Genomic DNA, 115,343 nt, shown 5'->3' on the forward strand with positions numbered 1-115,343 from the left:
TACCTGATCGTTGGCCGGAGCTATCCGGCTACTCGACGTTCGCTATCCGCTTTTTTTGGATGCGCGGATGGCGTACTCCGATGCGCGAATTGCCTACGCGATCGAGTCCTCGCGCGCCAATTTCGTCGTGCTACCATCAAGTCGCAAAAGCCGAGAATTGTCGCGCCCGGCGTCGATCGGGGATTAGCGGCTGCGAGCGGTATCGGCCAACATGTTTCCATGCGCATGGAGAAAGAACATGGCTCGACTGCTATCGGTGAACGTCGGACTTCCGCGCGATATCGAATGGAAAGGCCGCACGGTGCATACCGGCATCTGGAAGCATCCCGTACGGGGCCGCTGCTGGGCCGGTCGGCTGAACCTGAACGGAGACGGCCAGGGCGATCTCGGCGGACACGGCGGGGAGCAGCGTGCGGTGTTCGTCTACCAGATCGAGTCGTCGCGCTACTGGTGCGAGCAACTGAAACGCACCGACTTCGTCCACGGACAATTCGGCGAGAATTTCACGATCGAAGGCATGCCCGATGACGATGTGTGCATCGGTGATCGCTACAGGATCGGCGGCGCGCTGTTCGAGGTGACGCAACCGCGCGTCACTTGCTATCGGGTCGGCATTCGCACGAACGAGCCGCGCATGCCCGCTTTGCTGACATCGAGCGGAAGGCCGGGGTTTTACTTCCGCGTCTTGCAGGAAGGCGAAGTCGGCGCTGGTGACGAAATCGTGAAGGTCGGTGAAGCGGACGAGCGCATGACTGTCGCGCAGATCAATGCGCTGCTGTATTCACCGGATCATGCGCGCGACCGGTTGGAGCGCGCGTTGCGAATCGATGCGCTTTCGCCCGGATGGCGTGGGTCGTTCGAGGCGTTGTGGCGCAGCCACGTAGCAGGCGCTGGAAGTGGTAACGCTGGACTCGCGCCCAGATCGGCGGCACATCCGGTCGTGCCGGGATTTCGGCCACTCAGGGTCGCGTCGATCGTGCCGGAGTCGGCTGACGTCGTCTCGTTCACCTTCGAGAGTATCGACTCACAGCCGCTGACAGCGGCACAGCCTGGTCAATACATCGTGTTGCGCCTGAATCCGATGCCGGGCGTTCCGCCGCTTTTGCGTAGCTATTCGCTCTCGGGAGATCAGTCCGCCGAGCGATATCGAATCAGCGTGAAACTCGAGCAGGATGGCAGGGCAGGGACTTATCTGCATCAGCACCTGCGGGTGGGCGATACGATCGATGTCAGCGCGCCTCGCGGAAGCTTTGTTCTGCTGCCCGGAGAAAGGCCCGTGGTGCTGCTGAGCGCCGGCATCGGTGCAACGCCTGTGCTCGCGATGCTGCATGCGTTGTCAACGGCGCGCTCGACGCAGCCCATCTGGTGGATTCACTCGGCCCGCGACGGGCAGCACCATCCGTTCGACGCCGAAGCGCGACGCATCATGCTTGCGCTCGCCCGCGTGCATCGCCATGTCTGTTACAGCAAGCCTCACGAGAGCGATCGCCTGGGCGAGGATTACGATGCGATCGGCCATCTGTCGCAGCAAGTGCTGAATGAGATCGGCATCCCTCGTGACGCGGACGTGTATCTGTGCGGTCCGGTTCGCTTCATGGCCGACATGAAAACAGCGCTCGCGAACCTTGGCTTCGCGCCGCAAAGCGTTCACGCGGAGACGTTCAACGGCGGGGAGTCGTTGAATCCCGGTATCGTTGGAGGCGCGTCGCGCGCGCCCCATGTGCCCGAGGGCGATACGAGCACCGGACCGCTCGTATCGTTTGCGCGCAGCGGGATCGCAGCGCACTGGAATCCGTCAGCCTACGAAAGCATCCTGGAACTGGCGGAAGCGTGCGACGTCCCGGTCCGGTGGTCGTGCCGGTCGGGCGTTTGTCACAACTGCGAGAGCGGACTGATATCGGGTGCCGTCGTCTATGAACCCGATCCTCTCGATCCACCCGCCAGCGGAAATCTCCTGATCTGCTGCGCCAGGCCACAAGGCGACGTAGTGATCGACATTTGAGGAACGTTCTTCGCCTCAACGCGCGAGTTCCTGTTTGCCGAACGCCGTCTCCCATCCGCCGCCCAGTACCTTGCACAACGTGATGAGGTTGGTGGCGGCTTCGGCCTTGCTCTGCTCGAGCTTGCTTTGAGCGTCGAGCAATTGTCGCTGCACGTTGAGGACATCCAGAAAATCGACCGCGCCCGCCTTGTACCGCTGCTGCGCAATTGAAAGCGCCTTCTGGTTCAGGCTGACGACCGTTTTCAGGCGATCGCGCCGTCGCTGCTCCGCGTCGTAGACGACGAGCGCATCGTCCACCTCTCGCCAGGCTTGCAGCACCGTGTGTTTATAGACGATCGCCGCCTCCTGCTGCTGTGCCTCGCGCAAATGAAGCGTTCCCTTGAGACGTCCGCCTTCGAAAATCGGAAGAGAGATCGACGGTCCGATGACAAACTGACCCGATGCCCAGTCGGCGAGACTCGAGAGTTGAAGACTCTGGAACCCCGCGCTGCCGTTGAGCGATATGCGCGGATAGAAGTCGGCCTTCGCCATGCCGATCGCTGCGGTGGCGGCGTGAAGTTGAGCCTCGGCTTTCCTGATATCGGGTCTGCGCTGCACCACCTCTGACGGAACGCCAATCGGCACCCGTTCGGGAAGCGCGGGAACATCGCGCGCCTCGTTCAGCATTTGTCGCAGTGCGCCCGGTTCCTTCGCCAGCAACACGCCAATCGCATTGATCGTGGTCTCGTTACGGGATTCGAGAATCGGGATCAGGCTCTCGATCGACTCCGCCTGCGCGGCAGCGTTGGCCACGTCCAGATTCGTGACGACGCCTTCATGTGCGCGCGTCTCCGTGAGCTTCACCGTATCGCGGGCGATGCGAAGATTCTGCTTCGCTATCTCGAGCAGAGACTGAGTGTCGCGCAACTCCACGTAGTCTCGCGCGAGTTCGGCACGCGCGGACAACAGCACTGCATTTCGATCCTCGTAGGAAGCGTCGCTCATCGCTGTCGCGGCCTCGACACCGCGTCGAACGCGACCCCAGAAGTCGAGTTCCCACGATGCATCGAAGCCGAACTGATACAGGTCGTATGCCGGCGAGCCTTTGGAACCTGGCAAGGGCGCGACACCGAGCGGCGTGTCCCCCGCGGCCGATTGCACCTGACCTCCGGTCGGCGTCACACCGAGCAGCGACAGGATGCCGTTCGGGCTGCCACGCTCGCGGTAATAGGATGCGGCGCCCGTGACGGTCGGATACTCCTCGGCACCAACGATGCGCTGCTGGGCCCGGCTTTGCCGCAGTCGCGCCGATGCCGCAGCCACGTCGAGGTTCGCGTCGGTCAGCTCTTTTTCCAGCGAGTTCAGCGTGGGATCGTTGAAGAGCGTCCACCATTCCGGACTGAATTCCGATTCGATTGCCTTGCTCGATGCCAGCGCAGACTGGGTTCGGTTGAACACCTCGGGCGTGGACGTCTGCGGACGTTCGAAATCAGGGCCGACCATGCAGCCCGTCATGACGAACGACGCCAATATGGCGAGCACCAACGCACGCAGGGAGAATTCGCTCGCGTTCATTTCGATGCTACTCCCTCGGTCAGTGCCGCGCCACGCCGGCTGACTGCGACTTCCGCTTCGACGGAAAGCCCAACGCTCAATTCGGATGCGGCCTGTTGTCCGCGATCGATCGTGATCTTGACCGGCACGCGCTGGACGATCTTCGTGAAGTTGCCGGTTGCATTGTCGGGCGCGATAGGGGCGAAGCTCACCCCGGTAGCCGGCGCGAGACTATCGACATGGCCTTGAATCACGACGCCTGGAAAGCTGTCAACCTTGATACGCACGCTTTCACCGGGACGCATGTTGCTGATCTGGTTCTCCTGGAAGTTGGCGACGACGTAGGCGTCCGAGAGCGGGACGATCGCAAGCACAGGCGCACCGGGTGTCACGAAGGCACCGACCCGTGCCGAACGCCGCCCGACCTTGCCGTCTACCGGGGCGTGGAGTTCCGTGTAGGACAGGTTGAGCTTTGCCTGCTCCAGCGCAGCTTCAGCACGCGCCAGCGCGCCTGCGGCCTTGTCGCGCTGGGTACGCAGTACATCGAGGTTCTGTTCGATCGTCCTCAACGCGGCCCGATCGTGCGCCTGCTGCGCGATCTGCTGCGTCAGCGTGCTCGATGCGTGCTGTTGCTCCTGCGCGGTGCCGGCCCCCGCGTCCGAAAGGTTCTGGTAGCGCGAAGCGTTCGCCCGCGCGAACTCGATGCCGGCGTCGTCGGATCGAAGCGTCGCGCGCGCCTGCTCGACAAGCGAAGGCTGCCGCGCGATCTCCGCATCGAAATTCGCGACCGACGCCTCGGCCGCCTTCACGTCGGCCTGCGCGCTCATCAACGCTGCGCGGAAATCGCGGTCGTCGATCCGCAACAGGAGTTGACCGGCTCTTACCGACTGGTTGTCGACGACGAATACATCGGAAATTTGACCCGCGACACGCGGCGCGACGAGCGTGAAATCGGCCTGAACATAGGCATCGTTCGTCGATTCGGTGTTCGAGCTGGAAAGATACTTCCAGCAGGCCCACGCCACGACGACAAGCGCGACGGCCAACGCGGCGATGCGAACAAGTTTGAGATGAGAGCGGATAAAAGTCGACATGGGTATCGTCCCTTAGTGGGAGGAGGGCGGCGTAGCGGTCCACGGTGGGTAGATACGCACGGGTAGCACTGGAACAAGTAAAAGAAGGGCGACGGCAACACCGGCCATCACGCGATAGAGGTCTGCCGAAGTCAACACGGCAGCCTGCTCATGGATACGGTGTGCAAGTTCGCCGAGACCATGCGCCGCATCGATGCTTTGACTCGTAACGAGGGCGTTGTTGCCAAGGTGATCCACGAGCACGTGCGAGTGAAAGTGTTCGCGCGCCGTGCCCAGCCCTTCGATGAGGCCCGTTGCCACAGCCGCCGAAAACGTCTTGAGCGAGTTGAACATCGCGGACGCGAACGGGCCTTCCGTGGGTGGCAATCCTGTCGTGACGCCCATGAGGATCGACATGATCACCATCGGTTGCGCGGCGATCTGCAACGACTGGAGAAAATAGAAGTTCTCACGCACCCATTCGGAGGTCATGAAGCTCCCCATCAGGCACGTCGTCACCATGAGAGACAGTCCGATCGCCATGACCCATCGGCAATCGACGCGCTTGAGATTGAGGACGGCAGCCGTCAAGGGCAGAGAAATCAAGAGCGGGATGGCAACAAGCAACGACAAGGGCGCCGCTTGCAGCGGCCTGTACGTGTGAATCCTCGCGAGATACTGGCCTGGTATCGCAGCGACACCGACAAGCAGTATCACCGCACCTGTAAGCGTTAAAAGCCCATGCGAGAAGTTCCTGCGCGATAGCAGTTGGAGCTTGAAGAACGGAACGGGCTGAAACCATTCGTTGACGAGGAACGCTACGAGCAGCAAAGTCCCTCCGATAAACATCACCCGGATGAAATCGGAATTCAGCCAGTCGAGTCGATCGCCTTGCAAGAAGCCGATCACGAGCATGGCGACTGCGGGAAATCCGGTGAGGAACCCCGTCCAGTTGAAAGAACGCAGCCGTTCCAGTTTGAGCGGGTCCGGTGGAAGCCCTTGCTGGATCGCGACGCAACTCAACACGCCCAGCGGCACGATCTGCCAAAAGACCATTTGCCAGCTCACATACTCTGTCCACAACGCGGTGAGCGGTGTGCCGAGCGCGGGTCCGAAGGTCGCGGTGAGCGCGTACCCGGCAAGCCCATACAGCTTGACCTCCGGCGGAAGATAGCGCAGCGCGACGATGATGAGCATCGGCGGGAGGCATCCGCCGGCGATGCCTTGCAGAACACGCAACATATAAAGCGTGAACAGGTTCGGCGCAAAAGGGCAAAGGAACCCGAAGAACATCGTGGCGATTACGGCGCCGATCGTGAAGCGCTTCAACGTAAAGGTGATCCCGAACCACGGTGCGAACACCATCGTGGCGACGTTGGCGGCCTCGAAGAGAGTCGTCAGCCAGGTCCCATCGTCATGTCCGATCGAGAACACGCCTTGAACGTCGGTCATTGCCAGGGCGGTGACCTGTTCGTTGAGTATCGCCAACAAGGACGCGAGCAACATTCCGATGAGACCAATAGCAAGTCGCAGTGACAGCGCGGCTTGTGCGGGCTTTGCAGGAGTTGCAACGGGTTCGGGCGATTGCGCGACCGGTGGTTCTTGCGTCTCGACTATTGATGGAGGGGCGGCATTCATGAGGAGTTCGCTAACTATCCGTAATCTATTTCACCATCGCGTCTGGAGATCATCGCGAAATGACTAAATAAATGTGGTGACCCAAATCGAGATCTTTTGGGATTTTCTCTTTGTGTCGTTATCGTTAACGACATAGAGAATTGTAGGGAATTGACTCACACATCCTGAAGCGACATTAGGCAAGGTATTCGGCCAATTCGTTTGCGAATCTTGCCAACGACGCTGCCAAGGCGCGTAACAACGCCGTCAACGGGAAGGTCGTGCTTCGGAATGGTTGGAGTATAGTCTGCCGTCTTTCGCCATCCCGAAGAAATTGCAACCTCTCTTCTCGCGTCCTTCCACCAAGGCACGGTAGTTGCTCTACGCCGACGGCTGAACCGCCTCGAAGTATTGCGGCGCTTCCCGTCGATCGAACATCCCGTACTCCCGGATGACCCGAATTTGCCGAGACCGCACGTCCTCCGGCAGCTTCGCATCGCGTTCGAACGCTTCAGCCGCTGCCTTATCACACCACGTCGCGACGACGATCACATCTCCAGGCGTCAGCAGTGCGTCGAATACGTCCCAGGCAACAAGGCCGGACGCGCCTGTCTCTAGTCCAATTGATTTCGCAGTCGCTTCTGCGCCTGTTCGCCGGGCCCATTCAGGCGCGCGCTTCGCTTCAAGCAACGTCACTGCCGTGCCAGCGCCCGTCTCCGTGACGTCCAGGCGCTGCTCGAGCAAGACCTGTCCCGCGGGGACATGCGTGTCCGCTACGATCTGCCCGATCCGCAAGCGATAGTCGGTGAAGACACGATCACGCGCCGCCTGCTGCACCTTGTGGTGCTTCGTCTCGGTTCGCCAGCGCACGAGCGACTTCTCGTCCCGCCAGCTTGATAGTGAGAGAAGCCATCCCTTACGCGTCAGACTCGCATAGCGGTTGTTGTCGATAAACCCGTCGATCTTTTCGAGTTCAGGCCGCAGGAGCTTCGCCATACCGAGATAGACATCGAATTGTTCGGGTATGGGATTGACTTCAAGCATCGCAGAAAACATGACAGCTCCTTTCGCTAATGTTCAATGGCGGCTTTTCTGCCCGCATTGGGTTGATTCATTGTGTGCGATGAGCCGCTATTCTCGAAGCATTGACAGGTTAGGAATTGAGCCAATGAGTGCGCAAAACTTGCCAAGGAAATAAAAATGGCAATTACCGTCCTCGCCATTGGAAAGAGTCTTTCTCGCGTCGGTTAAGAAGGGAATGCGCCACATGTGGAATTGGTCCGGCGCTGGCCATTCTGTTTCTTCTTTGAGCCAATCGAAGACAGGGGCCATCAATACGCGGGATAGAGTGCTTACAATCGCGCAGATCGACCAAGGCCCGGAGTTCAACATGGACAGATTGCGTGAGATGGAGGTTTTCGTCGCCATCGTCGATCGCGGCAGTTTCACTGGCGCGTCGGAGAAGATCGGACTGTCGGTTGCCGCAGTCTCGCGGGCGCTTTACTCGCTCGAAGCCCGGCTGGGCGCGCAACTGCTTGCGCGGACGACCCGTTCGGTCCGGCCGACTGACGCAGGCGTGGCTTACCTCGATACCTGCCGCAAGGTGCTCGACACCATCACGGATGCAGAAGCGAATCTTGCGTCCTATAACGTCAATCCCGTGGGGACGCTGACGGTTTCAGCGCCCGTGCTCTTCGGCCAGCGATATATCGCTCCGCTCGTGAATGCCTTTGCGCTGCGCTATCCGGACGTCAGTATCAATGCCGTGTACATCGATCGTACGACGCGGCTTCTCGAGGAAGGCGTGGATATTGCCATTCGTATCGGCCATCTCGGAGACTCCACGACATTCGCCGTTCCGTTGGGCTTCGTGCAGCGTCGAACGTACGCCGCGCCCGCCTATCTCGCGGCGCACGGGGAACCCGCTCATCCTAGGGACCTTGTTAGCCACGACTGCGTGTCCTTCACGGGCGTGACCCATCCGTTCGAGTGGGTCTTCAGCGAGAACGGTGCGAGGCTGCCGGTGCGGCTTCATCCACGGATGATCGTCGACCTCGCTCCCGCAGCGGTTTCTGCGGCCATCGACGGTGTGGGGATTACACAATTGCTGTCTTACCAGGCGGCTCCCGAGGTACAGAACGGAAGACTTCTGCCGGTCTTGCCGGCATTCGAGCCTGAGTCAGTTCCCGTGAATTTGCTGCATGTGGAGCGCCGAGGCGCAAGCGGCAAAATCCGGGCTTTTCTCGAATTCGTCACTGAGACCTTGCGCAGGAACGCACAGCTTCAGTTAGTGGAGGGCGCTGCAGTCGTGGACGCTACGGCACCGGCAAGTTCGCGATAGGCGCTCACTAGCGCATCGAGGCTGAATGCGCGATTCAGGCCGCTGGGGTTTGGCAATACCCATGTGCGTGCACCACCGAAAGCCTCTGGTTGCAACCCCCACGGGATGTCGCGCTTGCCGGACATGGCGGAAATCGCCATTTTTCCGAGGAAAGCAATGTATTGCGGCTCATATCGTTTTATCTTTCGCTCGAACGCAGAAGCCGCTGTCTCGATCTCCATACGCGACAGCTCGTCCGCGCGTGCCGTTGGACGCGTGACCACGGTCGTGAGACCGCACCCGTACCGGGGGAACGCGTGATCGTCTTCGGGACGAAGCAGTTCGGGAGTGAAGCCCGCGAGATGCACGACACGCCAGAACCGATTGCCTCTGCCCGCAAAGTGGTGGCCAGTCGATGCTGCGCGAATACCCGGGTTTATCCCGCAGAAGATGACGGACAATTTTGGTTCAAGGATGTCCGGAAGTGAATTCGCGTCAGTCACAGATTAAGGAGCCCATCGAATCTATGCCAGACTCACCGAAGCAACATCGACGTCGCCGTGCACCCGAACCTGCGTACCCACGGTGCCCCGAAATCGTTGACGATATTGTTTGGGCGTGACGTTCAACCGTCGAGAGAACGTCGTTCGCATTTGCGTTGCGCTGTGAAAGCCGCATTTGAATGCGACGGTCTTCAAGGGCGCATCTGTGTCCTCGAGCAGTTTCCTCGCCGTATCGACGCGAACCTGTTCGACGAATGCCGACGGTGTCACCTTCGCATACTTCGCAAAGAGTCTCGAGAAGGTCCGTCGGCTTACCGAGACAGCGCTCGCCAATTGCTCGATGGAGAGTGCGTCGGTTATATGCTCGGTAACGTACCGATGCACCTTGTTGATGATCGGCTCTTCGTCCTTGCCAGCGCCGATGTAAGGGCTGTACTGAGACTGCCCGCCTTCGCGCTGAATATAGACGACCAATCGCTTCGCAATGCGCACGGCCAATTCATGTCCCCAATCTTCCGCCACGAGGGCAAGACACAGATCGATTCCCGACGTCACGCCGGCGGAAGTAAAGAGATGCCCGTCACGAATGAATATCTTGTCGGGCTGCACGCATGCTTGCGGGAATTCGTCGGCGAGGCGGCCGGCATCCGCCCAGTGAGTCGTCACTTCCTTGCCGTCGATCAACCCGGCGTGCCCGAGCAGGAACGTACCGTTGCAAACGGAGCCGAATCGGGTCGCGCCTTGCGCCTGATTTTGCAACCACGTCAGGAACTCGCTCGACGGTTGGGAATCGGGCAACTGCGGTCCTCCTGCCACTAACAACAGGTCATATTGGATGTCGGAGTCCGCGTAGCCGAAGGGCACGGAAACCTGCATTCCGTTCGAGCAGGTCACGGTGCCGGCATGGCGCCCGACAAGCGCGACTTCATATCGCTGGCGCTCGGAGAGATTCGCATTTGCTTCCGCAAAAACGTCCAGTGGGCCTGCAACATCCAGTGCCTGCACACCATCGAATATGACAATGGCGACTTTCATGCCGTGACCTTACTTAAGTATGAAACACCCTTTCGTTGACACCACCGGTCTGCGTTTCGTCCAATTCATTCGAATAAGCGCGAAAGACCGCTGCAGCAAGTGATGACGCAGTCTAGCTCAAAAGGCAATGAGCACAGACGGCGTACGGGGTAAATGACTTTTGCGTCGGTGTAACAAGACCCGAGGTGCCGAGAAATGCCGTGGCCCAAATCTCACATCGTTTGGCCTGGCATCGGCCTCTATCTGCGCGCCCTTGCTACGTCCGCTTACTAGACTTGATATCAAGAACGGCTGAGAGCGCAAACCAGGCGCAGGCGCGGCCGCCTCACCATATGTCACGGTTGAAATCGGGACCGGCAAACACGAGAAGGGTGTATTCATCATGTTGATCCAGGAAAGTGAAAGTTCATTTTTGTTCGGGGGAAATGCCCCCTATGTGGAGGAGCAGTACGAGGTCTATCTGGGCGACCCGGCGTCGGTCACGGACGAGTGGCGCGCGTACTTCGATGCGTTGCGCGAAACGCCCGCCATCGACGGAAGCGATCGCGATGATGAAGCGCACTCGCCTGTCGTCTCGAGCTTCATCGAACTCGCGAAGCGACCGCGCGTCGCAATGGCGCAGGTCGACAACGGTCTTGGCCTTGTTAGAAAGCAGGTTGCAGTACAGGCGCTTGTCGCCGCGTTCCGGATGATCGGTACGCGCAAGGCAAACCTCGACCCGCTGGCCTGGACACCGCCGCGCGCTCTCGCCGAGTTGACGCACACGTACTACGGCTTGACGGCCGCGGACCTGTCGACGAAGTTCAGCACGGCCGACACGTTTCTCTTCGACGAGGACGCAACCTTGCGGGAGATCGTCTCGGGGCTGGAGCAGACATACACGGGTACGCTCGGCGCCGAATTCATGCATCTGACCAACGCGAGCGAGCGCAACTGGTGGCAAATGCGGCTCGAATCGACGAGAGCGAAACCTTCGCTTACGATTGCGGAGAAGAGCCGGATTCTCGAGCGCCTGACCGCCGCGGAAGGGCTGGAGAAATACCTCCATACGCGCTACGTCGGACAAAAGCGGTTCTCTCTGGAAGGCGGTGAGTCGTTGATCGTGCTGCTCGACGAACTCGCCCGGTACGGGGCATCGAAGAAGGTGCGCTCGGTCGTCATGGGCATGGCGCATCGCGGACGCTTGAACGTACTGGTCAACGTCGTGGGCAAGCCTTTACATGCGCTCTTCAATGAATTCGACGGCAAGGACGCCGATCACCTTCCGGAAGGTGATGTCAAATATCACAAGGGCTTCAGCAGCATCAAGCAGACTGACGATGGCCCGGTCGATGTCGTGCTTGCATTCAATCCTTCGCATCTGGAAATCGTAAATCCCGTCGTGCAGGGTATGGCGCGCGCCAAGGCGGAAGCTTTGGGCGATGGAGACACTGCCAGCGTACTGCCCGTTGAGATTCATGGCGATGCTGCGATAGCCGGTCAAGGCATCGTGATGGAGACGTTGAGCCTTTCATATACGCGTGGGCACGGCACGGGTGGAACTGTTCACGTAGTGGTCAACAATCAGATTGGATTCACGACGTCGGACCCGCGCGATACGCGTTCGTCGTTCTACTCCACGGATATCGCCAAGATGATCGAGGCGCCGGTTTTGCACGTCAACGGTGACGATCCCGAAGCGGTCACCATGGCCGTGCGCCTCGCGCTCGACTATCGTACGGAGTTCCAGCGCAGTGTGGTCATCGATCTGGTCTGCTTCCGCAAGTATGGACATCAGGAACAGGACACGCCCAGCATCACACAGCCTTTGATGTATCGCGCGATCGCGGCGCATCCCGGCGTGAGGACCGTCTACGCTCGAAAGTTGATGCTGGAGGGCGCGGTCACTTCGGATCAGGTTGAACACTACGTTAAAACGCAGCGCGAAGGCCTTGAGGCGGCACACGAGAGCGAGGGCTCGGAGGTAGCGATGCCCCGACGTTCCGACTCGGTCCGCTATGACCTTCCGTCGCGAAACGAGTTGCTGCGTCTCGCGCAAAAGGTATCGTTCGTTCCAGACGGTTATGAACTTCATCCTCTGGTCAGCAAGATGATGGCCGCGCGCCGCGAGATGTCGACCGGAGAGAAGCCAATCGATTGGGGCATGGGTGAGCACCTCGCCTTTGCCTCGTTACTCGGCGCGGGAATCGATGTCCGATTGAGCGGACAGGACAGTGCAAGAGGGACATTCAATCACCGTCACGCTGTGCTCCACAACCAAAAGCGCGCGAGCCGCTCGGACGGCGTCCTCATACCGCTCGATCACATCGCTGACGGGCAAGGCCGGTTCACGGTGACGAATTCCATTCTCTCCGAAGCGGCTGTGCTGGCTTTCGAGTACGGCTACTCGACGGTGAACCGCAATGCGCTCGTGGTGTGGGAAGCGCAGTTCGGTGACTTCGCGAATGGTGCGCAGGTCGTCATCGACCAGTTCATCGCGGCGGGCGCCGCGAAGTGGGGGCAGTTGAGCGGGCTGACGCTGCTGCTGCCTCATGGACAGGAGGGGCAAGGTCCGGAGCATGCGTCGGCGCGACTCGAGCGCTACTTGCAACTCAGTGCTCAGGACAACATGCGCGTCGCCCAACCGACGACACCCGCGCAACTGTTTCACTTGCTCAGGATGCAGGCGCTTGTCTTCGATCGTCGTCCCCTGATTGTGATGTCGCCCAAGTCATTGCTGCGGCACCCGGGAGCGGTCAGCAGGCTCGACGAATTGGCTCATGGCGCATTCCATGAAATCTTGATCGATTCGCAGATCGAGGCGTCGCGTACTTCGAGCGTCGAGCGTGTCATCCTGACGTCGGGCAAGATCTACTTCGAGTTGCTCGAACATCGCCGCAAACACAGCATCGCCGATACACCGATCATCCGCGTCGAACAGTTGTACCCGTTTCCTTCGCAGCAACTTGCGGCCGAACTCGCGCGCTATCCCAATCTGAAGACGCTTGTCTGGTGTCAGGAGGAGGCGCGCAATCAGGGCGCATGGAGTTTTGTCGAGCCGCAGTTGCGCGAGATCCTGTCTTCGGACTCGACATTGTCCTACGCAGGGCCCGCCGCATCCGCATCGACCGCACCGGGGTATCACTCGGCGCACGTGGCGAGACAGGCGGCGCTTGTATCGAGTGCATTCGCGGAGTAACGCCTCATGCGTGTCGCGATTATGTTGTACGCAGGCTTCCAGCTACTCGAAGTGTGCGGTCCGATGGATGTGTTCCAGGAAGCCAACCGCTTATGGGGCGGAGCGTTCTACGAACAGCATCTCGTCGGTCCGTCGCCCGGGCCTGTGCTGTGCTCGAACGGCACGGCGGTGCGCACGACGGAGTGCCTGTTCGATGTGCTCACGCCGTTCGATATTGTCGTCGTCCCGGGATCGCCGGTTGTGAGCTCACGGCTCCAGCACAGCGAACTCGTCGATTGGCTGGGTCGAGCCGGACGCCACGCGCGAAAGCTGGCGTCAGTGTCCAACGGTGCGTTCCTGCTCGCGCGTGCCGGCCTTGCTGACCATCGGTGGTTAACCACGCACTGGCGCGATGCGCAACGTCTTGCCGCCGAACATCCGCTGGCGCACGTCGTGACGCATACAAGCTATCTGAAGGATCGCAATCTGTATTCGTCCAATGGCGTGGACGCTGGCATCCATCTGGCCCTGGCACTTGTCAAGGAAGATCTTGGTGATGACATCGTCAGGAGCATCGCCAAGGCGCTGTCGAAGCCCCGCCTAAAAAGCTGAGCATGGCCTGAATGCTGCCTACTTTGGCCTGTGAACGACCCCGATAGAACGGCGGATAGCAGTGTTAAGCGGCAGAATAAATAGCACTACCCCCACAATTCTTCCAGAAGCACATCAAGCAAAAGTGCTTAAGTGGACACGGCCAGGAACGGAGAACCCGTCGGAGCGATTGTCTATGAGCTGGTGCCGAACATACGCTGTTCTCGAATTGGAAGGGACATTGCCCTTTTCTTTTGGACGCTGATCCGTCAGCGCCCGATTCCCTGCGAGACAGCCATGACTCAAAACCCAAGCGTAGCTTCACAGGATTTCATTCAATCGGCGCATGCCAGCGAGTGGATGTCGGGCGCCGACATCATTCTGCGCGTGCTTGCCGAACAGGGCGTCGATACGATCTTCGGCTATAGCGGCGGCGCGATCCTGCCGACTTACGACGCTGTATTTCGCTTCAACGAAATGCACGCGGCAAACCCTGAGCGACAGATGAAATTCGTCGTGCCGGCCAATGAGCAGGCCGCGGGTTTCATGGCTGCGGGCTATGCGCGTGCGAGCGGAAAGGTCGGCGTATTCATGGTGACGTCCGGCCCGGGCGCAACCAATGCAGTGACACCCATCGCTGACTGTAACGGTGATTCAGTGCCCGTCGTTCTCATATGCGGACAGGTGCCTCGTGCCGCGATCGGCACCGACGCCTTTCAGGAAGCGCCGGTCTTCAACATCATGTCGGCGTGCGCGAAGCAGGTCTTCCTTGTAACCGATCCGGCGAAGCTGGAGCAGACACTGCGGACCGCATTCGAAATCGCTCGCACCGGGCGTCCGGGTCCGGTCGTCGTGGATGTGCCGAAGGACATTCAGAACTGGATGGGACCGTATCAGGGGCGTGGCACGCTTCAGTTTCGAGGCTATTCCGATCGGCTTCGATCGATGGCAAAAGGCGCTCATCTCGATGAAGACAAGCGTGCCGAATTCTTCGCTCTTCTTGGGCAAAGCAAACGACCGCTTTTGTATGTCGGCGGCGGCGTTATCGCGGCTGGCGCGACGGCTGAGCTGCGCCGGTTTTGCGAGCGTTATCGCATTCCTGTCGTGACCACGCTCATGGGTCTTGGCGCATTACCCGCAAAACATGACATGTCGCTTGGCATGCTGGGCATGCATGGGACCGCGTGTGCGAACTACGCGGTCGAAGACTGCGACTTCCTGATTGCACTGGGCGCCCGATTCGATGACCGCGTGGCCGGCGGCCGCCCTGAAGCATTCGCTCCGGGCGCGCGACATGTCGCGCACATCGACATCGACGAGGCGGAGATCAATAAGGTCAAGCGGGCACATTGGAGTCATGTGGGCGATGCGAAGTCTACGTTGCTGTCATTGATGGAGTTCGGGCCGTCCGCGTACGCGTCTGAGGAGTGGGTCAAGAGCGTGACGGAACTGAAGCAGCGCTACGGCATGAACTACGACCGGAGCAGCCCGCTGATCCAGCCGCAGTTCGTCATCGAAAAGTTGAGCGAGATCACCGGCGGACGCGCGATCATCACCACGGGTGTCGGCCAGCATCAGATGTGGGCGGCACAGTTCTTCGATTTCGTCGAGCCCCGGAGCTTCCTTACGTCGGGAAGCATGGGGACGATGGGCTTCGGATTGCCCGCGGCGATCGGTGCGCGACTGGCACGCCCGGATGCGCTCGTGATCGATATCGATGGCGACGGCAGCCTCCGGATGAACGTCGGCGAGCTTGAGACGGCAAGCACGTATGGCGTTCCCGTCAAAGTGCTGCTGCTGAACAATCTCGGCGATGGGATGATCCGGCAGTGGCAGCGTCTCTTTTACGACGGCCGAATGTGCGTGAGCGACAAATCGCTGCATCGCAAGAATTTTGTATTGGCGGCACGAGCGGACGGGTTCGAGTTCGCGCGTCGAGTCGAAGCAAAGCGCAAGCTCGAGGATGCACTCAAGGCCTTCGTCGAATTCGACGGGCCGGCTTTTCTGGAGGTAATGGTCGATCAGGACGCGGACGTGTTTCCGATGGTAGGGCCTGGGCAAAGCTACTCGAATATGATCACCGGGCCGTTCATTCCGTCCCGGTTGGAGGGCGAAGCAGGGAGTGCGAGCGTAGCGCGTCAAAGCCCTGCAGATATGTTTTGACCAAGGATGCGTTAAGCGGCTCATTTTCTATCAAGACATATCACGATGCTTGCGAATCTCACGGTCAATGCGAATCTCATTCATAGGGCTCTTGCAAGCCCCTTTCGGCGTGAGATCCTGAGGTGGTTGAAGACGTCAAATGATGCCTTCGAACAGGAACGAATCGATTTTCGTCATGGAGTGCCGTCGAGCGCGATTCATGCGCGCAGCGGGCTGTCTCAATCGACCGTATCGGTGCATGTCGCGACGTTGATCGAGGCAGGCCTCGTCGTTCCGACCCGGGTCGGTCAATGGACGCTTCTGTCACGAAACGAAGAAGTGATACTTGCGTTTGCCAGGCAAATCAGCCTTGAGCTTTAGGGTTCGCTTGCTATCCCTCCTGAGAGCGCTGAGTTCATTCAGCGCTCCCTCGTCAAATTCCTTCTTATCCCGCTCGAAGGCGAACCCTCATCCAATCCAACCTCACGCCAGATTCGGCCGCGCAACCAGACGCTTCGTAATCGATGCGACATGCTGCCCTTGAAAACGCGCAATCGCCAGTTCGTTCTCGCTCGGCTGACGCGAGCCGTCGGCGCCGGCCAGCGTGGAAGCACCGTATGGCGTTCCGCCCGACACTTCACTCATATTGACAAGGCGCGGTTCCGAATAAGGCACGCCGACGATCACCATTCCGTGATGGAGAAGCGTCGTGTGAAAGCTGGTAATCGTCGTTTCCTGTCCACCGTGCTGCGACGCAGAACTCGTAAACACGCTCCCGACCTTTCCGATCAGGCCGCCCGACATCCACAGCCCGCCGGTCTGGTCGAGGAAGTTACGCATTTGCGAGCACATGTTGCCGAACCGCGTGGGCGTACCGAAGATGATCGCGTCGGCTTCCGCAAGCGCATCGGGTGTGGCGATCGGGATGCTCGAAAACGCTGCACGATAACCCTTCATACCGCTCTTCACGAGGACGTCCTCCGGCACGAGTTCGGGAACCTGCAAGAGCGTCACTTCAGTGTCGCCTGTCGCGCGCGCTCCGGCGGCAATCGCCTCGGCCATCTTGTAGATGTGGCCATATGCACTATAAAAAACAATCTGAATCTTCGTCGCCATGATGTTCTCCGAGATTGGATTGCTAACCGGAACTGGTTAGCAGAGTTCTTTAGAATTCGACAGGGTAGGGGGTGAACTCGCCGCTTTCGTAACGCTTGGGCAGATCGGGTGTCACGTTCTCCCAGACGAGCAGCATCGAACGCTTGGCGGAATATCCTTTGTGGCGAATGTCGGCCGGCATGGCCGCGACGTCGCCTGCCTTCATGGTCACGCGCGCGCGCGGTGCGGCCGTGTTCTTGTCGGCCACGTCCCAGACGATCTGGTCGGAGAGTTGAATGAACCACTCGACCCGGTCGTTGCCGTGAAACACCGGCAGTTCGAACTCTTCGGTCGTCGGGCAACACAGGCTTTCCTTGCACACCGATGTAACCGACGGATTCCACGTGACATCCGATCGCGACAAATACTTGAACAGACTGATCGCGTGCAGCTTTCCTTCGTGGCCGGGTTCAGCGAATACTTCCGGATCCGCTTGTGATACGTCCGCGAAGTGGCGATTGACGGGCATGTCATCGCGCAGCGGTGAATCGCCCTCGAGTCCGGGCATGCGACGGGTCGCGATGCGGGTCCGTTCGATCGCCTGATCGTTGTCCCCATTCTTGAAGCCGAACGCGGAGCCGGTTTCCTCCGGCGCGGCAAACGGATCGAAACCTTCGTTGACCCAGTCGCTCAGGATCGCCTTGAACGTCGCCATGATGAGCGGAGTGTCGAACTGCTCGGTGTAGTCGATGCCTGCTTGCGAATACGACGCGTTGAACGCGCCCGCATAGAAGTCGACGCGACCGTATTGGTTGCGCGTGCCGATGACGTCATCGAAGTTGACCCAGCCATAGAAGAAGCCCCAGGCAACGTCGCGCATCATGGCGCGGATGAAGTCGTCAGCCTTGATCTTGTGTGTGCGCTTCTGGCCATTCGCGGGCCATTCGATTGTGACGAAATATGCGTCTCGGCGCAGATCGAATTCGCCGAGCCGAAACGCACGATAACCCGTTACTGCATCGGGTGGGCTTGCCAGGACGGGATTGAGATCAGCCATGGAAATTGTCTCCTAAGGAATATTGGCGCTGGATTAGTGAAGGCAGATGTCGCGCCATTTCTCGACCGAGAGCGAACCGGCGACGGTTTGAATCAGCAGAACGCCAGGACGCGTGGCTCGAAAGCGATATGCCGAATTCGCAGGCAACAGCGCCTGGTGCCCGTGCTGGAGTCTGCACATCCCCATCCTGTCGCCTTGTGGCTCGCCTGCGATGGCGATCGTTCCGGCGCTGGCCGGCGGCACGATATCTTGCGCATTCTCGAGCGCTATAAAATCGATTTCGAGTTCGCCGTCTAGCAGAATGACGAACTCATCATGCGAAGCAGCGAACCAGTTCGACGAGCCTTCTGCGCGCACGGCTTCCAGCACGTATTGCATGTTCTTCGCGACGACGACCTTCTCGTAAGGCAATGCCTTGCTCGCGACCTCGAATACATTTGAGAACGCGTAGTGCTTCACGTCGTCATCGATGATCTCCACGCCGCCCTTTTCAAACCGATCGAGCGACGCGAACGTCGTCTTATGGTCCATGGTGTCTCCTTGGTAATGGATATTCAACTTTCCCGACAAACCTGAGCAGCGCTTTCACGCTCACACTGCCGGCTTGATCCTGGTGCCGATTCAGAATAAGCGGAGTCATCCTGACGAACAACCTGTCAGCGTTCGGCGTTCGCAAACGCCATGATCGCGAACGACGAATTGAACCGCTCCATAGGCCGCCGTTATGCGTTCGTCAATTGGCGCCTTCCACGGGATTTGCCTGTATCGCCGCTGAAAAGCCCGACTGGTCCGTTCGGGATTCGCGAACGGGCTTCTCATTGCTTACTGGAATTGCGCTGGATACTCTTCAGTCAACGCCGGCGCTCGTTCAAGTCGCAAATGTGTTTGGGGCAAAGCCGGTCCGACATAGAACCGAAATCATCAGGAGACGAAGCATGGAAACAGTAGATGGAGTGGTCGTCATCGGAGGAGGGCCGGTCGGCCTCCTGACAGCGTTGAAGCTCGGCCGGGCAGGCATCCGTGTGGTGGTGCTCGAAGCAGAAGCTGGCGTATCGCCTTCACCGCGAGCCGTCGCCTACATGCCGCCGACGGCTGCTGCCCTCGATCGATTCGGGCTTCTCGAAGACATTCGACAACGCGCGGTCTGGTGCCCTGAGTTCGCGTATCGGCATGGAGATGGAAGCCTGATCACGATGATGAAGTGGGATGCTGTTGCGAGCGACACGGCCTATCCGTACATGCTGCTGCTCGGTCAGAATCACGTATCCAACATCATCGTCTCGCACCTTCGGACGCTACCGAACGTGGACATTCGATGGAATCATCGCGTCGAAAGTGTCGATCAGGACGAGAGCTACGTCACCATTGCGACGAACGGCCCAGGAGGCGTAACGCGACTGCGCTGCCGCTTCGTCGCGGCAACGGATGGCGCGCGCAGCACGGTTCGCGAAAAGATCGGCGCGACTTTCGACGGCTTCACGTGGCCGGAGCGGTTGGTCGCCAGCAACGTGTTTTACGACTTTAACCTGCACGGCTATTCGAGAGCCAATTTCGTGCACGATCCGGTGGACTGGGCGGTCGTCGTGCAACTCGATCAATCGGGAATCTGGCGTGTTTGCTACGGCGAGGACCCGAACTTGACGGAGGCCGAGGTGCGCCAGCGTCTGCCGGAGCGCTTTAAACGGCTCTTGCCTGGTGCGCCGACGCCGGACCGATATCGTGTCGATCACCTTAACCCGTATCGGGTCCACCAGCGATGCGCAGCCGAGTTTCGACTGGGACGCGTCATTCTCGCCGGGGATGCCGCACACGCAACGAATCCGATGGGTGGTCTGGGGTTGTCGGGCGGTGTGCTCGATGCGGAACATCTCGGCGAAGCGCTGGTCGCCGTGATAAAGCAAAGCGCGCCCATGTCGGTGCTCGACGAGTATGCGAACGACCGCCGCAAGGTGTTTCTCGAGTTCACGTCGCCCACTGCGACGGCGAATTTCACCTGGATGAAGGAACGCGATCCGGCGCAACGTGCGCGCGACGCCGAGATGCTGATCAAGGTCGGTTCCGACCGCGAGCAGATGCGCGGCATGCTGAATGATTTCGAGCGGCTCAATGGCCGGCGATTCGCCGAACCGCAGCGATTGGCCGCATAACATGCGAGAGCGGCGCTGCGTGCCTTGTCAGGTCGCAGAGCCGCGCTGATTGCGTTCGCCCTTCGTTTCAATCAGTCCAAGCGCACGATCCCATTCCGGTTCCATGGGAAATTGCGTCGACAGAATGTCGAGGAAAAGTTTTACCTTGGCTGTCGAACGATGCGAGGTGGGATAGACGGCTGAGAAGAAGGGCGTGTCGGTGGTGTAGTCCTCGAGCACGCGAACGAGCCGCCCAGAAAGCAGATCGCGGGCGACCACCATCGTAGGCATATAGGCGATGCCCAAGCCGAGTCGGGCGAACTCCAGAAGCATATGAACGCTGTTCGATCGCAAGACGGGCGCGAGCGTGACCTCCACGCGTTTCTCGCCTTGATAAAACGACCAGCGGTTGCCCCACGGATAGTAGCGATAACACGTAAAGGCGTGCGCGCGCAGATCGTTTGGTTCAGCGACGGGTGGCATGCGGTCGAGGTAGTCTCGCGATGCAACGAAGACGCCGCGCATCGGAAAGAGACGCCGTTCGATCAGCGAATCGGAGGCAGGCGGGAAGATTTGCAACACGACATCGAATCCCTCCTGCACAGGATCGACGACATGATCGTTTGCGATCACGTCAAACGAAATTCGCGGATGGGAGTGATGGAATTCGGCTATCACCTTGGGAAGATGTTCCAGTGCGAAGCCGTTCAGTACGCCGATCCGCAGAACGCCTGCCATTGCGGTTGACGTATCGCGCGAGCGCTGCGAGATCGATTGCATCCGATCGATTACGTCGTAGCAATCGGAGTAGTAGGACACGCCGACTTCGGAGAGCTTGACGGCCCGGCTGGACCGATGAAACAGAGACACGCCGAGGTGCTCTTCGAGTTGTTGAACACGCGTCGTGATTACGGACTTCGCAACGCCAAGCTGTTGCGCTGCCTTGGCGAAACTCTCGGCTTCAGCAACACGGACGAACGCCTCGATACTCAAGTAGATGTCCATAGGCCGTCTCCATTTTGTTGTAGGGCGTCGTTTGGTCTCCGACGCTCGGATAGTAAGTTTTATTCCTCAAGAATGCCATAGCTGAAAGGACGTCCGGAACGAAGTCATCGGGGTGGACGCGCGATAGATCAACCGCTCTGGTTACAAGGAATTGCTTCGTAAGCCGCGCTCTTGTCCGCGCGACGTGCGCTATCGCATGCGATGCGGATCGAGGCGTAAAAGCAGCAACCCAAAGCAAATAAAGAAACTCGATATAGGAGATATTCGTGAAGTGGAAACCGTATTGCCGCTTTATATGCGCGATGATTGGCATGATCTCGGCCGCTCACGCGCTTGGGTATGACGAGCCCCAGGTCAATCTGGGCCTGACCAGTTTTCTCGATGGTGCGCCGCCCGCAGGCCCGGGTCTCTATATCGAGGAATATCTTCAGTATTACGCTGCAGATCGCCTCAACGACAACAACGGCAACAAGCTTCCGTTGCCCAGGCAGAAGGTCGATATGATATCCAGCGTAACTCAGTTTCTCTATCTTTCACCGACCAGATTCCTCGGCGGAAATCCTGGCTTCGATTTGCTTCTTCCCGCTATCCTGGGACACGACATCGATGACGGTTTGAACAATGCGGTGCTCAAAGGGCAGAGCGGCGTCGGCGACGTGATCTTTGGCCCGTTGCTGCAATTCGGGCCGTACGTCGGACCGAATGGGCCAATCTTTTCGCACCGCTTCGAACTTGACATCAGCGCACCGACAGGTGCCTATAATCACAACAATGCGATGAGTCCCGGCAGCCATTTCTGGTCGATCAACCCCTATTGGGCAGGCACCTTTTGGCTCACACCCAAGCTGACTGCGTCGGTGCGGTTCCACTATCTTTGGAATTCAAGGAACAGCGATCCGAACGCTTCGTTCGGGCCGGACGTGACCAGCACTCAGGCTGGCCAGGCATTGCATGCGAACTTCGCGATTGAATACACGATCACACCGACGTTGCGGCTCGGCGTGAACGCGTACTGGTTCAACCAGATCAGCGACACGAAGGTAAACGGTAGTGACGCGGAGGGTCGGCGCGAGCGTGTTTGGGCGATTGGACCGGGCATGCTGTGCAGTTTCTCGAAGGACGATCACCTGTTCCTAAACGCGTATTTCGAGCAAGGCGCGAGAAACCGTTCAGAAGGGAATCGATTCGTCGCCCGTTATGTCCACCATTTCTGACGTCGGGGCGACAGGATTGATTGCGATTGTTGCCGCGAAATCAGCGGCTGCTCTCCGAGATGCGGCCGACGGACTTCGTTCGCGTTTTGACGGAGTATGCAAGCGCACGAAGGTGGACTTCAGGGCGCGTAGTTGTGTTCTCGAAACGGCGGCTCCTTGAAATTACTGTGGTGTCGCTCGAACCGCGGGTCGAGGATGTGCCTGTCTACGAGGCTACGCCCGAATACGACATTTCTATTGAGCCACTACAATCAAAACTTTCGCTAATTATTATTATGTCAATATCAGGAAATCATCCGCGACTCCCGTGATGTCTCTTCCCACACACCATGACGCAGCGCGCCCGTTCATGCGAGAAGCGCAGCATCCACGCCCGGCGGCAGCGCCCCTCGCCGGGCTTGCCCGACAGGTCCCGAAGTTCGTTGAACCCCGTCACGCGCTCCGCGTTACGGCTGACTCAGTCCTCGCTTGAGCACGTCAGCGCCAAACCCAAGCGCCAGGAGCGCAAATACGGCTGTTCCCCAATCAAGCGACTGAATCTTCTCCTGCGCGCCGGCAATCAGGCCGATCCCGGCCAGCAAAATCGTCACGAGCATGGCGAAAAGTGACAACGACACGGAGGCCACGACGTAAGACTTCGGAGGCTCGATTTTGACCGTCACCGATGGCACGTCGACCAGTTTTTCGCCGCGATAATACAGACTTGCCGCGACAGTTATCTCTTCTTGCTGCGGCAACTCGCGCTTCATGAGGCGAGCCCAGAGGCGCCTGATCCGGTTCGGAGCACGCTTCTCTTCAAAGAAACAGTTGGCCACCCAGTCCTGGCTTTCGATATCGCCACCCGTAACGTTCCAGGCACATTTGATACGGCAGCGTGCATCGGCTTCGTCGAAACCGGCCTGCTGCAGATGCACGCGCATTTCCACCCGTTGATAGGGAAGCGGCCTGGGTGGATCGATACTAATTCGGAGATCCGCCGGCCTGGCCTCTCGAAGAGCTGCGACGAGGTCAGCTTCGCTGACCCCCTGTTCGGCCTCGAGCACGATACCGCGAGCACGCCTGAGCGATTCATCAGGACCCGGACACAAAGCGGACAGCAGTTCGGCAGTCCGGGCGGAGCGACGATCCAGGACATCAGCGCTCTGCGCGCCCGCAAGCAGAAGCTTGAAATCGGCTACGACCTGGGCCTTGGCTACCGCCAGCGCGATATCAGCATATTCGGGAACGCTGAGTGCGGCTGGCGGTTGCAAAGGAACGGCTGAGAGCAACGCCTGCACCATCTTGTCGAAGTCCGCTTCGTGTCGTGCCGGATTGACGCCCTTGGATATGCGGTCGCGTACCATCGCTGCCCGTTCGAAGAGGGCTTTCAGCATATTTTCCCCGGGCGGGTGCGTCGCGGTGGCAAGCAGCCTCGCTGCCTGGTCGAGCGCTGCCTGTGCTACCTTGATGTCATCCTCGACAGCCTGCTGCCTTTCGATGACCTCGAATACCGCTCGGCAGGCGGCGTGTACCTCATCTGCCTCCGGCACCGCCAAAGGTGTGCTGCGATTGAGTTTGGAAAGGTGATCGCCAGCGCTGGCGACCAATGCGATACGCCGCTCCAGCCAATCCATCTGGGCTTCGAATTTCGGTAGCGCGGCCTCCGTCGTCGGATCGATCGGCCACAACTGGCGCAACTCCTCGCGCAGGCGTTTTTTCTCCACTCGCAGCAGAGCGAGCAATCGCGCCGGCACCAGCGTGTCGAGACCAGCCAACCGGCCTTCGAGAAGCGCCAGCCGCTGCTTCGCGGCGACCCGGCGGCGCTGCATCGGCAGCATATAGTGGATCGACAGCGACGCGGCAATGCCGATCAGTAACAGGAGAAATACGAAGAGAGTGTTCCATACGCCTTGCCAAACCGGATCGAATTGGCTTACCGCGGCTTGGACCTTGAAGATCCGACGCGGCAGCGCATAAGGCTCCAGATTTGCATCGGGTTCATACTCCAACACCAGTTGTCCCTCGCGCGTGGCGCTGCGGAGAAAACCCGACTCGAGTCGCGAAATGTCGCTGTAGCACCTTCCGCGGGGAATCTGAAGCAACACGGAGCGATTCGGCCGCACGTAGGCTACATCGTTCACCGCGCAACCGGGCAGATCGAGCCGCCAACGAAACCGGTAGCCCATTGCATCCTCGTTGCGAAGATGCAGATCGAAGGATTGGCCTTTGACCAGGCGCAAGTCGAGCTTCTCGGGATTCGAGCCGTCCACTTTGATATGAAAGGGTGCGTTCAGGTTGACCGCCTGCAGGTCCGCCAGTTTCTCCGGGCCGTTGCGAAGCGTCGCCGTCGACATGCCAGCCTGCCACAGACCCGAGACATCGACCTTTACAGCGACGCAGCGCTGGTCGAGTTCGGTCGTGCCGTCGACCAAACCGCGCTCGGCGGCAGAATCAGCCGATAGACGTCGTGTTGTGTTAAGCGGGAACGGGGCATTGTTGTCTCCGAGCGCTGTGAAGTCGCTCAGTGTCAGCGCCAACTTCGATGCCACTGCGCCCTGATTGCACACCGTTACCTTACCCGCCGCCGTGCCGTCGGCCCCGACAATCAGCTTTGGCGGATCATCGATGCATGTCGCGCATGGCAGCGTTGCTCCCAATGCCGTACCCGACATCAGGGCGAGCGAGCTGAGCCCTGCGACAACCACCAGTCCGACGATCAGAACCATCACCGCGAGCCGGCGGGTGCGCAGCAGGGCGCGGTCGACCGGACTTTCGCGCATCACATCGACGACAATCCGGTCCTTGGCCTGGGTCTTGATCACTTTCATGCTGCTCACCTCGCGTTGAGCAAGCGAAGCCGTTACGAGACGTCATCATGCCGATCGCCAAAGGTCTTGCTAAAGGCCCTATGGGAACGGCGGAGGACTAAAGACGGACATGACCTCTTCGAGCATCGCCTCGCGCCCGCCGCGCTGTTCGAAGCGCCGCTCGTCATAGCAGCCGAGCGGATTGGCGAGCGCATTGATCAGGCAGCGGTTACAGAAGGAACAGGGATACTCGGGTTCCTTACCTTGCTTCAGAAGATGCGCCAGATCATGGTTCGCAATCAGCGGCCGCGCCATCGTTACGGCGTCGCAATAACCTTCCGTGATCACCTTGCGGATCAGATCGGCGCTCTGATAGCCGCCCGTGTTGAGCACAGGAATCTTCACGCTGTTCTTGATCGCGAGGCACTCGTTGGCGCACACGGCCTCGACCGCCCTGTCCTTCTTCGTGCGATTCCAGAATGCGGTGAAGACCGGCCTGAGCACCTTGAAGTGAAACAGCGTGTAGTTGAGGTAACCTCGCACGCCGCTCGACGCCATGCTGCCGTACCACCAGTTCGCTTCGTCCAGCGGGAACCCCCCCGACGGCAATTGCGGGTGCGGAAACGTGCTGCCTATCGAGACGTGCAGCGCGTCCGCTCCCGCCTTCTCGACGAGCTGGCAGATCGCGATCGATTCCGCGAGCGTGTTGCCCTTCTTCTCCCAAGGGTAGAGCGCGTTGTTGTTGTCGACGGCGTTGATCTTGACCTGCAGGTGAAAGTCGTTCCCGACTTCCCTGCGGATCGAAGCGATGGTTTCGAGAAGGAAGCTCGCGCGGTTCTGAACCGAGCCGCCATAACTGTCCTTGCGGTCATTGATGGCGGAGCTCAGGAACTGCGTGAAAAGATAACCGTGCGACGCGTGCAGTTCGACACCGTCGAGCCCCGCCTCGCGTGCGCGACGCGCGCCGTCGGCGAAATGCTGCTGCGTCTGCTTGATCTCGTTGATGGTCATCGCCTGGCTCAGCAGGCCATGAAATGAATCCTTGCGACTCGTCGACGACAAGCCCTTGTTCATCAGGTTTTCGACACCGGGGACGTCGCGTTGACGCCCGGAGTGGCTCAACTGAAGGATGTACTTGCAGTCATATTCATGAACCTTCCTGCCGAGGGCGCGCCAGAAAGGGATCTTGTCATCGTGATCGATCATTGCATAGTTAGGAAGAATCCGGCCGCGAACATGCACGGGCACGAACGACGAAATGATCGCGCCTATGCCTCCGCGGGCGAATTTCTCCTCCCAGTTGATACGCGCCTGATTGCCGTGGCCGTTGTAGTTGTCCCAGCGTCCGGATATGCTCGATCTGAACAAGCGGTTCTTTACCGTGAGATTGCGAAAGCGCAATTCCTTGAAGATCACGTCGTCGTCGTTCACGACTCCTCCTGGCTCAGAGCGATGCTTCATCACCGCGTCGAGCGATCGAACGCACAGGACGCGGACGAGCAAAAGTGCAAGACGCGTTCTGACCATACCAATATCGGACAAAAGGCGTGGCGGAATCGGCCAATAGCAAGGAATGGTCTGCCACAAGAGCGATGGAGCGCCATGCATCGTCGATGTGCTACCTGCAGCCCTTCCCCACGCCCGGGCTCAAGCCAAAGCGAGAACTCGCCCCGCCTCAGCGCTGGCCTCCCGAATACATCTTCCTCAACTCCGCAGCCGAAACAGGCTTGAATCCCGTGCCGCCACCAGATGCCGACGCTCCGCCCGCCGCTCCTCCATAGCCGGTTCCGGCGCCGCTGGCTGACAGGTTCGCCTGCGCTGCCTGAATATTTTCCGGATAGGTCTGCCCGTCGCCGCTCGATGGCATATAGCCCGCCGCTTCCAGTTGAACGAGGTCGGCGCGCACTTGCGCTCTCGTCAACGACGAGTCCGTTTGAGCGAACGAAACAACGGGAGCAGCAAGCACCGACGCGGCAGCGACTGCGAAAACAAATGATTTCATGATGGTTTACTCCAGAGTTGACTACGGTTGGCAGGAACAGCGACGTTGGCGTCATCGAAGAAATCAACGTCGTTCATTGCGCGGCCCTCGCCGTATCCGCGCGTGGCTGCGGCTTCTTTGGCGCGAGGGGCGCCGCCGCCTCCGTACGACCAGGCACGCGCGCCGGGAAGATAGCGCTCACGAGCCGGTCGATGAATGCGAAGAACTTGTCCGACGCGTAGCCCGCGACGAAGGCAACCGCGAGCGGCGAGAACTCGACGCCTTCGTGCAGCAGCTTGCTGAACAGGCCGATCGAGATGCCGACGATCACGGCCGTTGTGATGTGCGCGCGGTTGGCGACCGTCGAATGCTCCGGATGAAACAGGCTCGCCGACGTATCCGCGCTCAGTTGCCGCAGGATCGCGGCACACGCGCCGAGCCATGCGTAAAGCACGGGCAGCAGGAAGCTCGTGATGGCGCCGACGAAGGCGAGGATGACGTCACGATCGTTCGTCGCCATCGCGCGGATATCCTGATAGACGGCTATCTTCTGGAAGCCCTGCTCGACCGCATCCTCCGGTCGCCACGTTCGTTCCGATCGCGAGCCGGCGGACTCCTTCCACGACCCGGTCCCGAGCAGCGGCAGGTCGACTTCGAGCGCGCGTCGGCGGTTATCGGCGTCGCAGTTCCAGTTGACCGTCGGGTCCGCCTTGCCTGCCGCGCCCATTGGCCTTCCCAGGCTCACGTTCAGCTCGCTGTCGCGCTTGTCCGCAAGCACTCGGCTCGACGCGCATTTGGGCTTGTAGGGGCTATCCGCCTCGCCGATGAAGAAAAACTGGCGAATCGCCTCGGTGCGCTTCACGTCGGCATAGAGCTGGCGGTTGTTGGTTGCGAACTGCTGCAGCGACTGCTTGATCTGCAAGGCCGGCTGCGAGTTTTGCAGTTGCTGCACGGCGTCTTCGCCCTTCTCCTTCGCCGCGATGATGTTCGCGCGATGCGCCTGCAAGAGGTTATGCATCGACAGCGCCATGGCGTCGTTCTGTTCGACGACCTTCGACACATCGGTGGATATCTGATCGACGACGAACAGCAGGCAGGACAGGGACACCACGAGAAACGCCAGCCCGAACGAGGCCCAGGTGTAGAGCTTGATCGCCTGGCGTGCGCCCTTGCGCGCTTCTGCGCCCGCCGTCTCGGCGATGATCGGCGAGACGACGCGCGCGATGCGGCTCATCCCCCCATAGAAGAGCGCCTCGGTCATCGCGTCCCAGGCAACATCGTGCTGCGCCGCGCGCGCAACCGAAAGGCATGCAATGTCGCTTTCGCAGATCGGCTTGCCCGCCTGCGCCGCGTAGGAGACGAGATCACCGCAACGGTTCAGGTCTTCGGCGATGCGCGGGTCCGGGTATTGCGCGTCGCACGCGATGCGGTGCATCGCGGCATAGAACGCGTCGCGGGTCAGCCTGCTTGCGGCGCCCAGTTCGAGCGCTTCGCGAGCGGCACGCACTGCGGCCATATCCGCGTCGCGGACCGGTATGCCCATGTGTGCCGCATGGGCGATGAGGTTCGCGCAGCGGTCGAGTTCGGCCGACAGTTGCTGCGGGTCGCCAGGGTCGTTCGGTTCAGATGTCTCGATCATGATGGTCTCCTTCTCGTCGCCGGTACGGCTCGACCGGCAGCGCCGTCCGTGCTCACAGACGGGCGCGCTTGTCCTGCGCCGCCTGCCGGAGCACGCCCAACAGATTCACATCGACGCCGTCGGTCAGAGGCAACTGCTTCTGAGTCTCGAATGCGTTGAGCGCGGAGCGGGTGAAACGGCCCATCACGCCGTCGATGGCGCCAGGCTCCAGTCCGAGGTAGGTGAGATAGACCTGCGCCGCCCGCAACGTGAGGTCCGGTGTGCCGCCAGAGACGAACTTGCTGAAGGCGCCCGAAAGCCGCACGTCATAGTTGTTGGCGCGGAAGTCGGGTCCGTTGTAGTTTCTGGCGAAGGTGGCCCAGTCGTGCTGACGCAACGGCTTCTGCCAGCCGTTGCCGACCATCAGCCGGGCGGTGGCCTGCAACTGGTCGCTTTCCGAGCGGGTCATCGCCGATACCATGTCCTGCACGCTCGAATAACCCGCCGTCGAAAAATTGAAGCCCATCACCTGTCCGAGCCCCCACGACGCGGACCTCAACGCCGCTGTCTCGTCGAGCGCCGCGGCTTCCGCGAGGCGATCGTACTGGTGAGCCCCGCCTGCCCCGTAGCCACCCGCGGTGGGAGCGCTGATGTCGGGATGACTCGCGTCGAATTTGCCTTTCGTTTCGGCGTGGAACTTGTGACGCTCGAAGAGGATCGCGGGCCGTCCGTCCGCAAGATAGCCGCACGCGCGCGTCTCGACCGCGAGCACGGCCCACAGTTCGGGGGCGTTGATGCCCAACGTATCCAGCGCGTTACCGACACCGTCTTCGTCCAGTGGCGCAGCGTTGCCGTTGAATGGGATAGTCATCGTGGTCACCTCGGTATCGATCGTTCGATGTTCCAGGCAGTCGCCGCGCCATGGCGGGATGCGTTGGGGATACATGCCGCGCTGACGGTTCGTTATCCTGGTCGATGCAAGTCGTCGCGATCTGCTTCGGAAAGACGAACGCTCGATTCGCGTTTGAAAGCGCGCGCGTCGGGTGGGCAGGCTGCACGCGAATACGATGTGCAGATTGCAAATTCGCTACCTGCTCATCGTTTCTTATGTGAAGGCCACCGTGCCTGTCTCCGCCCATCCGAAAGCCCGCCAACCGGGCGCATCTACGACTTTCGATGTAGCCGGTTCGGCCGATTTCGCGGCGCCCCTGTTCCTCCTACCTTTGAACGCATGAAACGGCCGCGCACCGCGTGCGCGCCGCTTCCGCCGCATGCGCGGCGTCATTTCCGTACGTGGATGGTTCATTGGAAAGAGGGGGCGTCATGACATCGTTCGCCAGTGTCGGGAAGAAGATCGAGCTTGCCGAAGCATCCGCTGCAAACACGGGCTCGTCTGCGTCCGCCAATGACGCGATCGGGTTCGCAGCAAAGCGCGCCCTCACTAACGGTCATCGCGTATCGCGTGCGTTGCGGAGTTCATCATGGAAGCGTTGAAGCACCCCGGCGCGAGCCTCGTGCTCGACGCCGCGACGCTACTCGATCTCTGGCATCGGCGCGCGAGTCTCACGCAAGCCGAGATGGCGCAGATCTATCAGCTCGTGCGTCTCGCGCTGCGCAGCTACCATCCGTCGGAGTTGCGCGCGCTGCCCGAGGGCAAGGAGGAACTCATCGCGCAGTTCATCTTCTCGCGCGTGCTGCGTCTCGATGCGGACCGTGCCGTGTCGCACGCCTGCGCCGAAAGCGCGCCTTCGACGGTCTACGCGCTGTGCGCCTATTTCCGGCGTTATCTCATCGACTGCCTGCGCAGCGCGAGCGTGCAGCGCAACGTGTCGCTCGAAGTTGACGACATGGCCGCCAGGATCGACGCCCATGCGCGCTCCCTCGCCGATCCAATCGCCTCGGCGCTGGCGGAGCATGGTCTCACCGAGGCCAGCGTGCGCGCATCGGCGCGTCTCTTCGTCGGTTCGCTCGACGTCACCGACCGGGTCATCCTGTCCGCCACGCTCGGCGCGAACCGTGGATGCAAAGGCGGGTTGAGGAGTGTCGCGAGCGAGCACGAGATTCCGTCGTATCACTATCGAGCGCGCAAGCTCGGCGTCACCAAGAAAAAGACGGAGACGCCCGCCGGCTTCGGCACCACGAAAATCGGCGGCTGGCTCGCGACGACACTCGGCATTGCGCTCACGTTCGAAAACCGCGACGCGATCCTGATCGCGCTCAATCTGCTGGCGCTGGAAGTGGGTGCTTGAATCAGCCGCGCCGGGAGCTATCGGCCTGCAGGCGGCTCGCGAGAAGCTGGATCAGGTAGATCGCGAATTCGGGGTCCTGGTAGTAAAGGCGGACCGCATCCGCGGCGCCGACGATGCGCATCTCGCAGTCGGTTTTGCAGACGGCCGTCGCGGTGCGGCGGCGCTCGGGCGTGAAGAGCCCGATCTCGCCCAGCACGGCGCCCGCATTCAGCACGATGCCGATATCGCTGAGCAGCACGGTGCCCCGGACCAGATAGAACAGCTCTCCGCTCGGGTCGCCCTTGCGAAACAGCACTTCGCCCGGGCGAAAGTGCTGACTGTCCACATCCGCGAGCAGATGCTCCATCGAGATCCGCCCCAGGACCGCATTACCGACCTGCGCATCGCGGATGCTTTCGAGGCGCGCCGCCACCGCACTCGCCTCCCCGCGGCTCGTCACGTTCAGAACCTTGTAGATGGCGGAGAGATGCGTCTTCACGGTAGCTTCGGCCATCTCGAGCTCACGCGCGATCACCTTGTTCGAACGACCGCGTGCGAGCAGCGCCAGCACGTCGATCTGCCGGGGTGTCAAACGCAGGTTCGGCATGGGCGCGGACGTGCCGGACAACCGTGCACCAGCGCCGGGCTCGGCGGGCAATTCGCACCGCTGATCTGTGCGATCCGCGCGCAACGATTCAGGCAAGAAGACGCTGCCCGCGAGCGCGCGTCGCAAGGCGTCGAACAGCATCCCGGACGAAGCCGACTTCTCGATGCATCCCGACACGCCCGCTGCAATGAGCGCGCCCACCTCCGCCCGGCCTGCGTGGCTCAGCAACACGACGACCGGCGCCGCGCGAGCGTGAGTGCGGGCGGCTTCGAGCTCATTGCTGTCGCGGCTCAGATCGTCGCCGTCCATCACGACGCAGTCAGGCGCGCGCCCTTGCGACGCGTGTGCCGCCAGGCTGTTCACCTCGCACACCTCGACGCCTTCACCGAAGCGGCCCAGTAGCCCGGCGACGCCTTCCCGAAAGAGTCCCGGCGGTCCGGAGAGCAATATGACCATGCCCGTCCTTGCGAACGAACGGCGCGCCTGCTCGTGCGGATGCAGGCAGGATCGCGCCGGGTTTGCGCACGGCCGCACGGAGCCGGCCGCGCCTTTGTCATCGAGGTCAATCCTATACCTGTGTTGCGCCCCTGCGCCACATTTTCGCTGGGACTGCCTTAAGCGAAAGCACCGGAATCCACAACAATCGAACACACTAAAGCATCTCTGATGGTGCGGCCGCAGCAGGGAGTCCTGCTCGCCTTTGTCCCGACGTTGACTCGGCACCAATTAAGTGGTTAGAGTCGGAACGGGCTGGCAGCAACATCCGCGCATATCGCACAGAGGAGTCGCGTCATGGATTCGCTTTCGACCTGGCTCGCCGGACTCGGCCTTGAGCGCTACGCGGAAGTGTTCCAGGCCAACGGCGTCGATATGGACTCGCTCCCGCTCCTGACCGAACGCGACCTCACTGAACTCGGCGTTCTGCTCGGCCACAGGCGGCGTCTGCTGGATGCGCTCGCAAGCCCCAAGGCTGTTACGGCGAGACCCGCGCCACCGCCCCCGCCAGCCAAAGCCGGCCGCCCGCCCGGCGAGCGCCGCCAGCTCACCGTGCTTTTTTGCGATCTCGCCGGCTCGACCGAACTCGCCCAGGCCATGGACGCCGAAGAGCTGCGCGAGGTCATGCGCTCCTATCAGGACGCGTGCGGCCGCGTCGTCGCACGCTATGAAGGCCACGTGGCGCAGTATCTCGGCGACGGTCTCGTCATCTACTTCGGCTTTCCGCGCGCGCGAGAAGATGCCGCCGAACGTGCGGTGCGCGCCGCGCTTGACATCATCGCGGAGGTCGGCCGCCTGCCCGCCGCCGCGCCACTGAGCGTGCACATCGGCGTGGCGACCGGTGCAGTGGTGGTCGGCGATGTCGAAGGCGAAGACCCTTCCGCATGCGACACCGCCGTGGGTGCGACGCCGAATCTGGCAGCAAGGCTGTGCGCGCTCGCCGGTCCCGATCAGATCATGATCGCACCCAGCACGCGGCGCCTCCTCGGCTCCACGTTCGAACTCGAAGATTTCGGCGAACATGCGTTCAAGGGCATCGGCGCCCCGGTGCGTGTCGCCCGCGTGGCGGGCCTCGCGTACCGGGAAAGCCGTTTCAGCGCGATCCGCCCGGATCGCAGCATGCCGTTCGTCGGCCGGGAACATGAAGTCGACCTGCTCGTCTCACGCTGGCATACCGCGCGCGAATCGGAAGGGCAGGCCGTGCTGCTCGCGGGCGAACCGGGCATCGGCAAGAGCCGCATCGCGCACGTGCTGCGCGAACGCCTGACCGGCGAGCCGCATCTGACTTTGCTCTACCAATGCTCGCCGTTTCAGACCGGCTCGTCGTTTCATCCGATCATTGGACACCTGTCCGAAACGTGTGACTTTCAGCGTCAGGACACGCCCGAAACCCGGCTCGACAAGCTGGAGGCCGCCCTGCAACTGGAGGCAAGCGAGATCGACAACGTCGCGCCGCTGTTTGCCGCCTTGCTGTCGCTGCCGACAAGCCGTTATCCGCCACGCATGGACTCGCCGCAGAGGCTGCGTGAGGTCACGATCGACGCACTGGTCGAGCAACCGCTCAGGCTCTCTCGCGGACAACCGCTTCTGATGATCTTCGAGGACGCCCAATGGGCCGACGCCGATACGCTCGAGACCATGGCGCGATTCATCGAACGCATTCGTCACTGGCCCATTCTGGTGCTGATCACTTGCCGCCCTGAATTCACCCCGGCATGGACGGCGCACGGCAACGTCACGCTGCTGCATCTGAACCGCCTCGCGAGGCGTCAGGCTGCGCAAATCGCCGAGGAGCTGACCGCCGTCAAGCCGATTCCGCGCGACGTACTGGAGCAGATACTGGAGCGTGCGGATGGCGTGCCGCTCTTCGTCGAAGAACTGACGCAAACCGTGCTCGAAGCCGGTTTTCTCCGCGACGCGGGCGATCACTGGGAAACGAATGGGCCCGTCGCGCCGCTCGCGATTCCCTTCACGCTGCACGACTCGCTGATGGCACGCCTCGATCACCTCGCGCCGGTAAAGGCGGTCGCGCAGATCGGCGCCTGCATCGGGCGCGAATTCGATCATGCGTTGCTCGCCGCGATCGCCCCGGTCGATGCCGAGCGGCTCGCCGAGGCGCTTCTATCGCTCGAAGCGAGCGGTCTGATTTTCCGGCGCGGCTCGGGCGACGATGCTTTTTACCGGTTCAAGCATGCACTGGTCGGGGACGTCGCGTACGACAGTCTGTTGAAGAGCCAGCGCGTGCGTATCCACGCGCGCATCGCGCGTGCGCTCGCCGAGGAATTCAGCGATCGCGCCAAGGCGAGTCCCGAACTGCTGGCGCACCATCTGACGTGTGCAGGGATGGTGGATCGTGCAGTGCAGCAATGGAACGTGGCGGCGCGGGCCGCGATTGCGCGCAACCGGCACCAGGAGGCGCTCCTGCACGTCGACTCGGGACTGGCGCTCGTCGGCCAGGTCGGCCCGGCGCGACGGGCCGATTGTGAGGTCGCGTTGCTGGTGACGGGCGCCGCGTGTCATTGGGCGCTCAAGGGCTACGCGTGCCCCGAGGTCGCTACGCTGTGGGCGCGCGCCGAAATGGTCCTGGAAGGCGTGACGCAGGAGCGGCTGCTGGTGCTCGCGCTGGTCGGCATCAACAACTTCGCCTATGCCGCCGCGGACTCCCGCAAGTCCCTCGCGACGACCGAACGCCTGATCGAGCTCGCCTCACGCACCGAGGACACCGACAGCAAGATCGTGGCGTACGCGGCTGTCGGTCCGACCCTGTATCAGCAGGCACAGTTCGCACGCTGCGTCGCGTTGCTCCAGTACGTCAACGACACCTACGAAGTCGCGCGCTACACGGGCTACGGGCGCCTCAACGACGCCAAGGTGACCGCCTGCTGCTGGCTGAGCTATTGCCACCTGTCGGCGGGACGGTTCGACGAGGCGCGCCGGCTCGCGCGCATGGCCATCGATCACGCGGACGCGCTCGCGCACCCGTTCGTGCTGTCGCAGGCGTTGAGCGTCGCGGCGCGCCCGTTCGTCGAGGTCGGCGATATCGGCGTGGCCCGCGAGCTGTGCCGCCGCTGCATCGACTTGTGCGACACCCAGCGCCTGCCCTTCTGGAAGGGGTGGGCGATGGTCTACGAGGGCGTCGCAGCGGCGCGTGAAGGACAGTACGCGAGCGCGCAGGCGCGGCTCGACGAGGCGATCGCGCATCTCGCGAGCAATGGCGGGCACAACGACCTCGGGTACGTTCACGCGTGGCGCGCGCAGGCACTCGCGCACCTCGGACGTTACGACGAAGCACGGCAAAGCATCGCAGCCGCCCGCGCCGATTGCCTGGGCACGGGCCAGCAGACCGGCCTCGTCGATCTCGCCTATGCCGAAGGCGTGGTGGAGAGCGTCGACCCGCGTGCCGCGCCGGGCACGGCCATCGAGCGGCTGCGCATCGCGGCCGGCGAGGCGCGCTCGCAGAACCTGCGGTTGCTCGAACTGCGTGCCAGCATCGCGATCGCCGCCATGCTGCGCGCCGAAGGACGTCGCGACGAAGCCAGGGCGTGCCTCGAACCGGTGATCGAAGGATTCACCGAAGGACACGACTGCGCGCAGATGATCGAAGCACGCCATCTCCTCGCGATGTGCGCATCGGGGCGTGACGGCTGATGTTTCATCGCGCGGCATGGCTGCCTGATATGACTGCGTTCGTCGACATCGACTTGCTGCATGCCGTGGATTGTCCGACCCACAGGCGATTGCGCTCGTCGACGACCTGTTGAACCGTCACCTGCGCGCAGCCATGATTGTTGGGGTAGAAGAGCCCCATCTCGTTGAAGAGCGGCATCGCCGCATCATTGACGTACAGAAAGAGCGGCCCCGCCGTCTGCGCCGTGATCTGCGCGACGAGCACCCTGCGATCGGCAGGCGTTTCGTCGCCGGCCACGAGACAGGTCGCTTCCTCCGGCTGCAACGGATCGAAATGACCGCCGGTGACCTTGCACCGCTTCGGCTTCGTATCCTTCGGAGAGGACGCAAGCGTGCGACGGTCGTTCGCGTAGTGGTGAAGCTCTAGCGGCGCCCACGGTTCGAGCACATATTCGTCGTGGCCCTTCACGCCGATGCGCGCGATCGGCTTGAACCAGTCTTCGAACCACCAGCGCTTCAGCCCTGCTGCGAAGAAATGCGCAACGGAATCCGTTCCGAATCCGCCAACATCCGTGCGCTCCGTCCGGTCGAGCCAGTCGCCCTCGGTCATGAGCGTGATCTCATAACGTGCTCCTCGCTCTAGCTCGATGCCCGAATTCCAGCACAGGTCCGACGTATGAAATGGCTGCGTGACTGCGCCGTCGGCCTGGCACACCTTGCCGACCGCGCTCATGCCGTCCAATACCGCCCGATTCAGGACGGCGACGCCGCCCCCCAAAATGACGAGAAGACAGATGCCCGGCAAGACCTTGAACGCCGTGAAGCGGCACATGGCCCGGAACGCGTCGCTCTCGCGAAGCCTGCGCGCGAGACTCAACGCGAAACCGCCCTGCATGGCGCGCTGTAGCGCCGCGGGCGTCGCATCGGGGCGCGTGACCTCGCGCCAGACCCGAGCGAGACGTCTCACGCGCGAGACTCGCCAAAGCACCAGCCAGGACAGCACGGCGGCGGCGCCCGTCAGTTCCCATGTCGTCAACTGCCGCGCGCCCAGGTTCCACCACGCGATGGCCGCCGGAAGCGCGAACACGAGCGCCACGAGCAGCGTCATGTTGCGGCTGCCTTCCTCGGATCGCCGACGCCACTCCAGGTAGTCGCGACAACGGTTTGCGTGCCAGGAAAGATAAGCGCGGTCGTGCACGCGCTTCCTGAGGGTGGTGCCGAACTGAAGCGAGCACAGCCAGGCCACGAGCAGTATCGCGAAAACGCTCGAATGTGCACCGAACGCGTCGGTCCACGAAGAACTCCACGAAGGCAGGACCCCCTTGATCGCCGTCAGCACCGTGTTGAGCAAGTCGCTTTCCAGATGCGCTGCGTCGGACTCGACGATCGCCGCCGGAAACAGCTTTTCGATCCATTCAATCGCGCCGGCAAGCTGGGGAAACAGCACCAGCAGGATCGACAACGACAGTGTGACCAGGTAGGCGATCCGCCGCCAGAATACCGTGTCCCAGGCGAGAGCCATCGCGTCGTTGCTGCGCGTCTGCAGCGCGCCGAGCGCCTCGTCCAGCATCAGATGGCTCGCATGCAGCGCATTGGGGTCCATGCCGTCGAGCGGCGCCGCTGCATTTTTTGGGCGCAACAAGGGCGGCGCCTGCACCTGCGCGTGCTCGGGAGCGGGGACGAGAAAACCGCTCGGGTCCAACACCTGAAAGCTCTGGCGCACCGCGACGGGCGCATACCTATCGCTGCCGAACGCGATGCGCAGCGGCACGCTCCAGTGCATGATCGGCCAGTAAGGTTTCCCGCCTGCAGCAATACAGCCCAACGCAAGTCTCGGCAGGTACGGATAGCCTCCCGCCATCCCTTTGCGTGAGTCGTAGATGCGCGCAAAGGGCGACTGCGCCGCGACGACGAGCGCCACCGCCGATGGCAAGAGACGAATGCCGACGGCGATCGCCTCGCTCATGATCCAGTGGAGCGAAACGAGCGACAAGCGGTCCTCCGGGTAACCTCCGCCGACATTGCAATGCACGCCGGGGAACCATACTTGCGTAATGCGGCCGGGCTTGATCTTCTCGTGCGCAGCGCCCGGTGGCTTTGCGGTTTCATCCCGGTGTTCGACTCCCTCGCCTTCTTCGACTTGCGGCTCGTCCGTTTCATCCCACAGCAGCGGATGAAAGGTCGATCGTTCGTCGTCGAGCGACAGCGCGTGGCACGCCCGCTCCACACGCCGCGACAACTTGAGGTCGCCGAACATCATCGGCCAGATCGTTGCGCTGATCGCGCGCTTCAACGGCAGGATTGGCACGCCGTACGCGGAAACCGTATCCCAGAGTCCGAGGAACCGTATCGGGATCTCGCGTTGTTTCTCGACTTGCGCGTAGGGGACACGCCGGCTCACGAAATCCGTCGCCCGCAAGATGCCATCGCGCAAGCCGCGCAAGACCTTGACGATCGGACTCTTCGACGGAAACCGTTCGGACCGGTAGTGACGATAAGCTCTTCGCGCGTTGCGATCCAGGTCCTCCTCGGACGAGGCAATGACGAGCCCTTCCGCGTCGATCAGGCCGATGAGCACGCGGATTGTAAAGGCACCCCGGCTGAAGCCGAAGCCGCTGATCTGGTCGCCCGCTTCGTAGTTGCGGCAAACGAACTTGTAGATGTCGATGACGTTGCGCTTGAGGCCCCAGCCCAAGGCACCGCCGGCCAGTGCGAGATACTTGTTGGTCGAGGTGCCGACGCCGTCGTCGTAGAACGCGATCTGATCGTTGCCCGTCTGATCGAGCGCTTCGAACATGCGCCATACGTTGGTCTTTTCCGCCTTGGCGGAACTGTTTCCGGTACCGTCCGAAAGCAGCACGATATTCTTTGGCATCGGGGGCTCCCCGGAAACTTGAAGTCAGGCGTCTCAAGCAACATTCGATGTCTTCGGCGCGTCGCTGCGTGCCGTGCGCGCAGACCAGGCCAGTTATCCCCTGCTATTTTCACTATGGGATAACCGGCTTCCGGTCTCCAGCCAAAGATTAGAAGTGCCACGCCGTCCACTCGTACTATTCGCTGTCGCTCAATTCACGGCGACGCGTCGTGGAGCACCCGTCGCTGGTGCCGCGGGACGTTGCTGGTCAGCGGGCTGGAACTGCGTCTGAGGTTGAGCGGACGACACATGCTCCTTTACGCTCAGTTGCGCCGCAGCAAGCCTCTCCGCGGTCACCGTATCGATGACCATGTTCCCGTACCTCTCGAGAAACTTCCCGCACACGGATGACAGTTCCGTCGACGGTCCAGGAAGCGCGCCTGAGTTGGCGCTCGCTGTCGAGTCACGGTCTACGCCGCGCTCGAGCGCGACTGAACAAGCGAGGACGAGCGGACCCGCCTCGCTTCCGCGCAGGAATGCTTGCTGCAATTTGACGATATCCGATGACTGGGCATCACTGAGCGTGCCTCGCGTCGCCTGTCCGGGCGTCGAAGTCCCGGAGGTTTCCGCGTGTACCGCTGCGGCGGCGTCCTTCGCATTGGCAGCCGTATCGTTCGGCTTGGCATCCGTGGATTGCGCCGAGCCGGCCTTGCTGACGGCTGTCACCTGCTTCGCCACTTTCACGGTGGCGAGGACCATGTTCTTGTTCACCGCAGGAGCAAGAGCAAGAGCAGGAGCCGACGCCGGATCCGCCGGTGCTGCGCCTGCATCGGACACTTTGTCGGCAGCTTTGTCGGCCGGGCGGCTGTCGGACGAGGCGGTCGTGCTCGTCTGATCCGGCGCAACGCCGTCCCCGCCGACGAGCTCGACCGCGAGCAACGTCACCATCACATCGCCGAATCGGCTGAGCAGGAACGCATAGCTCATCGGAGAGATCGCGCCGTTGGCATACGCCTCGCATGCGCTGAATAGTCCGTTGCGCAGCAACTGGATCGTTCCGAGCCGCTTGCCGAGTTGAGCGATTGCTTCGCTGCGCGAGCGGGACAACGCCAGCGAACCCTTGATGTCGCCTGCTTCGGACAGCGCCGGCAGCGCGTTGGCTTCGGCCTCGGCGGATGCGCCGAAAGCGGTCGAGAAGGCCTTCGCAACATCAGGGCTGGGTTCGGCGCACACGACGTCAGACGGCCGGATCTTGCCGGACTGCCGGTCGGTCACGACTGTCCGGGAATAGACGAGCCGCGAATCCGCCTTCGTGGCGAGCGTGTCGGCGTTGCCCAGCGTCTGATGAGAAACGCTGGGCATGTCCACGCATGCCCCTAATGTGAGGCTGGCAGCGGCCAGCAAGGTCGCACTGTGCTTGTACATGATGTCTCCGACACGGTCGAGGTCAATTGACGACGCCCTTCGCGCCACGCGGAGAAGCCTTTGCTTCAACCCTGCGTACGCGGACTGTTGCGCCGTGGACGAGCCGCCGCGCGGCTCCCTGGATCGAAGAACGATCGAGCAGAAGCGGTTTGAATTCCAGCCGACCCACGCGAATATTTGCAATCCGCTTTCAAAAATGGCTTCGCTTGCGCGTTTATGACGGGCGTGAGGCTTGTCGCTGCGAAAGACGATGCCGACGCCACGCTCTGCAGGTTCACTCAGATACCGTTCACCGGGAGGACCCATGTCCAATCGTGTACCGATCATTTACGTTCGCGGCTATGCCATGACCGAAGGCGAGCGCAACGAGACTGCCGCCGACCCGTTCTGCGGATTCAACGTAGGTTCGACCGTGTATCGCGCGGTGACGAACAAGGAGGCGAAGGCCGCCAAGTTCGTATTCGAATCGCCTCTCGTACGGTTGGTCACTGAGTTTCAGTATCAACACGTCTACCAGAACGGTGCGGACATCGTCGATCCAGGCTGGGAGCCGCCGGCGGACGCTGAAGGCAAGCCGAGTGTAGGCATACCCAATGCGTCGATCGTGATTTACCGCTACTACGACGATGGCTCCAAGTATTTCGGCGATGGCAAGCCGCGGGAAATCAGCGAATACGCGAAAGGTTTGAGCGAGCTGATTCTCGCTGTGCGGGAATTGGTATGCAAGCGCGAAGGCATAGAAAAGAAAAATTTCAAATGCTATCTCGTCGCTCATTCGATGGGCGGACTCGTGGCTCGCGCGTTCCTTCAAAACAAGGAGCTTGGCGATGAAGAGGCACGCAAATCGGTCAGCAAGTTCTTCACCTTCGCGACGCCGCATAACGGCATCGAAATGCTGGACGTGAACGTGCCTCGCTGGCTGACGAAGAACGAAATCGACACGTTCAACCGAACCGAGATGGCCTCGTTTCTGGACATGGCCTCTATAAAAAACCAGTACGATCGAGTCGATCTCGTTCCGAACGACGCCTTGCCGATAGACCGCATCTTCTGCATGGTCGGAACGAATCGCAGTGACTACGAGGCGGGACAAGGGCTTGCTCGCGCGTTTGTCGGCCACGGGAGCGACGGTCTCGTGAAGATCGCCAACGCATCGGTTTGCGGGTATGACAACGGCCAGATCACCACGCCTGCGGCGACGGCATATGCGTTCCGCTCGCACTCGGGCGCTTTTGGGATCGTGAATTCCGAGGAGGCTTATCAGAATCTGGTGCGGTTTCTCTTCGGTGACGTTCGCGTCGATATCTGGCTGGATGTGGACAACGTCTCCTTGCCTGCAGAACTCGAAAACAGAGCGAAGGTCGAGGCGCTCTACCAGGTCGAATTGAGGGCAGCGCCGCGTGGGAAGCGCTGGTTCCTGACCCGTCGTACCGCGATCGAGGATTCGCCTGCCTGCCGTACCCACGAGGAACTCATCAGGGGCGGCCCGGATCGACGCAAGATCTATCTTTCATCCGTATTTCTGTCCAAGCGCGCCAGCGTCGACCGGGAAAATCAGACCCTCGCATACGCCATGATGCTCGCGGTAAAGGTTCCGGACTACGAGATCGACCGCGTCTTCTGGCCGAACGGGCATTTCGAAGGCGCGGACCTTTATCGCGATACCGCGTTCCTCGAAGTCACACCGCCTAAGGCGCCAGCGACCGGCTGGGAGGTGAAGTACTGGTGGGCGAGTGCGCCAGACAAGCCACTGACGAAGACAATGCAATTCACGAGCGCATCGGCAACGGATGAGTTGGCCATGAAGTTCGCGAACAATAATCGGCCGGGCATCAGTGGACAGTTGAGGCTTGTCGTGAGTCCTTGGGCGTGAGGTCAGTCCGTGTCGCGCGTTTCGGTATCGACTGCGGTGCTACGAGCCGCCATCCCTCGAACTAAGGCCGAAACGCGCTCTTCCCCGTCCCCTGCGCCACCTGTTCGACCGGCAGAATCCCACGCGCCACCGCCTTCACCAAGGCCTCGTGATCGGCTTCGGTCTGATCGGCGTATGCATGGGCGAAGCGGCACAGCGACTTGTCGAGCTTGTCCGACGATCCCGCGTAGCCCGCGATCATCGATGCACCGCTCGTGCGCGCATGCCCCTTCGCGAGCAAGTGGCCAACGATGCCGGCGTAATCGGTCAGTGCCGTTGCGTCCAGCGCGTCGAGCGGAATCGTGCCCTTCATGTTGCGAAACTGCCGGACGTAGTACTGCAATCCGTCGATGGTCGTCCACCCGAGCAACGGATCGCTGACTGTCTGCAACGCCTGCTGATACTCGACGACACGCTGCCCCTGATGAGCGTGCCACGCCGAGTCGCCGTGAACGAAGCGCGCGAGCACGGAGCGCCGCGCCTGCTTCAACTGGAGAAAGACGACATCGTCCGGGCTGCTGCCTTCGAGTAGCGCGACGTAGGCACGCAAGCCGACGCTGCCCACGCCGACCACCTTATGGGCGATATCGACCAGCGTGTAGCCGCCGAGCGCGCGGCGCCAATGCGGCGCCAGCGTGGCGAGATACTCGTCGAGCGCCACGGCGATGCGTTCCGCCTCCGCTTCCCGCACGCGCGTGATCAATGGCGGTTCGTCCACGATGCAACGCCGGCCGTCACGCTCGGTCGTGAAGCGCGGCAACGCACGATCGCTCGTCCGCGACCGCGCGCGTTTCGCCGCGCGGGCGATCTCGCCGCGCAACGCGGTGTCGGTCGCGGTCTCGTGAAGCCGGTCGACGTCGATCCGCTGATACGAGCGCGACAGCAGCGGCTCGTTCGCAAGAAAACGTACTTCCGCGCGATACGCGGCAACGCACGATGCGACCGAGTCGTGGCACTGGGCTTCGGTCGCACCCGTGTGCCGGCCCGCCACCCAGATGCTGGCGACGAGCCGCCGCAGGTCCCACTCCCACGCGCCCGGATGGGACTCGTCGAAGTCGTTCAGGTCGATCACGAGGTCGCGTTCGGGCGACGCGTAGAAGCCGAAATTGCCCAGGTGGGCGTCGCCGCAGATCACCGGGGTGATGCCGGTCGCGGGCAAGGCGGCGACGTCCTCGGCCATGACGATCGCCGTGCCGCGCAGGAACCCGTAAGGGGACGCGACCATGCGGCCCACTCGCACCGGAATCAGCCAGTCGAGCCTGCCCTCGTGCGAATGACGGATGAGCTTGACCGGGTCCGGCCGGTTCGCCGGCGCTTTCCAGTCGCCGAGCGCACTGCGGGGAACGCGATCGCGCAGGCTCCGGCCAAGTTCGAAACGCTCGGCGCGCGACATCGGCCGGCGGCGTAGCGTTCGGTAACTGTCGCTGTCGGCGTCGGCGAGGACGACGTGGCCCGTGGGTGCGAGGGGTGCCGTTGTGCTCTGCGCCAGCGGCAAGCTGGTGGGTGCTTTGTTCATTTCCGCTCGCTTTGTCGGGGCCGCCTGAGGCGTATCGATGGAATACGATCACGCCGGCCAAGGCAATCATTCTGCCACCGGTTGCACCATCCGGCGGTCCGAGCTTGAAATGAGCCCGCCTAGAACTTCTCCTTGCCATAGAGCGCTTTCGCGTTGGCCTGGTCGATGCGCTGGGTCGGCACGATGACGCTGCGCGGTACTTCGGTCGCGCAGTCGATCAGGATTTTCTTCGCGAGTTCGAGCGCCTGAGCCGCGCCCGTCGGATAGGTGAACGTCGCGGCCCACTGACCGTCCGCGACCGCGCGAATACCGCCGGACGGCCCCGGCAGCCCGTCCGTGCCGATGATCTTCACCTGTCCCAGTTTGCCCGCCTGCTTGGCCGCTATGTACGCGCCCGCCGCGGCGAGATCGTTACTCGTATAGACGAGCTTGATGTCCGGATGCGCCTGCAGCATCGCGGAGAATACCGTGACGGCCTGGTCCTCCATCCAGTTGACCGGCTGCACCGCGACGAGCTTGATCTTCGGATTGCTGGCGATGCCCGCCTTGAACCCTTCGAGCCGTTCGATAGCCGGGGACGAACTCGGCAGCCCTTCGAGCACCGCGGCCTCGCCCCCGTCCGGAAGCAGCGTCTTCGCGGCCCATTCGCCCGCTTCCTTCGCGATAGCCCGGTTGTCGCCGCCGACGAAGGCCGTGTAGTTTTCGCCGGTCGTCTTGCGGTCGAGTTCGATCACCGGGACGCCCGCCTTGTAGACCGCCGACACGGCCGGCGTGAGCGGCGCCGCCTCGAACGGCGAGATCATCAAGAGGTCGACGCGCTGCGTCATGAAGTTCTCGACCTGTGAGACCTGCGTGTTCACGCTCGCCTGACCATCGGCGATGACGAGCTTGAACTTCGGATAGTTCTTCACGAGGCGTTCGAGCTCGTGATTGACGTGCTCGCGGTACGGTTCCTTGAAGTTCGCCTGGCTGAAGCCGATCACATAGTCGTTGTTCGGCCCGCACTCTTTCGCGAGCGGCTTGCCGCCCGCCGCCCACGCACCGGACGCGAGCGCGACGCCCGCGACGAGCACGGTCGCTTTTGGAAGGTTTTTCATGTGTCTGTCTCCTTTTCGTTTTTGCATGCGCCGCGCTAAAAGTCGCGCGAGGGTTCACCGCTTCGCGCCGCCGCGTCCGACGACGTAGGTCTGCAAGGCCGCGGCGATCACGATGATCGCGCCGGTCGCGAGCAACTGCATCGCGGCGCTGACGTCGTTCAGTTGCAGGATGTTGGCGAGCGCGCCGAGCATGACCGCGCCCGCAATCGTGCCCACCATCGAACCCGCGCCGCCGAACAGGTCCGTGCCGCCAATCACGACCGCGGCGATCGCGTTTAGCTCGTAGCCGGTGCCGTCGTTGGGGCTGCCGAACGAGAACTGCCCCGCGTGGACGATGCCCGCGATCGCGGAAGCGAAGCCCGTCAGCGCATAGACCGAGATCTTGATCGCGTTGACCGGGATGCCGGACAGGCGCGCCGCCTTCTCGTTTCCGCCGACGGCGACGACGTAGCGTCCATAACGCGTGTTGTTGAGCAGAAACGCAGCCGCAACCGCGAGCACGACGAAGACAAGCGTCGCAACCGGAAAGACGCCGCCGATCCGCTCGCCGAGCATGCCGAACGCGGGCGGCGCGCTGCCGGGCCCGGTGCCGTAGTTGATGTTGATGAACGCGTTGTTCGATGCGATCAGCGACAGCCCGCGCGCGGCCTGAAGCCCCGCCAGCGTGACGATGAAGGCCTGAATGCGCAGACGTGCCGAGATCAAACCCTGGATCGCGCCGAAGATCACGCCGGTCGCGATGACGAGCGACAACGTGCTCCAGAGCCCCCACCCTTCGTTGACCAGCAGCGTCGCGGTCAGCACGGAACAGAGGCCGAGCACGGCGCCGACCGACAGATCGATACCGGCCGCGATGATGACGAAGGTCATGCCGAGCGCGAGGATGCCGGTCTCGGAGATCGAGCGGATGATGTTGGCGACGTTGTCGGCGCCGAGAAAGAGGATATGTCCGTGCCGGCGCGGCGAAAAGACGATGCCCGCCACGACCACGAGAATGAGCCCGAGCAGGCTCTGAAAACGCACCAGCCAGGCGAGCAGGCTGGGACGCGGACGCTCGGCGGTCTTGGCGGTGGATGTCGGTGTTGTGTTCATGCGGCGATCCCCTCGCCTTCGCTGATGCGCCGCACGGCTTCCTCGCTCGGATTCGGGCCGAAGTCATGGATCGTGCATCCCGCGTGCATCACGACGATCCGGTCGCACAGGCCGATCAACTCGGGCAGTTCGGATGACGCGACGAGCACGCCCAGGCCATCGTTCGCGAGGCCGCGCAGGCGCCGGTAGATTTCCGCCTTGGCGCCGACGTCCACGCCGCGCGTCGGTTCGTCGAGTAGCAGGAGGCCAGGGGCGTTCATGAGTTCCTTTGCGAAGACGACCTTCTGCTGGTTGCCGCCCGACAGGTTCACCACCTTGGCGCCGGGAAGCCGCGGACGCACGTCGTAGTCGTCCAGTGCGCGCGCGACGTGCCGCTTTTCGAGTGCGCGCGACACGAGGCCGAACGGCGTGACGCGCTTCAACGTCGACATGAGGACGTTCTGTCCGACCGTGTGATTGAGAATGAGGCCGGTGCCGCGCCGGTCGTCGGTGACGTAGGCGATTCCCGCGCGCCGCGCCGCCGGGATGTCGCCCAGGACCGTCGGCGCGCCGCGCACTTCGACCAAGCCGCGCCAGCGTCCGCTCGTGCCGAAGCCGTACAACGTCGAGAGCAGTTCCGTGCGGCCGACGCCCATCAGTCCGGCAAGCCCGACGATCTCGCCTTCGTGCACCGTCAGCGACACGTCGCGCGGCGCTTGCCAGCCGGTGCGCACGATGTCCGGATCGAAGGCGGCGTGTTCGAGCCGCAGGATCGGCGCGCCGATCTTCTCGGCGCGAGATGGAAAAAGGTCGGAAAACGGACGCCCGACGAGCAGTTGCACGAGCGTGGCCTGCGGTGCATCCGGAGCCGTGGTGCCGACGACGGCGCCGTCGCGCATCACGGTTACGCGATGCGCGATGCGCGTGACTTCTTCGAGCCGGTGAGAGATGTAGACGATCCCCACGCCGCGTCCGGAAAGCTCCTTCACGACGGTGAAAAGATGATCCGCCTCGACGGCCGAGAGCGCGGCGGTCGGTTCATCCATGATCAGGATGCGCGCCTTGGCCGACAGCGCCTTGGCGATCGCGACGAGCTGTCGCTCGCCCATGCGCAGGCTTGCGACCGAGAGACTCGCATCGAGCGATACGCCCGCGCGGGCCAAGAGGTCCTGCGCGCGGCGCCGCATTTCGGTGGCGGCCAGCACGCCGTTCCTGGTGATCTCGTTGCCGAGAAAAAGATTGCCCGCGATGTCGAGGCCCGGCACGAGGTCGAGCTCCTGCGGGATCATCACGATGCCTGCGGCGTGGGCTTCGCGCGGGCTTGCGAAACTCACGGGATGGCCGTCGAGCGTGATGGATCCGGCGTCCGGCAGGACCGCGCCCGACAACACGCCCATCAGCGTCGATTTACCCGCGCCGTTTTCTCCGAGCAGGACGTGCACCTCGCCCGCCGCTAGATCGAAGTCGACGCCTCTCAGCGCGTGTACGCCGCCGAAACGCTTCTGAATGCCGCGCAAGTTCAGGAGCGGCGCCGTCATCGGGCAACGGACGAAGCCCGCCTTATGTCCGCAACCATGTCTCCTCCTTGAGCGATGAAGTTTCGTCTTCTCCTCTCCGCCGCGACTAGAGCTTAGGCACAGGCAAGCGCTTGCGCAAGCGCTCACCTCGGGTCTCATATGCTGACACTGCCTTCGTCCGCGCCAAAAACCTGCTTTTTCTTACGATTTCATTTCAGTGCGAGTGACGAGGATTGCCGCGCTCCGCGATCACTTTGAGGTAGAGCGTCGCGGGTTCGAGACATCCGCCCGTGGAAAGCTGGCCCACCGTCTGCCGATACAGCTCCTGCCACGGCGTCTGCGAACGCGGAATATCGAACGTGACGGTCTTGCGGCGCCTCTCGAGCTCTTCGTCTTCGACCACCACGTTCACGCTGCGCGCGTTCAGGTCGACGCGAATGCGGTCGTTCGTGCGCAGCAGCGACAGCCCGCCGCCGACCGCCGCCTCGGGCGACATGTTGAGGATCGACGGACTCGCGGACGTGCCGCTCTGCCGGCCATCGCCGAGTGTCGGCAAAGACGTGATGCCTTGCTTCACGAGCGACGCCGGCGGCGCCATGTTGACCACCTCCGCGCTGCCCGGATAGCCCACCGTACCCGCGCCGCGAATCACGAGAATGCAGTGCAGGTCGATCTCGAGCGCAGGGTCGTTGATGCGCGCGTGGTAATCCTCGGGGCCGTCGAAGACTATCGCGCGCGCCTCGAACGTGTTCTCCGCGCCCGGCTCGCTCAGATAGGTCTGGCGGAACGCATCGCCCACGACCGACATCTTCATGATGGCGCTGTCGAAGAAATTGCCCGACAGCACGATGAAGCCCGCGCCGTGCTTGAGCGGCTCGTCGGCCGTCTTGATGACTTCGCGGTCCGGCGCGGGCGCCGCGGCCGCGATCTCGCCGATGGTGCTGCCCGACACGGTCTTGCATTCGCGATGCACGAGCCCCGCCTGCACGAGCTCGCGCAACACGGCGGGCACGCCGCCCGCGCGATGAAAGCTCTCGCCGAGATACTCGCCCGCTGGCATGCAGTTCACGATCAGCGGCACCTGCTCACCCACGCGCTGCCAGTCGTCAAGACTCAGTTCGACGCCGATGTGCCGCGCGATAGCGATCAAATGCGGCGGGCAGTTGGTCGACGCGCCCAGCGCGGACGCCACGACGATCGCGTTCTCGAACGCCTCCTTCGTCAGGATGTGCGAGGGACGCACGTCCTCGCGCACGAGATCGACGATCCGCTTGCCCGTGATGTACGCCATCTGGCCGCGTTCGCGATAGGCGGCCGGAATGCTCGCGCAGCCCGGCAGCGACATGCCGAGCGCTTCGGCGAGGCTGTTCATCGAAAGCGCGGTGCCCATCGTGTTGCAATGGCCGATCGACGGCGACGAGGCGGTCGTCAACTCCATGAAGCCTTCGTAGTCGATCTCGCCCGTCGCCAGCAGATTGCGCGCGTGCCAGATGACCGTGCCGGAGCCAACCCGCTTGCCCTGGTGCCAGCCGTCGAGCATCGGGCCGCCGGACAGGACGATCGCCGGAAGATCAACGGTGGCCGCCGCCATCAGGCAGGCGGGCGTGGTCTTGTCGCAGCCGGTGGTGAGCACGACGCCATCGAGCGGAAAGCCATGCAGGATTTCAACGAGGCCCAGATAGGCGAGATTGCGATCGAGCGCGGCGGTAGGCCGGCGGCTCTGCTCGGCGAGCGGATGAACCGGAAACTCCATCGGAATGCCGCCTGCGTCGCGGATGCCGGCCTTAGTGCGCGCGGCGAGTTCAATGTGATGCCGGTTGCAGGGCGCGAGGTCGCTGCCCGTCTGCGCAATGCCGATGATGGGACGGCCCGACTGCAGCTCTTCGCGCGTCAGGCCGTAGTTCATGAAGCGCTCGACGTAGAGCGCGGTCATGTCGGCGTGTGAGGGATCGTCGAACCATTCCTGGCTGCGCAGGCGCCGTACGTGGGGTTGGGACATGGGCTGTTCTCCAGTGTTTGTATTTGTGCTCGGGCAGGTCGCTGAACTTACGCCTCCTCGCGGCATCGCGCAATCATAGGTCGGAGGGCAAAAAGGCGGTGGAACTACCAATTGACGGTGATGCCTCCAAATTGAGAGCATTACCCCCATGAAATCCACCATCGACCAAACTCAGCCTCCGAGCCTGCGCGACCGCAACAAGGCGAGGACGCGCGAAAGCCTTCTCGACGCCGTCGCGCGCTGTATCGAACACGACGGCCTCGCGAACCTGAGCTTCGGCCAGATCGCGCGCGAAGCCGGTGTCGGCGAAAGCACGGCGTTTCGCTATTTTCCGAGCAAGGAAGCGCTGCTGGAAGCCTTCTGGGAATGGGCGCCGCACTCGATCAACCGTGACCAGTTTCCGGGCACCTTCGATGAACTGGCAGAGCGCCTCGGCCCCGACTTCGCGAACTTCGATGCGCGCGAGCCGCTGATTCGCGGGATGCTCGCATCGCCGCTCGGCCGGCAGGCGCGTCGCCGTGCGAATGCGCCGCGTCAGAAGGCATTCGAAGAACTGGTCGATCGCGAGATCGGGCCCATGCCCGACGCCGAACGGAAGCGCTTGTGCGCGGCGCTGCAACTGCTCTATTCGGCGAGCGCGTGGGCGGCGTTCAAGGACTACTGGGACATGGATGGCCGGGAGGCGGCAACGGCCTCGTTAGAAGCGATCGGCGCGCTGCTCGATGATGCACGGCGCCGCATGCGTCAGAAGAAGAAGTCAACTGGCAAAGCCTGATACGGAAACGCTCACCTTAGGCACATCACTCGACGGAGGTCGCTCATGCTCTTTCATGCTTCAATCCCGGCTCGGGATCCGCAGAACGTCGCACGCGTCATCGCTGAACTGTGGGGCGGGTTTCATGCGCCGTTCCCGTCGTTTCCCGACTCGTGGATGGCGATCGCGGAAGACGATCGCGGCACGATCATCGAGACATATCCGAGTGATCGCGTGATTTGCCCCGGCAGCGACGGGAGTTCGTTCGTTCCTGGCACGAGCGCGGGCGCGCAGTACAGCGCGTTCCATATCGCTGTAGCGAGCAGGCTCACGCCCGACGAGGTGTATGCGATCGGCGAGCGCGAAGGCTGGCGTGCAGTCCGATGCACGCGCGGGCAGAACTTCTTCGACGTGATGGAATTGTGGATCGAAGGGACGACGATGATCGAAGTTCTGACCGACGAGATGCAGAAGCAGTATCTCGCCTTCGCGACGCCTGCGAACTTCCGCGCCTTTGCAACTGCGGCGGCAGCGCAAGCGTGAGGTTGCGCGGCGGCAGGCTTAAGCGCACTGCTGCCGCTTAGTTCGCTTGAAGATCTTGCTTCCCCGCGCAACACCATTCGCTTCGACCCGTTCACTAGCGAAGTCATCAGTGTCACTGGCCGCCGGCCGCCGGATATACGTTGGCGGTCACCCGGCGCTTTAACATTTAATTGCCGCGCTCATAAAACCAAAAGAATGCTCGTTCGGTTTAAATTACCGCGCGAATTATTTACCGTTGTTCTTTGCCCACCGGTCAAATAAATAGTTCATACGTATTGATACGCTTAAAAATCCTCTCTACTATCTCAATATTCGCTGTAACCCACTGTTTTAACGGTGGTTTTCAGAAGACAACAACTAACGCGATAGTTTGATCTAAACGGCAAAAGATACCGGCAATAATTACGGTCGCGTTCGGGGTTTTAAAGCTGAGACTTATGAATCATCTCGACACGCTGGAATCCATCCGTGAAATCAACCTGTCGTACATCATGCTCGCACAACGCATGCTGCGCGAAGACAAAGCCATCGGCATGTTCCGCCTTGGGCTTTCAGCCGAACTCGCGGGACTGCTCGCCGGCTTGACGCTTCCGCAAATCGTGAAGCTCGCGTCGTCCGACCAGTTGCTGTGCTTCTTCCGCTTCAACGATTACACGATGCTTTCGGCATTGACGCAGCCCGCGAAGCACGCGGACATTGCGTCGACGCACGCGGCAATCCTGCTGGCTGGCCAGCCAGCCGCACAGTTCGCTTGAGACGACGAGTCATGACCACGTTGCTGAAAAAAAGCCTGACCGAAGACGCCCAGGAAGTGTTCCGCGCAATCGCCCTGATCAAGCTCGGCGCTCGGATGCAGGTCCTGGAGAGCGAGCTGACGCTGTCGCGTGATCGCATGATCCGTCTTTATCGCGAAGTGAAGGGTGTATCGCCGCCGAAGGGGATGCTGCCCTTCTCCGCCGACTGGTACATGACGTGGCTCGCGAACATCCACGCGTCGCTGTTCTACAACACGTATGTATTTCTGAAGCACGAAGCCGGCTGCTCGCACCTCGATGCGTTGACCAAGGGGTATCAGCTGTATTTAGAACATTGCGACCATAGCGGTGTCGAAGCGGTACTCGATTTGACGCGAGCCTGGACGCTGGTGCGCTTTTTCGACGCCGGCATGTTGCAGATGACGCGCTGCTGCCGCTGCACCGGGAAGTTCATCGCGCACAAACATGATTTGCAGAACAACGTGGTGTGCGGGGCCTGCCAGCCGCCGTCGCGCGCGGGGAAGACCAAGAAAGCGGCGGCGCTCGCGGCCGCACTGGCCGTCGATTCGCAAGCAGATGTGGAGAGCAGCGATTTCAATTCGCACGCAGCCTAGGCGGTATCTGTCATGCAGATGCCTTGGCAGCGGGTCCGGGCGGCGCCGCTTCCCCAATCGCAATATTTCCGCCTGAGCCAACTCGAGCCGATGCGTCGCGCCCGTTGAGCGATTTCGCCAAGCGCTCGAACGCATGATTCGCGATGGCGTGAGCATCACGCTTCTTCAACGTGGCGTATGCGATTCTCTTCATGCCGCTCGCGCTCGTGAGCGTGCGCGCCGCGCTTACGCAGGCGCAGCCACGCCTCGAGGAAACCGCGCGCTCGCTCGGCCTCGGCTGGAGCGAGACCGCGCGACGCATCGTCCTGCCGCTTGCTGGCCCCGGTTTCGGCGCTGCTGCGACGATGGTCTTCATCGCCGTCGTCACCGAACTCAATTCGACCCTGCTGCTCTCGCCGATCGGCACGCGCACGCTCGCAACGCAAGTGTGGAGCGATACGTCCACTCTCGCCTTCGCCGCCGCCGCGCCGTATGCGGCGCTGCTCGTCGGCATCTCGCTCGGGGCATCGGCGGCGCTGTTCGCATTGCTCGGAAAATCCGCCGTGCTCGGACGGAGCGCATCGACGTGAGCGATCTTCGCATGAGCGGTCTCACGAAATCGTTCGATGGACATGCGGTATTGCACGGCATCGATCTGTCTGTTGCGGCCGGGACATTGCTTGCGCTGCTCGGACCATCGGGCAGCGGCAAGACGACGCTTCTGCGCGTGCTCTGCGGCTTCGAACGCGCCGATGGCGGCACGGTCGAGATCGATGGACGGCTCGTCGCGGGCGATGGCGTGCACGTGCCGTCGGAGGCACGGCGAATCGGCTACGTGCCGCAGGAGGGCGCGGTGTTTCCGCACTTGTCGGTGGCGCAGAACATCGTGTTCGGTTTGCCGCGTGCCCAGCGTCGCGCGCGGCATCGCGTGGATGAACTGCTGGAACTCGTCGGCTTGCCTGGTTCCTACGGTGAGCGTCCGCCGCAGGCGCTCTCCGGCGGCCAGCAGCAACGCGTGGCACTCGCCCGGGCGCTTGCGCCTGCTCCTTCGCTCGTGATGCTCGACGAGCCTTTTTCGTCGCTCGATACCGCGTTGCGCATCGAGACGCGCGAAGCCGTGACGAACGCGCTGGCGGCGGGCGCCACGGCGGTGCTCGTCACGCATGACCAGTCGGAGGCGCTTTCGCTCGGTCACGCCGTGGCCGTGCTATCGAATGGCAGACTCGTGCAGACGGATACGCCCGAAGCGCTCTACCGCCGGCCTGCCACGCCCGAACTCGCGACATTCATCGGCGATGCCGTGCTGCTGCCAGGCGTGGTGCATGGTGATCGGGTGGAATGCGAGATGGGGCGGCTGATGCTCGGCCGAGCCGCGAACGCCGGCCTCGTCGACGTCATGATCCGGCCGTTGCAGATCCGCTTTTGCAGCGACACCGACACCGATCAAGGACACGAGGCGACCGTCGAAAGCCTCACGTTCTATGGGCACGATGCGACCGTCGGCCTGCGTCTCGTGAACAGCGCCAGCGTCGTGTCGGCGCGGGTGGCGGGACATTTGAGTCCGAGGATCGGTGAGCGGGTGAGAGTGCGGGTCGAGGGCGAGGTCATTGCGTACTCACGCGCGCAGGAGTGACCCGGCGCATCAGCTATCGAGCGAATCCTTGTGCGCTGCGCGTCGGTGCAAGCGGTTGCGCAGACGCCCCGCCAGAAAAGCGCCGATGACCGCCGACAGATAGACAGTCACGAGGTTGTTACGCCACGCATCCAAAGTGGCACGGTGCTCCACGAGCGTCGGATCGGATGTCAGATGAAGCGCATTCGTTGCCACAACGGCGCTCGACATCCGCGCAAAGCCGATTGCGGAAAGTAGCGGAAGAACGATGAGCACGGCGACCAGCACGGGCTTCGCGCGGCGCACGAAATCATAGTGGCGAAAACGGAGCCACAAACCGAGGCAACCGTGCACCCAGCCGGGGGCGAGCAACGCAAGCTGCAAGCCTTGCGTGCCGCTGTTGATGAGCGACACGACGATCTTTTCATAGTCCGGTTCGAACGAATACAGCGACGCGGCGAGGCGTGTGCCCACTGCATGGCGGATGAGAAGCAGAGGAAGACTGAGGCCAGCCCACAGGCGAATCCATTCGGTCGCCGGAAGCGTCCAGTGGCGGCGCTCGTAGATCGTGCGCAGCGCCATCACGAAATGCACGCCCGCCGCGCCGTACAGCAGGATCGTGCCGGGCGTGCCGTACCACAGTCGAACGGCAAGCGTCAGCCCGTGCTCGGCAAGATCCAGCGACCAGATGCCTAGCGCGTGATTGATCAGATGAAGGGAAAGATAGGTCAGCAGGACCACGCCCGACGCAAGCTGCAGGTTACGCAGGATTGTATGCACTTCGGTTCCCCTTCGTCTGACTGAAGTACCGGCGACGGTGCGATTTTATTCCCAGTCCCCTCAGGCTGAATTATCACCTCGTTTCTTATCAATCCGTCGGCACCGGGCGCTACAGCAGTGCTGCTGCACCGCCCAACGATCACCCCTCGCCTATTTGCCGACCGACAACGTCGAACTCAACGTGAGATTGTCCGAAGCGTTGCCGACCATCACCTGATACTGCCCGCCAGCCGTCTTCCATTGTTGCGCGGTCGTATCCCACGTGCCGAGCGGATGGCTCGCCGCGTTCGGATCGATGACGATCTGCACCGTCTTCTTCTCCCCCGCCGCGAGCAGCACCTTCTGAAATCCGACCAGGCGCTTGGGAGGCTGTCCGAGGCCGGCAGGCAACGACAGATAAACCTGCGGAACTTCGGCACCGGCGACCTTGCCGCTATTCTCGACATCGACCTGCACCGTAATCGGCTTCGTGCCGTCGGAGGCTTGCGGCGTCACCTGCAATGCCGACAGCTTGAAACTCGTGTACGACAATCCGTGACCGAATGCGAACAGCGGCTTGACGTTCTGCGCGTCATACCAGCGATAACCGATCTGCAGTCCCTCCGAGTACGTGACGGTCGGAACGCCGTTGAGATTCACGCCGGGATACTGCGCGGGCGTATTCGCCGGCCAGTCGCCCGCGTTCTTCGGGAACGTCACGGGCAACTTGCCCGACGGATTCGCGATGCCGAACACGAGACCCGCCACGATATTGCCGTCCTCCTGACCCGGGAACCACGTTTCCAGAACGGCCGGAACCTGGTCGATCCACGGCATCAGCGCGGACGCGTTGTCCTTCATCACGACCGCTGCGTGCGGATTCGCGGCGGCGACGGCGGTGATGACCTGATCCTGGTTATTCGACAGCTCGATGCTCGGACGGTCGGCACCCTCCTCGGCAATCGTGCCGGCCAGCACGATGACCACGTCGGCCTTCTTTGCGGCGGCGACGGCGTCGGCGAGATTGCTGTTATCGTCGGCGACAATGGTGAGGTTTGCGGTCGCGCTCGATCCGAGTTGTTTCAGCGCATTCTGCACGCCTTCGAGCGGTGTGACCGTATAAAGAGGAATCACGTCGGAGCTGCCGCCGCAGCAGCCAGCGACGGCTTTGTTCGCATACGCCGCCTGCCCGATCAGCGCCACGGAATGCACGGTCTTGCTGTCGAAGGGCAGCACGTTATTCGTGTTCTTCAGCAAGACCGCCGACTGCTCGCCAATCGCGCGCGCGATGGCGCCGTCGCCGGTTGCGTCGATGGCCGTCTGCGTCACCGGCCGGTCGAAGATGCCCAGCTTGAACATCTGTGTATAACGGCGGCCGAGCGCGGTATCGATATCGGACTGTTTGATCTGCCCCGCTGTCAGCGCCGCGTTGATTTTCGGGGGCGTCCACCAGGTCGAGAGCGGCGGGACGTCGATGCCGGGCATTTCGTTGTCGAGACCGGCGAGCATCGTGTTGGCCGTGCTGTGCGCCGCGAAGAAGTCCGACTGCACGTAGCCGGTGAAGCCCCATTGACCGCGCAGCACGTCGGTGAGGATGTGCTTGTTCTCGCACATCGACGCACCGTTCACCGAATTGTACGAGCACATGACCGAGGCCACGCCGCTGTCCTTCACGGCCATCTCGAACGGCACCATATACAGTTCGTGCAAGGTTTTGTCGTCAATGTTCTCGTTGATTGTCATGCGATTCGTTTCCTGCTCGTTCGCAACGAGATGCTTCGCCATCGCGATCACGCCGTGCGACTGTATCGCCTTGATCTCGGCCACGCCCATCATGCCGCTCAGGATCGGGTCTTCGCCAAAGTATTCGAAGTTGCGGCCGAGCGTCGGATTGCGGGCCAGGTTCATGCCGGGACCTTCGAGGACATGCAGCGCGAGATTGCGCGACTCGCGCCCGATCACATCGCCGAACTGGCTCGCGACGGCAGTATCGAACGATGCCGCCACCGCCATGCCGGACGGAAGCGCGGTCGCCTTCGCCGAAGCAGGGCTCGACAGCGACGCGAGTGGCAGCCCCGGCAGATCAGGCGACACGCAATCGTTTTGCCCGACGCCGACAGGCCCGTTGGTCACGCGCAACGTCGGAATCTGCAGGTCGGGGATACCCGTGATGTGCCGGCTACCGTAGCAGGACGGAATCTCCGGCACCACGCCCGGCGATCCAGTGAGTTGCGCGATCTTTTGCTGCGGTGACATGGCCGCCAGAAGCAACGCCGTGCGCTGCTGGGGCGGCAACGATGTGTTCATCCACGCGTGCGCGTTCGCAGCCGTCGGCGTGCCTGCGTCGTTATGTCCGCCGCAACCGGCCGTGACGATCATCGCAACTACCGCGCTCAACAACGTTCGCTTCATCATCATTGCTCTCTCCTTTTAGTCATATAAAATGCTTGAATCGTCATCCTAATTAATCTGCCTTCATCGATCCGATTCTCGACTGAACAGCTTCTTTTACTTATGGCGATGCCACGTAACGTCGTACACTCGAACTATTCGCGCGGCGCGCCGCGCATCCGATCGTGTTGAACGTTTCCCCTATGAAAAAAACTTCGGCGACCATTCGCGATGTCGCGGCACTGTCAGGCGTCTCCGTTGCAACCGTGTCGAAATACATCAACGGCACCAAGCGTTTCACCGAGCCGGTCGAAGCGAAGCTCAAGGCGGCCATCGAGCAACTCGGCTACCAGTCGAATCCGCTCGCGCGCTCGATGGTCACGAAGCAGACGCGCACCATCGGCCTCACCATTCTCGACATCAGCAATCCGCACTTCACCAACGTCGTCAAGGGCGCGAACCGCGTGGCGCTCAAGCACGACTACACGCTGCTGCTCGTCGACGTCGATGAGAACCAGGCGCGCGAGCGGCCGCTCGTCGAGGCGCTCGCGCGCCGGGTCGACGGACTGATCCTCAGTTCGCGGCTGCCCGAAGAAGCATCGGACTGGCTGCTCGATCTCGACAAGCCTGTCGTGCTGCTCAGGCGCAGCGAGACGCTGCCCATCGCGAGCGTCGGCATCGACAATCGGCTTGCCACCTTCATGCTGACCCGGCATCTGCTCGATCTCGGCCATCGCGATTTTGCGTATCTCGGCTTCGGGCAGGCGCGCATCAACGACGAGCGGATCGCCGGCGTGCGCGATTGTCTCGCTCAGGCTGGCCTCGAACTCGACGTGCACGATGTTCATGCGCCGACTACCCGCGCGGGCGAGCAAGCCTGTTCGCGCGTGATGCTGGGGCCGCGCCGCCCTCAGGCGGTCATTTGCTACAACGATCTCATTGCATTCGGCTTCATCAAGGCGGCCACCGCGCTCGGCATCAACGTGCCTCGCGACGTGTCGGTGACCGGCATCGACAACGTTCCATACGGCGAGATTTCGGCACCGACTCTGACGAGCGTGGACACGCAAAGCGAAATGATGGGCGAGATCGCCATGCAGAAACTGATCGATGCGCTCGCGGGCAAGGAAGCGATCGAGCATGTGACCATCGAGCCGTGCCTCGTCGTGCGCGAATCGACCGCGCTCGCTGCCAAGCCCGCGAAAAAGACGCTTTGATATCGCGGAGCCAGCAGACGTGCGTCGAGTCGTGCGACGAGCTCGACGATCGCGGCAATGAAAAGCAGCGCGTGGGCGGCCAAGCGGCGCCGGTTCGCGATTCTTTGCATGAGGGTCTCCGCACGCCTTGCGCAATCACGAGGCGTGCATCTGGGAATAAGAGGATTTTTCCCAATATGTGTTTGGGAAAACGGTTACCCAGATTAACGAGTTTCGAGCAGGCTTACCAACGCTTTCGCCTAAGTGGTTTCCCTGAGTGAGTTCATCCCTTCGATCTGCCCGGTCCGCAAGTGAGTTTTTTCACTAAAGCGAGACCACCGCCAACGCGATGTCGGCCGCGTTATCGCGATATCCACATGCCAGCGCATGTCGATCGACGAGATTCACACCGCCGATGCGCCAGCCTCACTTTCACCCGTCGAATCAAGAACAGGCGGCGCAGTAACGATCGACTTGAGCGATGGCGTCGGTTGCGTGAGCTTCGAAAGATCCGGACGCGGGCGACGCAGCGCAGGCACGGCATCGAACGCCTGTTCGAACGCATGCGACACGGCGAGCGTCTTTCGGTCGCCACGGAACGGCCCGACGATCTGCAAGCCGAACGGCATGCCCGCATGATCGACGCCGCAGGGCAGCGAGAGCGCCGGATGCGTCGTGAGCGTGACCACGTACGTGAGTGCGAGCCAGCGGTAGTAGTTCTCCTGCGCGCGACCGTTGATCTGCGCCGCATACAGTTCCTGCCACGGGAACGGGGTAACCGGCGTCGTCGGCGAAAGGATCACGTCGTAACGCTCGAACGCGCTTTGGAAACGCCGGAAGATGCGCGTCTGCTCGGCTTGCGCCCACGCGCTGTCCGCGAGCGACATCGTCGCGCCCATCTCGTAGTTGGCGCGCGTGTTCGGCCCGAGCGCATTCGGATCGCGCGCATAGGCATCGCGCAGGCTCGCGACGAAGCTCTCCGCGCGAATCACGTCGAACGAGCGATGGACATCGCCCAGATCGAAGGTGACTTCCTCGCAACTTCGCACCATCGGCGCGATGGCGGCGATGCGCGAGCGGAATGTGGCGCGGATCGCATCGTCAACGTCGCAACTGCCGAAATCTTCGGTGTAGCCCACGCGCAGCGACGACAGATCGAGCGGTTCGAGCATCGCGAACGATAGAGAATCGACGGCGTAACTCAGCGGATCACTGGTCGAGAAGCCGGCGGTCGCGGCGAGTTGCAGCGCAGTTTCGGCGACCGTGCGTCCCATCGGACCGACGACCGAGAGCGGCGTCCAGCCGAGCAGCCGTCGCGAATTGGGCACGAGTCCCGGCGACGGCCGGAAGCCGACCACACCGCATTTCGACGCTGGAATGCGCAGCGACCCGCCCGTGTCCGATCCGGTGCAGACCGGCAGCATGTCGCAGGCCAGCGCCGCCGCCGATCCGCCCGACGAGCCGCCCGCGTTCAGTTGCGGATTGAAGGGATTGCCGGTCGCGCCCCATACCGCGTTGCGCGTGTTCGCACCCGCGCCGAGTTCGGGCACGTTCGTCTTCGCCACCAGGATCGCACCGGCGGCGCGCAGGCGTTCGACCAGCACGACGTCACGCGAAGGCACGTTGCCGCGCGACATCGGCGAGCCGTAGGTGGTGAGAAGTCCAGCCGTATCTTCGAGATCCTTCACGCCGAGCGGGAGGCCGTGCAGCAATCCGAGCGGCTCGCCATTCGATACCGCGCGCTCCGCGGCCTTCGCGGCTTCGCGCGCCGCTTCGAAGCAGGTTGCCGTCACGGCGTTCACGGCCGGGTTGATCGCTTCGATGCGCGCGATGCAGGCGTCGAGCAGTTCAACCGGCGAGAGCTCCCGCGCTCCGATCATGCGGCGGAGTTCGACGGCCGTGCGGCTCACGAGATCGGCGATGTCATTCATGGCTGGCTGTCATGGTGGATGGCGAATGGAAGGGAGCCGCAGAGCCGGAACCGCTCGCCAAGGTGCAATCGAGCGAAAGGCTCGCTACGCAGATGAAAATCATTGATTAATTAAATCGCCCACTCCATCGCACCGCGTGGAATGCAGTCACAAAAATGCAGTGGGCTCGAACATCAATGTCCCGCTTCCTCGACGGTCAAATTGTTCTTGACCGACGACACGCCCGGAACCCCCTCAGCAACTTTCGCTGCAAGATCTATCTGCGTCTGATCGGGAGCCATTCCCACCAACGTTACCTTGCCGCCACGAGCGACGGCGTGAACGTCGGCAGATTCCAGACCCTTTTGCTTGTACAACGTCGTCTGAACTTTCTTCGCCAGTTGCCGATCCGCTGCCCTAACTGACGATTTGGTTGCGCCGGCCTCTTGCGCACCAACAACGGGAACAGTAGCGACGATAGCGCTGACGGCTACCAGAGCGGCAAGGTAGGTGTTGATTGATTTCATCTCTTCTCCTTAAGAAGGAAGTAGCAAAACTGCTTGGGAACGACGCAAAAGATCACAGGTCATGACACGCTGTGTGACGAAAAGTGCGCAAACTGGCGTTGATGACCTGCAGCCACGACATTCGGGCAAACGAATTGTAAGCTCTTATTGTGGGTTGTACAGTGACGCGGGCTGGTCGTGGGGTAAGGCCAACGTACTTCCGATGAGCGTAAGCACGGTTTGAGGCGTGTCGCGCTGTGGCGTTGCATCTGGCAACAGCGTTGCTCCACGATGCAACAACGCGCCGGCTTTTCGCTTCGGCACTTCAACGCAATGCGCGAGCAATGCAATGATCTTCAGCGCTCGGCACAGAGTTTGCGTCGAGAGACCGGCCGTGCCTCTTGCACGGACTTCGACGCAAACTTTTTAATCCAGGGAGACAACCATGCAGTGGACCACACCCGCCTTCACCGACTTGCGCTTCGGCTTTGAAATCACGATGTATATCGCCGTTCGCTAACGCGTTCAACAGCCGCTTGCGCATCCACCTCAGGCATGCGCGGCGGCACCACCGATACGATTCAGTAATTGAAAAACCCCGCTGCCAACATCGGCTAGCGGGGTTGTCTAACGCCTACGGCGTCTATTGCGAGTTACCGGCGTTAAGCGGTGTCGCGGAAGCGCGCGCGGCGTCGGCCGTGAGCTTGGAGCCGCCCGCGCTATAGCCGTTCGAGAACAACAGAAACGCCATGATGTCCGCGTATTCCTCGTCCTTCATCTTGCCCGGCCGGTCCGCGGGCATGTTCGTCGCCATGTAGCCATAGATGCCGCCGATCGTCAGATGGGCGTCCTTCGCCGGCGCGAACGATGGGCCCCGCAGCGCAGGCGCATTGACGCCGCCGAGATCGGCCCCATGACACTTCGCGCACGCGCTTGAGTACAACTTCTTGCCATGCGCGACCTGGCCCTTGTCGAAGGAAGGAACATCGCCACCCGCGGCAGCGACCTTCACGAAACCTCCGGTTTCCAAAGACGTAGCGCTCGCCAGAACGCCCGATCGGCGGATGCCAGTCGAACGCACCGGGCCGTCGAGATACGCGTATTTCGTCGATGATGCCTGCGCTGTACGCGCGCTATCGGGCAAGGCCCACGCATCGGTCAACGCAGTCAGCCGGCCGTCCGCGGCCATTTTCGTGAGCGCCGCATCGATGCGCGGCTGAAGTGCGGCGTTCTTCGCACCGAATGCGAAGACGAGCCGCCACTCCGCATACGGAGACGTCGTCGCCGACACGTTGAAGCGCTGTTTCGGATGGTCGAGCGTATAGGCGACCACAGCCGGATACCAGACTATCGCGCGTGTTGCATGCCCCGTCGCGACCGCCTCCACCGTTCGCTCGGGCGTATTTTCCAGGTCCAGCTTGACGTCTTGTTCCTGGACCGCGATGAGCTGCGCAGGGCTCGCATACGTGGCGGCAACCACGTTTGCGCGCCCTCGCTGCGCGACCGGATCGACCGTTGTCACGCTGACATAGCCTGAGCGCAGATAATCCCGGGACAAGACCATCGCGTCGCCCGAGCCATCGGCGACCGACGACTGCGGGAAGCCGGCAATCGCATCGCAACTGCGCCCGAGCGTCTTGTGGAGTTCCTTGAGGGAAACGCCGTCATCGTCGCCCTCCCCGATTCCATCTTCGATGATCGATGCGGCGATGCCCGCGGTCTTGAACGCCTCCCGTGCGACCGCACGGTCCAGCGCCGCCGAAGGGCTTCCGGGAAACGTACACACGCGTACGCCGGCAATGGACGTCGTTGGCACGAGCGCAGCGCCGGCCACGAGCAGGCTGGCGGCTGCGGCCTGATGCAGATAAGTTTTCATGATGGGACTTCCGAAATAGGCTTGAGACATGAGGCTTGAGGCGTCATGCTGGCTCGCCCGCGTTGCACGGGCAAGCCAGCGCGCGATGTCGCGAATCAGCTGTGGTTAAGCGCGAACACGTACAGCGTTCCGCCGACCGGGATCTTCTCGGCGGCCTTCGCCATCGGGCCGCCCCAGATCGGGTTGGCGCCGCCGTAACCGGCCAGAATGGCCACGTATTGCTTGCCCCCGATCTCGAACACCGAAGGCTGCGCAATGATGCCGCTCGCGAGTTTCGGGCTTTGCCAGAGCACCTTGCCGGTCGCTTCATCGAAGGCCAACAGGTGCCCGTCCAGCGAGCCGCTGAACGCAAGACCCCCGGCCGTCGTCGCGACACCGCCGTTCCATGGCAACTTCGACCAGTGGCTCCAGACCTTCTTGCCCGTATTGACGTCGATTGCCTGCAGCTCACCGTATCCCTGGCTGCCCGGTTCGGGCTTGATCTCGAATCCTTCGCCCAGGTAGGGAAGTCCCTTCATGTACGTGACCGATTTGCCGGACAGCGTCATGCACGCGTGCAGCGAAGGAACGATGGCAAGGTGTTTTTCCGGATCGTACGACGTGGACCACCAGTTCTTGCCGCCGAGGAAGCTCGGGCACGTCTCGATCGTCGTGCCCACTTTCGGGTACTTCGTTTCGTCCTGGATCGGCGCGCCTTCCGCCGTGTAGCCCGTGACCGAAGTCGCTCTGACGAACGGCTTCGCGTAGATCAGCTTGCCATTGCTTCGGTCGATCGCATGGAAGTATCCGTTGCGGTCCGCGTGAATGACGGCATCGTAGTCCTTGTTCTCGTAGTTGATCTTGGCCAGCACCGGCGTATTGACGCCGTCGTAATCCCACGTGTCGTGCCGCGTGTATTGATAGTGCCACTTGATATCGCCGGATTTCGGGTCCATCGCCAGCAGCGAATTCGAGTAAAGGTTGTCACCGGGCCGCAGATCCGCGAGCCACGGTCCGGGGTTGCCGACGCCCCAGAACAAGGTCTTCGATGCCGGATCGTAGGTCCCCGTCAACCACGCCGGGGCGCCGCCGTGTTCCTGCGTGCCGTCAGGCCACGTATCGCCATGCTTTTCGCCCGCGCCCGGCACGGTATAGCGTTTCCACAGGACGTTGCCATCGTCGGGATTGAGCGCCGCGATGAAACCCCGCGCGCCGTACTCACCCCCCGCGCTGCCGACCACGAGCGCACCGTCGAGCGCAAGCGGAGCCAGCGAGAACGCGTAGCCGACGCCCGGCTCGAACATCTGCTTCTTCCACACGACCGCACCCGTCTGCGCATCCAGCGCGGCGACCTCGCCACTGAGCATCGCGACGTAGACGTTCTTGCCGTAGAGCGCGACGCCCCGGTTGATCACGTCGCAACACGCGGTCTTGAAGGATTCGGCGCCCAGCTTGGGTTCGTATTTCCAGAGTTGCTTGCCCGTCGCGGCATCGAATGCATAGACGTTGTCCTTGGGCGTCGTGACGAACATGAGCCGTCCGTTGACGAGCGGCGTCGCCTCGAAGCCCTGCTTGAGCTCGGCGGGAAACTTGTAGCTCCACACCTGCTTGAGGTTCTTGACGTTCGACGTCGTGATCTGCTTGAGCGGCGAATGGGCGTGGCCGTCATAGGTACGGTAGTAGGTGAGCCATCCCGGATCGCTCTGTGCCTGCGTGAGGCGGTCATAAGTGACCGGCGGATAATCGTCGGCCGCGCCTGCCGCCGCACTGAACGTCAGACCGACGGCCACAGCAATGCCGATCGCAGACGCCGCTGCCAGCGTAATGGAACCTACACGTGTTTTCATCCCTGTCTCCTGGTGAACAGTCGACGCGATGCTGGTCGCGTCTTTTGTGTCTTGTGGGTATGGATGTGCTGCGCGACGAATAAGGCAAATCGCATGCCATCGCTTTGAACACGGCCTCGCCGGGCGGCGCGCTATGCGTGGCGCGCCAACGAATACGCGTTAGTCAGCGTTGCTGGCCGCGTGACAGTGGGCGTGAGGTGTTGTGTCTTGGTACAGTGAACGAGAGAGGTGTTACTCGATGGCGCAGCTTCGATTTGCCTTGCAGGCACGGCTGTACTGCGGAGAGGTCTCGACGAGGCGCATGCGCCCGAGAATGCGACAGCGCCTTTCGCCGCCGCTAGGGAGCCGATCCAGCAGGAGCGGCCGACGCTTTCTTTTGTTCGATCTTGCGCTGCGCGTTCTGTATGTTCTGCGGATAGTCGCGGTCTTTGAGGGTCGACCGGTACCCGTTCGCTCGCAATTCGGTCAGTTCAGCGTCCCGCCGCGCCCGGCGCGCGTCGCGGTCCTCCTGCTGTGATTGCGCTGCACCCGGAATCCACAGAGCCGCGAGCAATACACATGTGATGCGTGCCGCCGGTTTCGCGCACGACTCATTCATCATGACCTCCTCGACGCATGCCTTCATCGCTGCGGTTGCGCGATTCGGCCATATCGGTGGCCTCGCCGTTCGGCAGCACTGACATGCACGATACCATCACGACGGGGGCAACCGTTGGCTGCGCGGTCCGGTGGAACAGGAAAATGACACCCTCGTCGAGACTATGTCCAGCGTCTCATTCAAGCGCGCCCAGATAGGCGTTCTGAAGCACGTCCTGATCATGGAACCGGTTATGCCTAGCGATTGGTCTCAGGAGAAAGCTGAATGATGTAACGCGACGGAATTGCGCTTGCACGGCAGCGCTTTTACGTCGAGCACGATGTCGGTACTGGCTGCGTCGTCACTATTACGCCGATCCGGAAAGCGCGTATCGACTTCGCGGCCGACCATGAGACGAATCAGCGACGCGCGGTCGAGGTCCGCCACCTTGCGCGTGCAGACCGATCGACCGTCTTTCAAGATCGTGCAGGTGTCGCAGAGGTCGAAGATTTCATCCATCCGATGCGACACATAGAGGATCGTCACGCCGTTGCGTGAGAGCGTCCGCACGACGTTGTAGAGCAGCGTCATCTCGTGATCGGATAGCGTCGCGGACGGTTCGTCCATGATCAGCACGCGCGCCGAAACCGCAAGCGCCCTGGCGATCCCGACGAGTTGTTGCTCGGCCACCGACAGCGTGCTGACACCCCTGCGCACGTCGGTCGGTGCGCCGATGCGCGCGAGCAGCGCCTTCGTTTCGCTGCGCATGGATGCGCCATCGAGGAACCCGCGCGTGATCCGTTCGCGGCCCAGAAAGATGTTCTCGGCGACGCTCAACGCGGGAATCAGGTTGAATTCCTGATAGATCGTCGATACGCCTGCAGCGACCGCCTCGCTCGGCGATGCCGGTGCGTAGGCCGCGCCATCGAGTACGAGTTCGCCTCCGTCGGGAGCGGTCGCGCCGTTCAGGACCTTGATCAACGTCGATTTACCAGCCCCGTTTTCGCCGACGAGCGCATGCACCGATCCCTTGCTGCATGAGAATTCCACGCGATGCAACGCCCGTACGCCGGGGTACGTCTTGCTGATTCCCTTCACTTCCGGAGCGTTCATGGACGGCCTCTTCTGCGCGTTGGTGACGATGGATTGGCTCAGGCGATCTGCAACTGAACCTTCAGGACACTCTTGTCTTCAGCCAGTCGCTTGAACGCGGCCTGAACGTCATCGAGCCGATAGATCGTGGTGAGGAACGGCGCGACATCCACGCGTCGATAGCCGAGCAACGTGGCCGCTCCGTGCATGTCGTCGCCCATGCCGGCGACACTGCCTTGCACGCCCTGTTCGCGCAGCACAAAGTCGAGCGCGGTGATCCTGAACGTGTGGCCCGGTTTGGCGAGACCGAACGCAATCACGCGGCCTCCGGGACGGATCAGCGTGAACGCCTGCTCATAAAGTTCGGTCGAATCGACGCTTTCGATCGCGACATCAACGCCACTGCCATCTGTCGCCGCGCGCACGGTGGCATCGATCTGCGCGGGATCGGTCACGACGAAATCCGCGCCCAGTTCTTTCGCGAGGGCCGCGCGCTGCGCATTCGGCTCGACGACGATCACGGGTGCCGCGTCCGCGCGCACCGCCAATTGCATGTGCATCTGGCCGATGGGACCGGCGCCGATCACCAGCACGAGCAAGCATGGAGAAACCCTGCGATTCGGTTTGCAAGTGCAGGGAGTCGGAAAGAGCTCGATCAAAATGCGCCTGACGGCGCGCGTCGGTGCGGAATTGCGCGCGAAGATCGATCAGACGGTGGTACTGTTTTCGCTTGAGAATCGATGCAAGGTCGAGGTGCCCGCGGAGCTTAAACAAAAGATGCTGCGGTTCGCGCCCGAAGAGTAAGCACCCTTACCAACTGACGACGTCATTCACCGCCGCTCCGCCCGATGCCGGTACATGCACCATTCGATTGCCCCCACCCGCCACGTTTTCCCACGTCACGCTGCCATCGGAATTCTTGCGGTAGTACTTGTATTGAACGCTCGTCGCCGCCGCGAGATTCAACGCGTTGTTCCAGACCGGGTAGCCTGCCGGATCGAGCGGCAAGCCAAGGTCGGTGTTCCAGTCCCCGAGCGCTGCCGCATCGCCGGTAACGTAGACGTATTGCCCCGGCTGTGTAGTGGCATTCACGCCAAACGTGACGCCCGTCTCGCCGCTCGACGGCGGCACCAAGCAATTGGCGTAGCGCGCACACACGATCACCGGGATATCGACCACCCTGCCCGCGCGGATCGATGCCAGCAAGCTGATGTATTCGCCCATCGCCCAGTTGAGCGGCGCCATCGATCCGGTCGGCGCGCCGACTGTCACGCCCGTCGGCGTCACCACTTGCCAGTTGTCGGGCAGCGTCGTGGTCTTCGTCCAGATCTGCTCGGGGATGAAGCCCTCGGGCGTAGCATAGGTCCTGATCGCTTCGAGATACGGCGCGCCGCTGCTGCCGGTTCCACTTCTCGCGATGCTGTACATGCCGCGCTCGGCGGTAAAGATGGGCCACGCGCGTCCGACACCGGTCCCGTCAAAGTTGCTGCCGTCGTTGTGCTCGCCGTAGCCGTCGAAGTTGTAGCGGAACCACGCCTGGTTCGCGTCCTTGATCGTTGTCGCGAGCACAGCGTCGTAGACCGCGAGCGTGCTTACGATCGTCGGATCGTCGGCGCGCTTGACGCCCATGCGGACCAGTTCGAGAAAGCCGCCATCGACGACCGCGCGCTCGTCCCGCGTGCCGCCGCCGTTCTTGACGAGGTAGTTCTGCCCCGAGTCGGGATAGCTCGCCGGCTCGAAAACCCGCGGGCCGCTGCCCGATCGGCCCATGCTCGCCGGATTGATGCGGACGTAGTATCGGCCGCTGCCGTAGAAGCCATTGCTCGTGAAGGTCCAGCGCGTCACGTTCTGCTGCCAGTAATCGGCGGCGCTGAGATATTTGCCGGCACGCGCGACGTCGCCGTTCTCCCCGGCGATGCGCGCGGCGGCGACTAGCCCCGCGACTTCGGCGGCGATCGTCGAAGGCGAATAGCCGGCGTTCTCTTCCCAGCGATCCTGATACGTCCACGGCCCCGTACCGAGAATGTAGTCGGCGGTCAGCCGGATCTGCGGCCACAACGCGTTATACACGCCCGGACCCAGCCGCCACGCGAGGAGGATCGGCATCGCCTGCTCGTCCATCTGCGTGCCCTGCCAGTACGGCCAGCCGCTGACCCACGAATTCTGCGGAAAGCGGCCGGTCCGGCTGAATCCTTGAGAACAGCCGTCCGCATCGTATTCGGCCTTGCCGCAGTCGGTTTTTTGCTGCTGCGTGTCGAAGAGATAATGGACGACGGTAGCCGGTGTCGCCGTATCGCCCGCCGTGATCAGCGCATTGGCGAACTTGAATAGATCGCGCGACCACACGAGGTGATAGCCGCCGATGTTGCCCTCGCCCTGCGTCTCGCCCCAAGGCGTGCCGATGCCCGCGATCATCGCGCCGTTGCTCTTGTCCTGCATGGTCTTGAGCGTCATCGCGGCGAGGTAATACTCATCGTCGGCGCTGCCGCCCTGCGTCGAGAGGCCCGCAGTGTATGTATGCCACGCGGTGTCGTATTGGCTGCGCAGGCTGTCGAGGTCGTCGCCGAGCGTGCCGGAGGCGGTCTGCATCGCGCCGTTCGCTGACGCGCTGTCGAACGACAGCACCACGTTGAACGAAATGCTGCTCGAGTTGGCGTCGCCCGTGTCGAGCCAGCCCATCTGCGCGACGTTGCCGCCCGTCGCCGATGAATAAGTCCAGTCCATCTTCCTGTCCGGCACCGCGCTGCCGAGAAGATCGGTCCAGCCATCACTTTGCGCGACGAAGCCGTTCGATACCATCATCGTTCCGCCCTGCACTTTCCACGGCAACGACACTGCGAGCGCCGAATAGCGCGCGTTACGGTGGCCGACGAGCATCGTCCAGCCATTGGCGGCGGTCGCGGTCCATGCGGTGTTGCCCGAGCCGGAATTGTCGAGATGCGGCTTGAACAGCAGATACAGATTGTGGTCGGAGAGACGCGTGCCGTTCAGTGCGTGGAACGTCACGCGCTCGATCAGTGAATGGCGCCTGGGATCGCTGTAGACGGTCTTGTCGATCGCCCAGTTGTGCGCGCTGTTGCCCGTCGTCACTTGCCAGCTCATCGTGCGCGAATCGGTTTGCGCAGCCTTGTACGACTGAAGCTTTTCCTCATCGACGGATGCGCTGCCTGCATCGCCGACAAGGAACTGCAGATCGACCGATTCCGTCGTGTCGAGGACCGGGTAATAGACCTCCGAAACGATGCCACGATACCCGGTGAAATACACTTGCGAAGCCGATGTCAGCGCCGTCCCGAGAAACGACTTGCGCGCCGGACCATGCAGCGCCGTTGCGCCCGGACTGCCGAATGCTTCACCGGTCGTTTGCGCGTACACCGCGCCGAACACCGATGCGGCCAGCACCGCGAAACCCCACCGAAGCATGCGTCCGAGCTTCATCGTGTGCCTCCGTGTGTTGCTCGTCCCCGACCTATCGACCGATGCCCGGTGAGCCTATCGACAGCTTCAGTTGTCGCGCCTGGTCGAGATGAAAAATGAAGGACGGGCGGGAGCGGATCAGGAGCATCCTGAGGTCCGCGCTGGTTGTCGATCGGATGAAGGCGTCGGTGGAGTTGACCAGCCGACCAAGACTGTCGACCTCACGATCGAGATACGCTTCGTTGAATCCGCGCGAGTCGACTTCGTTGAGCCTCGCGAGATCGTCGTTGGCTTCTTTAGTCAATGCGTCGCTCGTTGCGCTTCGTTGAAGAGTGGCCGCGAGTCTCTGCGTCAACGCGGCGATTTCCTGATTGACCTGTCCATGCTCGGCGACGATCCGCCTTGCGAAGGCCTGCACGCTTCTGGACTGAGTCCTCTGCAATGCCAGTTCTCCCGCGGCGATCTCCGCCTGATTCGCCACGAAGACGACGCCAGCCATTTGGGCGTCTGTCAGACGCTCGCCTTGTGCACACGCCTGAGTCATCCACGCGAGAACGAAGAGCGAGATTGCGGCGATGCATGTGGCTTTCATCTCGACTCCGCCGTATATGCGTTACGCAGCGGTCGCCGCGCGCTCGATCCCGGCTATATCGATCTTCTTCATCGTCATCATCGCCTCCATCGCGCGCCTGCCGACATCCTGATCAGCGCTGTTGACGAGTTCGAGCAACCGCTTCGGCGTGATCTGCCACGAGAAGCCCCAGCGGTCCTTGCACCATCCACAAGGCGCTTCTGCTCCGCCATTGCCAATGACCGCATTCCAGTACCGGTCGGTCTCTTTCTGATCATCCGTCAGGACCATGAAACTGATCGCCTCGTTCGGCTTGTAATTGGGCCCGCCGTTAAGTCCCACGAAGCGCCGGCCGAGCACGGTGAACTCGACCGTCAATTCCGGACCTTGCCCAATGCCCGGTATAGGCGATACATGCCCTGCATCGACATGGCTGTCAGGAAAGGTGGCCGCGTAAAACTCCGCCGCCTCGCGCGCTCGACCTTCATCGAACCACACGCATGTGACGAGTTCAGGCATTGCAATCTCCTTTTCGGTTGGCAACGACTTTCGATAATAGTCTGCAAAGGGCGCATCACAACGCGAACTCCATGAGGCTGCCCGCTCTCGGGTAAACGATTAACTTCTCTTTTCGAGCGTGCCGAGCGCACTGAAAAAAGCGATGCTATATTGCGCCAGAGCGTTACGCACGTTGGCACAAACGGCGACCGCACCGGGCAGACAAGCCCGCCATCCGTACAGACAAACCACGGAGGAGACGTGAAAATCAAGAAAGCGATTGACCGCATTCCAGGCGGCCTCATGCTGGTGCCCTTGCTGCTCGGCGCCTGCGTTCATACGTTCGCGCCGGGCGCGGGCAAGTACTTCGGATCGTTCACTAACGGCCTGATCAGCGGCACCGTGCCGATCCTCGCGGTCTGGTTCTTCTGCATGGGCGCGACCATCGATCTTCGCGCGACCGGAACCGTGTTGCGCAAATCGGGCACGTTGCTCGTCACGAAGATGCTCGTCGCTTGGGTCGCGACGATCATTGCGGCGCACTTCATCCCAATCGATGGGATCAAGAGCGGTCTCTTTGCGGGGCTGTCCGTGCTGGCCATCACGACGTCGATGGACATGACCAACGGCGGTCTCTACGCCGCCGTCATGCAGCAATACGGCAGTCGCGAAGAGGCGGGCGCGTTCGTGCTGATGTCGGTGGAATCCGGGCCGCTCGTCAGCATGCTCATTCTCGGCGCGACGGGCGTCGCGGTCTTCGAGCCGCGGCTTTTCGTCGGCGCGGTGCTGCCGTTCCTGGTCGGCTTCACGCTCGGTAACCTCGACGCCGACCTGCGCGAACTCTTCGGCCGCTGCGTCCATCCGCTGATTCCGTTCTTCGGCTTTGCGCTCGGCAACGGCATCGACCTGCACGTGATCGTGACGAGCGGATTGCCGGGCATCATCCTCGGGCTGGGGGTCATCGTCGTGACGGGCATCCCGTTGATCTTCGCGGACCGCTGGATTGCCGGCGGCAATGGCGCGGCGGGACTGGCGGCGTCGTCGACGGCGGGGGCGGCGGTAGCGAATCCGGCGATCATCGGCGAGATGATTCCGCGCTTCAAGCCGCTCGTACCGGCGGCGACGGCGATGGTCGCAACCGCGTGTCTGGTGACCGCCATCCTCGTGCCGATTCTGACCGCGCTGTGGGTTCGCCGATATCGTGCTCGCCACGGGGTGGAGGAGATGCAGGCGGAAGAAGCCGTGCGACCGATCGGCGAGCGGGACGTGCACGCTTGATTCATCGGGTGTCAACTATTTGACGCACCCGATTCCCGCAGCCATGCACGGGGAACGGGTGCGGATCATCAAAGGCTCGGCCTACGATCACCCAAACCACCGCGACGTTCGAGCATCGCGCCCAATCGCAGGATGGTGGCTTCATCGAGCCACTTGGCGACGAGCTGAATACCGATCGGCAGGCTTTCCGAACTGAAGCCGTAGGGCACCGAAAGCGCGGGCAACCCGGTGAGATTGAACGGCGAGGTCGCGCTCATGACGTGCGTCCAGGGCACCGTGACGCCATCGACGACGAGTTCCTGCGCACCGTGCAGCGTGGCGGTCATCGGATTGACCGGAGTCAGCAACACGTCGTACTTCTGGAAGAAACCGGCAAAGCCGGACCTCAGGGCTTCGGCTTTCGTCTCCGCAGCAAGGTAATCCGCGAACGACGGGTCCGGCATCTCCACGATCCCTCGCCCGACCGCGTGCAGTTCCTCCGCGCGCCCGGCGGCAAGCGCTTTCACGTAAGGCACGATCTCGCCGTAGACGACGGTCATCAGCGCGCCGAGCGGGTTGTCGAGAAAGGGCAGCCGAACCTCTTCGACATCGCATCCCAGTTCCGCGAGTTGCGCCGCAGCGGCCTTGACCGCTGCGCTGATCTCGGGATCCACGGGGCCGAACGCCGCATCGGAGACCCAGCCGACCCGGATCGGCTGGCCGGCGATCCGGGTGCTGGATTCAGCGTCGCGGGCGTGGATCGCGTATCCATCGACGCCGTCCGGTCCCTTGAGAATCGAATAGCCCAGTGCGACGTCGCCGACCGAGCGGGCCATCGCGCCGACATGCCACCATCGCGCGATGACGCTCGGATAGTGACCCGTGTAGGGCACGCGACCGTGCGTGGCCTTCAGCGCCGCGATGCCGGTGAACGCGGCGGGACCGCGCACCGAGATCGCGACGTCGCTGCCGATGCCGATCGGCGACATGCCGGCCGCAATTGCCGCCGACTCGCCTCCCGACGAACCACCGGGCGTGCGCTCCAGATTCCACGGATTATTGCTGCGGCCGGTGACAAGATTGTCGGTCTCGGTCCATGCCGAGAATTCGGGCAGATTGGTCTTCATCAGCGGGATGCCGCCAGCCGCCTTGAAGCGCGCGACCGCCGTAGCGTCCTTGTCGGGGATATTGCCGGCGAAGAGCTTCGAGCCGCGCTGCGTCAGGACGCCGGCCGTATCCAGCGCGTCCTTGATGGAAAACGGCACGCCGTGCAGAGGGCCGAGCGTATCGCCGTTCAACACGGCTGTCTCGGCTGCCTTCGCGGCCTTGCGCGCATCGTCGCGCATCAGCGTGACCACCGCATTGACCTTCGGATTGACAGCTTCGATCCGATGCAGATGCGCTTCGACGACTTCGACCGGCGAAAGCTCACGGGTGCGGATGAGGCGCGCCAAGTCGGTTGCGCTGGCGTAGAAGATTCGGGACAGATCGCTGGCGTTCATACGTTCACTCCTTCGTTTGCCCATCGACGAATTGCGATGCGCTTGCAAGTCGCCAGAATATATTGATCCGCCACGTCGATTAACCTAATCTTCGAGGATATGAATCATCGAGAAAACGCATGAATACAATGGGCCTGTTCGAGGCGGAAACGTTTTTGATGGTCGCGGAATGCGGCGGCTTCGGCGCAGCCGCGCGCGAGCTGGGCGTGACGCAGTCCACCATCAGCCGGCGAGTGTCGATTCTGGAAGGCCGGCTCGGCGTCCGGCTGATCGAACGCACGACCCGGCACGTCGCATTGACCGATGCCGGCCTCTCTTACGCCGACGAGTTGCGCGACATCCTGCTGCGCCTGAGACAAGCCGACGAGCGCGCGCAGCGCCGCACGGCGGAGCCCGAAGGCCTGCTGCGCATCACGATGCCGACCGCGTTCGGGCGTGCGTGCGTCGTGCCCTGCCTTGCGCGGCTTGCCACGCGCTACTCACGCTTGCGCTTCGAAGTCGATCTGTCGGACCGGTATGCGGATTTGCTCGAAGGAAACCATGACGTCGCCGTGCGCCTCGCGACGACCGCGCAGTCGGGGATCAGCGAGCAGCGCATCGCTTCGGTTGCGTTGTGCCTGTGCGCATCGCCCGCGTATCTCGCCTTGCGCGGGCCGGTGTCCGAGCCTGCGCAAATCGTCGATCACGACTGCCTTGCGCTGCGAACCTACGCGCCGCGCACGAGCTGGCATGTGATCTGGCAGGACAGGGCCGCTGAGGTCAATTTCGTGCCAAAGATGGTGGTAAGCGATTTGTTTGCGCTGGCGGACCTGTGTCGCGCGGGGCTCGGCGTGGCGGTCCTGCCGATGTATGCCGCGGCGTCCGCACTGGAGGACGGCAGCCTGATTGACGCGGCGCCCGCGCTCAGGTTTCCCGATCTCGATGTCTTTGCGGCCTACGCACGCGATCGGGAGAAGTTGCCCAAGATCGCCGCGCTGATCGAAGAGTTGAAGCAGATTGGAGATCTCGCGGCTCCATCGCGATAGCGAGATGCTCACAGCAATTTCCAGTGCTCCAGTTCCTTCGAGAGCGCATCGGCGTCGACGAAACGATGCCCATGCAGCCCTGCATCGATTGCGCCGGCGACGTTGGCGTCCGTATCGTCGATGAAAAGCGTCTCGCTCGCGCCGATGCCGAGTTGCTCCACGCAGCGCAAATACGCCTCGGCCGCCGGTTTCGACGCGCCGAATGAAGCGGATGCATACACATGCGGGCCGAACACACGCGCGACTCCAGGATTGAGATAGCCGATATGGTCGGTGACGAGACGGCAGTTGTTGGTCAGCACCGCGATTTTGTGCCGCTGGGCCACGCGCTCGGCAAGCTTGAGCGACTGCGCGTTGGGTGTGATCGACGCGTGGCGCGCCGCCAGCCATTTCTCGCGATCGACCCGGCAACCGAGCATTTCACCCAAGGCGCTCAGATATTCATCGTCGGTGATCTGACCAGCGTCGGCGCGCGCTTCGAGACCGGAACCCCAGATGGCGTGGCGCACCATGTCAGGCGGCTGGCCCGTCGTCGCCGACAGATGATCGACTCGCGCGGAGCGGTCGTAGTGGGTCAGCACGCCTTCCATATCGAACAGCACGAGAGATATCGGTGATGGCATGACCTACCTCGCTGTCGACCAGAGTTGGCCCTTCAGGGCCTTACTCTGGTCCCATGCAACGCTGTCGACCAGAGTTGGCCCTTCAGGCCATGCAACGCTGTCGAAGAGCCTCCATTGTGCATGGAAGAAAATAGCGGAGCGGTACGCCATCATTCTTTGCGCGTCTTCGGTTGTTCGGGCTGCGGGTCGCGTCCACGTTGCGTGGGTGCTCGCGTACATGCATCCGGTGGGGCCACATAGGCCGTGTCGTCGCAGCAGCACGCGTAGACCGGAAACCCGTACGCATTCGTGCCGATGATTTTCGTTGGCCCGTGCAGCGGGCACACCGCGTTCATGTCGTCTCCTTGAAGTCGCCGCAAAAGCAATTCAAATCGATATTCTACGACCGTCTTTACGTCGTATCGTCGGCAATCTCGCCGCAGCGCACCTTCAGATCCGCAGTCTTCGAGCCACTGAAAAGACCTACACTTCAATCATCGTTTTGGTCGCGGACGACACCCGCGAAGGAGCGACACCATGAACACCGAAGGCACCGGCTGGACCGACCAGCCCGACGATGCGAACACGATCGCCATGCTCGTCGAGCGCGTTCGCGCGCAGCAGCAAGCGATCGCTGCGAGCGCCCATACGAACCTCGGCGGCCGTATCGACCGCGCGCAGCACCAGAAGCAACTGCTCGGCGCATTCGGCGTCCTGCGCCTCGCCGAGACGATCCCCGCCGCCGTTCGAGCCGGCCCGTTCATCGAGCGCGATGCAGCCGGGCAGCCAGTGGAATATCGCGTGGCGTGCCGCTTCTCGAACGGCCAGCCGTGCCCTTTCGCCGATACCAAATCCGACGTGCGCGGTATAGCGCTGAAGTTCTTCACCGCTGACGGAATCGAAACCGATCTGCTGATGACGAACGAAGGCGGCCGCTCGCATTCGCGCAACGCGACGCAGTTCATGGCGGTGGCCGACATCATCGTGGCGAAGCTCGCCGGCGGCCTGGCCGATGCGTCCGGCAAGATAGTGCACGAATTGTCGTCGGGCGAACTCAAAGCAGGCGACGGGATTCACGCTCTCGAGATCCTTGCCAGGGAGATCAAGTTTCACGAGGTGGCGAGCCTCGCGACCGAGCGTTACTGGGGATCGGTCGTGCAACTGGGCGATACCGCGATCAAATACGTGCTGTCGCCGCACGATTCGAGCGTCGCGGGCACAGTCGGGGACAGGCACGCGGACGACTATCTCCGCGAGGACATCATCAGCCGGCTTGCGAACGGTCCGGTCAGATGGAAACTCGATGTGCAGCTTTTCCTCGACGAAGAACGCACGCCTGTGAACGACGCTTCGGTGGCGTGGGACGCGCCGCTCGTTCAAGTCGGCGTGCTGGAGATATCGTCGCCGCCTTCGGACGCCGACGAGACGATCGTCAATCAGATGGCGTTCAATCCGGCCAACGGCTTTCGGCCGCTCGGCATCACACATGCACGTAAGGACGTTTATGCTGCGAGCGCTGCGAACCGCAAGGATCGCGGGTTGCTCGCAAGCGACGAGGCACGCGAAGTCCTTGGCAACAAACCGATTGCCTGAGCGAGCGTCGCGAGGCGTCAGCGGGCATCGAGCCCAAGAAATCGAAACGGAGGAGCGGGCTCAAATTTCCCCGACACTTGCATTCCCGCCCATCATTCACATCGGATGCGCGCGACCCGCCGTCGTCAGCAAGGCGACGGCGGCCGGATCGGGCATACCGTTGGCATCGATGGCGCCTGCTTTCGCCAGCGTGTCGAGATCACTGTCGACGCCTGCTTGCCCGACGATGAACGGTGTCGTCAGAAACGCCGGCGTCGACAGTGTGACCGAATAGCCCTGCTGCAAATTTGCGACGACCGCCGACTGGGCAGCCATCACATTGCTCTCGTTCGCGAGTACTTGCTGGTAGCGCGCGTTGTTGGGAAAACCCGCGATGAGGTTGCTTTCGGTCGTATCGAGTTGCGAAGCGAGGTAGACGAGCATCAACTCGGTCTCGGGCGTCGTATTGAACGTGCCGCCGGCGATCGCCAGCGAATGCAGGGTCGCGCCACCGGAAGTTACCGTGAGAATGCAAGGAAGCGCGGCGTTGAGCGTGATGCTGTAGTGCCCGCCGCCATCGGACAACGTGGAACCTGAGCCTTGCGCGCAAGTGACGCCGACCGTCGCGCTGGCGAGCGCCTTGCCGGTCGCGGCGGTTCCGGATAGTGCGACGCTCGGAATCACGTATGCGCCGCTACAGGCGTCAAAGCCGATGCAGGAGTTTGCCCCGCACGCGGCGAGCGTCGCGAGCGAAGCCACGCATAGCGCAGCGAGCGCCGGTCGAACGCAACGTGTGTCGTGAGTGTTCATGACGGCCCGCCATCGATGGAAGGACATCAGCCGATTTTATGCTCGACACGACGGTTGCGCGCGGAACGCTTACTGCGCCCCTGCGCCCTGCTTCACCGTCCCATCTGGCTGCGGCACTTCGATCGGTTTGACCTCGACGCGCGCAGTACCGTTTTCCTTCAACCCGAGTTTGTCGGCCGTTTTCGGTGACACGTCGACGATTCGATCCTTGACATAGGGACCGCGATCCCTGATTTCGACCACCTCGCTGTTGCCGTTCTCCAGATTCGTGACCCGGGCCTTGGTGCCTAGCGGGAGAGTCTTGCTCGCGGCGGCATTGGATTGCGGATTCATCTTCGTACCGTCGGCCATTTTCTTCTTGTAGAACTCCCGGCCATAGTAGGAGGCCTTGCCTTTACTAGGCTTGCCGGAGTGATCGAGGCCGGCGTGGCGCGATGTCTTCTTGCTCGCGTGACTGGCATCCGTGGACGTCGGTTTCTGCGCCGGAAGCGCCGTGCTCACAACGCACGGCACAGCCAGAAACAGCAGCGCTCGAAGCGCGGCTCGCAGCCGATTCCCGGTGGTATGAAGATTACGTCCCATCTGCCTCTCCTTTGCAGCCTTTGGAGGCAGCGGGCGCCCGGTCCGCGGGCTGAGGAGTGTCTATGGTATCGGTCGAACGTTCGTCAGTTCAATACACGATGCGCTGTCGCTGCCGAAGCATGTCGACGTGAGCCCTCGGCGCCCCCCGACGAACTAAAATGACATTGACGGGACTGCTGGAGAAAATCATGGATACGGCGGACAGGCAAGCTCTCAGAACGCGTCGCGATGCCGTCGTGAACGCTCACATCGAAGCGGAAGCCGTGCGCCATGACGTCGCCGCCGCACTGGCCACCTTCCGCAATCCGCGATACGAAGTGCCGGCCGTGGGTCTGATTGCCGACGGGGCGGATGCCGTCGAAGGGCTTCTCAACCAGTTGCTCGCCGCATTTCCCGACTTCTGGCTCACGAAAGACGCAGTGCATCATGGCGATGACGTCGTCGTCGTGGAGGCCAGATTCGGAGGCACGCATCGCGGCGTATGGGCTGGCATGGCCGCGACAAACAAGCCGATGGAAGTCCAGAGCGCGTTGATTTTTGTCTTCGACGACGCCGATCTCATCTGCGAAAAAGTCTACTTCGATCACGCGACCGTTCTGCGTCAACTCGGCGCGCCTGCCTGACGCGTCGAGCAAGCGGCAACCCGCTGAACGCATGGCATAATCGCCCGAAATCGACGGGTACTCTCAACCATCCAGCCCGATATGCGCAGCCGCTTTCACCGGAAGATCGGCGTCATGCTCGGATTGCTTGCAATCCTGCTCGCGACGTTCGCGCCCGTCGTCTCGCAAACGCTCGCGCAAAGCGGCCACAATGCGCATTCCCACTCCTTCTGCTCGGCACAACCGTCGCCCGACGAGGACGCCAGCCACCATTCATCTCTGCACGACGGGCAGGCCTGTGCCTACTGCCACCTCCTCACCCACGTACCCGCACTGCCCAGCGCGCTCGCGGTATTTGCGTTCACGGTCTGGGCCATCCAGCATCGCATCGCCACGCGCTTCGAGAACTTGCGGCGTGTCGTCACGCTAACCGTCGCGCAACCGCGCGCGCCACCTTTCGCATCCTGATCCGAGTCGCATAGAAATTCAGTGCCTTCGCGCGTCCGCTCCCGGCTGCGCGCGCACCAATACGACCGTCTTCAAGGATGAGCCCATGCAAACCACGTCAACACGTGGCGGCGTGTCGCTGCTCACGGCTTCGCTCGCCGTGACGGCTGCCGCTGCCTCGCTTCTATACAACGCGCCCGCGAGCGCACACGCAATCGCCGGTGACCGCGTTTTCCCGGCGACGATGTCAGTCGACGATCCCGGCGTCGGCGATGAAGTCAACTTCCAGTTCGGCCATATCAAGGCGCCGAACGACGACGGCAACGACGCGAACTTCAACTCGACGTCGTTCGAATGGGACAAGCTGATCACCTCGAACCTCGCGCTGAGTGTCGGGGGCGCTTATCTCAGTCAGAACGCGCCGGAGAACGGTTCTGCCAAAGGCTTCGACAACGTCGAACTCGGGCTCAAGTATCTGGCATACGTGAACGCGAAGCACGAGTTCATGGTGTCGGTAGGCGTGAGTGCGGCGCTCGGAGGCACTGGAGCGAAATCGGTCAGCGACTCGTTCTCGACGATCGCCCCGGCGCTCTTCTTCGGCAAGGGCTTCGGAGACTTGCCCGATAGCCTGAGTTATCTGCGACCGCTCGCCATTACCGGTGAAATCGCGCCGAACTACACGACGAATGCGTCGGCGCCGAATTCGCTCGATTGGGGCGTCACGATTCAGTACAGCATTCCCTATCTGCAATCGCAGGTCAAAAACCTGGGTCTCGGAGCGCCGTTCAACAACTTCATTCCGGTGGTCGAATTCCCGATGAACACATGCACTCAAGGACCGTGTTCGGGCCATACGACCGGCACGATCAATCCCGGGGTCATCTGGCTCACTCGCTGGGGACAACTCGGCATCGAGGCGCAGTTGCCGGTCAATCGGGCGTCCGGCAGACACACGGGCGTGCTGCTGCAAGCGCATTTCTATCTTGACGACATCTTCCCGAACTCAGTCGGCAAACCACTCCTCCATCCATGAACACGACCACTCTCATGCGCGGCCTCGTTGCCGCTTCAGCCCTCGTGCTCGCGCAGCTTGCTTGCGCGCACGCGTATCCGACGCATCAATCGCCCGAGGCGGGCGCGACCGTCTCGCCGGCGCCGCACGAGGTATCGATCGAATTCGACGATGCGCTCGAGCCTGCCTTCAGTTCGATCACGGTAACGGACACGCAGGGAAAGTCCGTGACCAGTGGCAAATCGACAGTGGACGCAGGCAACAAAAAGCTAATGAAGGTGGCGCTGGCGAGTCTTGCGCCGGGGAGTTGCTCCGTTGCGTGGGTGGCCGTTGCCGATGACGGCCACCGGACGCAAGGGCATTACAAATTCGTCATCAAGTAGTGTTCGATTGCGTTGTCGCGGCGCAAAGCCGGCGTCGGTATCCTTGAGGAAGTGGGCCTTGCACCAGCGGCAAGGTCTCAAGCTTCCGACACCGCGCAGCGCATTGAACGCGCAGCGCTCCGCTGCCAAAAGCCCGGCATTCAAGTCACGATCGACCTTGCCGTTAACTGAACCAGGTGAGCCATCGTTTCGCCCGCGGTCGTTTCCCTGGCGACCGCAACGCTCCAACTTCGTCTTCTCTCCGATATGAACCGCCCGCTGTCAAAACAACAATCGGTCATCAAACCAAGCGTCGTCACGCTTGTCACCCTGGCCGCTCTTCTGCTGATCGGCCTACCGTCGGCGCGCGCCGGCACGCAAGTAGGGGAAGTCCGCGTGTCGCTGACCGTCCTCGATCGCTGCACCATGAATACAGACGATCGTCGCACCACCGTCGCATGCATCGCGGGCGGCCAGTACAGCATCCTCACAGACAAGCCGTTTGCAACGTCGGTCATTTCGACCGATAACACTCCTCCTGCCAGGGGTGAAAAATACATAGAAATTGCTTTTTGAATCAAGCGTCTAGCCTTTGTCTGTGTCATGACGTACACAAGTTACAAACCGTTACCGTTCTCGTACGAGGAATCGACATAATTTCGCTCGCCTGCCCAAAAAACGCGCGACTTCAGCGCAAAGGGTCCACGAGTGAGGTTGAGAGATGCGTCGTCGTTCCATTCCCGTTTCGTTGTTGTCGTTCGCCCTGGCAGCCGCGCCGTTGTTGCCGTTCGGCGCATTGGCCGCTACCCGCACCACCACGTTCAGCGTCACGCTGACGCTGCAAAACGACTGCCAGATTGCCGCGAACACGTTGAATTTCGGTAATTCCGGCGTCATCGCGACGAACATCGATCAAACGACCACGCTCTCGGTCACCTGCACCAATGGCGCGCCCTACAACGTCGGGCTCGACGCTGGCTCGGTAGGCGGTTCGACGGTGGCCAACCGGCTCCTCGGCGGCACGGGCACGCCGGCGCCGACAGTCGCCTATCAGCTCTACCGTGATGCGGCGCGCTCGCTCATCTGGGGCCAGACGGTCGGCACCGATACCCAATCGGGCACGGGCACGGGCGCTGCGCAGACCCTGACGGTCTACGGCCGCGTCGCGCCGCAGAACACCCCCGCCGCCGGCACCTACTCGTCGACTGTCACCGCGACCGTCACGTTCTGATGCGGCGTGCGCAGTTCCAACGGGCCGCTCGACGGCTCGCCGGCTGGCTTTTTCCTCGCGCCGCTGTCTTGCTCGGCGCGGGGCTGATCGCGTTCGTGCCTACGCAATTCGCCGATGCCGCCGCCCTGCAGGTCTCCCCGATTCGTCTCGATCTCTCCGCCGATCGCCCTGCGGCCGCGCTGACCTTGCACAACGACGGCACGACGCCGATCAACGCGCAGGTCCGCGTGTTCGGCTGGACCCAGGCGCTCGACGAAGACCGCCTCGAACGCAGCGACCGGGTGGTCGCCAGTCCGCCGATCGTGCAGATCGCGCCCGGTGCCGATCAGACGGTGCGCATTCTGCGCGTCGGCAATACGCCGGTAAGCGAGGAAGAGACATATCGCCTGCTGATCGACGAAATTCCGAACGACCAGACCGCGCAGACCACGGGCGTGCGCGTCCAGTTGCGTTATTCCGTGCCGGTGTTCGTCGGCGCGCCCGAGGGCAAGCCGCCGGTCGTCGATTTCGCGCTGGAGCACGCTGCGCCGCCCGCTTCGGCTGCATCGGGCGCAGCGCTGATGCTGCGCGCCGCGAACCACGCGACGGGCCACGCCCAACTCAGCCAGGTCCGGCTTGAATGGCCGAATGGTCAATCGACGCAAGTCTCCTCAGGCCTCCTCGGCTACGCCCTGCCACACGCCACGCGACGCTGGCCGATCGCGGGTGCGCCTGCGGGCGCGGCGTCGGCGACCTTGCATGCCGTCGTCAACGGCGAGGCGTTCACGACCCGGATCGCCGTCGAGCCGGCTAGCGGGGCAGCGGTGTCGGCTGTACCCGCGCGTTGACCCGTGCGGAGGCGCTCGCCGCGTCCCTCCTCCCCTGGCGCGCTGTGCTGGACCTGGACCGTCTGCGCACTGGCGGCCGGAGCGGCGCATGCGCAAGAGGTTGAACAGCACGCCGTGCTGGACGCGCAGTTGCTCGCGCAAGTGACGCCGCCGTCGCTCGCGATCCCGCCTTCCGCGCCGATCCCCGCCACTGCGCCTGCTCGCGGCGAGCTGTATCTCGAAGTCACGATCAACGGCGCGTCGACGCAGCAAATCGCGCAATTTTTCGCGACCGACCAGATGATCTACACGACGCCGGGCGAGTTGCGCGTCCTCGGCATCCGCACCGACGACCTGAGCGCCGATGCCAACGGCCGCGTGGCGCTCGGCCTGATCCCGGGATTGCGCTACACGTTTCGTCCGGAGCGTCAGCGTATCGACCTGCAGGTGACCGACGAGCGACGCGTGCCGGCGGCGCTGCGCAATGCGTCGCCGCGCCCGCCTGTGTCGGCAAGCGGCACGGGCCTCGTCTTCAACTACGAGGCGAGCGTGCAAACCAACTCGCCGACGCAGTACGGCCTCTACAGCGAGCAACGCTTCTTCTATCCGGGCGGCATTCTCGACAACACCGGCACCGCCTACTGGTACACAAACCAGCATCGCTACGTGCGGCTCGACACCTCGTGGAGCCATTCCGATCCCGATTCGATGGTGACGACGCGTGTCGGCGACACGATCTCCTCATCGCTCGCCTGGACGCGGCCGGTGCGCATGGGCGGCGCGCAAGTCTCGCGCGACTTCGGGCTGCGGCCCGACCTGATCACCTATCCGGTGCCGACGCTCGCCGGTTCGGCGGCTGTGCCAAGCGCCGTCGACCTCTACGTGAACAACGTGCGCCAGTTCAGCGGTGCGACGCCGTCCGGGCCCTTCGTCATCAATGCCGTGCCGACGATCAACGGCGCGGGTGAGGCCGTGATCGTCACGCGCGACGTGCTCGGCCGCAGCGTGATGACGACGGTGTCGCTCTACATCGATTCGCGCCTGCTGTCGCCGGGCCTGACCGACTTCTCGGTCGAAGCGGGGTTCGTGAGGCGCAACTACGCGCTGAATTCCTTCGACTACGCGGGCGAGCCGTCGCTGTCGGCATCACTACGCCGGGGTCTCACCGATCATCTGACGCTCGAAGCCCACGGCGAGGCGACCCGCGGCGTCTATAACGGCGGCATGGGCGTACTGGTCGAAGTCGGGCGCGCGGGCGTTTTCAACTTCTCCGTCGCGGGCAGCGCGGGCAACGGCGGGAACAACGCGCCGCCGCCCAATTACTACGGGAGCGGGTTTGTCGGCGGCGGCTTCGTGCCGATCGGTGTGAACACAGGCATCGTCAACAACGGCAACCCGACCGGCGCCACCCCGACTCCCGGCGGCAGCGGCGTGCAAGTGGCGGCCGGCTGGCAGTGGCGCTTGCCGGAAGTGTCAGTCGATCTTCAGGCGCAGAAGGCGTCGCCCCACTACAGCGACCTCGCCTCCGCCGAGGGCACGCCCGTGCCGCGAGCGACCTATCGCGCGACGGTGGCCGCGCCGTTCCGCGTCTTCGATTTGTCGAGCACCGCGAGCGCGAGCTGGGTCGGCCTGAACGATCCGTACTACGGCAACTCGAAGATCGGCTCGCTCGCCTACACCGTGACGTTGCCGCGCAGCATGTCCCTGTCGGCGAGCGTCTATCACGACTTCGGCGATACCAAGAACACCGGTTTATTCGTCGCGCTGAGCTTCCCGCTCGGCGGCGAGATCAACGCGAGCGTCGATGTCGGTTCCGATCACGGCAAGCCGCTCTTCGGCGCCGCCGTCACGAAAACCGCCGATTACGGCGGCGGCTTCGGCTGGCAGGTCCAGACGTCGCGGCAGAACGACGTGCAGCAGTCGCTCGCGCAGGGTGGCTATCGCGGCAAGTACGGCGACCTGCTCGCGACCGTCGCCAACGTCCAGTCGCGCGTGTACGGCGAGCTGGACGCGTCGGGCTCCTTTGTGGTGATGGCCGGCGATGTGCTGGCCGGACGCCGCATCGACGACGCGTTCGCGCTGATCTCGACCGATGGCGTGCCGAACGTGCCGGTGCTGCACGAGAACCGCGTGATCGGCGAGACGAACGGCGCGGGTCACCTGCTGGTGCCTGATCTCATCGCCTACGAGCCGAACCATCTGGCGATCGATCCGCTCGGCCTGCCCGCCGATACCACCGTCGCCACGACGCAGCTCAACCTCGCGCCGCAATCCCGCGCCGGCGTGCTCGCGCGCTTTCCCCTGCACGGCTTCTCGGGTGCACAACTGCTGCTGGTCGATACTGCCGGCAAGCCGCTGCCGCCGGGCACCGTGCTCGCGCATCAGGGAACGGGCAAGCGCTACGTGGTCGGCTACGACGGCCTCGCATTCGTCGACGACTTGCGCGACGCCAACACGCTTCAGGCGACGCTGCCGGACACATCCTGCGAAATCGTCGTGCCGTTCGCCGCCAAGCGCAACACGCTGCCGACGATCGGGCCCTTGACCTGCAAACCGGAGGCCCGATGAAACGGTGCATGTTCGTGCTTTTCATCGTGCTCGCCGTGCTCTGCCCCATCAGCGGGCACGCGCAAAGCTGCACGGGCAGCGCGTCGAACCTGAATTTCGGGTCGATCAGCCCGGTGGCGGGCACGACGACCGGCGCCTCCTCGACGATCACCATCCGTTGCACCGGCTTTCCGCTCGCGCTGCCGGTGCGCGCCTGCGTGAACCTCGGCGTCGGCAGCGGCGGCACGACCTACGCGCCGCGGATCGCGCTGAACGGCTCGTCGCAGCTTCAGTACAACCTGTACGCGGATTCGGCCGGTGGCATCGTATGGGGGTCGCGCCGCACGACGAGCTACAGCCCGGTCGCGGTCAATATCCCGCTGACGTCCAGCGGCGGCACTGCTTCAGGGAGCGCGACGCTGACCGTGTACGGCCGCGTGCCCGCATCGCAGCCGGACCTCGTCGCCGGCACGTACACATCGTCTTTTGCAGGCACCGCGCAGGCGGAACTGGATTATCAGCAATACGTCATTGCCGCGCCGTCGTGCGCCACCATGTCCACGCCTGCGCTCGCGCTGCCCTTCACCGTCAGCGCGGCGGTGATCAACGACTGCACGATCTCCGCGACCAATATCAACTTCGGGACGGCGGGCGTGCTGAGCACGACGCTCACGGCCACCGGAACGCTCACCGTGGCCTGCACGAACGACGACGTGTATTCGATCGCGTTGTCACCCGGTACCGGCAGCGGGGCGACGGTCGCGGACCGGCGCATGACCAAATCCGGCGGCAACGAGCAAGTGCGCTACCAGTTGTATCGGAACGCGGCCGGCACGATCGCGTGGGGCGACGGCACCAACGGCACGAGTACCGCGACGGGCGAAGGCACTGGCACGAGCCAGTCGTTCACTGTCTACGCGCGCGTCCTGCCCCAGACGACGCCGAGCGCCGGCACCTACGTCGACACGATCATCGCGACAATTACGTATTGAATCGCCGATTTCGCGCTCCGGCCGGCGGGTCGAACGGTCAAGCTGAAAGGAATATGCCCTCCTGTTCGGCAGATCGGCTGGACGCAACGATCGTTATCCTTCACGAGTGCGCAAAAGCGCCTCGACGGGGATTCGGAAAGAATTACGTCGATCGAAAGTCGAACGTCGAGCCGCAGTGAGCCGACGGCGCCAGAACCAACCGCAGGAGATGTGTACTTGTCGATTCGCCAGTCTCTTACCTTCCGCATAGGCGCGTTCATCGTCTTCGTCTGTCTCGTGCTGTTCGCGATGGACGCCTGGCGCAGCCTGGCGTCGCGCCGCGTGCAACTGGCCGAAATGACGTCCGCGACCGCGAATCTCGCGCGCGCGATGGCACAGCACGCGAACGACACGATCAAGGAAGCGGATACGACGCTGATCGGCATCGTGGAGAGGGTCGAGCAGGATGGCACGAGCCCGGCCGCGCTCGACCGGCTCCATCGTTCGATGGTCTCGCGCGTCAAGGAGCTGCCGCAGCTCAACGGCCTCTTCATCTACGACAGCGACGGTGACTGGATCGTCAACTCGCAAGCGGAACTGAATCCGAAGCTCAACAACTCGGATCGCGAGTACTTCATCTTTCATCGCACGCATACGGACAAAAGCGTGCACATCGGCCTGCCGGTGCGCAGCCGATCAACCGGAAAATGGGTGCTTCCCGTGTCGCGCCGGCTCGACGGACCGGGCGGCGAATTCGCGGGTGTCGCGCTCGCAACCCTCGACATCGATTTCTTCTCGCGGTTCTACGACAGCCTCGATGTCGGCGAAGCCGGCGCGACCGCCTTCGTGACCGATGGCGGCATCATGGTCGTGCGCCGCCCGTTCGAGGAGCGCTTCATCGGCAAGAACGTCACGGATACGGTGCTCTTCCGCAGCCATCAATCGATGGGAACCTCGGGCTCGTTCATCTCGAAGTCGTCACAGGATGGCGTCACGCGCCTCAACAGCTTCCGTAGCCTCGAAGACTATCCGCTCTTCGTTTCCGCCGCGCTGTCCCGCGACGAAATCCTTGCCTCCTGGTGGCACGACACGCTCTGGCACGCCATCGGCACGAGTTTGCTGGTGCTGGTCCTCGCGATCTTCGGTGTTCGCCTCGTGCGGCAGGTCACCGCGCGGACCAAGATCGAACAGGAGCTGGCCGCCAGCCTGGAAACGACGCGCGCAATTCTCGACACGGCGGTCAATCCGGTCATCACCGTCGACGGCAAGGGCGCGATCCGCTCGTTCAACCGGGCCGCGGAAAGCGTGTTCGGGACGACGGCGCAAGGCATCGTCGGCCGAAATATCCGCGCTCTGGTTTCAACAGGCTCGATCGATACCTATAACGAGTACATCCGGCAGTTCATGGGCGCATCCATCAAGGCGACCGCGAGTTGCGAGGTCCTTGGCCGACGCGTGGACGGCAGTTCGTTCCCCGCACATGTATCGACCGGGTCGATGGACGTCGACGGCGACCGGCAGTTCGTCTGCGTCATCACCGATATTTCGCAGCAGAAGCAGGAGCGCCGCGAACTCGCCGATGCGCGCGACCAGTTGCTGCTGGCCGCCGATCTGGCGGAGCTCGGCATCTGGTCTTTGGACGTAACGACGGGCGCGCTGCAATGGAACGCGCGCATGTTCCAGATCTATGAGCTTGCGGTGTCCGAACTGGGACGCCCGCTCCACGTCGACGACTGGACGGGACGCGTTCACGCCGACGATCGCGATACGGTCGCAGCGCGCCTGCAGGCTGCGCTCGAAGGCGAAGCGGAATACCTGCCGCCGTTCCGGATTGCGCTTCCGGGCGATCGTATCCGCTACGTGCAGAACGCGATCCGCACGCATCGCGATGTCAACGGCAACGTCGTCACGGTAACCGGCGTGAGTCACGACGTGACCGACCAGCACGATCTGGAACTGCACCTGCGCACGGCCAAGGAACGCGCTGACACGGCGAGCGCGGCGAAATCCACGTTTCTCGCCAACATGAGCCACGAGATTCGCACGCCGATGAACGCGGTGCTCGGCATGCTGCATCTCGCGCAGATGACGAGTCTGAACCGCCGTCAGCGCGACTACGTCACGAACGCGGAAACGGCGGCGAAATCGCTGCTCAGCCTGCTCAACGACATCCTCGATTACTCGAAGATCGAAGCAGGCAAGTTGCACCTCGAACCGCATCCGTTCGAATTCGAAACGGTGATGCAGGACCTCGGTGTCGTGCTCGCCGGCAATCAGGGAACGAAAGACGTCGAATTGCTGTTCGACCTCGATCCGCGCCTGCCTGCCATCACCACCGGCGACAGCCTTCGTCTGCAACAGGTGCTGATCAACCTCGCGGGCAACGCGCTCAAGTTCACTTCGCACGGTCAGGTTGTCGTCAGCGTGAAGCGGCTTGAAGCGCTGGACCGCGCGGTGACCGTGCGCATTTCGGTGAGCGACAGCGGCATCGGCATCAGCGACGAGCAACTGAGCCGCATCTTCGATGGCTTTACTCAGGCCGAAGCCTCGACGTCGCGCCGCTTCGGCGGATCGGGACTCGGGCTCGTGATCTGCAAGCGCCTGATCGAGTTGATGGGCAGCGAATTGAAGGTCGAGAGCCGGCTCGGCGAAGGCAGCCGCTTCTGGTTCGACGTCGAACTCGGGACCGAAGTCGAGCATCAGGCCGTCCCGCATCATGCTGCGGCCGAGGTCGAGCGTCCGGTGCGCCTCCTGATCGTCGATGACAATCGCATCGCCGCGCAAGTCCTGTGGCGCACGATCACCGCGCTCGGCTGGGAAGCCGATATCGACTACAGCGGTATCGATGCCGTCGAGCGGATCGCCGACTATTCACGCAAGGGAAATCGCTACGACATGGTGCTGATGGACTGGCGCATGCCGGATCTCGACGGACTGAATGCAGCTAAGCTCATCAACACGCAGCATTGCGACGGCTCGCCTCCGGTCGTGATGATGATCACCGCCTATGGCCGTGAGGTCCTCGCCGAAACGCAGGACCATCAAGCGGCGCCGTTCGCCGGATTTCTGACCAAGCCGGTCACGCCGAAGCAGATCAAGGCCGCCGTGCTCGATGCACTGGCCGGCGAGAACGTGCAGCGGCCCGCGCAGCCGGTCGCCGCGACTCGGCGCTCGAACCGTCTCAGCGGACTGAACCTGCTCGTCGTCGAGGACAACGCGCTGAACCGCCAGGTCGCCGAGGGCTTGCTGGTCGCGGAAGGCGCGTCGGTCCGCATCGCGGAAAGCGGGCAAGCCGGTGTCGCCATGGTTCTGGACTCGGGCTCCACTTTCGATGCCGTCCTCATGGACATTCAGATGCCGGATCTCGATGGTCTCGAAGCCACGCGGCTCATCCGCGAGGATGATCGATTCGCGAAGCTGCCCGTGATCGCGATGACCGCAAACGCATCGGATACCGACCGGCAAGCGTGCCTCGATGCTGGCATGAATGATCACGTGGGCAAACCGATCGACGTCGAACGGCTCGTCGCCGTGCTGGTCGCGCACGCCGCTTCGTCGCAAGAACGCGCCGAACCGGTTGCATCGAACACGGTATCGGACCATGCGCTCATCGAGCCGCGCGATTCGATCATCGCGCGCTTCGGCGGTAACGTCGAACTGATTCGAAGCGCGTTGTCGGGCTTTCTCGCGCAGGGCGAGCAGCAACTGACGCAGCTCGCCGACCGCGTCGAAGCCGAGGATGCGCCGGGCAGCGCATCGATCCTTCACGCGATCAAGGGCGCTTCGGGAACCGTGGGCGCGCGCGGTCTTTGGAAGCTATCGAGCGGGCTCGAGAGAGAACTGCTGGATGGCGGCGCCATCGCAAGCGTCGCCGAAAACCTCGCCTATCTGCGGCAGCTTCTCGAAGAAAGCGCTCGCGAGCTCGCCGCTCGTTTCACTGAAGAGCCGACGCGTGTCCCCGCTCAGCCGATCGATTCGATCGAACCTGGCGAGTGGCAAACGCGAATGCAAGAAATACTTCATCTGCTGGAATCGTCCAACCTGCAGGCGATTTCGCTTTCGGAAGCGCTGTCGTCGCAAACGCCGTCGGAGCAGCGGCCGGGGTTCGACTCTTTCCTCGCCCGCGTCAGGGCACTCGACTTTTCGCGAGCCTCCGCGATGGCGCGCAACTTGCTGGAGCACGTTTGAGATGGACGATTTTCTGCATAGCTGGCAGCTTCACGCAAACCGGCGTCCCAAACTGCTGATCGCCGATGACCAGCCCGTGATCATCCGCGTGCTGTTCGAGTTGTTTCGCGAAAGCTGTGACGTGTTCATGGCGACGAGCGGCGCGCAGGCGATTCAGGTGTGTCAAACCGAGATGCCCGATTTGATCCTGCTCGACGTGGTCATGGATGACCTCGACGGACACGAGGTCTGCCGGCGCCTGAAAGCGGACCCGACCACGAGCGGCGTGCCCGTGATCTTCATCACGTCGCAGGATCAGGAAGACGACGAGGTCAAGGGTCTCGAACTCGGCGCCGTCGATTTCATCGTCAAGCCGATCAATCCGGTCGTCACGCGCGCCCGCGTGCGCACTCATCTGACGCTCAAGCTGCAAGGCGATCTGCTGCGTGCGAGCGCGCTGCTCGACGGCCTGACGGGCGTCGCGAACCGCCGCAAGTTCGACGAAGACTTCCAGGCCGACTGGCGGCATTGTATTCGCGAGAATGCGCCGCTGTCGCTTGTGATCGTCGATGTGGATTACTTCAAGCGCTATAACGACCGTTACGGGCATCAGGCGGGAGACGGTTGCCTGAAGGCCGTCGCGCGGGCGCTCTCGGAGACGTTGCGACGCCCCTACGACACCGTCGCGCGATATGGCGGCGAAGAATTCGCGTGCCTCTTGCCTAAGACGGCCTTGCCCGGCGCGGTCAATATCGCCGAGCGCATGCTGGCGGCCGTGCGCGCGCTGGCGATCGAACATGTGGCGTCCGCGGTCGAGCCGTGGGTGACGATTTCGCTTGGCGTGGCATCGGTCGCACCGGCTCGCGATCTCTCGCCCGCCGGCCTGTTGCGCGCCGCGGATGACGCGCTGTATGCCGCCAAACTAGCCGGGCGCGCTCGGGTGAATGTCGCTGTCGGCGCGTAGACGCCAAAAAGCGAGGCAACTTTCATTGCCTCGCTTCTTTTGAGCTTCAGATCGGTTCAGGCTTTAAGAGCGATCGGTTTGCGCAGCGCTTACGAAGAGCGTCGCCGCCTCTTCCTCGGTCTTGCGTTGGATCGCGAGTGCGTTCTTGACGCGCTCACGGAAAACCACCGCATCGAACGGCCGGAAGATGACATCGGATGCACCGAGGTCGAAGGCGCGGCGCTCGATCTCGGCGTCGAACGCTTGGCCGAGAACGATCACCGGAACGTCGCGCTGAGCACGCGACAACGCTTTCAGCACGTCCGTGCCATGCGTATCCACGTCGAGCAGGATCAGGTCGAAACGATGATTAAAAGCGAGATTCAATGCGGCTTCACTTTCGCGCGCGAATTGCAACTCGCCGATGTCGGCCAGTGTTTGCAGCAATTCCCGCTCGGCGGCGTCACCAGCGACCAGCGCCAGCACATGCGCAGGCGATGCGGCATCCGTCGCCTTTGCTCCCTGCGAGCGTTGGCGCTTGCGCAGCTGCGCATGCACCCGCGCTTGCAATTGCGAGGCGACGAACGGTTTGGTCAGGTAGTCGGCGGCGCCCATTCTGAGCGCGTCGAGTTCCAGCGCGGGAGCATCGTGGCTCGTTACGAAAATCACGGGAACGTCCTTGAGTTCGGGGTCGTTCTTCAGCACCTCGCATACGTCGAAGCCGGTCATGCTGGGAAGATTCGCGTCGAGCAGGATTACGTCGGGCTTGCACTCGCGCGCGAGCGCCAGCGCGCCTTCGCCGGTCGTCGCGAACCGTTGATCGGGGAAATCGACGAGCAGTTGACCGATGAGGCGGATGGTCGTGACATCGTCGTCGACGATCAGGATGCGCGCTTTTTGCGCCAAGAGGCGGGATGCGACCGGTTCGTTCATTGGTTTACCGTCAAGTTTGTTGGAAGGCCGGGCCCGGTGGACGAACGCCAGGCACCCTTTCATCCATTATCGACTCGAAGAGGCCGGTCAATCCGTCAAACACCGGTGGGAAACAGGCCTATTTCGCGTCGAGTATCAGGGAGATTTGTCGCGGCGCTCGAGGTTAACCGCAATTGCCGGCCGTCGCCAATTTGCCTTAAAAACACCGGCTCGTTCTGCCCCTTTCGCGTTAGTGCGGCAACGCAACAGTATTTTGCAATCTGAAGGAATGTGGGTAACAATGTGAACCGCTTCCGGAAGGATATTGGGTGCCCATAACACTTCGGAGTCTTGTTTAAACGACACATCGGCGAAACTCATCGCTTACAGGAGATCGAAGTCAATGTTCGAGCGTTTAATGCAGGTCAACGCGACGTCGGGCGAATCGCAGGAAGTGGTCACTGCACGCAAAATAGCCGCGATCGTGGCGACACTGACCGACGACACTACCGGGTTTTCGAAGTTCGATCATCGAACGCTTCCCGCGAGCTTCCCGACCAAACTGATCGGTTATATGCACGGATTCAGCGCCACGATCTGCGCCGCGTGGCGGGTCGATAAATCTGAGGTTTCGAGCGCCGCTACGCGGTTTGCGGCGAGTTGCATTTTCCCGTTCATCGAGGCGCATGACATCGACCGAATCGTCGATCAAATCGATTCCGCTACGGAGTTTTCTGTCGGACGCGAAGCGGGTCTTGCGGACGGAGAAAGTTACGTCACCACGGGACGCAGAGGAACCGCGTTGATCGACTTGCTGATGGATCAACGTGGCGGCGAAGCGACGCCTGAGAGCGCGTTGTCGCAACGCGAAACCTGCACGAACGTTTCTGCTTGAAGAATGGCCCGCTCTTTTTGACAAGAGCGGGCTTTGAGTTCACGCACGCGGGCGATCGCCTTCCCAGGCGCGCTGAAGAAACGCCCTGAGCACTATCGAACCGCATGCATGCGGTTCAAGCGGTCCAGTGCCGTTCGTATTCGTTGAGCTGGAATCGCTCGATGGGCGCGTCGATTAAGAGGCGCACCTTCACTGGCAAGTGGGCTCGTGTCTGGAACGCGATGTTCATCGTGAGCCGCGGGAGGTCCCGGTCATCGAGTACTGGAATGAGGCGGCCGGCCTTCAAGTCATCGTGGACGATGTATTTCGGTTGAACGAGGATGCCCATGCCATCGAGCGCGGCCACTCGCAGGATCTGGGCATCGTTCAATTCGAGCAGCGCCTTGATCTTGACGGCGACGGTGTCCCCATTGCGTTGAAACGTCAATTCGCGGGGATTGTCGGCGAGGTCGTAGTTGAGCAGTTTGTGCCTCGCCAACTCCGCCGGAAAGCACGGCGATCCATTGGCTTCTCGATATAGCTCGGCGACGCAGCCAGGATTCGACGTGTCGCTGCGAGTCTTCTGATCGTGATGTTGCTGTCTGCTTCGAATACCTTCGTCCGGATCGCGATGTCGACGCCGTTTTCGATGATGTCGTAGTAACGGTTGGCCGCGATGACGTCCGCCGTGCTATCCGGATAGCGTGCAGTGAAGTCTGGAAGCATCGGGGCGATATGCAGCATGCAAAACGATAGCGACGCAGTAACGCGAAGCACACCGCTCGCCCGCACGACGGCTTCCTTGATGATCGCTTCGGCTTCTCCAAGATCGGCCAATATCGACTTGCATCGCCGATGAAACTCGGCGCCGGCCTGGGTCAGGTAGTGATTGCGCGTGGTCCTGCGTACGAGCGGAACGCCGAGCCGCGCCTCGGGCAAGATCAGGTAACGGCTCGCGGCTGAAATCGAGAGATCCACTGCTTCCGCGGCCCTGCTGATGCTGCCGGACTGGGCAACCTCGACGTGCAACTAGAGTTCCTTGAACTGGTCCATACCCTTCTGCTACCTCGTGATTGCTCAACCTAAGTTCGCTCATCGTGGTCACGATGCCGGTCTCATGGTAGCCCACGGGTTTTATCTTTTTGACTCTAAAAACTATCAATAACACATCAAAGATTTTGATTTATGTGGCCCGTTTCCATGCGTGCTCCCTCAAGCGACGAGACAGTTCGTTGAGATCGCAATCGTCATGAAGTGCGCGTTGCATCAGTTCGCTTTGGCTTTGCGGAGCCAGACCGCCTAGCGGCGGATCGCGGTCGAGATTGGTCGGAAACGGGTAGCCTTCAGCACACGCTGCGAGGGCTGCGGCGACCTCGGTCGGCTGCATGCGTTTGCTTCGCAGACGCTCGCGCAGCACGGGATAGACCGCTTCGCACATGCGCGTGCGATCGAGCGTCTCCATCGCCCGGCCGAATGCGGAGGAGATCTGGAGCAGGTTCGCGACGCGGTGAATGTCCGCCGTGACGTTCGAGCCAGCCGCGTGATGGAGCGCGGGGCTGAAGAAGATTGCGTCGCCTTTGGCGAGCGGCGCCTGCACATAGTGGCGTTCGAAATAGTCGCGAAAGTCCGCCTTTCGCCACGCTGCGTATCCCGCAGCATACCGTTGCGAAAACGGCAGAAGCTTCGTCGGACCGCTCTCTACAGGCATATCGCTGTGCGCGACGGCCCCTTGCAACGTCAGCAACGCGGACATCCCGTGCACGTGCGCGGGGTAACGCTCAGCGCCTTCCGATGACTGGAATCCAAGGTGATAGTCTCGATGAGGCTGCTGAGCTTCCCCGCCCGGTCGAACCACGTTCACCTGCGACGTCATCTGATAGCAGGGCCCAAGCCATGCCTCGGCTGCCGCCATCAAGACCTGATTCGAAAAGTATTCTGCAAACACTTCAGGCGCTGCGAGGCACAGTTTTTCCTGTGCATTCCAGATGCGGTCGTTCGCGCCGGCTTTTGCGAAATGGTCGCCTCCTTTCGAGCCCTGCGCCTTCTCGCTTCGAATGATGGATTCGAAGACCCGCGTGGCGTCGTCGACGCATCGGGTATCGGCGAATGCTTGCCGAAGGATGAATACGCCGGCGCCCTCGCTCAATACCCGAACCCACTCGGCCTGCAACCGGGACCGTTGCACGTCATCGCTCAGAACGCCCGCGAGGTCCGGACAGTGGTACACCGGGATTCGCTCGACAACATCGGCCGCGTATCGCGTCGTGCCGACGTCATCTTCGGCAAGAACCTTCACGAAATCGTCCAACCGGCAATCAAGTTCGCGATACCAGCCGCCGCTCTGCGGATCGTGAGTCATCTGCGTCTCCATTTTCGGATGTAGGATAGCGCCCAAGAGATGCATCGGCATGGGAAAAAGCCATCAAAAAACTATCAAAAGGAGCGTGGAGATGGCGCATCGCTTCCTGATCAAGGAAATTGCGCTTCAGGCGGGTCTGGGCGTGGCAACCGTCGATCGCGTATTGAACGATCGTGCTCATGTACGCGAGCACACGCGCCTGCGAGTCGAGCAAGCGATCAAGGAACTCGAGAAACAGGAACTGCGCCTGGCAACGACCGGGCGGAAGCTCTTCGTCGACGTCGTCGTCGAGGCACCTGCCCGCTTCGCCGACGAGATCAAGAGCGCACTCGATGCCGAATTGCCCATTTTCCAACCGGCGACCTTTCGACCGCGTTTCACGTTGCGCGAGACGATGTCGACATCGGACGTGCTCGACACATTGCATACGATCGGCCGGCGAGGAAGCCACGGCGTCTTCCTGAAGGCACGCGATGTTCCGGAGATTGCGGAAGCCATCGGTGAGTTGCAGCGTCAGGGAATACCCGTCGTCACGATCTTTACCGATATTCCGCTATCAGGGCGCGTTGCGTATGCGGGACTGGACAACCGCGTGGCCGGTGCCACGGCCGCGTATCTCGTCGGGCAATGGCTCGGGCCTCAACCGAATACTGTCTTGATCACGATGAGTGATGGACATTTTCGTGGCGAGGAGGAACGCGAAATGAGCTTCCGGCGTGCGTTGCGGACACGGCATCCGCAGCTCAAGCTAATCGATGCCAGCGGAGGACACGGCCTCGACGGCCCGACCGAGGAGCGGGTCCGCAAAGTCGTGAGCGCGGAAACGAGCATTGCAGCCGTCTATTCGATGGGCGGCGGCAACACCGCCATACTCCGCGCACTGGAAGCACGAAAGCAGACTCCCGTGTGCTTCATCGGCCACGATCTTGACAGGGACAACGTTCGGCTTCTGAGAGAAGGCAAGGTCCAAGCGATCTTGCACCACGATCTCCGACAGGACATGCGCTACGCATGCCAGCACGTCATGCACTTTCACAAGCTGATGCCAGCGACGGCGGTGTCGTCTTCATCGTCTGTCGTCGTCGTGACGCCTGAGAACGTGCCGGATTACATCGCAAGCAGATTGCGTTTGTGAAGCGGGTTGAGACGCTGCGGAGCCCGATAGCGAATCGGGCTCCGCGCGCGGTTCTTTAGAAGCTTGTTGCAAGGCCCGCGACCACACCGACTGGCTCTTGCCATAGTTCGGATTGGAGCTGGATGCGCTGCCGTTCGCGGGGTCGTCGTGTTCGGGCCATACAGGCCGCCATTCAGACCGAGGTTCGACGTCGAACTGTTACGCACGTAGCCGAGTTCGGTGTAAAGCAGCGTGCGTTTCGACAGCGAATAAGTCCCGCCGAGCGTGAACAGCGTCGCGTTACCGTTACCGTCGTTGGCGTTCGCGTGGTACACCGCTCCGGTGATGGCGAGAGCGGGCGTCGTCTGCCATATCGCACCGACCCACTCGTGATTCACCGACGTCGGCAGCTTGGTGCCACCCGGCAGCGCCGACACATCGCCGGTTCCGAAGTAACCGCCAGTTGAGAGAAGCAAGGGGCGTCTGCGCCTTGAGGTTCGTCAGGCTATAGCGTTTCGATGTGTTGTTGTCGGCTGCCTGAGCTACTGATGTCGGGTAGTCGCCGACTAAGCTTGTCACGCCGGTGCGCGAACGCCTCGGTGGCAATGACAAACACGGCGTGCGGCTTGCCGACATAGGACCAGCTTCACGGCCGCGGAACGTCAATTAGTTGCATCGCGAATCATCGCGAAGTGCGGACTCATGTTGCAAGTTTCGATTCCCTACCGGTCGCCCGCGAAGATGACCGAAAAAGGTGTACCCTCGACCTACGGTCACCCAGTGGTGTGTGTAATCTCGTATTCATCGAATCCGCGAAACTACCGAGGAACACCACCATGACCGTCATCAAAGCCGCCGCAGTCCAGATTGCCCCCGTCTTGTACAGCCGCGAAGGCACCGTCGAAAAGGTCGTGAAGAAAATTCTCGAACTGGGCAAGAAGGGTGTGCAGTTCGCCGTCTTCCCGGAGACGGTGGTGCCGTATTACCCGTATTTCTCGTTCGTGCAGACGCCCTTCCAGATGGGTGCCGAACACTACAAGCTCCTTGAGCAGGCCGTGACCGTTCCCTCCGCGACCACCGATGCGATCGGCAAAGCCGCGGCGCAAGCCAACATGGTGGTGTCGATCGGCGTCAACGAGCGCGATGGCGGGTCGCTCTACAACACCCAGTTGCTCTTCGATGCCGACGGCACGCTGATCCAGCGGCGCCGGAAAATTTCCCCGACCTATCACGAGCGCATGATCTGGGGCATGGGTGACGGTTCCGGTCTCAAGGCGGTCGATAGCGCCGTCGGCCGGATCGGCCAACTCGCTTGTTGGGAACACTACAACCCGCTGGCCCGCTACGCGCTGATGGCCGATGGCGAGCAGATCCACGCGTCGATGTATCCTGGCTCGTTTGCCGGCGATCTCTTCACGCGGCAGATGGAAGTCAGCATTCGCATGCATGCGCTGGAATCGGCCTGCTTCGTCGTTAATTCGACCGCATGGCTCTATCCGGAGCAGCAGGCACAGATCATGGCCGACACGGGTTGCCCGATCGAACCGATCTCCGGCGGATGCTTCACCGCGATCATCGATCCCGAAGGCGAGATACTCGGCTCCCTGACCGAAGGAGAAGGTGAAGTGATCGCGGATCTGGATCTGTGGAAGATCGACAAGCGCAAGCGTCAAATGGATTCGCGCGGCCACTATAGCCGTCCCGAACTCCTGAGCCTTTCGATCGACCGCACGCCACGCTCTCACGTCGAGGAGCGCAATGCGCGGCCGAAGCTCGAAGCGGTCGCGGATGAGGAAACCGTTAGCTAAGCGTTAAGTGTGTCGGAGGCGTCATGCACCACGTAGGCCTTATTCTTTATCCCGACTTTCAGGTCCTGGGGCTGTCGATGTGCTCGGCTTTCGAACTCGCGAACAATGCGGTTGGTAAGCGGGCTTACGAAATCAGCCTGCTGTCGGAGCATGGAGGGCTCGTGCAGACGTCGGCCGGATTCGGGATCGACACGAAACCGCTCGTCAAGCGACCCTTCGACACCCTCATCGTCACCGGCTATAACCGCGACGTGCGGGCGTCGCCTGCGTTGGTCAACTATTTGCGTGAAGCCGAACCGTCGACCCGGCGCATCGGGTCCATCTGCACAGGTGCCTACATTCTTGCTGCAGCGGGCTTGCTCGATGGACGGCGAGCAACCACCCACTGGGAAAGTGCACGCGCTTTCCAGCGTCTCTTTCCGAAGGTGAAGGTAGAAGAGGATCGCATTTTCATCAACGACGGAAAGGTCTGGACGTCGGCCGGCATGAGCGCATGCGTTGACCTGGCGCTCGCCTTGGTCGAGCAGGACCTGGGGCACGACGTCGCGCGCCGCGTCGCCAAGCAACTGGTCCTCTATCATCGGCGTGCAGGCGGCCAATCGCAGTTTTCGGTGATGCTGCAAATCCAACCCAGGACCGACCGGATACAGGCCGCGCTGATCTACGCAAAGGACAATCTGAAGTCTGAGCTATCAGTCGATGATCTGGCGCGGGTCGCCAATTTGAGTCCTCGGCAGTTCCGTCGAGTGTTCCAGACGGAGACCGGCCAGTCTCCGGCAAAGGCCATCGAAAACTTGCGGCTGGAAACCGCCCGGCTGCTGATCGAAGGCGGTTACCGGACCGTCGACAGCATCGCGAGAGAAACCGGCTTCGGAGATCGGGAACGGATGCGCCGCGCGTTCGTGCGCGCTTTCGGTCAGCCGCCACAAGTCATTCAGCGGGCAAGCCGCGCTTGAGCACGCATCCACGGCCATCGATCATGAACCGACAAACACCGCTCCCGTCCCGTAATTGGGTGAAGCGCGCCGAGCCGATAGAAGGCATCGAGCGCATCGAGGCGTGCTTTCACGGCAACGCGTATGCGATGCACCGCCACGATACCTATGCGATCGGCCGCACGCTCGCCGGCGTCCAGAGCTTCAGTTATCGGCGCGGCCAGCGAAACAGCCTGCCCGGCAACACGCTCGTCCTGCATCCGGACGAGGCTCACGACGGCCAGGCCGGCACCGACGAAGGATTCCAGTACCGGATGATCTACGTCGAACCCGCGCTCTTCCAGGACGCGCTCGGCGGACGCGAACTGCCGTTCCTCGAAGGAGGCGTGACGAGCGATCCGCGCCTGGCAGCGGCGACCGCGACGTTGCTGCAGAACGTCGGGTACACGATCGAGCCGCTCGAACAGAGCAATGCGCTCGCCGAACTGGCGCACGCGCTAGCCGCAGTTGCCGGCACGCCCGTGAGACGCCCGAAAGGCGACTTCCTCGCGGCGCGACGCGCACGCGAATACCTGCACGCGAATTGCGCGCGCAACGTTACGCTCGACGAACTCGAGGCAGCAACAGGCCGCGATCGCTGGAGTCTGTCGAACGACTTTCGCCTGTTCTTCGGCACGAGCCCATACCGTTACCTGACGATGCGGCGCCTCGATGCCGTGCGCCGCATGCTGCTCGCTGGCACCTCGCTCGCTCACGCCGCAGCGGCTGCGGGTTTCGCCGATCAAAGCCACATGACCCGGCACTTCGCAAAGACCTTCGGGCTTACACCAGGGCGCTGGCTCCAGGTTGCGGGCGCCTGAAAACACCCACGATCGTTCAATACGGCCGCAAGGAACATGCGTACCCTGGACGCATCGACCCTTGAACGGAGATAACGATGTCCCAATCCTCGAACCACTTCAGCGTGCCTGCCGGGCGCGGCCAGTGCCAGAGCATCGACCTGCTCAGCAAGATCACGCAGATCGACGGCCACTGGCAACCACGCGTCGTCACCGAGATGAACGACTACCAGTTCAAGGTCGTGAAGGTGAAAGGTGAGTTCGTCTGGCATAGGCATTCCGACACCGACGAAACCTTCGTCGTGCTCGAAGGCGAACTGCGTATCGACTTTCGCGACGGGCCGTCGGGCGACGGTTCGATCGTGCTGCGCGCCGGCCAGATGGCGGTCGTCCCGAAGGGCGTCGAACACAAGCCTTGCGCCGATGCGGAAGTGAAGCTGTTGCTGATCGAGCCGCGAGGCGTGCTCAACACGGGCGACGGTGCAACGAGCGGGCGCACCGTAGAGAACGACCAGTGGATTTGACGCTCCATAAGCGGCGATCAAAGCGACCCGCGTGCAGACTCATCCGATACTGGTTATCATTGATCAACCCGAGTACGCAGGCATTCCGGTCGACGCAAAGGGCTCTTGCACAGGAGCCTGCGTCATGCACGAAAGGATTCAACACTCAGGCGGTTACAACCCGGTCGCCAACGGCCCGAGTCTTTCGCTTTGGGAAGCGCTCACGCGGCAGGGCATGAATGCCGCAAGCGAACAGCAGAAAGCAACGGCATTCACTGCATACGAGCGCGCGCTGACTATTGCGCGCCGCCTCATCGAAGCGCCTCCGCCCGGGCGCGACGAAGACTGCATCGCGGCGCTCGTCGTCTCTCACCAAAACCTCGCCGATCTTCACGCCGACCAAGGTAATCACGACGACGCCGCGCGCCTGCTTTGCCAAGCCCACGAATTCCTGATCGCGCTGTCACTTAACGCGGAACGTCCCGCCACGCTTCGGCGGATCGCCCTCCGTCACAGCCGCGAAACCCACGTCGCACTGATTCGTCACCTCGCCCGTTATGAGCTGCATCCCCTCATTGCACGGACCCTCGACGACGCCAGTCTGGCGCTTTCCGCCAGCGGCCCGGCCCGGCATTGATTCCTCTCATCGTCAGAAAAGGAGATTCGCAAATGGCTTATTCACTGCCTCCCCTGCCTTACGCGTACGATGCACTCGAACCCAACATCGACACGCGCACGATGGAAGTGCATTACACGAAGCATCATCAGACTTACGTCAACAACCTCAACGCCGCGCTGGAAAACTCGGAGCATGCGAACCTGCCGGTCGAACGACTGATCGCGCAGATCGACTCGCTGCCCGAAGCGGTTCGCACGCCGGTGCGCAACAACGGCGGCGGGCATGCGAACCATAGTCTTTTCTGGACGATCATGTCCCCGCAAGGTGGCGGCAAACCGGAAGGCGAAGTCGCGCAGGCGATCGATGCCGACCTCGGCGGATTCGATGCCTTCAAGGACGCCTTCACCAAAGCCGCGCTCACGCGCTTCGGTAGCGGCTGGGCATGGCTCAGCGTCGATGCAGGGGGCAAGCTCGCCGTCGAGAGCACGGGCAATCAGGATAGTTCGCTCATGGCGGGCATCGGCTCGGGCAATATGCCGATTCTCGGGCTCGACGTGTGGGAGCACGCGTATTACTTGAAGTATGAGAACCGCCGGCCGGAATATATCGCGGCGTTCTTCAATGTGATCGACTGGAAGGAAGTCGCGCGGCGTTATGCCGAAGCGAAGAAGTAAACGATGAGTGGGGGAGATTTTCCCCCACTTCTTCTTGTCAATGCCGGGTCTTGTCTTCGAACTCGACGTCCTCGATTTCGCCGCCTTTGACCACTCGCTCGCCGGGTCTTTCGTGCGTCGGCTGGTGCATCCGTTCGTTGATCTGCTCGTCCATCCGCGCACGCATCTGCTTGCGCAGATCGCGCGTTTTCCACCAGAAGTAGCCGCCTACCACCACTCCCACGGCCAGCACGATGGCCAGCATCAGTAGCGATACCATCAAGGCCGCGACCAGCAGCGCCGCACCCACTACGATCGTCAGGATCTTGCCTGGCAAGCCCGGTCCACCCAGGCCAAGCTTCGCGTTACTCCGGCCGAGTTTCTCTTGCTGCTTGTCGAATTGCATCACATTTCCCGCTGCGGTTTCATCAGCCATACGACCACGCAAGGCACAGATCGTTCCTTCTGGAAATGGGGGCTATCCGCAACTCGGGACACTTGCGGCAATGAGCAGAAGAATACGTGGACTGAAAAAAACGCGCCGTCGAATTGACGGCGCGCTTGAACCACGTCGAAGCGTCAGACCTTCTCGACCGACGCGCCGTAGATTTCGTCGATGGAGTCTGCGAGCGTCTTGTTGAACTCCTCGTCGCTCATCGACTTCTTCAGCTCGTTGATGAGCGCGCGCGAGAAGCTCGCGATCATGCCGTGGTTTTCGGCAAGACGCTTGCACGCATCGCTGCGCGAATAGCCGCCCGACAGCGCCACCACGCGCACGACACGCGGATGCTCGATCAGCGGACGATAGAGGTCCGTTTCGTCGGGAATGGTCAGCTTGATCATCACCTGGCTCGATTCCGGCAGCGCCTCCAGACCCTTGAGCAATTCATCGCGCAGGATCCTTTCCGCGCCCTTCTTGTCCGGGCTCTTGATCGACACTTCGGGTTCGAGGATCGGCACGAGACCGTGTCCGATGATCTGCGCACCCACTTCAAACTGCTGCTTCACCACGGCGGCGATGCCCTTCTCGTTCGCCTGGTGGATCACCGAACGCATCTTCGTGCCGAAGATGCCCAGCTTCGCCGCGCGTTCCAGCAGCGCGTCAAGGCCGGGATTCGGCTTCATGAGCTGCACGCCGTCGGCTTCCGCTTCGAGGCCCTTGTCGACCTTCAGGAACGGCACCACACCCCTGTCTTCCCACAGGAACGCAGGCACCGGCTTGCCGTTCGCCTGACCGTCCATGGTGGCTTCGAAGAGGATCGCGCCGATCACCTTTTCTCCCGTGAACGACGGCGCCGTGATGATGCGCACGCGCATTTCATGCATCAGCTTGAACATCTCGGCGTCGCCGTTGTAGGCGTCTTCCGCAATACCGTACTGCCGCAGCGCGCCAGGCGTCGAACCGCCGCTTTGATCCAGAGCCGCGATGAAACCCTGCTTCTCAGCCATTTGCGCCAGCATCTTTTCGTTAGCCACGAACCTGTCCCTCCTTATGTAAAAAGCGTTGGAACGCGCGCGAGCACGATCCCTGCAGTTAGTTTACCGTTTTTGAGACGCGACTTGTGTGCGCATATTCGCACATCGGGCGCAAGGGTCGGATCGGGGCTGAACGATGTGCCGCCGGATGCGGCGCTTCACGGTCTTCGCTCGCGATTCGCGTTCCATTATAGTGACGCGACCGGCGGCCTCGGGCGGAGGCGCCTCGCACTCGAGGTCATGCGTCATGACGAGCCAATTCCACTACGACCTCCATTCCCTGCGCATTTTCATCGTCGTAGCCGAACTCGGCAGCCTGACAAAGGCGGCCGAACAAACCAGCATGACGCTGTCGGCCGTCAGCAAGCGCATAGCGGATCTCGAACGCAACACAGATTGCATGCTTTTCCAGCGCCTGCCACGCGGCATCGAGCTGACGCCCGCCGGAAAAGGCCTGTTAGTTCATGCCCGGCAGGTCGTGGATCGCGTCAACCGCATGGCCAACGAGATGAGCGACTACGCAATCGGCGTGCGTGGACATGTGCGCGTCTGGGCCAATACCTCGTCGATCGTTCAGTTCCTGCCGCGCGACGTCCGGCAATTTCTCGACGACAACCCGAGCGTCAAGATCTCGCTGGAAGAGCGCTTGAGCTCGGAGGTGGTCGACGCCATCGGCAACGGCCGTGCCGACATCGGTATTTACGCGGACAACGTTTTGTCCCCTGGCATCGAAAAGGCGGTCTATCGGAAAGACAAACTCGTCCTCCTCGTTCCAAACGATCATCCTCTGTCAGGCTTGAAGCAAGTTGCTTTCGTCGACACGCTGGATTACGAGTACGTCGGGCTCAACGAGGGCAGCTCTTTACTCGCGCGATTGCTCGATGCCGCGTTCAGCGCCGAGCGCACCCTCAAGGTTCGCATCCAGGTCAGCAGCTTCGACGGCATCTGCCGGATGATCGAAAACGGTCTTGGCATCGGCGTGCTTCCCGAAGCGGCCGTGCGTAACGAGATTCTGGCGGCGGGGCTCCGGCCCGTGATCCTCACCGACGCGTGGGCCGAACGCACGTTGTGGATCGGTGCCCGGTCGCGCGAATCGTTGTCGGCTGAAGCCGCCCGTCTCTTCGACTTCCTGTCCGGACGCACGGCGACCTGAGATCGCCCCGGACCCTTTCCGGATCGGAAAGGGTCATTGAAAATTCATTGATTTTCACGGCACGCGGTTTGTCCCAAAGTGGGCGTCAACAAAACGACGCTTCCTAGGAGACAACCATGACGAAGCCGCTTCAAGGTATCCGCGTGCTCGAAATGGGCCAGCTCATTGCGGGTCCGTTCGCAGGAAAAATGCTCGCCGAATTCGGCGCGCATGTCATCAAGATCGAACCGCCGGTCGCGGGCGACCCGCTGCGCAAGTGGCGGCTGCTGCACGACGGCACGTCGGTCTGGTGGGCCGCGCAGTCGCGCAACAAGGAATCGGTCACGCTCGATCTGCGCTCGCCGGAAGGCCAGGACGTGGTGCGCAAACTCGTCGCGCAAAGCGACGTGCTGATCGAAAATTTTCGCCCCGGTACGCTCGAGGGCTGGAACCTTGGCTGGGACGAACTGCACGCGCTGAATCCGGGCCTCGTCATGTTGCGTGTCTCGGGATACGGCCAGACCGGACCGTATCGCGATCGCCCGGGTTTCGGCGTGGTCGCCGAGGCGATGGGCGGCTTGCGTCACTTGAGCGGCGAGCCGGGCCGGACACCGGTGCGCGTGGGCATCTCAATCGGCGATTCGCTATCCGCCCTGCATGGTGTGATCGGCATTCTTCTCGCGCTGCGTCATCGCGATCAGAACGGTGGTGTGGGGCAGATGATCGACGTCGCGCTTTACGAGTCCGTCTTCAACATGATGGAGAGCCTGCTGCCCGAATATGCAGCATTCGGCGCGGTCCGTCAGGCGGCGGGCAGCAGTCTTCCGGGCATCGCGCCCTCCAACGCATACCGATGCAGCGATGGCAAATTCGCGCTGATCGCGGGCAACGGCGACAGCATCTTCCGCCGGCTGATGGAGCTGATCGGACGCCCCGATCTCGCCGACGATCCCGCGCTCGCCCGCAACGATGGCCGCGTGCAAAACGTCGCGCGGCTCGACGCGGCGATCGGCGCATGGACGCATCGCCATACGCTCGACGAAGTGCTCGTCGCGCTCAACGAAGCGCGCATTCCCGCCGGAAAAATCTACGACGTCGCCGACATCGCAGCCGATCCGCACTACCGCGCGCGCGACATGATTCTCGACGCGCACTTGCCCGACGGCACGCCGGTGCAACTGCCCGGCATCGTTCCCAAGTTGAGCGAGACGCCCGGTGAAGTGCGCACGGCCGCACCGACGCTTGGGGAGCACACGGACCAGGTGTTGGACAGCCTCGGCATCGACATCGAAACGCGCGGCGCATGGCGTGCGCGCGGCATCATCTGAAAGGGAGCCCGATATGAGCAGCAAGCGTGTTTATATTCAAGAAGTCGCCACGCGCGACGGGTTTCAAAACGAAGCGCGTTTCGTCGACACGGAAACGAAGATCGCCCTTATCGATCACCTGAGCGCGTGCGGTTACGCAAAGATCGAAGTCACTTCCTTCACGTCTCCGAAGGCGATTCCCGCTTTGCGTGACGCCGAAGCAGTCATGCACGGCATTCAGCGCCGCAAAGGCGTGACCTATACGGTCCTCGTACCGAATGTGCGTGGCGCGGAGCGCGCGCTGTCGTGCGGCGTCGATGAAGTGAACCTCGTGATGTCGGTGAGCGAGAGCCACAATCGCACGAATCTGCGCATGAGCCGCGAGCAGTCATTTGCGCAACTGCGAGATGTCATCAGCGTAGTGAACAAGACGGATGTGGCGATCAATGTGTCGCTCTCCACCGCGATGGGATGCCCGATGGAAGGCGACATCCAGCAGGAAGACGTGTTGCGCTGGATGCAGCGTTTCGCCGATCTGGGCGTGCACGGCGTGACGCTTTGCGATACCACCGGCATGGCGTTTCCATCGCAAGTTAGTGCATTGTGCGCGGCGGCAAGAGTACGCTTCGCTTCGCTCGAACTCACACTGCATTTCCACAATACACGTGGCATGGCGCTGGCCAACACGCTCGCGGCGCTCGCCGCCGGCGTGGACCGCTTCGATGCATCGCTGGGCGGGCTGGGCGGCTGCCCGTATGCGCCGGGTGCAACGGGCAACGTCTGCACCGAAGAACTCGTGCACATGCTCGAACTCGACGGATACGACACCGCCGTCGATCTCGCCGCCATTCTCGACGCTTCGGCACGCTTGCCCGGTTTGATCGGCCACGATGTGCCGAGCCAACTTCTCAAGGCCGGACGACGTCTCGATCTGCACGCGCAACCATGCCTCACCGCAGACGGTTTGCCCGAGCAACGCGCGTTCGTCGAGGGTGCGTGACATGCCGCTGATCGATCATATTGATCACGTCGTGCTGACCTGCGTCGATCTCGATGCGACGAAGCACTTCTACACCGAAGTCCTGCAGATGCGCCTCGAACCCTTCGGTGCTGGACGCGTGGCCTTTCGATTCGGCAATCAGAAGATCAACGTTCACGTGCGCGGCGAGGAATTCGAGCCCACGGCGCATCTTCCCGTTCCCGGCGCACTCGATCTCTGCTTTATCGCGACCGTACCGCTCGACGAAGTGACCGCGCATCTCGAACGTTGCGGGTGGCCGATCCTTGAAGGGCCTGTCGAGCGCACAGGAGCAACGCAGAAGATTCGCTCCGTCTATGTGCGAGATCCCGATCTGAACCTGATCGAGATTTCGGAATTAACGCCATAACAACAAGCAAACCTTAAGCGCGATGAACGGCGCATAAGCCGACGCGCGTCCAAGCAAGCATCATTGAAGGAGACAAACATGAGCATTACGACGCATGCCCCCGCCGTACCCAAACCTGCGGTAAGTTCACGCAAACGCTGGTATCGGCATCTTTATGTTCAGGTGCTGATTGCCGTGGTGATCGGCATCTTGCTCGGACATTTTTACCCAACGGCCGGCGAAGCGATGAAGCCGCTTGGCGACAACTTCCTCAAGCTCATCAAGCTGATGATCGCGCCGTTGATCTTCTGCACGGTGGTGCACGGCATCGCGAGCATGAGCGACATCAAGGCGGTGGGACGCGTCGGCATCAAGTCGCTGATCTACTTCGAGTTGATGACCACGCTGGCGCTCGCGATCGGCCTGATTGCCGTCAACGTGATGAAGCCGGGCAGCGGCATGCACATCGATCCGCGCACGCTCGATGTCTCGTCCATCGCGGCTTACACGAAAGCCGCCCACGATCAAAGCGTAACGGGCTTTCTCTCGCACATCATCCCGACGACGGTATTCGGCGCCTTCGCAGACGGCGACATTCTGCAGGTGCTTTTCATCTCGATCATCTTCGCATTCGGACTGCAGATGCTGGGCGAGCGGGGCAAGCCGCTGCTGACGGTGATCGATGCCGGTGCGAACACGTTCTTCAATATGGTTCGAATCGTGATGTATGTCTCGCCGATCGGTGCGTTCGGTGCGATCGCATTCACGATAGGCAAGTACGGTGTGGTGTCGCTGGCCTCATACGGACAACTCCTGCTGACTTACTATCTGACCGGCTTGATCTTCGTCTTCGTCGTGCTAGGGATCGTGTGCAGGCTCGCCGGCTTCAGCCTTATCGCGTTCCTCCGTTTTATCCGCGAAGAGCTACTGATCGTGCTTGGGACGTCATCGTCGGAGTCGGCTTTGCCGCGACTGATGGCAAAACTCGAGCGGCTTGGATGCGAGAAGTCGGTGGTCGGGCTGGTGGTGCCGGCTGGCTATTCCTTCAACCTCGATGGCAGTTGCATCAACATGACGGTGCTCGCGATATTCATCGCGCAAGCCACCGACAGCACGCTCAGCATCGGGCATCAACTGACCCTCCTCGTCGTGCTGCTGCTCACATCGAAAGGCGCTGCTAGCGTGAGCGGCGGTGCGTTCATCGTTCTCGCTGCGACGCTGAGTTCCGTTCCTGGTATTCCCGTCGCTGGCCTCGTGCTCGTTCTCGGCGTGTATCGGTTCATTTCCGAAGGCGGTGCGCTCATCAACGTGATTGGCAATGGTATTGCTACGATCGTCGTGGCGAAGTGGGAAAAAGCGCTGGACGTCGATGTGTTTCGCGCGCAACTCAGGCACGGGCCAGGTGACGAATGAAGCCGATTTACGCCGAGCAATTCTCTACCGATAGCGAACAGACCATGAATGCTTCTCCGCCCCCGAAAATCGTTTTCCTCGATCGCGCGACCATTTCGCCGCAGACCGTCCTCAAAGAACTGCCGTTCGATCACGACCTCACACTCTTCGATCAAACCACACGCGAGGAAATTGCCGCAAGAATCGCGGAATCCGATATCGTCATCTGCAACAAGGTGCCATTGCAAGCCGACGTCCTCGCCGCTGCATCGAAGCTGAAGTTCATTGCCGTGGCCGCCACCGGGACGGACAACGTCGATCTGGAATATTGCAAGAGTCGCGGGATCATCGTCAGCAATATCCGCGAGTATGCGACCAACACCGTACCGGAACATGCCTTCGCGTTGATCTTCGCGTTGCGCCGAAGTTTGGTGGCCTATCGCGACGCAGTCCAGCGAGGAAGGTGGCAAGCGGCAAGGCAATTCTGTTTCTTCGACTTTCCGATCCGCGATATACGAGGGTCGACTATTGGTATCGTCGGAGATGGTGCACTTGGCCGGGCGGTCGGTGATATTGCGAAGGCGCTCGGTATGAAGGTCCTGTATTCCGCATATAAAGGCCGGCTCGATATGGGGCCGCTCTACACGCCATTCGAGGAAATGCTTCGAAGAAGCGACATCATCACGTTGCACTGTCCGTTGATGGCGTCGACGATCGATCTGATTTCGGACGATGAGTTCGGCATGATGGAACGCCGACCGCTCCTGATCAACACTGCGCGCGGCGGTCTCGTCAACGAAGAGGCGCTAGTCAGCGCGCTTTCCTCAGGCCGGATTTCGGGGGCGGGCTTCGATGTCGTCACACAGGAGCCGCTTCCGAACGATCATCCCTTCAACGCGATACTGAATGCACCGAACTTCATCCTGACCCCGCATGTGGCGTGGGCCAGTGACGAAGCGGTGCAATCCCTCGCGGACCAGCTCTTTGACAACGTTGCTACGTTCTGGTCTGGCAATCCGAAGAATGTCGTTAGCGGCTAGCGGCATGCATCGTCCGCAAGCCGCCGGGCGCGGCATCGAACTGGAGTCGCTGGCCTGTGTCGGCGGCGTGGCCACCGTTGATCGCGATCACTTCGATCTGCTTCTGCATCGTGTTCTGAACGAGCACGGTCTTTCCATCGGGTGTGAACGCCACGCCTTGAGTCCAGCCACCGGTCGGCACGTCGTTCACGCGCGCCAGCTTCTTGCCCGCGACCCGCAGCAGCACGAAACTGCCCGCGCGATGATAGAACGGCGAGTCGCTTGCCTTGTTTGTGCCGTTCATCACCGTCACGCCGACGAGCTTCCCATCCGGCGAGATCGCGACGCCTTCGGGCGTCTGTCCGACGCTCAACGTATCCACGACGCGCGGCGGTTCGACGGTGAGATCGATCAGGCTGACCGTGTCCGTGTCGCCCTGCCCTTTACCGATGTTCGACACGATGGCGAAATCCCCTTTCGCACTCACGTCGATGCCATTGGGACGCTGGCCGGGGAACAGATCGCGCTTCGTGACTTCTACTTTGCCTGCCTGAATCGCCAGGATCGTCACGCGATGGTCGCCGTCGCGCGTGACGAGCGCACGTTTGCCGTCCGGCGTGAACGCGACGTGGCCCGGTCCCGAATTCGCGCCGAGCGTGATCTTCTGGGTCTGCGTGACCTTCTTGCCTTCGATGCCGAACACCGTAATCGATCCGTCCGAACGCGACGCCGCGATCGCCAGCGTTCCGTCGGGGCTGATCGATATGCCGCCGACGCCAGGCCCGGCATGCAAGGTATCGATGACCTTCGGCGGCTTCTCGGTCAGATCGACGACACTGACCAGATCGTCGAGCGCTGTCTTGTTCGGGTCCGCTGGATCTCTCTTCGCTCCGGCCGTGACGAGGGCGAGCCGTCCGTCCGGCGTCGTATCCACCGACTCCGGCGGACCAAAAACCGAATTTGGCACGGCGAACTCGGTAAGCACTTCAGCATGGTGGCCGGTGACCTTGATGATCGCGACCGTGTCTCGTCCTTCTACCGTTCTGGTGTCCCCGTCGACGACCATGACCTTGCCGTCCTGGCTCGACAGGATTAACTGAGGCGCCGCCGATCGGGCGATGAGCGGCGAACCGAGGGTCGCGGCACATAGGGCGACGACGCTCGCCCGTTTGCGAAAATGGCGATTCATTGATGTCTCCATTCGTTGTTTTCTGGCGCGGCCTGCGTTGGATCACGCTTTCAGTTCGATGCGCTTGAATCGCCCTGCGAGCAAGCCATAAGCGAGGATCGCGACGATCCCATGCGCGCCGACGAACCACAGCGCACGGTCGAACGAGCCCGTGCTCGCAACCACATACCCGATCACGATCGGTGTCACGATCCCCGCCGTATTGCCGATCCCGTTGAACACGCCGCCACTCAAGCCGGTCATCTCGCGCGGCGCCACGTCCGATACAACGGCCCAGCCGATCGCGCCGAGTCCCTTCCCGAAGAACGCCAGCGACATGATGATGACCACGGCCGTATTGCTCACGGCGAACGGCGCGGCCATGACGACCGTCGCGAGCGTCATGCCGATCATGAACGGCGTCTTGCGAGCGACGGAAACCGAGACGCCGCGCCGGATCAGGAAGTCGGACAGCATGCCGCCGAGAATGCCTCCGGAGAACCCGCAGATCGCGGGCAACGCCGCGACCATGCCGACGGTCATCACGTTCATGCCGCGTTCCTTCATCAGATAGATCGGGAACCAGGTGATGAAGAAATACGTGAGCGCCGTGATGCAGTACTGCCCGATGTAGATCGCCCACAGCATGCGGCTCGTGAAGAGCGTGCTGATCTCGCGCCGCGTGAAGCGCCGGCGGTCTTTCGCGGCGCCCGCATCCAGCCCGACGAGCGCGCCGTTCGCGGCGATGAAATCGAGTTCGTCGCGGCTCATGCGCGGATGCGTGCGCGGGTCGTCCATCACGAGGAACCAGACGCACGCCGCCGCGATCCCCAGTCCGCCCATGAAAAAGAACACATAGTGCCAGCCGAGCGCATGCGTGAACCATGCCATCAGCGGAGTAAAGACGACGACCGCCAGATACTGCGCAGAATTGAAGAGCGCGCTTGCCGTGCCGCGCTCGGCGGTAGGGAACCAGGTCGCCACGACGCGCGCGTTGCCCGGAAACGCCGGCGATTCGACGAGTCCGAGCATGAATCGCATGATGAAGAGCGCGATGGTCGCCGAGGCGGCCGTGCCGAAGAGGGAGACCGTGCCTTGCGTCATCGTGAAGATCGACCACAGCGCGATGCTCGCACCGTAGACCCGTTTCGCGCCGAAGCGGTCGAGCAGCCAGCCGCCGGGAATCTGGCCAATGGCGTACGCCCAGCCGAACGCCGAGAACACGATGCCGAGCGCCGATGCCGACAGGCCAAGATCCTTCGCGACGAACGTACCCGCAATCGATAACGTCGCGCGGTCCGCGTAGTTCAGGACCGTGACGAAAAAGATCAGCGCGAGGATGTAGTAGCGGAAATGTCCGACCTTGGCCTTGGCCGCTGCGTGTGCCGTGGCGTTCGTGGTTTCAGGCGGCGCGGACGTCGCGATATCGAGGTTCTTCATGTGTCTCCTCCCTGTTTTGTTCGGGGATGGTGTCGTGTCGGAGCGAGCGCGCACGGCGCTCAGAGGCAATGCATCACGGCGTCACGCTGGTCTCAGGGCGGCGGCCAGCGAAGCTCGCGGCAAGGCTCGCAAGCACGATCTCCCCCATCGCGGTGCGCGTCTGCACGGTCGCACTCGCACGATGCGGCTGCACGACGACGTTCTTCATCGTGAGCAATTCGGCCGGCACGTTGGGTTCGTCGACGAAGACGTCGAGGCCCGCGCCCGCGATGCGCTTTGCCGCGAGCGCCTGCACCAGGTCCGCTTCGTTCACGAGCTTGCCGCGCGCGACGTTGATCAGATAGCCGTCGGGGCCGAGGGCATCGAGAACCGTCGCATTGATGATCCCTTCAGCCTCATCCGCCGATGCGGCGAGCACCAGCGCGTCGCTCTGGCTCGCGAGGTCGTGAAGGCTCGCGACGAACGTGTACGGAACGCCGTCGATCGCCTTCAGGTCCGTGTAAGCGATCGGGCAGCCGAACGCGGTGGCACGCGTCGCGATGGCGCGCCCCACGCGGCCGAGACCCACGATGCCCACCTTCATGCCGCTGAACTTGCGGGCGAGCGGCAAGCCGGACTTGCCCCATTCGCCGCCGCGCACGTAGGCGTCGCCGACGCACAGGCCGCGGCAGGCGGAGATCAGCAGGCCGATGGCTAGATCGGCGACGTCGTCGGTGAGCACGCCCGGCGTCGTCGAAACGTGGATGCCGCGGGCGCGAGCATGGTCGAGGTCGACGGCATCGGTGCCGATCCCGTTCACCGCCACGATGCGCAATGCGGGCAGCGCGTCCATCAACTCGTTGCTGATGCCCGTTGCGCCACCGGTCACGACGCCCTCGATATGGGCGCCGACTTCGCGCAGGAAACCGGCTTTGTCGGCGTGTTCGTAATAGCGGTGAACCGTATAGAGCGCGCTCAGTTGCTTGTCGAGCGAGGGGAGCACGGGGTTGATCAAGAGAACGTTGTACGGCATGCGGAATCCTTTTGCGGGCGGGCTGGCAGGATGAAGGGATGCTTGGAGCGACTTTCTTCCCGGATCGGTTGAAGACGAGTATAGGCAGGTGATCGATTAAGGTCTAAGCTATATTAAGCATCGATCAATCCACAAATTGACATGATCGTCGAACTGAATCACCTTCGCTGTTTCGTCGCGGTCGCCGAGGAATTGCACTTCGGACGGGCCGCCGCGCGTCTGTTCATGACGCAGCCGCCGCTCAGCCGACAGATCCAGATCCTGGAACAGGCGCTCGATCTGATCCTCTTCGATCGCAACAGCCGCAGCGTCCGTTTGACGCCCGCCGGACGCGCGTACTACCACGACGCCGTGCGCGTCCTGCGGCTCGCCACCCAGGCCGCGGACTCAGCGCGCCGCGTCGCGCGCGGCGACGAAGGACAGGTGACATTGGGGTTCACGGCCGTGTCGGGCTATTACCTGATGCCGCAGTTGCTGTCCGCCGCGCGCAGGAATCTGCCGGGCGTCAAGGTCGTGTTGAAGGAGATGGTGTCGGTTCAGCAGGTCAAGGCGCTGGAGACAAGGGAGATCGACCTGGGCATCATGCGCGCGCAGTTCGCGACGAAAGGCCTCGCGTTCTGTCCGGTGGCGCGCGAGCCGCTCATGCTCGCGATGCTGGCGACGGACCCGCTTTCCAAACGGCGCAGAATCGCCGCGAAGGATCTGGATGGCGCGCCTTTCGTGATGTATTCGCCCGAGGGTGGCAGGTATTTCCACGACCGGATCGCCGGTCTGTTCGCGGCGGCGGGCGTGCAGGCGGACTACGTGCAGTTCATCGACCAGACGCACACGATCGTCGCGCTGGTGAGGGCTGGCATCGGCGTGGCGATCGTGCCGGCGTCGGCGAGGGAATTGTGTTTCAGCGATGTCGTGTTCCGCCCGCTGTGGGCTTCGAACGCGTACGCGAACATCGATCTGGCGTGGAGCGAGGAACTGGACGACCCGGCTGTGGAGAACTTCCGGCGGTTTGCCGTCGATCACTTTGCGGCCGTCGCGACGCGGGATTCAACTTCGGCTACAGCGCCTGAGCACCACGCTGCGCAGTCTCCGTCTGCATCTGCGTCAGATGCCGCAGCAACTTCGTCACCATCCAAACGACGGTGAACGCAAGAATCACGAAAAACGCAGCAAGCGGCGCCAGTATCTGAACGGATACGAAGCCTGCCAGCCCCATCATCAACGACGAGACCAGCAGCAACGCGCAGCCGAGAATCGCGCTTGTCAGCCCCGCGATATGCGGAAACAACGAGTTGCCCTTTGCCATCAGCGTCGGATACATCGCGCCTGCGCAGAAGCCCATGACGAGCACGGGCGTCGCGAGCGTCCAGACGCGCAGGCCGACCGCCAGCGCGAGCACGAGCATCACGATGGAACTCGCCGCCATCACGCGCGAGCAGATCAGGAGCCGCTGCTCGGCGGTCGGCAAGCGCGCCCCCTGCACGCGATTCGATATTCCGCCGAGGAAGTACATCATCCCGATGCCGAGCGCGAGGTAGCCGAAATAAGTCGGCGGCTTGTGCAGCGTGTTCTGCACCATGAACGGCCCGATGATGTTGAACACCAGCAGGATGCTGTAGCACAGGCCCTGCGCCAGGAAGCAGCTTTGAAACACCGGGCTCGACAGCACCTTGCCGGCGTTGGCGATCAGCGTGCGCGGCTCGAGACGCACGGGCTTGGGCAAGGTCTCGCGATACCGCCAGACGAGCGCCCACATCACGATCGAATAGATCAGCAGGAAGACGAGGCACGCCTGCCAGCCGAACCACGTCTGCAGATGCGCGCCGATCACGGGCGCGATGATCGGCGCGAGTCCCCATGCAATCGCCATGTACGTGAACGCATGCAGGAGCGCGATGCCCTTGAACGAATCGGTGATGATGGCTTTTGCAAGCAGATTCGTCGTCGCGATACCGAAGCCCTGCAAGGCACGCGCGAGAAGGAAGGTCTCAAGGTTCGGCGCGGCGAGCGACAGCAGGCAGCCGATCGTGAAGATCACGAGCCCGAAGGCCAGCACGGGCTTTCTGCCGTAAGCATCGGCGATCGGCCCGAAGACGAGTTGGCCCAGCGCATACGCCGCCATGTAGCCGGAGACGCTCGATTGAATCGCCTGTGGCGAGGTCTCGAAGAAGCGCGCCATCGCGGGAAGCGCGGGCACGTAGATGTCGATGGCGAGTTGCCCGGCCGAGGCGAACAGGCAGACCAGGAACAGCAGGAAACGCTGCGAATTGGCGGCGCGCACGGGCGCGGCGACCGGGCGGTGAGGAGTGTTGTCGTTCATTCAGGCGTCGAGGGCGAATTGCAGCGACGCAGCGCATGTGCCGCGTCATCGACGCGTATTGTGCCTGCCGTCGGGCGAATCCGCGCGAGACGCCCTCAATCGGGTGAACCGCACTCGCTCATTTCATTCAGGTTTCGATAGCTCGAACGATTCGGACCGGCGATGCGCGTGGCACGGCTCCCCTCCGCCCTGATTACGTCGCCTGCGAGCCGCGCGAGGATTGCATCGGCCCACGCGTGCGGGTTCTGCTGCGTGATCTCGCCGACGCGCAGAAGCTTGGCGTAGGTGTCGTCGCTGATCGTGATTTGCGACACGAAAGTTTTGATGTGCCTCACGGTCTCCCCTGTTCTTTTGAGTAGGCGGCCTGCAGGAAATCGGGGGATAACCACGCAGGCCTGACCGCGAGAGCCGGTCAAGGAAACCCAGCGGCTGGTCGCCAGCATAAGGGGGGGCCCGCCGTGCTTCCGTACGGGGGACCACGCAGGGAGGCCTTGCAGACGTCGAATGGGGCTGACAATTCATTCAGGCCGAGGCCAGCAGCACGCAGAGGCCGCTGGGATCGTTGTCGATCCCGATGCGG

Annotated in this window: 98 protein-coding genes and 2 pseudogenes; 49 read left to right on the top strand and 51 right to left on the bottom strand. The window is 62.1% G+C overall.

Going from position 1 to position 115,343, the window contains the following annotated elements; all coding sequences use genetic code 11:
- Positions 1–238: 238 nt before the first annotated feature.
- Positions 239–2,002, top strand: coding sequence for an MOSC and FAD-binding oxidoreductase domain-containing protein (locus AWB67_RS06485; RefSeq protein ID WP_087655420.1), 1,764 nt, complete (start codon positions 239–241; stop codon positions 2,000–2,002).
- A gap of 15 nt (positions 2,003–2,017) precedes the next feature.
- Here AWB67_RS06485 and AWB67_RS06490 read toward each other — a convergent pair whose 3' ends face one another.
- The 4 genes from AWB67_RS06490 to AWB67_RS06505 form a co-directional block, all read right to left on the bottom strand.
- Positions 2,018–3,556 (bottom strand): efflux transporter outer membrane subunit, encoded by a 1,539-nt coding sequence (locus tag AWB67_RS06490; protein WP_087655421.1) that lies wholly within the window; start codon positions 3,554–3,556, stop codon positions 2,018–2,020.
- Positions 3,553–4,629 carry an HlyD family secretion protein gene (locus tag AWB67_RS06495; RefSeq protein ID WP_087655422.1) on the bottom strand — a complete coding sequence of 359 codons (1,077 nt, stop codon included), beginning with the start codon at positions 4,627–4,629 and terminating at the stop codon, positions 3,553–3,555. The genes AWB67_RS06490 and AWB67_RS06495 overlap by 4 nt, the downstream gene beginning before the upstream one ends.
- 12 nt (positions 4,630–4,641) lie before the next feature.
- Entirely contained in the window at positions 4,642–6,246 is a 1,605-nt protein-coding gene (locus tag AWB67_RS06500; protein ID WP_087655423.1) for an MFS transporter, read from the bottom strand.
- A 360-nt stretch (positions 6,247–6,606) separates the two neighbouring features.
- Complete coding sequence (locus AWB67_RS06505) at positions 6,607–7,281, bottom strand: antibiotic biosynthesis monooxygenase family protein (protein WP_087655424.1); 675 nt, start codon at positions 7,279–7,281, stop codon at positions 6,607–6,609.
- 334 nt (positions 7,282–7,615) lie between these two features.
- On the opposite strand from AWB67_RS06505, the gene AWB67_RS06510 reads away from it, so the two are divergent.
- Positions 7,616–8,566, top strand: coding sequence for a LysR family transcriptional regulator (locus tag AWB67_RS06510; RefSeq protein WP_087655513.1), 951 nt, complete (start codon positions 7,616–7,618; stop codon positions 8,564–8,566).
- Here the strand turns inward: AWB67_RS06510 and mug are convergent.
- Both mug and AWB67_RS06520 read right to left on the bottom strand, forming a co-directional pair.
- Positions 8,509–9,006, bottom strand: coding sequence for a G/U mismatch-specific DNA glycosylase (mug, locus tag AWB67_RS06515; protein ID WP_327365411.1), 498 nt, complete (start codon positions 9,004–9,006; stop codon positions 8,509–8,511). The two genes, AWB67_RS06510 and mug, sit on opposite strands and share 58 nt — an antisense overlap.
- Positions 9,007–9,069: 63 nt before the next feature.
- Entirely contained in the window at positions 9,070–10,083 is a 1,014-nt protein-coding gene (locus AWB67_RS06520) for a GlxA family transcriptional regulator (protein ID WP_087655426.1), read from the bottom strand.
- Between the two features lie 382 nt (positions 10,084–10,465).
- On the opposite strand from AWB67_RS06520, the gene AWB67_RS06525 reads away from it, so the two are divergent.
- The 4 genes from AWB67_RS06525 (at position 10,466) to AWB67_RS06540 (ending at position 16,354) form a co-directional block, all read left to right on the top strand.
- Positions 10,466–13,261, top strand: coding sequence for a 2-oxoglutarate dehydrogenase E1 component (locus AWB67_RS06525; protein ID WP_087655427.1), 2,796 nt, complete (start codon positions 10,466–10,468; stop codon positions 13,259–13,261).
- 6 nt (positions 13,262–13,267) lie between these two features.
- Complete coding sequence (locus AWB67_RS06530) at positions 13,268–13,852, top strand: AraC family transcriptional regulator (protein ID WP_087655428.1); 585 nt, start codon at positions 13,268–13,270, stop codon at positions 13,850–13,852.
- A gap of 276 nt (positions 13,853–14,128) precedes the next feature.
- Entirely contained in the window at positions 14,129–15,994 is a 1,866-nt protein-coding gene (gene ilvB, locus AWB67_RS06535; protein WP_087655429.1) for a biosynthetic-type acetolactate synthase large subunit, read from the top strand.
- 45 nt (positions 15,995–16,039) lie between these two features.
- Complete coding sequence (locus tag AWB67_RS06540; RefSeq protein WP_087655430.1) at positions 16,040–16,354, top strand: ArsR/SmtB family transcription factor; 315 nt, start codon at positions 16,040–16,042, stop codon at positions 16,352–16,354.
- 102 nt (positions 16,355–16,456) lie between these two features.
- Here the strand turns inward: AWB67_RS06540 and wrbA are convergent, their stop codons facing one another.
- The 3 genes from wrbA to AWB67_RS06555 are packed head-to-tail and all read right to left on the bottom strand — an operon-like array spanning position 16,457 to position 18,656.
- Positions 16,457–17,089, bottom strand: coding sequence for an NAD(P)H:quinone oxidoreductase (gene wrbA / locus AWB67_RS06545; protein ID WP_087655431.1), 633 nt, complete (start codon positions 17,087–17,089; stop codon positions 16,457–16,459).
- A 49-nt stretch (positions 17,090–17,138) separates the two neighbouring features.
- On the bottom strand, positions 17,139–18,125 hold the full coding sequence (locus AWB67_RS06550; RefSeq protein WP_087655432.1) for a hydroxyquinol 1,2-dioxygenase: 987 nt from the start codon (positions 18,123–18,125) through the stop codon (positions 17,139–17,141).
- Between the two features lie 33 nt (positions 18,126–18,158).
- The gene (locus tag AWB67_RS06555; protein WP_087655433.1) at positions 18,159–18,656 is read right to left on the bottom strand and encodes a cupin domain-containing protein; all 498 of its coding nucleotides are present in this window, start codon (positions 18,654–18,656) and stop codon (positions 18,159–18,161) included.
- A gap of 404 nt (positions 18,657–19,060) precedes the next feature.
- Here AWB67_RS06555 and AWB67_RS06560 point away from each other — a divergent pair, with 404 nt between their 5' ends.
- Positions 19,061–20,272, top strand: coding sequence for an FAD-dependent oxidoreductase (locus tag AWB67_RS06560; RefSeq protein ID WP_087655434.1), 1,212 nt, complete (start codon positions 19,061–19,063; stop codon positions 20,270–20,272).
- Between the two features lie 27 nt (positions 20,273–20,299).
- On the opposite strand, the gene AWB67_RS06565 is transcribed toward AWB67_RS06560, so the two are convergent.
- Positions 20,300–21,256, bottom strand: coding sequence for a LysR family transcriptional regulator (locus AWB67_RS06565; RefSeq protein WP_087655435.1), 957 nt, complete (start codon positions 21,254–21,256; stop codon positions 20,300–20,302).
- Between the two features lie 302 nt (positions 21,257–21,558).
- Between AWB67_RS06565 and AWB67_RS06570 the strand changes: the two genes are divergently transcribed.
- Complete coding sequence (locus AWB67_RS06570; protein WP_200822187.1) at positions 21,559–22,470, top strand: SphA family protein; 912 nt, start codon at positions 21,559–21,561, stop codon at positions 22,468–22,470.
- A gap of 446 nt (positions 22,471–22,916) precedes the next feature.
- Here AWB67_RS06570 and AWB67_RS06575 read toward each other — a convergent pair whose 3' ends face one another.
- From AWB67_RS06575 to AWB67_RS06595, 5 genes are all read right to left on the bottom strand, one after another.
- The gene (locus AWB67_RS06575) at positions 22,917–25,277 is read right to left on the bottom strand and encodes a hypothetical protein (RefSeq protein ID WP_087655436.1); all 2,361 of its coding nucleotides are present in this window, start codon (positions 25,275–25,277) and stop codon (positions 22,917–22,919) included.
- A 78-nt stretch (positions 25,278–25,355) separates the two neighbouring features.
- Positions 25,356–26,687: an NADH:flavin oxidoreductase gene (locus tag AWB67_RS06580; protein WP_200822181.1), complete on the bottom strand. Its 1,332-nt coding sequence runs from the start codon at positions 26,685–26,687 to the stop codon at positions 25,356–25,358.
- A 244-nt stretch (positions 26,688–26,931) separates the two neighbouring features.
- The gene (locus AWB67_RS06585; protein WP_087655437.1) at positions 26,932–27,258 is read right to left on the bottom strand and encodes a DUF4148 domain-containing protein; all 327 of its coding nucleotides are present in this window, start codon (positions 27,256–27,258) and stop codon (positions 26,932–26,934) included.
- A 73-nt stretch (positions 27,259–27,331) separates the two neighbouring features.
- A complete protein-coding gene (locus tag AWB67_RS06590; protein ID WP_087655438.1) occupies positions 27,332–28,876 on the bottom strand; it encodes a hypothetical protein in 1,545 nt (514 codons plus the stop codon).
- A 52-nt stretch (positions 28,877–28,928) separates the two neighbouring features.
- On the bottom strand, positions 28,929–29,726 hold the full coding sequence (locus AWB67_RS06595) for an N-acetylmuramidase family protein (protein ID WP_087655516.1): 798 nt from the start codon (positions 29,724–29,726) through the stop codon (positions 28,929–28,931).
- Positions 29,727–30,336: 610 nt separating this feature from the next.
- On the opposite strand from AWB67_RS06595, the gene AWB67_RS06600 reads away from it, so the two are divergent.
- Entirely contained in the window at positions 30,337–31,104 is a 768-nt protein-coding gene (locus tag AWB67_RS06600; RefSeq protein ID WP_087655439.1) for a hypothetical protein, read from the top strand.
- Between the two features lies 1 nt (position 31,105).
- Here AWB67_RS06600 and AWB67_RS06605 read toward each other — a convergent pair whose 3' ends face one another.
- Entirely contained in the window at positions 31,106–32,146 is a 1,041-nt protein-coding gene (locus AWB67_RS06605) for a LuxR C-terminal-related transcriptional regulator (protein WP_087655440.1), read from the bottom strand.
- A 336-nt stretch (positions 32,147–32,482) separates the two neighbouring features.
- On the opposite strand from AWB67_RS06605, the gene AWB67_RS06610 reads away from it, so the two are divergent.
- Positions 32,483–35,833: an adenylate/guanylate cyclase domain-containing protein gene (locus tag AWB67_RS06610; RefSeq protein ID WP_087655441.1), complete on the top strand. Its 3,351-nt coding sequence runs from the start codon at positions 32,483–32,485 to the stop codon at positions 35,831–35,833.
- A 4-nt stretch (positions 35,834–35,837) separates the two neighbouring features.
- On the opposite strand, the gene AWB67_RS06615 is transcribed toward AWB67_RS06610, so the two are convergent.
- Positions 35,838–38,687 (bottom strand): T6SS phospholipase effector Tle1-like catalytic domain-containing protein, encoded by a 2,850-nt coding sequence (locus AWB67_RS06615; RefSeq protein WP_087655442.1) that lies wholly within the window; start codon positions 38,685–38,687, stop codon positions 35,838–35,840.
- A gap of 189 nt (positions 38,688–38,876) precedes the next feature.
- Positions 38,877–40,091 carry a hypothetical protein gene (locus AWB67_RS06620; protein WP_087655443.1) on the bottom strand — a complete coding sequence of 405 codons (1,215 nt, stop codon included), beginning with the start codon at positions 40,089–40,091 and terminating at the stop codon, positions 38,877–38,879.
- A 232-nt stretch (positions 40,092–40,323) separates the two neighbouring features.
- On the opposite strand from AWB67_RS06620, the gene AWB67_RS06625 reads away from it, so the two are divergent.
- Positions 40,324–41,964 carry a PGAP1-like alpha/beta domain-containing protein gene (locus tag AWB67_RS06625; protein WP_327365420.1) on the top strand — a complete coding sequence of 547 codons (1,641 nt, stop codon included), beginning with the start codon at positions 40,324–40,326 and terminating at the stop codon, positions 41,962–41,964.
- A gap of 61 nt (positions 41,965–42,025) precedes the next feature.
- On the opposite strand, the gene AWB67_RS06630 is transcribed toward AWB67_RS06625, so the two are convergent.
- From AWB67_RS06630 to AWB67_RS06650, 5 genes are all read right to left on the bottom strand, one after another.
- Positions 42,026–43,519, bottom strand: a complete 1,494-nt coding sequence (locus AWB67_RS06630; RefSeq protein WP_087655445.1) for a DUF2252 domain-containing protein — start codon at positions 43,517–43,519, stop codon at positions 42,026–42,028.
- Positions 43,520–43,638: 119 nt separating this feature from the next.
- Positions 43,639–44,616, bottom strand: coding sequence for a substrate-binding domain-containing protein (locus AWB67_RS06635; RefSeq protein ID WP_200822182.1), 978 nt, complete (start codon positions 44,614–44,616; stop codon positions 43,639–43,641).
- Between the two features lie 54 nt (positions 44,617–44,670).
- Positions 44,671–45,708 (bottom strand): ABC transporter permease, encoded by a 1,038-nt coding sequence (locus tag AWB67_RS06640; protein ID WP_087655447.1) that lies wholly within the window; start codon positions 45,706–45,708, stop codon positions 44,671–44,673.
- A complete protein-coding gene (locus AWB67_RS06645; protein ID WP_087655448.1) occupies positions 45,705–47,225 on the bottom strand; it encodes a sugar ABC transporter ATP-binding protein in 1,521 nt (506 codons plus the stop codon). Before AWB67_RS06645 ends, AWB67_RS06640 begins: the two co-directional genes overlap by 4 nt.
- Positions 47,226–47,418: 193 nt before the next feature.
- Entirely contained in the window at positions 47,419–49,203 is a 1,785-nt protein-coding gene (locus tag AWB67_RS06650; RefSeq protein ID WP_087655449.1) for an IlvD/Edd family dehydratase, read from the bottom strand.
- A 148-nt stretch (positions 49,204–49,351) separates the two neighbouring features.
- Here AWB67_RS06650 and AWB67_RS06655 point away from each other — a divergent pair, with 148 nt between their 5' ends.
- From AWB67_RS06655 to AWB67_RS06680, 6 genes and pseudogenes are all read left to right on the top strand, one after another.
- Complete coding sequence (locus AWB67_RS06655; RefSeq protein ID WP_087655450.1) at positions 49,352–49,978, top strand: TetR/AcrR family transcriptional regulator; 627 nt, start codon at positions 49,352–49,354, stop codon at positions 49,976–49,978.
- 45 nt (positions 49,979–50,023) lie between these two features.
- A complete protein-coding gene (locus AWB67_RS06660; RefSeq protein WP_087655451.1) occupies positions 50,024–50,500 on the top strand; it encodes a hypothetical protein in 477 nt (158 codons plus the stop codon).
- Positions 50,501–50,937: 437 nt separating this feature from the next.
- Positions 50,938–51,255, top strand: a complete 318-nt coding sequence (gene flhD, locus AWB67_RS06665) for a flagellar transcriptional regulator FlhD (RefSeq protein ID WP_087655452.1) — start codon at positions 50,938–50,940, stop codon at positions 51,253–51,255.
- A gap of 20 nt (positions 51,256–51,275) precedes the next feature.
- Positions 51,276–51,869, top strand: coding sequence for a flagellar transcriptional regulator FlhC (flhC, locus tag AWB67_RS06670; RefSeq protein WP_235025065.1), 594 nt, complete (start codon positions 51,276–51,278; stop codon positions 51,867–51,869).
- A gap of 170 nt (positions 51,870–52,039) precedes the next feature.
- Positions 52,040–52,438: pseudogene (locus AWB67_RS06675) on the top strand (ABC transporter permease subunit); the annotation flags it as partial.
- Positions 52,435–53,481, top strand: coding sequence for an ABC transporter ATP-binding protein (locus AWB67_RS06680; RefSeq protein ID WP_087655453.1), 1,047 nt, complete (start codon positions 52,435–52,437; stop codon positions 53,479–53,481). The pseudogene AWB67_RS06675 and the gene AWB67_RS06680, both read left to right, overlap by 4 nt.
- A gap of 9 nt (positions 53,482–53,490) precedes the next feature.
- Here AWB67_RS06680 and AWB67_RS06685 read toward each other — a convergent pair whose 3' ends face one another.
- Both AWB67_RS06685 and AWB67_RS06690 read right to left on the bottom strand, forming a co-directional pair.
- The gene (locus AWB67_RS06685; RefSeq protein WP_087655454.1) at positions 53,491–54,240 is read right to left on the bottom strand and encodes a hypothetical protein; all 750 of its coding nucleotides are present in this window, start codon (positions 54,238–54,240) and stop codon (positions 53,491–53,493) included.
- Positions 54,241–54,390: 150 nt separating this feature from the next.
- Positions 54,391–56,637 carry a beta-glucosidase family protein gene (locus tag AWB67_RS06690; RefSeq protein ID WP_087655455.1) on the bottom strand — a complete coding sequence of 749 codons (2,247 nt, stop codon included), beginning with the start codon at positions 56,635–56,637 and terminating at the stop codon, positions 54,391–54,393.
- A gap of 176 nt (positions 56,638–56,813) precedes the next feature.
- Between AWB67_RS06690 and AWB67_RS06695 the strand changes: the two genes are divergently transcribed.
- Positions 56,814–57,827, top strand: coding sequence for a LacI family DNA-binding transcriptional regulator (locus AWB67_RS06695; protein ID WP_087655456.1), 1,014 nt, complete (start codon positions 56,814–56,816; stop codon positions 57,825–57,827).
- Between the two features lie 383 nt (positions 57,828–58,210).
- Here AWB67_RS06695 and AWB67_RS06700 read toward each other — a convergent pair whose 3' ends face one another.
- Positions 58,211–59,737, bottom strand: a complete 1,527-nt coding sequence (locus AWB67_RS06700; protein WP_087655457.1) for an amidase — start codon at positions 59,735–59,737, stop codon at positions 58,211–58,213.
- Between the two features lie 173 nt (positions 59,738–59,910).
- Entirely contained in the window at positions 59,911–60,243 is a 333-nt protein-coding gene (locus tag AWB67_RS06705; RefSeq protein WP_087655458.1) for a BON domain-containing protein, read from the bottom strand.
- A 424-nt stretch (positions 60,244–60,667) separates the two neighbouring features.
- Here AWB67_RS06705 and pqqA point away from each other — a divergent pair, with 424 nt between their 5' ends.
- The gene (pqqA, locus tag AWB67_RS06710; RefSeq protein ID WP_087655517.1) at positions 60,668–60,742 is read left to right on the top strand and encodes a pyrroloquinoline quinone precursor peptide PqqA; all 75 of its coding nucleotides are present in this window, start codon (positions 60,668–60,670) and stop codon (positions 60,740–60,742) included.
- A 123-nt stretch (positions 60,743–60,865) separates the two neighbouring features.
- Here the strand turns inward: pqqA and AWB67_RS06715 are convergent, their stop codons facing one another.
- From AWB67_RS06715 to AWB67_RS06735, 5 genes are all read right to left on the bottom strand, one after another.
- The gene (locus tag AWB67_RS06715; RefSeq protein ID WP_087655459.1) at positions 60,866–62,098 is read right to left on the bottom strand and encodes a c-type cytochrome; all 1,233 of its coding nucleotides are present in this window, start codon (positions 62,096–62,098) and stop codon (positions 60,866–60,868) included.
- Between the two features lie 95 nt (positions 62,099–62,193).
- Positions 62,194–63,924 carry a methanol/ethanol family PQQ-dependent dehydrogenase gene (locus tag AWB67_RS06720; RefSeq protein ID WP_087655460.1) on the bottom strand — a complete coding sequence of 577 codons (1,731 nt, stop codon included), beginning with the start codon at positions 63,922–63,924 and terminating at the stop codon, positions 62,194–62,196.
- Positions 63,925–64,261: 337 nt separating this feature from the next.
- Entirely contained in the window at positions 64,262–64,549 is a 288-nt protein-coding gene (locus AWB67_RS06725) for a DUF4148 domain-containing protein (protein ID WP_087655461.1), read from the bottom strand.
- A 222-nt stretch (positions 64,550–64,771) separates the two neighbouring features.
- The gene (locus AWB67_RS06730) at positions 64,772–65,614 is read right to left on the bottom strand and encodes an ATP-binding cassette domain-containing protein (RefSeq protein ID WP_087655462.1); all 843 of its coding nucleotides are present in this window, start codon (positions 65,612–65,614) and stop codon (positions 64,772–64,774) included.
- 38 nt (positions 65,615–65,652) lie between these two features.
- Complete coding sequence (locus AWB67_RS06735) at positions 65,653–66,186, bottom strand: zinc-binding dehydrogenase (protein WP_125477560.1); 534 nt, start codon at positions 66,184–66,186, stop codon at positions 65,653–65,655.
- A 67-nt stretch (positions 66,187–66,253) separates the two neighbouring features.
- Between AWB67_RS06735 and AWB67_RS41755 the strand changes: the two genes are divergently transcribed.
- The gene (locus AWB67_RS41755) at positions 66,254–66,397 is read left to right on the top strand and encodes a hypothetical protein (protein WP_235025057.1); all 144 of its coding nucleotides are present in this window, start codon (positions 66,254–66,256) and stop codon (positions 66,395–66,397) included.
- A gap of 6 nt (positions 66,398–66,403) precedes the next feature.
- On the opposite strand, the gene AWB67_RS06745 is transcribed toward AWB67_RS41755, so the two are convergent.
- From AWB67_RS06745 to AWB67_RS06755, 3 genes are read right to left on the bottom strand one after another with little or no spacing between them, the layout of a single operon-like run.
- Positions 66,404–69,016 (bottom strand): glycoside hydrolase family 15 protein, encoded by a 2,613-nt coding sequence (locus tag AWB67_RS06745; protein ID WP_087655518.1) that lies wholly within the window; start codon positions 69,014–69,016, stop codon positions 66,404–66,406.
- 46 nt (positions 69,017–69,062) lie between these two features.
- A complete protein-coding gene (locus tag AWB67_RS06750; RefSeq protein ID WP_087655465.1) occupies positions 69,063–69,602 on the bottom strand; it encodes a DUF4142 domain-containing protein in 540 nt (179 codons plus the stop codon).
- A gap of 21 nt (positions 69,603–69,623) precedes the next feature.
- Entirely contained in the window at positions 69,624–70,100 is a 477-nt protein-coding gene (locus AWB67_RS06755) for a VOC family protein (RefSeq protein WP_087655466.1), read from the bottom strand.
- A gap of 240 nt (positions 70,101–70,340) precedes the next feature.
- Between AWB67_RS06755 and kdgT the strand changes: the two genes are divergently transcribed.
- Positions 70,341–71,357: a 2-keto-3-deoxygluconate transporter gene (gene kdgT / locus AWB67_RS06760; protein ID WP_087655467.1), complete on the top strand. Its 1,017-nt coding sequence runs from the start codon at positions 70,341–70,343 to the stop codon at positions 71,355–71,357.
- 68 nt (positions 71,358–71,425) lie between these two features.
- Here the strand turns inward: kdgT and AWB67_RS06765 are convergent, their stop codons facing one another.
- Positions 71,426–72,838, bottom strand: coding sequence for an amidase (locus tag AWB67_RS06765; protein WP_087655468.1), 1,413 nt, complete (start codon positions 72,836–72,838; stop codon positions 71,426–71,428).
- A gap of 119 nt (positions 72,839–72,957) precedes the next feature.
- Here AWB67_RS06765 and AWB67_RS06770 point away from each other — a divergent pair, with 119 nt between their 5' ends.
- Positions 72,958–73,863 (top strand): LysR family transcriptional regulator, encoded by a 906-nt coding sequence (locus AWB67_RS06770; protein ID WP_087655469.1) that lies wholly within the window; start codon positions 72,958–72,960, stop codon positions 73,861–73,863.
- Between the two features lie 8 nt (positions 73,864–73,871).
- On the opposite strand, the gene AWB67_RS06775 is transcribed toward AWB67_RS06770, so the two are convergent.
- Positions 73,872–74,486, bottom strand: a complete 615-nt coding sequence (locus AWB67_RS06775) for an HAD family hydrolase (protein WP_087655470.1) — start codon at positions 74,484–74,486, stop codon at positions 73,872–73,874.
- A gap of 516 nt (positions 74,487–75,002) precedes the next feature.
- Between AWB67_RS06775 and AWB67_RS06785 the strand changes: the two genes are divergently transcribed.
- Positions 75,003–76,058, top strand: a complete 1,056-nt coding sequence (locus AWB67_RS06785) for a catalase family protein (protein WP_087655472.1) — start codon at positions 75,003–75,005, stop codon at positions 76,056–76,058.
- 96 nt (positions 76,059–76,154) lie between these two features.
- On the opposite strand, the gene AWB67_RS06790 is transcribed toward AWB67_RS06785, so the two are convergent.
- Together AWB67_RS06790 and AWB67_RS06795 are read right to left on the bottom strand one after the other, a co-directional pair.
- A complete protein-coding gene (locus tag AWB67_RS06790) occupies positions 76,155–76,847 on the bottom strand; it encodes a hypothetical protein (protein ID WP_087655473.1) in 693 nt (230 codons plus the stop codon).
- 69 nt (positions 76,848–76,916) lie between these two features.
- The gene (locus AWB67_RS06795; RefSeq protein ID WP_087655474.1) at positions 76,917–77,429 is read right to left on the bottom strand and encodes a septal ring lytic transglycosylase RlpA family protein; all 513 of its coding nucleotides are present in this window, start codon (positions 77,427–77,429) and stop codon (positions 76,917–76,919) included.
- Positions 77,430–77,617: 188 nt separating this feature from the next.
- Between AWB67_RS06795 and AWB67_RS06800 the strand changes: the two genes are divergently transcribed.
- The 11 genes from AWB67_RS06800 to AWB67_RS06850 all read left to right on the top strand — a co-directional run bounded on the left by AWB67_RS06800 (position 77,618) and on the right by AWB67_RS06850 (position 90,538).
- Positions 77,618–78,052 (top strand): ester cyclase, encoded by a 435-nt coding sequence (locus AWB67_RS06800; RefSeq protein WP_159964804.1) that lies wholly within the window; start codon positions 77,618–77,620, stop codon positions 78,050–78,052.
- 81 nt (positions 78,053–78,133) lie between these two features.
- Positions 78,134–78,499 (top strand): DUF2946 domain-containing protein, encoded by a 366-nt coding sequence (locus tag AWB67_RS06805; protein ID WP_087655476.1) that lies wholly within the window; start codon positions 78,134–78,136, stop codon positions 78,497–78,499.
- A gap of 85 nt (positions 78,500–78,584) precedes the next feature.
- Positions 78,585–79,511 carry a hypothetical protein gene (locus tag AWB67_RS06810; protein ID WP_200822184.1) on the top strand — a complete coding sequence of 309 codons (927 nt, stop codon included), beginning with the start codon at positions 78,585–78,587 and terminating at the stop codon, positions 79,509–79,511.
- Entirely contained in the window at positions 79,508–79,873 is a 366-nt protein-coding gene (locus tag AWB67_RS06815; RefSeq protein ID WP_087655477.1) for a copper resistance CopC family protein, read from the top strand. Before AWB67_RS06810 ends, AWB67_RS06815 begins: the two co-directional genes overlap by 4 nt.
- Before the next feature lie 246 nt (positions 79,874–80,119).
- Positions 80,120–80,428, top strand: coding sequence for a hypothetical protein (locus AWB67_RS06820; RefSeq protein ID WP_087655478.1), 309 nt, complete (start codon positions 80,120–80,122; stop codon positions 80,426–80,428).
- A gap of 145 nt (positions 80,429–80,573) precedes the next feature.
- Entirely contained in the window at positions 80,574–81,083 is a 510-nt protein-coding gene (locus AWB67_RS06825; RefSeq protein ID WP_087655479.1) for a Csu type fimbrial protein, read from the top strand.
- 95 nt (positions 81,084–81,178) lie between these two features.
- Positions 81,179–81,910 carry a fimbrial biogenesis chaperone gene (locus AWB67_RS06830; protein WP_235025059.1) on the top strand — a complete coding sequence of 244 codons (732 nt, stop codon included), beginning with the start codon at positions 81,179–81,181 and terminating at the stop codon, positions 81,908–81,910.
- A gap of 3 nt (positions 81,911–81,913) precedes the next feature.
- Positions 81,914–84,457 (top strand): fimbria/pilus outer membrane usher protein, encoded by a 2,544-nt coding sequence (locus AWB67_RS06835; protein WP_235025060.1) that lies wholly within the window; start codon positions 81,914–81,916, stop codon positions 84,455–84,457.
- On the top strand, positions 84,454–85,428 hold the full coding sequence (locus tag AWB67_RS06840; protein ID WP_087655481.1) for a Csu type fimbrial protein: 975 nt from the start codon (positions 84,454–84,456) through the stop codon (positions 85,426–85,428). Before AWB67_RS06835 ends, AWB67_RS06840 begins: the two co-directional genes overlap by 4 nt.
- A gap of 216 nt (positions 85,429–85,644) precedes the next feature.
- Entirely contained in the window at positions 85,645–89,595 is a 3,951-nt protein-coding gene (locus AWB67_RS06845; RefSeq protein ID WP_235025061.1) for a response regulator, read from the top strand.
- Between the two features lies 1 nt (position 89,596).
- Positions 89,597–90,538: a diguanylate cyclase gene (locus tag AWB67_RS06850; protein WP_087655482.1), complete on the top strand. Its 942-nt coding sequence runs from the start codon at positions 89,597–89,599 to the stop codon at positions 90,536–90,538.
- A 63-nt stretch (positions 90,539–90,601) separates the two neighbouring features.
- On the opposite strand, the gene AWB67_RS41760 is transcribed toward AWB67_RS06850, so the two are convergent.
- Positions 90,602–91,450, bottom strand: a complete 849-nt coding sequence (locus AWB67_RS41760; protein WP_087655483.1) for a response regulator — start codon at positions 91,448–91,450, stop codon at positions 90,602–90,604.
- Positions 91,451–91,832: 382 nt separating this feature from the next.
- On the opposite strand from AWB67_RS41760, the gene AWB67_RS06860 reads away from it, so the two are divergent.
- Positions 91,833–92,324, top strand: coding sequence for a hypothetical protein (locus tag AWB67_RS06860; protein WP_087655484.1), 492 nt, complete (start codon positions 91,833–91,835; stop codon positions 92,322–92,324).
- 115 nt (positions 92,325–92,439) lie between these two features.
- Here the strand turns inward: AWB67_RS06860 and AWB67_RS43155 are convergent, their stop codons facing one another.
- From AWB67_RS43155 to AWB67_RS06870, 3 genes are all read right to left on the bottom strand, one after another.
- Positions 92,440–92,802 (bottom strand): LysR substrate-binding domain-containing protein, encoded by a 363-nt coding sequence (locus AWB67_RS43155; RefSeq protein WP_327365435.1) that lies wholly within the window; start codon positions 92,800–92,802, stop codon positions 92,440–92,442.
- Entirely contained in the window at positions 92,748–93,332 is a 585-nt protein-coding gene (locus AWB67_RS06865) for a LysR family transcriptional regulator (RefSeq protein WP_327365437.1), read from the bottom strand. Before AWB67_RS06865 ends, AWB67_RS43155 begins: the two co-directional genes overlap by 55 nt.
- A gap of 154 nt (positions 93,333–93,486) precedes the next feature.
- Positions 93,487–94,662, bottom strand: a complete 1,176-nt coding sequence (locus AWB67_RS06870; protein WP_087655485.1) for a phytanoyl-CoA dioxygenase family protein — start codon at positions 94,660–94,662, stop codon at positions 93,487–93,489.
- 91 nt (positions 94,663–94,753) lie between these two features.
- Between AWB67_RS06870 and AWB67_RS06875 the strand changes: the two genes are divergently transcribed.
- Complete coding sequence (locus AWB67_RS06875) at positions 94,754–95,797, top strand: LacI family DNA-binding transcriptional regulator (protein ID WP_087655486.1); 1,044 nt, start codon at positions 94,754–94,756, stop codon at positions 95,795–95,797.
- A gap of 55 nt (positions 95,798–95,852) precedes the next feature.
- On the opposite strand, the pseudogene AWB67_RS06880 reads toward AWB67_RS06875, so the two are convergent.
- Positions 95,853–96,243 (bottom strand): annotated as a pseudogene (locus tag AWB67_RS06880) (porin); the annotation flags it as partial.
- A 369-nt stretch (positions 96,244–96,612) separates the two neighbouring features.
- Here AWB67_RS06880 and AWB67_RS06885 point away from each other — a divergent pair.
- From AWB67_RS06885 to AWB67_RS06910, 6 genes are all read left to right on the top strand, one after another.
- Entirely contained in the window at positions 96,613–97,584 is a 972-nt protein-coding gene (locus AWB67_RS06885) for a nitrilase-related carbon-nitrogen hydrolase (RefSeq protein WP_087655487.1), read from the top strand.
- Between the two features lie 23 nt (positions 97,585–97,607).
- On the top strand, positions 97,608–98,540 hold the full coding sequence (locus AWB67_RS06890; RefSeq protein ID WP_087655488.1) for a GlxA family transcriptional regulator: 933 nt from the start codon (positions 97,608–97,610) through the stop codon (positions 98,538–98,540).
- Between the two features lie 23 nt (positions 98,541–98,563).
- A complete protein-coding gene (locus AWB67_RS06895) occupies positions 98,564–99,379 on the top strand; it encodes an AraC family transcriptional regulator (RefSeq protein WP_087655489.1) in 816 nt (271 codons plus the stop codon).
- 77 nt (positions 99,380–99,456) lie between these two features.
- The gene (locus tag AWB67_RS06900) at positions 99,457–99,882 is read left to right on the top strand and encodes a cupin domain-containing protein (RefSeq protein WP_087655490.1); all 426 of its coding nucleotides are present in this window, start codon (positions 99,457–99,459) and stop codon (positions 99,880–99,882) included.
- A 124-nt stretch (positions 99,883–100,006) separates the two neighbouring features.
- Entirely contained in the window at positions 100,007–100,498 is a 492-nt protein-coding gene (locus AWB67_RS06905; RefSeq protein ID WP_087655491.1) for a DUF2753 family protein, read from the top strand.
- 32 nt (positions 100,499–100,530) lie between these two features.
- The gene (locus tag AWB67_RS06910; protein WP_087655492.1) at positions 100,531–101,154 is read left to right on the top strand and encodes a superoxide dismutase; all 624 of its coding nucleotides are present in this window, start codon (positions 100,531–100,533) and stop codon (positions 101,152–101,154) included.
- 37 nt (positions 101,155–101,191) lie between these two features.
- Here AWB67_RS06910 and AWB67_RS06915 read toward each other — a convergent pair whose 3' ends face one another.
- Complete coding sequence (locus AWB67_RS06915) at positions 101,192–101,539, bottom strand: hypothetical protein (protein WP_087655522.1); 348 nt, start codon at positions 101,537–101,539, stop codon at positions 101,192–101,194.
- 173 nt (positions 101,540–101,712) lie between these two features.
- Positions 101,713–102,609 carry a fructose bisphosphate aldolase gene (locus AWB67_RS06920; RefSeq protein ID WP_087655493.1) on the bottom strand — a complete coding sequence of 299 codons (897 nt, stop codon included), beginning with the start codon at positions 102,607–102,609 and terminating at the stop codon, positions 101,713–101,715.
- A gap of 247 nt (positions 102,610–102,856) precedes the next feature.
- Here AWB67_RS06920 and AWB67_RS06925 point away from each other — a divergent pair, with 247 nt between their 5' ends.
- From AWB67_RS06925 to AWB67_RS06950, 6 genes are all read left to right on the top strand, one after another.
- A complete protein-coding gene (locus AWB67_RS06925; protein ID WP_087655494.1) occupies positions 102,857–103,762 on the top strand; it encodes a LysR family transcriptional regulator in 906 nt (301 codons plus the stop codon).
- 116 nt (positions 103,763–103,878) lie between these two features.
- A complete protein-coding gene (locus AWB67_RS06930; protein WP_087655495.1) occupies positions 103,879–105,069 on the top strand; it encodes a CaiB/BaiF CoA transferase family protein in 1,191 nt (396 codons plus the stop codon).
- A 13-nt stretch (positions 105,070–105,082) separates the two neighbouring features.
- Positions 105,083–106,048 (top strand): hydroxymethylglutaryl-CoA lyase, encoded by a 966-nt coding sequence (locus tag AWB67_RS06935; RefSeq protein WP_087655496.1) that lies wholly within the window; start codon positions 105,083–105,085, stop codon positions 106,046–106,048.
- A gap of 1 nt (position 106,049) precedes the next feature.
- The gene (locus tag AWB67_RS06940; protein ID WP_087655497.1) at positions 106,050–106,436 is read left to right on the top strand and encodes a VOC family protein; all 387 of its coding nucleotides are present in this window, start codon (positions 106,050–106,052) and stop codon (positions 106,434–106,436) included.
- Between the two features lie 78 nt (positions 106,437–106,514).
- Positions 106,515–107,828 carry a dicarboxylate/amino acid:cation symporter gene (locus AWB67_RS06945; RefSeq protein ID WP_087655498.1) on the top strand — a complete coding sequence of 438 codons (1,314 nt, stop codon included), beginning with the start codon at positions 106,515–106,517 and terminating at the stop codon, positions 107,826–107,828.
- Positions 107,829–107,872: 44 nt separating this feature from the next.
- Positions 107,873–108,847 carry a D-2-hydroxyacid dehydrogenase gene (locus AWB67_RS06950; RefSeq protein ID WP_087655523.1) on the top strand — a complete coding sequence of 325 codons (975 nt, stop codon included), beginning with the start codon at positions 107,873–107,875 and terminating at the stop codon, positions 108,845–108,847.
- On the opposite strand, the gene AWB67_RS06955 is transcribed toward AWB67_RS06950, so the two are convergent.
- The 3 genes from AWB67_RS06955 to AWB67_RS06965 all read right to left on the bottom strand — a co-directional run bounded on the left by AWB67_RS06955 (position 108,837) and on the right by AWB67_RS06965 (position 112,446).
- Positions 108,837–110,015 carry a YncE family protein gene (locus AWB67_RS06955; RefSeq protein WP_159964806.1) on the bottom strand — a complete coding sequence of 393 codons (1,179 nt, stop codon included), beginning with the start codon at positions 110,013–110,015 and terminating at the stop codon, positions 108,837–108,839. The two genes, AWB67_RS06950 and AWB67_RS06955, sit on opposite strands and share 11 nt — an antisense overlap.
- A 42-nt stretch (positions 110,016–110,057) precedes the next feature.
- Positions 110,058–111,434 (bottom strand): MFS transporter, encoded by a 1,377-nt coding sequence (locus AWB67_RS06960; RefSeq protein WP_087655500.1) that lies wholly within the window; start codon positions 111,432–111,434, stop codon positions 110,058–110,060.
- A gap of 73 nt (positions 111,435–111,507) precedes the next feature.
- Positions 111,508–112,446, bottom strand: a complete 939-nt coding sequence (locus AWB67_RS06965; RefSeq protein WP_087655501.1) for a 2-hydroxyacid dehydrogenase — start codon at positions 112,444–112,446, stop codon at positions 111,508–111,510.
- 141 nt (positions 112,447–112,587) lie between these two features.
- Here AWB67_RS06965 and AWB67_RS06970 point away from each other — a divergent pair, with 141 nt between their 5' ends.
- On the top strand, positions 112,588–113,589 hold the full coding sequence (locus tag AWB67_RS06970) for a LysR family transcriptional regulator (RefSeq protein ID WP_087655502.1): 1,002 nt from the start codon (positions 112,588–112,590) through the stop codon (positions 113,587–113,589).
- Here AWB67_RS06970 and AWB67_RS06975 read toward each other — a convergent pair.
- Positions 113,501–114,763 carry a multidrug effflux MFS transporter gene (locus tag AWB67_RS06975; protein ID WP_087655503.1) on the bottom strand — a complete coding sequence of 421 codons (1,263 nt, stop codon included), beginning with the start codon at positions 114,761–114,763 and terminating at the stop codon, positions 113,501–113,503. The genes AWB67_RS06970 and AWB67_RS06975 overlap by 89 nt on opposite strands.
- 95 nt (positions 114,764–114,858) lie before the next feature.
- On the bottom strand, positions 114,859–115,098 hold the full coding sequence (locus tag AWB67_RS06980) for a hypothetical protein (protein WP_087655504.1): 240 nt from the start codon (positions 115,096–115,098) through the stop codon (positions 114,859–114,861).
- Positions 115,099–115,343 lie beyond the last annotated feature (245 nt).

It is taken from the genome of Caballeronia terrestris (genome assembly GCF_001544515.1).
In the GTDB taxonomy this organism is placed as follows: Bacteria; Pseudomonadota; Gammaproteobacteria; order Burkholderiales; family Burkholderiaceae; genus Caballeronia; species Caballeronia terrestris.

Bases quoted from the DNA above. Each gene is read 5' to 3' on its own strand.
- AWB67_RS06725 (WP_087655461.1), bottom strand. From the start codon at position 64,549: ATGAAGGCATGCGTCGAGGAGGTCATGATGAATGAGTCGTGCGCGAAA.
- AWB67_RS06900 (WP_087655490.1), top strand. From the start codon at position 99,457: ATGTCCCAATCCTCGAACCACTTCAGCGTGCCTGCCGGGCGCGGCCAG.
- AWB67_RS06700 (WP_087655457.1), bottom strand. From the start codon at position 59,737: ATGAATGACATCGCCGATCTCGTGAGCCGCACGGCCGTCGAACTCCGC.
- AWB67_RS06500 (WP_087655423.1), bottom strand. From the start codon at position 6,246: ATGAATGCCGCCCCTCCATCAATAGTCGAGACGCAAGAACCACCGGTC.
- AWB67_RS06940 (WP_087655497.1), top strand. From the start codon at position 106,050: ATGCCGCTGATCGATCATATTGATCACGTCGTGCTGACCTGCGTCGAT.
- AWB67_RS06575 (WP_087655436.1), bottom strand. From the start codon at position 25,277: ATGAAAGTGATCAAGACCCAGGCCAAGGACCGGATTGTCGTCGATGTG.
- AWB67_RS06695 (WP_087655456.1), top strand. From the start codon at position 56,814: ATGAAAAAAACTTCGGCGACCATTCGCGATGTCGCGGCACTGTCAGGC.
- ilvB (WP_087655429.1), top strand. From the start codon at position 14,129: ATGACTCAAAACCCAAGCGTAGCTTCACAGGATTTCATTCAATCGGCG.
- AWB67_RS06525 (WP_087655427.1), top strand. From the start codon at position 10,466: ATGTTGATCCAGGAAAGTGAAAGTTCATTTTTGTTCGGGGGAAATGCC.
- AWB67_RS06925 (WP_087655494.1), top strand. From the start codon at position 102,857: ATGACGAGCCAATTCCACTACGACCTCCATTCCCTGCGCATTTTCATC.
- AWB67_RS06910 (WP_087655492.1), top strand. From the start codon at position 100,531: ATGGCTTATTCACTGCCTCCCCTGCCTTACGCGTACGATGCACTCGAA.
- AWB67_RS06950 (WP_087655523.1), top strand. From the start codon at position 107,873: ATGAATGCTTCTCCGCCCCCGAAAATCGTTTTCCTCGATCGCGCGACC.
- AWB67_RS06590 (WP_087655438.1), bottom strand. From the start codon at position 28,876: ATGATCGAGACATCTGAACCGAACGACCCTGGCGACCCGCAGCAACTG.
- wrbA (WP_087655431.1), bottom strand. From the start codon at position 17,089: ATGGCGACGAAGATTCAGATTGTTTTTTATAGTGCATATGGCCACATC.
- AWB67_RS06965 (WP_087655501.1), bottom strand. From the start codon at position 112,446: ATGCCGTACAACGTTCTCTTGATCAACCCCGTGCTCCCCTCGCTCGAC.
- AWB67_RS06815 (WP_087655477.1), top strand. From the start codon at position 79,508: ATGAACACGACCACTCTCATGCGCGGCCTCGTTGCCGCTTCAGCCCTC.
- AWB67_RS06510 (WP_087655513.1), top strand. From the start codon at position 7,616: ATGGACAGATTGCGTGAGATGGAGGTTTTCGTCGCCATCGTCGATCGC.
- AWB67_RS06595 (WP_087655516.1), bottom strand. From the start codon at position 29,726: ATGACTATCCCATTCAACGGCAACGCTGCGCCACTGGACGAAGACGGT.
- AWB67_RS06870 (WP_087655485.1), bottom strand. From the start codon at position 94,662: ATGACTCACGATCCGCAGAGCGGCGGCTGGTATCGCGAACTTGATTGC.
- AWB67_RS06930 (WP_087655495.1), top strand. From the start codon at position 103,879: ATGACGAAGCCGCTTCAAGGTATCCGCGTGCTCGAAATGGGCCAGCTC.
- AWB67_RS06840 (WP_087655481.1), top strand. From the start codon at position 84,454: ATGAAACGGTGCATGTTCGTGCTTTTCATCGTGCTCGCCGTGCTCTGC.
- AWB67_RS06485 (WP_087655420.1), top strand. From the start codon at position 239: ATGGCTCGACTGCTATCGGTGAACGTCGGACTTCCGCGCGATATCGAA.
- AWB67_RS06565 (WP_087655435.1), bottom strand. From the start codon at position 21,256: ATGGACATCTACTTGAGTATCGAGGCGTTCGTCCGTGTTGCTGAAGCC.
- AWB67_RS06750 (WP_087655465.1), bottom strand. From the start codon at position 69,602: ATGAAAGCCACATGCATCGCCGCAATCTCGCTCTTCGTTCTCGCGTGG.
- AWB67_RS06770 (WP_087655469.1), top strand. From the start codon at position 72,958: ATGAATACAATGGGCCTGTTCGAGGCGGAAACGTTTTTGATGGTCGCG.
- AWB67_RS06895 (WP_087655489.1), top strand. From the start codon at position 98,564: ATGAACCGACAAACACCGCTCCCGTCCCGTAATTGGGTGAAGCGCGCC.
- AWB67_RS06805 (WP_087655476.1), top strand. From the start codon at position 78,134: ATGCGCAGCCGCTTTCACCGGAAGATCGGCGTCATGCTCGGATTGCTT.
- AWB67_RS06755 (WP_087655466.1), bottom strand. From the start codon at position 70,100: ATGCCTGAACTCGTCACATGCGTGTGGTTCGATGAAGGTCGAGCGCGC.
- AWB67_RS06555 (WP_087655433.1), bottom strand. From the start codon at position 18,656: ATGGACCATAAGACGACGTTCGCGTCGCTCGATCGGTTTGAAAAGGGC.
- AWB67_RS06850 (WP_087655482.1), top strand. From the start codon at position 89,597: ATGGACGATTTTCTGCATAGCTGGCAGCTTCACGCAAACCGGCGTCCC.
- AWB67_RS06660 (WP_087655451.1), top strand. From the start codon at position 50,024: ATGCTCTTTCATGCTTCAATCCCGGCTCGGGATCCGCAGAACGTCGCA.
- AWB67_RS06605 (WP_087655440.1), bottom strand. From the start codon at position 32,146: ATGGTCATATTGCTCTCCGGACCGCCGGGACTCTTTCGGGAAGGCGTC.
- AWB67_RS06765 (WP_087655468.1), bottom strand. From the start codon at position 72,838: ATGAACGCCAGCGATCTGTCCCGAATCTTCTACGCCAGCGCAACCGAC.
- AWB67_RS06490 (WP_087655421.1), bottom strand. From the start codon at position 3,556: ATGAACGCGAGCGAATTCTCCCTGCGTGCGTTGGTGCTCGCCATATTG.
- AWB67_RS06640 (WP_087655447.1), bottom strand. From the start codon at position 45,708: ATGAACACAACACCGACATCCACCGCCAAGACCGCCGAGCGTCCGCGT.
- AWB67_RS06635 (WP_200822182.1), bottom strand. From the start codon at position 44,616: ATGAAAAACCTTCCAAAAGCGACCGTGCTCGTCGCGGGCGTCGCGCTC.
- AWB67_RS06645 (WP_087655448.1), bottom strand. From the start codon at position 47,225: ATGACGGCGCCGCTCCTGAACTTGCGCGGCATTCAGAAGCGTTTCGGC.
- AWB67_RS06960 (WP_087655500.1), bottom strand. From the start codon at position 111,434: ATGAAGAACCTCGATATCGCGACGTCCGCGCCGCCTGAAACCACGAAC.
- AWB67_RS06585 (WP_087655437.1), bottom strand. From the start codon at position 27,258: ATGAAATCATTTGTTTTCGCAGTCGCTGCCGCGTCGGTGCTTGCTGCT.
- AWB67_RS06715 (WP_087655459.1), bottom strand. From the start codon at position 62,098: ATGAAAACTTATCTGCATCAGGCCGCAGCCGCCAGCCTGCTCGTGGCC.
- AWB67_RS41760 (WP_087655483.1), bottom strand. From the start codon at position 91,450: ATGAACGAACCGGTCGCATCCCGCCTCTTGGCGCAAAAAGCGCGCATC.
- AWB67_RS06970 (WP_087655502.1), top strand. From the start codon at position 112,588: ATGATCGTCGAACTGAATCACCTTCGCTGTTTCGTCGCGGTCGCCGAG.
- AWB67_RS41755 (WP_235025057.1), top strand. From the start codon at position 66,254: ATGCGCCTGACGGCGCGCGTCGGTGCGGAATTGCGCGCGAAGATCGAT.
- AWB67_RS06650 (WP_087655449.1), bottom strand. From the start codon at position 49,203: ATGTCCCAACCCCACGTACGGCGCCTGCGCAGCCAGGAATGGTTCGAC.
- AWB67_RS06975 (WP_087655503.1), bottom strand. From the start codon at position 114,763: ATGAACGACAACACTCCTCACCGCCCGGTCGCCGCGCCCGTGCGCGCC.
- AWB67_RS06610 (WP_087655441.1), top strand. From the start codon at position 32,483: ATGGATTCGCTTTCGACCTGGCTCGCCGGACTCGGCCTTGAGCGCTAC.
- AWB67_RS06690 (WP_087655455.1), bottom strand. From the start codon at position 56,637: ATGATGATGAAGCGAACGTTGTTGAGCGCGGTAGTTGCGATGATCGTC.
- AWB67_RS06705 (WP_087655458.1), bottom strand. From the start codon at position 60,243: ATGAAATCAATCAACACCTACCTTGCCGCTCTGGTAGCCGTCAGCGCT.
- AWB67_RS06885 (WP_087655487.1), top strand. From the start codon at position 96,613: ATGACCGTCATCAAAGCCGCCGCAGTCCAGATTGCCCCCGTCTTGTAC.
- AWB67_RS06820 (WP_087655478.1), top strand. From the start codon at position 80,120: ATGAACCGCCCGCTGTCAAAACAACAATCGGTCATCAAACCAAGCGTC.
- AWB67_RS06720 (WP_087655460.1), bottom strand. From the start codon at position 63,924: ATGAAAACACGTGTAGGTTCCATTACGCTGGCAGCGGCGTCTGCGATC.
- AWB67_RS06655 (WP_087655450.1), top strand. From the start codon at position 49,352: ATGAAATCCACCATCGACCAAACTCAGCCTCCGAGCCTGCGCGACCGC.
- AWB67_RS06540 (WP_087655430.1), top strand. From the start codon at position 16,040: ATGCTTGCGAATCTCACGGTCAATGCGAATCTCATTCATAGGGCTCTT.
- AWB67_RS06615 (WP_087655442.1), bottom strand. From the start codon at position 38,687: ATGCCAAAGAATATCGTGCTGCTTTCGGACGGTACCGGAAACAGTTCC.
- AWB67_RS06630 (WP_087655445.1), bottom strand. From the start codon at position 43,519: ATGAACAAAGCACCCACCAGCTTGCCGCTGGCGCAGAGCACAACGGCA.
- AWB67_RS06570 (WP_200822187.1), top strand. From the start codon at position 21,559: ATGATTGGCATGATCTCGGCCGCTCACGCGCTTGGGTATGACGAGCCC.
- AWB67_RS06860 (WP_087655484.1), top strand. From the start codon at position 91,833: ATGTTCGAGCGTTTAATGCAGGTCAACGCGACGTCGGGCGAATCGCAG.
- AWB67_RS06945 (WP_087655498.1), top strand. From the start codon at position 106,515: ATGAGCATTACGACGCATGCCCCCGCCGTACCCAAACCTGCGGTAAGT.
- AWB67_RS06560 (WP_087655434.1), top strand. From the start codon at position 19,061: ATGGAAACAGTAGATGGAGTGGTCGTCATCGGAGGAGGGCCGGTCGGC.
- AWB67_RS06905 (WP_087655491.1), top strand. From the start codon at position 100,007: ATGCACGAAAGGATTCAACACTCAGGCGGTTACAACCCGGTCGCCAAC.
- AWB67_RS06890 (WP_087655488.1), top strand. From the start codon at position 97,608: ATGCACCACGTAGGCCTTATTCTTTATCCCGACTTTCAGGTCCTGGGG.
- AWB67_RS06620 (WP_087655443.1), bottom strand. From the start codon at position 40,091: ATGTACAAGCACAGTGCGACCTTGCTGGCCGCTGCCAGCCTCACATTA.
- AWB67_RS06955 (WP_159964806.1), bottom strand. From the start codon at position 110,015: ATGAATCGCCATTTTCGCAAACGGGCGAGCGTCGTCGCCCTATGTGCC.
- AWB67_RS06530 (WP_087655428.1), top strand. From the start codon at position 13,268: ATGCGTGTCGCGATTATGTTGTACGCAGGCTTCCAGCTACTCGAAGTG.
- AWB67_RS06800 (WP_159964804.1), top strand. From the start codon at position 77,618: ATGGATACGGCGGACAGGCAAGCTCTCAGAACGCGTCGCGATGCCGTC.
- AWB67_RS06935 (WP_087655496.1), top strand. From the start codon at position 105,083: ATGAGCAGCAAGCGTGTTTATATTCAAGAAGTCGCCACGCGCGACGGG.
- AWB67_RS06505 (WP_087655424.1), bottom strand. From the start codon at position 7,281: ATGTTTTCTGCGATGCTTGAAGTCAATCCCATACCCGAACAATTCGAT.
- AWB67_RS06495 (WP_087655422.1), bottom strand. From the start codon at position 4,629: ATGTCGACTTTTATCCGCTCTCATCTCAAACTTGTTCGCATCGCCGCG.
- AWB67_RS06745 (WP_087655518.1), bottom strand. From the start codon at position 69,016: ATGCTTCGGTGGGGTTTCGCGGTGCTGGCCGCATCGGTGTTCGGCGCG.
- AWB67_RS06730 (WP_087655462.1), bottom strand. From the start codon at position 65,614: ATGAACGCTCCGGAAGTGAAGGGAATCAGCAAGACGTACCCCGGCGTA.
- AWB67_RS06600 (WP_087655439.1), top strand. From the start codon at position 30,337: ATGGAAGCGTTGAAGCACCCCGGCGCGAGCCTCGTGCTCGACGCCGCG.
- AWB67_RS06520 (WP_087655426.1), bottom strand. From the start codon at position 10,083: ATGAAAGTCGCCATTGTCATATTCGATGGTGTGCAGGCACTGGATGTT.
- AWB67_RS06795 (WP_087655474.1), bottom strand. From the start codon at position 77,429: ATGGGACGTAATCTTCATACCACCGGGAATCGGCTGCGAGCCGCGCTT.
- flhD (WP_087655452.1), top strand. From the start codon at position 50,938: ATGAATCATCTCGACACGCTGGAATCCATCCGTGAAATCAACCTGTCG.
- AWB67_RS06550 (WP_087655432.1), bottom strand. From the start codon at position 18,125: ATGGCTGATCTCAATCCCGTCCTGGCAAGCCCACCCGATGCAGTAACG.
- AWB67_RS06875 (WP_087655486.1), top strand. From the start codon at position 94,754: ATGGCGCATCGCTTCCTGATCAAGGAAATTGCGCTTCAGGCGGGTCTG.
- AWB67_RS06915 (WP_087655522.1), bottom strand. From the start codon at position 101,539: ATGCAATTCGACAAGCAGCAAGAGAAACTCGGCCGGAGTAACGCGAAG.
- AWB67_RS06785 (WP_087655472.1), top strand. From the start codon at position 75,003: ATGAACACCGAAGGCACCGGCTGGACCGACCAGCCCGACGATGCGAAC.
- AWB67_RS06825 (WP_087655479.1), top strand. From the start codon at position 80,574: ATGCGTCGTCGTTCCATTCCCGTTTCGTTGTTGTCGTTCGCCCTGGCA.
- AWB67_RS06790 (WP_087655473.1), bottom strand. From the start codon at position 76,847: ATGAACACTCACGACACACGTTGCGTTCGACCGGCGCTCGCTGCGCTA.
- AWB67_RS06775 (WP_087655470.1), bottom strand. From the start codon at position 74,486: ATGCCATCACCGATATCTCTCGTGCTGTTCGATATGGAAGGCGTGCTG.
- AWB67_RS06810 (WP_200822184.1), top strand. From the start codon at position 78,585: ATGCAAACCACGTCAACACGTGGCGGCGTGTCGCTGCTCACGGCTTCG.